We start from the raw sequence: 113847 nt of genomic DNA on the forward strand, positions 1-113847 counted from the left end.
GCCGACAGAGCCTGCTGAAAGTCGATGTCGCGCGCCTTGAACCCGGGGGTCGAGGCGTTCGCGATGTTCGAGGCGAGCACGCCCATGCGCTGACCGCGCACTTCGAGCGCCGCCCCATGTATCCCGAACAGAGTGTTGTCGGCCATTGCCGTCACCTCGCGTGAAATCCTGCGCGAGAGGTCAGCAAGGGGCGTGCCAATTTCCGTCCGGAGGGCGATTTGACCGGTTTTGCCGAGAGAAGGCTGTCAAAACGGCAAAGCTTTGCCGGTTGCGGCAACGGAATTTGCCGGTTTGCCGGAGTGTGAATCGGCAGGCGACAGACCCTCACCCTTCCGGCGCTTCGCGCCTCCCTCCCTCTCCCGCGTGCGAGAGGGAAGGGCCCGCCGCCATGGGCGGTGGGAAGGGTGAGGGTATGTTGGCCCCGCCGACGAACTGGCACCATGTTTGCAGTGCATCGCGTATATATGACGACGGATCCCATCACGCTCGGCGCTTTCCTCGACCCCGCCGCGATCGGCATTGTCGCCGGCGGCACCGTGTTCGCGACCTTGTTGCGGACCTCGCTCGGTGATGTCGGGCGCGGCATTGCCGCGCTTCGCGCGCTGACGCGCAAACCGTTCGACGCGACGCCCTTGGTCGACCAGATCTCCGCGCTCAGCCGTATCGCGCGCCGGCACGGCATGCACGCGCTCGACCGCTCGGTCATCGCCGACCGCGACGTTGCCGCGGCGGTCGCGGACATCGTCGATGGCGCGACGCCCGACGAGATTACGCGCCAGCTCGACGAGCGCCGCCGCGCCCGCATCCTGCGCCACGCCGCCGCCGCCGATATGTGGGCGGGCGCCGCCGAAGTCGCCCCGGCGATGGGCATGGTCGGTACTTTGGTCGGCCTGGTGAAGATGTTCTGGGCGATGACCGACCCGGCCGCGATCGGCGGCGGGATGGCCGTCGCGCTGCTTGCGACGCTCTATGGGGCGCTGGTCGCCAATCTGATCGCGATGCCGGTCGCGGTGCGCTTGCGCCGCCGCGCCCGCGCCGAAGCCGAAGAGCGCACCCGCCTCGTCGCGCCGCTCGCCGCACTCGCCGAAAAGGGACGCGTCAAGGCGCCGACCAGCTTCATGCCGGCGGCGGTATGAGCGAGACGGACCTGCTCGATCCGCCGCCCGCGCGGCCGCTCTGGCTATGGACGCTGGCCGACCTCGCCTTGCTGCTGGTCGGCTTCTTCGTGCTGGTCCAGGCGACCGATCGCCAGGCTCTGGCCAAGGGATTGCGCGAGGGGTTCGGGGGCAAACCCGCGGCGGCGACCACGATCTCCACGCCCGCCGATCCGATTCCTCTCGCCTCCGCCGCAGCCGGTTTCGCGCCGGGTTCGGCCAGGATCGTCATTACCGACGGCCTGCTCGACTTCGCGATGGAAAGCCTGCGCGATCCACGTGTGACCCTGCGCATCGCCGGGAGTGCCGAGGGGACGCGGGCGGATAGCGACCCGACCACCGGCAGCGCCCAGATCCTGGCCAGCGACCGTGCCCGCGCGACCGCCAGCTGGCTGATCGCGCATGGCGTTGCCGCCGACCGTATCATGATCGCGACGCCCGGAACCGGCCGTCGCATCGCGCTGGTGACGATGAGCTTCACCGGCGATCCCGACAGGAAGAGACCATGACTCGAACCCTATGCTTCATAGCGCTGATGTTCGCGGCGAGCCCCGTCGCGGCACAGAATTTCCAGAGCACCACGCTGATCGACAAGGCGGTTGCCGGATTTACCGGTCATGCGATCGGCGAGTCCGGCGGCGCGCGAACCGCTGTCGACACGCGGCTGAAGCTCGCGGCCTGTCCGATGGTTTCGCTCAATTGGCGCACCGACAGCCATGATTCGGTCGTCGTGACCTGCACCGATCCGCAATGGCGCATCTTCGTGCCCGTAATGATGCCGGCGAGCCCGGCACCCGCCGCGACGCCGGCAGCGGCGGTCGTTGCGGCCAAGGCGCCGATCGTCATCAAGCGCGGCGACCCGGTGACGGTGGTGGCGGGCGATGGCGGCTTTTCGGTTACTCGCGACGGTATCGCGACGACCGACGCTGCCGCCGGCGCCCGCGTGCTGGTCCGCGTCCAGGATGGCAAGCCGCCGATCCAGGCGATCGCGGTTGAGCCGGGCAAAGCCATGATTCCGGGCGCGGAATAATTTTTTCTAAAGAATTTGGGCAGGCGGACGTTCGATGATCCAGACACGCTTCAGGGTGGACAATGGTGGACTCGATCGGACCGAAGGGCTCAACGCCCAATGCCCGTATCGCTCCGGTGCTCGGAGCGGCGGCCGCCGCGAGAATCGCGTCGGCCATCGCCACGCCCGAGCAGCAGATGCAGGCGTCGCACCCGGTTGGTCAGTTGGCACAGGAACTCGCCGCCAAGCCGCCGGTGGATGCGAGCCGCGTCGACCGGTTTCGCAAGGCGATCGCCGATGGCAGCTTCCAGCTCGACCCGCAGAAGGTCGCGGATCGGCTGTTGTCGCTAAGGGGGGAATGGATCGATGACGCGGCGTGATGGCCTGATCAAGGTAATCGACCTGCTTCACGCCGAGATCACGGCGATGAAGACGAACGATGTCGATGCTCTCGACAAGGCGACCAGCGCGAAGCTGGCCGCGCTCAACGACCTAGCCGCGATCGACGGCGGCATGCTCGAGCCCGGCGTGCGCGAACTCGCGGAGGAAGCGCACCGGCTGAACGAGACCGCGCGGATCTATTGCAACCTGATGGCGGCAAATGTTCGTCGCCGCCTGCAAATTCTTGCCGGTGACGCTGCCGGTGGATACCGCGCCAACGGGCATCTCGCGGCCTACGCGTAAGCTAGTGCTCGCAGGATCGCCTGCCGCTTAAATCTCTACACAAATTCAAGCTCTTCTATTCCCCTCCCGCCTGCGGGAGGGGTTAGGGGAGGGCATGTTTCCAGGCAAAGGGGTGATTTGACACGCCCTCCCGCAAGCGGGAGGGGAGTTTTCCTCGGCAAAACACCCCATTAACCAAAACTGGCACGCGCCTTGCTGAGTGTTCCCCGCAACAGGGAGCATTGAGCCAGAAGCCTATGGGCGGCGTCGTAGCACTTACTGGAAATGTCGACCGCGTCAGGACGGCGATCGCGAATGCGAGCCGCTCGACCGGCATGGATTTCGACTATCTGCTTGGTCAGGCCCAGCTCGAAAGCGGGCTGAACCCGGGCGCGCGCGCCGGCACCTCTTCGGCGACCGGCCTCTATCAATTCATCGACCAGTCGTGGCTCGGCATCGTCAAGCAGCACGGTGCGCAGAACGGCCTGGGCTGGGCGTCGAACGCGATCACCCGCTCGGGCAATCGCTGGGTGGTGAGCGATCCGCAGATGAAGAGCGCGATCCTCAACCTGCGCAACAATCCCGAAGTGTCCGCCACGATGGCCGCCAATTTCGCCTCGGACAATCAGGCATCGCTCGAAAGCTCGTTGGGTCGCGGCGCCACCGGCACCGATCTCTACATGGCGCATTTCCTCGGGCTGAGCGGCGCCAAGTCGTTTCTCCAGACGATGCAGAGCAACCCCGGCGCATCGGGCGCGGCGATGTTCCCCGCTGCGGCGCGCGCCAACCGCTCGATCTTCTATGATGCCGGCGGCAACGCCCGCAGCCTGGGCGACATCTATCAGCGCTTCGCCGCCAAGCTCGACAAGGGCGCGGCCAAGGTCGGCGCAACCAGTCTGGCGTCCGACGCGCTCGACGGTTCGGGCGCGACCGCCTTCGCCAAGGCCTATGGCACCAGCGCATTCGAAACCGCCAAGGCGAACTTCGCCTCGCTCGCCGCGCAGACGGGGCTCGGCCCGAATGCCGAGGTGATCACCGGCAGCGGCGACACCAGCCGCACCGCCGCAGACTGGGCGAAAGCCGCGCTCGCGCGGGTCAACGGCGCCCAGGCCGGCGCCGCCATGCCCGCGGCCGATGCTAGCGCGGTCAATCTTCTCCGGCCGACGCCCGACAATGCGCGGCTGGCCTATCTGATGCTTGCGAGCCTGGGAGCGTAACGCGTGCCGCTTGTCCTGAAGAACCTGCTCGGCGGCAACGCTCGCAACGCCGCCCTTCCGGGCGCGATCCTGCTGCTCGTCGTGCTCATGGTCGTGCCGATCCCGGCCGCTATGCTCGACATCTTCTTCGTCACCAACATCGCCATCAGCCTCGCGGTGCTGATGGTCGCGTTGAACGCGCAGAAGCCGCTCGATTTCTCGGCTTTCCCGACCGTTCTGCTGTTCGCCACTCTGTTCCGCCTCGGCCTCAACGTCGCCTCGACCCGCGTCGTGCTGGTCCATGGCCATGAAGGCGAGAGCGCGGCGGGCCATGTCATCGAGGCCTTCGGTTCGTTCCTGATCGGCGGCGATTACGTCGTCGGTATCTTCGTCTTCTCGATCCTGGTGATCATCAATTTGATCGTGGTGACCAAGGGCGCGGGCCGCGTGTCCGAAGTGTCGGCGCGCTTCACCCTCGACGCCTTGCCGGGCAAGCAGATGGCGATCGACGCCGACCTCAATGCCGGCCTGATCACGCCCGACGAAGCCAAGGCACGCCGCATCGAGGTCTCGACCGAGGCCGATTTCTACGGATCGATGGACGGTTCGTCCAAGTTCGTGAAGGGCGACGCGGTCGCCGGCCTGCTGATCCTGTTCGCCAATATCATCGGCGGCCTGATCCTGGGCCCGGTCAGCCACGGCATGTCGGTCGGCGACGCCGCGCATAACTATATCCTGCTGGCGATCGGCGACGCGTTGGTCGCGCAGCTGCCCAGCCTGATGCTGTCGATCGCCGCCGCCGCGATCGTCACCCGCGTCACCTCGAGCCAGGATCTGGCCGGCCAGATCGGCAGCCAGTTCGGCTCGGCCCGCACCTGGACGCCGGTCGCCGGCATCCTGGGCCTGCTCGGCGTGCTGCCGGGTATGCCGCATCAGGTGCTGCTGTCGGCCGCCGGTATCGCCGGGTTCGCCGCGTGGAAGCTGCGCCAGATCGCCCATCGCCCGCCGCCGCCCGCCCCCGCCGCGCCCGCCCCCGATCTGTCGAAGATCGGCTGGGACGAAGTCAGCGACGGCATGCAGATCCATCTCGATATCGGTTACGGGCTGGTGCCGCTGGTCGACGAGCGGCGGGGCGCGCCGCTGATGGGCCGTATCACCGGCGTCCGCCGCCAGTTGTCGAAGGATCTCGGCTTCGTCGTGCCGCAAGTGCGCGTCCGCGACGACATCAACCTCGCACCCTATACCTATCGCATCATCGTCGGCGGCGTCGTCATCGCCGAGGATCAGGCCTCGGCCGATGAGATGCTCGCGCTCGATACCGGCCAGGGCGTCGGCGAATTGCGCGGCAAGAAGGCCAAGGATCCGACCTTCGGGCTCGACGCCACCTGGATCCAGCCGGGCGATGCCGATGCCGCGACCGGCCAGGGCTATCTGGTGGTCGATGCCGGCACCGTGGTCGCGACGCACCTCAACCATCAACTCGGCCAGAACGCCGCCGACATGCTCGGCGCCGACGAGGTCCAGGCGCTGCTCGATGGGCTGAAGGAACGCAATCCGCAGCTGGTCGCCGCGCTGACCCCGGCGCCGCTGCCGCTGACCACCTTGACCCAGGTGCTGAAGGGCCTGTTGGCCGAAGGCATCAGCCTCAAGGAATTCCGCCGCATCGCTTCGGCCATCGCGGTCGCCGCGCAGAAGACGGTCGATGCCGAGGAGATCATCGAGGCGATCCGCCCCGATCTCGGCGGCCTCATCATCCAGAAACTGTGCGGCGTGCACGAGCCGTTGCGCGTGATGACGCTGGAGGGGCAGCTCGAAGGGCTGCTCGGCCAGGCGGTCCGCTCGGACCCGTCGCGGCGCCACACGATCGAACCCGATCTCGGCCGCCGCATCGTCGACGCCCTGCAACAGGCCGCGGCACCGCTCGTCGCCGAAGCCAAGCCGTTCGCGCTCGTCGTCCAGCCCTCGATCCGCCTCGCGATCCGCAAGCTGGTCAAGACCTGCCTCCCCGACACTCCAGTGATGAGTTTCTTCGAAGTGCCTGAAGAGAAATCGGTCGAAGTCGTCGCCGTGATCGGCGCTCCCCAGGCGCTCGCGGCATGAGCGCGGAACCGATGAGGAACGCGTTCGCCAACGCGCAACCGGTCGCCCCGGGAACTATCGAGGGACCCCTGACCTATGGTCGCGCTGGCGCCGATATCGATGCCCTAGTGCGCAAGCATTCGCCGCTCGTCCGCCGCATCGCCTGGCACGTCCATGGCAGCATTTCGGGCGTGTGCGAGGTCGAGGATCTGGTCCAGATCGGGCTGGTCGCGCTGGTCGAGGCGATCCACGGCTTCGAGGATCGCGGCCAGGTGACGTTCGAACAATATCTCGCCACGCGCTTGCGCGGCGCGATGATCGACCAGCTCCGGCGCCAGGCGACCCTGACTCGCGGCGCGATGCGCCGGCGCAAGCAATATCAGGAAACGGTCGCCGCGCTGACCGTCGACCGCAAGCCGCCGGCCGAAGCCGATGTCGCCGAAAAGCTCGGGATATCGGTCGAGAAACTGCGTGCCGATTATGCCAGCGCGGAGGCGGTTCGGTTCGACTCGCTGGATGAGGTCTATAGCGATGACGGCCCCTGGTTCATGTCCGACGAGCCCAACGCGTTCGAGCAACTCGCCGAGGCCGATCTGCGCGAGACGCTGGTGACCGCGATCGCCGCGCTCCCGGAGCGCGAGGCGCAGGTGGTACAGCTCTATTATGTCGAGGAACTCAACCTCGAGGAAATCGGGCATGTGCTGGGTGTCGGCGCGGCGCGCGTGTGCCAGATCAAGGCCTCGGCACATGCAAAGTTGAAGAAGGCGCTGGCGAAGGCGGTTTGAATCAAAGATGGTTCGACCGCCGCTAACCAACTGAATTGAACTAAAATCCCCTTGCAAACCAACGTTGGTGATTTCGGTGCCATGATTTCGGTGCCAGTTTACTAAAACCACCAAATTGGAGCCAGTTCGTCACCCCCGAGCACCGAACGCGCATAGAGTTGCGCCATGGCTCGTCTTCCTCGCCTCGTGCTGCCCGGCTATCCCTATCACGTGACCCAGCGCGGCAATCGCCGGCAGCAGGTGTTCTTCGAAGGCGCCGACTACGTGCTCTATCGCGACCTGCTCGCGGAGGCGGCGCAGCGCGCGGGCGCGGAGGTCTGGGCGTATTGCCTGATGCCCAACCACGTTCATCTCATTGTCGTGCCGTCGGATGAGGATGGCCTGCGCCGCACCTTTGCCGATGCTCATCGCCGCTACACCGGCTTCATCAATGCGCGGCATCGATGGACAGGCCATCTCTGGCAGGGGCGCTTCGGTGCCGTCGTGATGGACGAGGAGCATCTGGCGCATGCTATACGCTATGTCGCGCTCAACCCAGTGCGGGCGCGACTGGTCGAGCGGGCTGAGGACTGGGAATGGTCGAGTGTTCGCGCGCATCTCGCGGGGCAGGACGATACGCTGGTCGCCGTGCGCCCCGCGCTTGAACGATATGGCGACTTCGCTGCGCTCCTGGGATCCCCGGCGGATTACACCGAGCCATGGCAGATGTTACGAAAAGCGGAAACGACCGGACGGCCGATCGGCGCGCGCGACTGGGTTGAGGAGATCGAGAAGCTGACCGGCCGGGTGCTCGTTCCGCAGAAGCGGGGGCCGAAGGCGAAAGTTTTGTGTATTTAGTAAACTGTCACCGTAATTAGACATTTTATGATTTGGGGTTAGCCCGAGCCGCCCTTAAAGAGGCCGTAAGAGATAATAAGGCCAGAATATATGGTTGGCTGATGAGTGAGGCTCCGGGGCCATCGTTGGTCGTGAAGTTTACTTCGCCTATCCCCCTTGGTAGAATTATGGATAGCAGAGGAAGGGTAAGTGAAGGTTCTACCGGAGTATTTATCCTGGTGCCAAATAGAACTTATGATGGGGGTGATTTTTCGGTATTAACAGGATACGTGGAAAAATGAATCACTGGTACTTGAAGAGATTATTGAGTAATTATTGGGTTGAATCGGCAGACCTGGTATTTGGCGACTTCATGGGTTGCATTGCGTTCGTAAAGCAAGCGGAAGGATTGCCATTTCTTAATGGTTTGATTGAGGATTTAAATGATTTTGACCAGAAGGGGTTGCTACCTCACTCGGAGAATATCTCTAAACGGCAAATGAAGATTTGGTCTGCGCTAGGATCCAGATGGCTAGATCTGCGAGATCTAAAAGACCTGATGTCTTTTGTTGAAAAGTACAAATAGCAGCGAAGAATTACGGAATTACGGAATTACGGAATTACGGAATTACGGAATTACAGAATTACGGCTACGGTGACGAAAGCGCCGACTATGTGCTCTATCGCGACCTTCTCGCGGAGGCGACCTCTTAATGTCCGCCGTCATTTCACGGCCCCAGCCTGCTCCGCGATCAGCCTGCGATACCAATGGTAAGAATCCTTCGGCGTGCGGCGTTGGGTGGCGTAATCCACGCGCACCAAGCCGAAGCGTGGTCCATAGCCGTCGGCCCATTCGAAATTGTCGAGGATCGACCACACCAGATAGCCGCGCACATCGATACCGGCATCCATCGCTTTCCTGACCGCGCGGATATGGGCGTCGAGGAACGCGATCCGGTCGGCGTCATGCACCGCGCCCCGCGCGACGCTATCGGCGAAGGCCGCGCCGTTTTCCGTGATGACGATCGGGGGCAACGCGCTGCCGTAGCGGTCGCGTAACCCTATCAGCACGTCGGTCATGCCTTGCGGGTCGACTGGCCAGCCCATCTCGGTGCGCTTGAATTTCGCCGGCGGCGGCGCTTCCTCGATCGGCTGGGCGCTGCCCGGCGGGCTGACGCGCATGAAGTTGGTATTGTAATAATTGACGCCGAGAAAATCGAGCGGCTGGGCGATCATCTTGAGGTCGCCGTCCCGCACGGCCGTCGCGGTGAGGGCGTCCGGCAATTCCGCGGGGTAGCGGCCGAGCAGCAGCGGATCGACGTGCAATCCCCAATAATAAAGCGTCATGGCCTGCGCGGCAGGCTCATCCCGCGCCGGATCGGCCGGGCGCACCATCGCCAGATTCTGGGCGATGCCGATCTGCGCCTTGCGCTTCGCCGTCGCGCGGAGCGCCTGGACGGCCTTGCCGTGCGACAACAGCAAGTGATGCGCCACCGGAAAGGATTGCGGCATATCGAGCTTCAGCCCCGGCGCATTGACGCCGAGAACATGGCCCAAAACGTGATGCATGAAGGTCTCGTTATGCGTGATCCAGCGCGGTACGCGATCGCCGAGATGCTCCGCCATGATGTGCGCATAATCGGCGAACCGATCGCAGGTGTCGCGCCTCTGCCAGCCGCCGGCATCCTGCAGCGCCTGCGGCAAATCCCAGTGGAACAGGGTCGGCATCGGCGCGACGCCCTTGGCCAGCAATTCGTCGACCAGCCGTGAATAGAAATCGAGACCCTTGGGGTTGGCCGCGCCACGGCCCTCGGCCTGGATCCGCGGCCAGGCAATCGAGAAGCGATAGGTCCGCGCGCCGAGTTGGCTGATCAGCCCCACGTCCTCGCGATACCGGTGATAGTGATCGCACGCGATGTCGCCATTGGCGTTTCCCGCGATGTTGCCGGGCTGGCGGCAATAGGTGTCCCAGATCGACTTTCCGCGGCCGTCCTCGTTTACCGCGCCTTCGATCTGATAGGAGGATGCCGCCACGCCCCACAGAAAATCGGGTGGGAAGGCCGGCATGGCGGGCTGCGCCCCGGACTTCGACGCCGCGATCAGCCCGGGTGCCGCGATCGTCGCGCCCGTCGCCAGTACGAATTCACGCCTGCGCATGCTCGCCTCTCCCGCCTCCCCATTGTCTCGGCCGCAATGGCACAAACAGGGTGATCGAGCCGATCAAAGAGCGCGCGAAAACAATAGTCAACGCTATATTTGTATGACGGCACGGCAACGATCGCTGCTAAATCCCGTGCGCCGCCCGGCTGTCCCCCGGCGCTTCCTGCCGCTCCGCCATCCCATAGTCCCGCAGCACTCGCGCCACCCTCAGCCTGTACTCCGCGAACACGCCGCCACGCCCCGCCGCCTGCGCGCGGCGATGGTCCCCGGTGTTGCGCCACGCCGCTACCGCCGCTTCGTCACGGAAGAAGCTCAGCGACAGCATCTTGCCCGGATTGGTCAAGCTCTCGAACCGCTCGACCGAGATGAACCCGTCGATCGCCTCCAGTTCGGGCTTCAGTCGCGCGGCGATGTCGAGATAGGTGTCGCGCTGCCCCTCGGCGGGTTCGACCTCGAAGATCACCGCGATCATCGGTCTACCCTGGTCAGGAACAGGCGGTCCTCGCGGCGGATGAAGCGCTCGCCTTGCGCGAAGGCGAAATTCTTGCGGCCGAGCGGATGGTCCTTGAGCCGCGCGCGATACGCTTCGTATTCGGCCAGACTCTCGATGGTGTAGACGCCATAAGCCGTCGTCGCCGATCCCTCGTGCGGGGCGAAATAGCCGATCAGATCGGCGCCGCACTCGGGGATCGCCTGGCCCCAAATGCGGGCATAATCGACGAAGGGGTCGCGGCCCCATGGCTCGATATCGTAGCGGATGAAGCAGGTGATCATTCGGTCTTCTCCAAAGTGTGCGGGCACTTTAGCGATTCCGGCGGCGGCGATGGTTCGGTACAGATCGAACCATGAGAGAAGGCCCCTATATCGCCGAAATCGCCGCGCTGATCGGCGACCCCGCGCGCACCAACATGCTGACCGCGCTGATGGACGGGCGCGCGCTGACGGTGAGCGAGCTGGCGCAGGTCGCGGGCATCACCTTGCCGACCGCCAGCGGGCATATCGCGCGAATGGAGACCGCCGGGCTGCTCGCCGCGGAGAAACAGGGGCGACATCGCTATTTGCGGCTGTCGGGGCCGGACGTGGCCACCGCGATCGAGGCGCTGATGGAATTGGCGCAGCGCACCGGCGCGGTCAGACTGCGCACGGGGCCGCGCGACCCCGCGCTGCGCGAGGCGCGGGTGTGCTACGACCATCTCGCTGGCGCGCGCGCGGTGGCGGTGGCGGCGAAACTCGCGGACGCGGGGATGATGGTCGACCACGGCCTGACCGATGCCGGCCGCTTGTGGTTCGCCGAGCGCGGCTTCGTGCGCGGGGATGGGCGGCGGCCCTTCTGCCGCACGTGCCTCGACTGGAGCGAGCGGCGGCATCATCTTGGCGGCGCGCTCGGCGCGCAGATATTGAGCCGCGCGCTCGACGAGGGCTGGGCGCGGCGCGGCGAGGGCAGGGTAATCGATTTTGGCCAGCGCGGCGCGGCGGCATTCGACCGGCTGTTCGGGCTTTAGGGTGTCGACATTCAGCTTTCGAACTCCCCTCCCTGCTTGAAGGGAGGGGCTGGGGGTGGGTGCGCGCGTCTGCGCGCCCAAGAGACTCATGGACCTGTCGGCAAACAGCACCGGACGAGGCATCGAGCCTCGCCCGGCGCTCAACCCACCCCTTGATCCCCTCCCTTGCAGGGAGGGGAGAATCGCAGCGTCGATACGTCCTAAATCCCGGCAACCCTTCGTAGTGCCGCCGTGTCGAGTACGCGCAACGACCGATATCCCGGCGCCACCCAGCCGCGTTCCGCCAGCGCCAGGATGTGCCCGCTCGCCGATTTCCGGCTGAGCCCGCACATTTCGGCGAGATCGGCTTGCGTCGCGGGGACCTCACCCTTGTCGTCGGCCAGTTGCGCCAGCCGTGCCGCGACGCGCTCGCGCGGCGACAGGCAGAGGTTGAGCGCGGCGTTGTGCACCGCGACGTCGAGCTGATCGTAGAGCAAGGCCATCGTCGCCGGCCACGCGCCCGGCTGGCGCGCCGCGATCCCTGGCAAGGCGGCGTCTGGTATCAACAGCACGCGCGCCGCGCGCTGCGCACGCGCCGTTACGATCCGCCGTCCGCCGCCGAAGCGCCGCGACTGGCCGATCGCCTGACCCGGACCCGCCAGCCCGATCAGCACGTCGCGGTCGGGACCGACGCTCGCTTCCAGCCGCAGCACGCCCTCGACCACCAGGCACAGCCCGGGTTCCTCGTCGCCTTCGGAATAGATCCATTGCCCGGCATCGAGCGCGACGACGCGCCCCGCGGCGATCAGTTCGGCAGCGAGCGCGGGGTCGAGCGTGGCAAACCAGCGGCCGCGGCGCAGGACTTCCAGGGATTCCATCGCTCAATTGCTACGATCGTAGCAATTGGGCCGCAAGCCGTCCGGTAATTGGATCGGCGAAGGAGAGGACATATGACCATCCAGATTCGTCCGATCGCCGATCATTGCGGCGCCGAAGCCAGCGGCATCGATCTGCGGGACCTCGACGACAGCGGTATCGACGCGCTCAAGGCGGCGGTCGCGGAACGTGGCGTGTTATTCGTCCGCGACCAGGAGCTGACGCCCGAGGATCACATCGCCTTCGCGCGGCGCTGGGGCACGATCGACATCAACAATTACTTTCCCGCGAATGGCGGCCATCCCGAGATCGCCGAGGTGCGCAAGGCGGAAACCCAGACCACCAATATCGGCGGCGGCTGGCATACCGATCACAGCTATGACCAGGTGCCGGCGATGGGATCGATCCTGCTGGCGCGCGAAACTCCGCCGACCGGCGGCGACACGCTGTTTTCCAGCCTCGGGGCGGCCTATGACTCGCTGTCGGATGGGCTGAAGGCGACGCTCGAGGGCCTGCGCGCGGTGCATTCGGCCGACCACATTTACGGCCATGACGGCATTTACGCGAAGACCGACCAAGCCGCCGATCTCAAGGGCCACGACGTCCACGCCGCCGCGGTCCATCCGGCGGTGATCCGTCACCCGGTGACGGGCCGCAAGATCCTCTACGTCAATCCGGCCTTCACGCTCCATTTCGAAGGCTGGACGCGCGAGGAGAGCATGCCGCTGCTCCAATATCTCTACAGCGTCGGGATGAAGCCCGAATTCCAATGCCGTCTGCAATGGGCGCCCGGCTCGCTCGCGATCTGGGACAATCGCTCGACCTGGCACTGCGCAATGAACGACTATCAGGGGCACCGCCGGCTGATGCACCGGATCACGATTTCGGGAGTGGCGCTGTCGTAGCGGACGGCCTGGATTTGCCTGCGGCAAATCCAGGACTCGTCACGTCGGGCAGCGGACCGGCGTAGCCGGTCCGTCTGACGGCGTGGCAGCACGGTGGAGCGGCGATAAGAGCCTTTCGGCTCTTCCCCTCCCGTTTGCGGGAGGGGCTAGGGGAGGGCGTGTTCAACGGGCGGAGGGATAACAGACCCTCCCCCAACCCCTCCCGCAGGCGGGAGGGGAGTTTGCCCCGCCTCCTACTTCATCAGCACCAGTTCCTCCGCCATTGTCGGATGCAGCGCCACGGTCTGGTCGAACGCGTCCTTGGTCAGGCCGGCCTTTACCGCGACCGCGGCGGCCTGCAGGATTTCCGCCGCCTCGGGGCCGATCATGTGGATGCCGAGGATCTTGTTGGTCTCGCCGTCGCAGATCATCTTGTAGAGCGCGCGCTCGTTGCGGCCGGCCAGCACGTTCTTCATCGGGCGGAAGTCGCTGACATAGACTTTGACCGATCCGTATTTCTGCTTGGCCTGGCTCTCGGTCAGGCCGACGCCGGCCATTTGCGGATGGCTGAACACGGCGGCGGGGACGCAATGATAATCGACACGGGTCGGCTTGTTGCCGAAGATCGTATCGGCAAACGCCTGGCCTTCGCGGATCGCGACCGGGGTCAGCTGGATGCGGTCGGTGACGTCGCCGACCGCGAAGATGCTGGGGACGCTCGAGCGATTGTCATCGTCGACCCGGATCGCGCCTTTCTCGTTGAGCTCGACACCCGCCGCATCGAGCCCGAGATTCTCGGTATTCGGCACGCGGCCGGTCGCGAACATTACGCAATCGACCTCGATCGGCGCGTGGTTCGACATCGAGACCTTGAGCGAGCCATCCGCCTGCTTCTCGATCCCTTCGAACTTGGCGTTGAAGCGGAAATCGATCCCCTTCATCATGCTGATCTGGAGCAGGCGGTCGCGGATCTGCTCGTCATAGCCGCGCAATATCTGGTCGCTGCGGTTGATCAGCGTCACCTTGGCGCCGAATTCGTGGAAGATGCCGGCGAACTCGTTGGCGATATAGCCGGCGCCCGCGATCAGGATGCGCTTGGGAACGCTTTCCAGATGGAACGCCTCGTTCGAGGTGATGCCATATTCATGGCCGGGGCAGGTCGGGATGTGCGGCCGCGCGCCGGTCGCGATCAAGATGTACTTGGAGGTGACCTCGCGGCCCGATGCCAAGCGGATCGAATTGGGGCCGGTCAGCTCGGCGCGCTCGTTGATCACCTCGACCTTATGGTTGTCGAGCGTGGTGTTGTACGCCTTGCTGATGCGGTCGACTTCCTCGAACACGTTGCCGGTCAGCGTCTTCCAGTCGAACTTGCAATCGGCCGGCACGTCCCAACCGAAGCGCCGCGCGTCCATCAAATCCTCGGCGAAATGCGCGCCATAGACGAGCAATTTCTTGGGCACGCAGCCGCGGATCACGCAAGTGCCGCCGACGCGATATTCCTCCGCCGCCGCGACTCGCGCGCCATGCGCCGCCGCGACCCGCGCCGCGCGCGTGCCGCCGGATCCGATACCGATGACGAACAGGTCGTAGTCGTAGTCAGTCATGTCTTTTCCAATCGTCACCCCAGCGAAAGCTGGGGTCTCGTGCCGAATTTCCCCGCCTGAGATCCCAGCTTTCGCTGGGATGACGGGCTGTTAGCCAAATGCCCGCTTGATCAGGTCGGCGGTCGACACGTCGAAATCGCCCTCGCCCTTGGCGGCGGCTTTGGCCATTTCCTTGCCGAGCTCGACGCCGAACTGGTCGAACGAATTGATCCCGAGCAACACGCCCGACACGAACACGCGATGCTCGTGATAGGCGATCAGCGCGCCAAGGGTGTGCGGATCGAGCACGTCGAGCAGCAGCGTCGTCGACGGCCGGTCGCCGGGATAAGCGCGGGCGAGATCCTCGGGATTCTCGCGTCCCTTCATCAGCGCGGCGCCTTGCGCGAACATGTTGTTGAGCAGGTTGCGGTGGTGATCCTCGTTAAGCGTATCGGCCTGCTCGATCACGCCGATGAATTCGAGCGGAACCAGATGCGTGCCCTGGTGGAGCAACTGGAACACCGCATGCTGCTGGTCGGTGCCGACCCCGCCCCAGGTGATCGGCGCGGTCGGCCGGCCGACCTTCTTGCCGTCGATCGTCGCGCCCTTGCCGTTCGATTCCATTTCGAGCTGCTGGAGATAGGACGGCAGCAACCGCAGCCGCTCGTCATAGCAGAACACGCCGCGCGTCTCGCAGCCGAAGGCCTGGGTGTAGAGCAGGTCGGCGAAGGCGGCGAGCGCGGGCACATTCTCGTGCAGCGCCGAAAGCCGGAAATGGCGGTCCATTTCCGCCGCCCCCTCGAGCAGTTCGGAGAAGGCGTCCCAGCCGAGCGCGATCGCCGCCGGAAAACCGATCGACGACCACAAGGAATAGCGTCCGCCGACCGTATCGGCGAAGGGCAGGATACGCGTCTCGTCGACGCCCCATTCGATCGCCTTGTCGGGCTCGGCGGTCAGCGCGACGACGCGGCCATAGGGATCCTCGACCCCACCCGCCTGCATCCACTCGATCACGCTTTCGGCGTTGAGCATCGTCTCGGTCGTGGTGAAGGTCTTGGAGGCGATCGCTAGCAACGTCGCGCTCGGGTCGAACCGCTTGAACGCCTCCTCGAGCGCGAGCCCGTCGACATTGGATACAATCGCGACGTCGTAGCGGTTCGATTCGCGGCCCAGCGCGTCGACCAGCAGATCGGGGCCTAGCGCCGAGCCGCCGATGCCGACATGCAGCACGTGGCGGATCGGCCCCAGCGCCTCGCCCTCGATCGCGTCGATCAGCGCGCGCATCCGGGCATGGAGGGCCTGCGCCTTGGCGACATCGTCAGCGGAACCTTCGCCGCGCTCCGCGGTATGGGTGACCGCGCGATTCTCGGTGACGTTGATCACCTGGCCAGAGAACAACGCCTCGCGCTTGCCGGCCAGGTCGCTTGCCTTGGCCAGTTTCTCGAACGCCTTGATCGCCTCGTCGGTCAGATGGGTCTTCGACCAGTCGAAATGGATGCCGGCGACATCGGCCGAATATTTGCCCAGCCGTTCGGGATCGTCGGCGAACAGCTTGGTCAGGGGGATGCGCTTCAGCGCCTCGATCTCGCTCCAGTCGGCCATGCTTATGCGCTCCTTGTTCGACTCCGGGGCCTCAATGGGCGTTCCGGGCGTCCCGTTCAAGGAACCAGGCCGCCGCGCCACGGTCATACGTATGCTTGACGCGCGCTGGCTGCATGCGCAAACCGCGCGCCATGACCGATACACCTCAGGCGAGCCCGTCCGACGCCGCGCCCGATCCCGTTGTGGCATCCGCCGGCACGCCTGCGCCCGCCGTGAAGAAGCCCAAGAAGGAAGAGGATTGGAAGGACACGCTCAGCTTTATCGTCAAGCTGGTCCTCGTCGTCGTGATCTTCCGCAGCTTCCTGTTCTCGCCTTTCTCGATCCCGTCGCAGTCGATGCTGCCGCGGCTCTATATCGGCGACTATCTGTTCATCTCGAAATGGAATTACGGCTATTCCAAGCATTCGCTGCCGTTCAGCGTACCGCTGATCCCGGGGCGCATCTTCGGCCGCAACCCGACTCCGGGCGACGTGGTCGTGTTCAAGGCGCCGCCAGGCAACGACCAGGATTATATCAAGCGCGTCATCGGCCTGCCCGGTGACACGATCCAGATGCGCCATGGCCAATTGATCCTGAACGGTGTGGCGGTGCCGAAGGTGCGCGTCGCCGATTTCGTCATTCCGCTCACGCCCAACTATCCGGCCGGCAAGGAATGCCCGGCGGAATTCCAGGCCGCCGACAGCGCGGGCAAGCCGATCTGCCGCTACATGCAGTTCAAGGAAACCCTGCCCAACGGGGTCAGCTACAATGTGCTCGATCGCGGCGAATTCCCCGATCGCGACGATACCGACGTCTATAACGTGCCCGCCGGCCACGTTTTCCTGATGGGCGACAATCGCGACGATTCGGGCGACAGCCGCTTTCCCGCGCAGGAAAATGGCGCGATCGGCATGGTCCCGCTGGAGAATCTGGAAGGCAAGGCGGTCGTCACCTTCTGGTCGACCGACGGCAATGCGCAATGGCTGCTGCCCTGGACATGGTTCACCGCGGCGCGCTGGAGCCGGCTGGGACAGGGCTTTTGACCTCTCCCGATAACCGGGGGGCGACATCGTGAGCGACAAGGATACCGATCTTGGTAGCTGGATCGCGGCGACCTTCGGGCGCGCGCCGGCCGATCTCGCCCGGTTCGAGCGGGCGCTGACCCATGGCAGTCAGGCGAGCGCGAATTACGAGCGGCTCGAGTTTCTAGGCGACCGTGTGCTCGGGCTCGCCATGGCCGAATGGTTGTACGAATTGTTCGCCGATGAGCCGGAAGGCAGCCTGTCGAAACGGCTCAACGCTTTGGTTACCGGTCCGGTCTGCGCCGCTGTCGCGCGGGAGATCGGCGTTCGGCCGTTCCTCGGTCTCGGCAAGCAGGCACGCGATGATGGCGCCGCCGATAGCGACAACGTGCTGGGCGACGTGATGGAGGCGCTGATCGGCGCGCTCTATCTCGACGCGGGGTTCGCGCCCGCGCGCGATTTCGTCCGCAAGCACTGGGCCGATCGGGTCCATGCCGATGCCCGCGCGCCGCAACACCCCAAATCCGCGCTGCAGGAATGGGCCGCCGCGCACAACCGCAAAGCGCCCGCCTACGAAGTCGTCACGCGATCCGGCCCGCAGCACGCGCCGCGCTTCACCGTCCGCGTGTCGCTTGGCAGCTTCGCCAGTGCCGAAGCCGAAGGATCGAACAAGCAGGAAGCGGAAACCGCGGCCGCCCGCATGCTCCTCGCCCAGGTGCAGCCATGACGCAACATTGCGGTCTCGTCGCCGTGCTCGGTGCCCCCAATGCCGGCAAGTCGACGCTGGTCAATGCTTTGGTCGGGCAGAAGGTGGCGATCGTCAGCCCCAAGGCGCAGACCACCCGGACGCGGCTCCTTGGCGTCGCGATCGAGGGCGAGACGCAGATCCTGTTGGTCGATACGCCCGGCATATTCGAGCCCCAACGCCGGCTCGACCGCGCGATGGTCGCGGCGGCCTGGGGCGGGACCGAGGGCGCCGACCTGATCGCGCTCGTGGTCGACGCCAAGGGCGGGCTCGGCCCCAAGGTGGTGCCGATCGTCGAAAGCATCGCGCCACGTCCGGAGCGCAAGTTCCTGGTGCTCAACAAGGTCGACATCGCCGACAAGGCGCGCTTGCTCATCCATGCCGAGAAGTTGAACGCGATCACGCATTTCGATGAGACGTTCTTCGTCTCGGCCTCGACCGGCGACGGATTGCCGGAGCTCAAGAAGGCGCTCGCCTACAACATGCCCGAGGGGCCGTGGCATTTCCCCGAGGACCAGGTCAGCGACGCGACCGAACGCGCCCTGGCGGCCGAAGTAACGCGCGAACAGCTCTACCTCCAGCTCCACGCCGAATTGCCGTATGCCAGTACGGTGGAGACCGAGGCTTTCCAGGAACGCGAGGACGGATCGGTCGAGATCCGCCAGCAGATTTTGGTCGAGCGCCCGACCCAGCGCGCGATCGTGCTCGGCAAGGGCGGCAGCCGGATCAAGGAGATCGGGGCCAGGGCACGCGCGCAGTTGAACGAACTGCTCGATCGCCCGGTGCACCTCTACCTGCACGTCAAGGTGAAGCCGGGTTGGGACGAGGACCGCGAGGTCTATCGCGACATCGGGCTGGATTGGGTGGATTAGCCTCCTCCGTCCTCCCGTCACCCCAGCGAAAGCTGGGGTTTCGCGCGGTTACGCGATGCGGCTTGAGATCCCAGCTTTCGCTGGGATGACGAGTGGGGTGAGGTGGAACGACGAGTGTTGCTACGCCAGCACCGACTCCACCCATTCCGGCACTAACAACCCTGCCAGCCCCAACCGGCTCTCATGGAACCACGCGCTCCCCTCGGACCGCTCGAGATTAAGCTCCAGCGTCCGCGCGCCGTGATATTTGGCAGTTTGCACGAACCCCGCCGCCGGATAGACCGCGCCCGACGTCCCGATCGACACGAACAAATCGGCGCGGGAGATCGCGCGCTCGATCACGTCCATCGCGTAGGGCATCTCGCCGAAGAACACGATGTCGGGCCGCACCGACGGCGATCCGCACGAAGCGCACACGGTGCCCGGCGGCATAGCGCCCTCCCACGCCTGCCGGTGCTCGCATGCCGCGCACAGCGCCGAATTCAACTCGCCATGCATATGGAGCAGCCGTTTGGCCCCTGCGCGTTCGTGCAGATCGTCGACATTCTGCGTGACGATCAGCAACTCACCCGGCCACTCGGCATCAAGCCGCGCCAACGCATGATGCGCCGCATTGGGCTCCACCTCGGCCAGCGCGGCACGTCGGAGGTCGTAGAAGCGATGCACCAACTCGGGATCGCGCGCCAACGCCTGCGGTGTGCAGACATCCTCGACGCGATGCCCTTCCCACAACCCGCCCGGCCCACGAAACGTCGCGATGCCGCTTTCGGCGGAGATGCCCGCGCCGGTCAGGACGACGATGTTGCGAATGTCGCTCACAAACGAGATCTAGCCGACTGGAACTTCTTTGTCGGCCTCCTTATCGATAATGAATGGCCACAAAAGACAGCGCTGGGTCGAAGACTGAAAATCTCGGCGCCGAGAAATTTGTCCTCCAAGGATTTGATCCAGCAACCGAAACCGTGTGTGTAGAATGGCGGGTCTGGGTTTCGGACCTTGAGAGCCTGCGAAGCGTACTAGCCCCCGACAGCGACGATAACCTTTGCCTGGAAAGAGACTATCAACGGCTCTCGCGTCGGGACATCCGACGCATTGGTAAGCTTTGCCGACCACCCGTTTTGCCAGATCCTATCTACACGGGGATCGCTCGGCCTTCAACATTGCGCGACGGCGTCCCCTACATGATTCATACAAACTTCGAGCTCCCGTTGATGCTGGAGGGACGAAAGCCATTCGCGACATTCAGCGAATTCTACCCGTCGAAATGGTTCGAAGACCTTCTCGCACCGTTCGAGCCTTTCATCCAATCAGGGAGGATCACTTGCCGGATCGTCGACACGCCGATGCCCGAACTTAAGACGCGATGCCCCGACCTGGAAGGATTTAGGAGGGTCTACTTCGCGTTGCCCGGCGAGGAATGGCGCATCGACGCATATGAGGCGTCAATCGTAAACGGCACAGCGGAATGGGACGACGCGCTGGAGCGGCTGCAGGGATCGCTGCTAGGTTACGAAGATTGGCAGAACGACTGGTGGATCGAACACCGCTACCGAAAGGCGGCGGGATAGCTGACACCTCCTGATCGCTCGGCCTCCGCCTTCAGCAACAGGTTATTGTGTCTCGGATCGGCCGGTCGACAGGCAAGCGGCTGCTCGCGATCGAGGTCGACAGCGGCGTTGGCTTCTGGTTGGTACGCCGCACCGAACCGCGTGTGCGAAGCCGAGGTCGCCGCGCCCGCGATAGGATAGTTACGGAGACTCAATGACCGATTTCGCGACGACCCGAAGGCTGTTCCATTTGCCTGAGGGCGTGCTCTATCTCGACGGCAATTCGCTTGGGCCGCTGCCGCTCGCGGCAGAGGCGCGAGTGCATGAGGTGCTGACGCGCGAATGGGGCGAGCAGTTGATCCGGGCGTGGAACAGCGCCGACTGGATCGGGCTGCCCCGCCGCGTCGGTGACCGCATCGGACGGCTGATCGGCGCGCCGGAGGGGAGCGTCGCGACCGGCGATACGCTGTCTGTCAAGGTATTCCAGGCTCTTGCCGCGGCGCTGACGTTGCGGCCCGAGCGCAAGGTGGTGCTGTCGGATACCGGCAATTTTCCCTCGGACCTGTATATCGCCAGCGGGTTGATCCAGGCGCTTGGCAGCGGGCTCGAACTGCGGCTGGTTGCACCCGAGAACGTCGCAGACGCGATCGACGAAAGCGTCGCGGTGACGCTGATCACCGAAGTCGATTACCGCACCGGCCGCCGCCACGATATGAAGGCCCTGACTGCCAAGGCCCATGCGGCGGGCGCGGTGACGGTGTGGGATCTCGCGCATTCGGCTGGTGCTGTGCCGGTCGATCTGACCGCAGCCGATGCCGATTTCGCGGTCGGGTGTACCTATAAATATCTCAATGGCGGCCCCGGAGCGCCGGCCTTCATCTATGTCGCACCGCGCTTTGCCGAGACCGCGCGGCCGATCCTGTCGGGCTGGATGGGACATGAGGCGCCATTCGCCTTCGACCTGGACTACCGCCCGCATGCCAGCGTTGAGCGGATGCGCGTCGGCACGCCGCCGGTGCTCGCGCTGGCGGTGCTCGATGCCGCGCTCGATGCCTGGGAGGGGGTCGACATGGCCGATGTCCGCGCCGCCTCGATCCGGCTGAGCGAGCGCTTCATCGCCGAGGTCGAGGCGCGCTGCCCCGATTTGGCGCTCGCCTCACCGCGCGATCCGCACGCACGCGGCAGCCAGGTCTCGTTCCGCCACCCGCAAGGCTATGCGATCATGCAGGCGCTGATCGCCAATGAGGTGATCGGCGATTTCCGCGCGCCCGACCTGATCCGCTTCGGCTTCACCCCCCTCTATCTGTCGGAGGAGGATACCGTGGCGGCAGCGAAGGTGCTCGAACGCGTGATGACCGAGCGCTTGTGGGATGATCCCGCCTATGCGACGCGATCGAAAGTGACATGACCGATACCCCTGAAACCGACTTTGCCGGCAAGATGGCCTATGGCGACTATCTGCGCCTCGACCTGATCCTCGGCGCGCAGCAGCCGCGCTCGGCCGCGCACGACGAGATGCTGTTCATCATCCAGCACCAGACGTCGGAGCTGTGGATGAAGCTCGCGGTGCACGAGCTCGAATCGGCGTGCGATGCCATCGCCAACGACCAGCTGCCGCATGCGTTCAAGATGTTGGCGCGGGTCTCGCGCATCCTCGAACAGCTCAATGGCGCGTGGGACGTTTTGCGGACGCTGACGCCGAGCGAATATACCGAATTCCGTGCCGATCTCGGGCAATCGTCGGGGTTCCAGTCGCACCAATATCGCGCGATCGAATTCCTCTGCGGCAATCGCAATGCGGCGATGCTCAAGCCTCACGCCCACCGAGCCGAAATCATGCGCGAACTGGAAGGCATCCTGGCGCGGCCCAGCCTGTATGACGAGGCGATCCGCCTGCTCGCGCGCTCCGGCTTTGACGTCGGTCCGGAGCGTGCCGATCTTTGCGAGCAACGCAACGAAAGCGACAAGCTCCGCACTGCCTGGGCGGAGATCTATCGCGATCCCGATACGCATTGGCCACTCTACGAGCTGGCCGAGAAGCTGGTCGATCTCGAGGATTATTTCCGGCGCTGGCGGTTCAACCACGTCACCACGGTCGAGCGCGTGATCGGCCTCAAGCGCGGCACTGGCGGGACGCAAGGCGTCGCCTATCTGCGCCGGATGCTCGAGGTCGAGTTGTTTCCAGAGCTGTGGCACGTGCGGACGGAGCTGTAGTTCCCCTCCCGCTTGCGGGAGGGGTTAGGGGAGGGCGTGTTCCAATGCATCGAGTGGGTGACAGACCCTCCCCCAGCCCCTCCCGCAAGCAGGAGGGGAGAGATACTCGCCTCACGCGTCGGTCGAGGCGGTCGTCCACCCCAAACGCGGAATTGTCACCGAGCGTCGTCCCGACAGATCGGTGCGCGTCACGATCACGTCGCGATCCTCCATATAGGCCAGTACGCGGCGCGCGCGCCCGAGCGAGCTGGTGCCATAGATTCGCGCGATCTCCTCGTCGCTCGGACAGGGCGCGTTCTCGCGCGCGGCGCGCGCGATCAGCAGGAAGGCGCCGAGCATCTCGTCGGGCACCGCGGCGGCGGCGGTCATCGCCGGCGCCCATTGCTCGTCCTCGGGCTGGTAGATTCCCGCTCGCGCCGCGGCCAGCCGGCGCGCGAAGCTCGACGGGTCGAGCGCAATGCGGCGCAGGCCCGCCATCCGGCAGCGCACCTGAAAATCCTGGAACAAGGCGGCGGCGGGACGCAGCGCGCTGTCGGGATCGGCGACGATCCCGTGCAGCGCGTCGGCCATCACCGCATCGGCATCGACGGGGTCGGCATCCTCGGGCTCGGGCGCGGGCGTCGCCGCCAATGCCTCGAGCAGTTCCGCCGCGGGGGCCGGGCGCGGTGGGGGCGGGGGCGCCAGCGGCAGCGCGAACGCTTCCTCGACCGGCGCCAGGATGAAGTCGCGCATATCCTCGGCCGGGCTCTGGTCGGGGAGCGGCACCAATTTGGGGCTCGAACTGCGCGCGCTGGTCTCGACGGCACCGATGCGGATGGTCACCGGGCGCCTCGCTACAGCAGGGCCCAGTCCCAGGAAACTGCCGCGCGGCAAATCGCGGATCGTTTCGGCCTGGCGTCGCTCCATGCCGAGCAAATCGGCGGCGCGCGCCATGTCGATGTCGAGAAAGGTCCGCCCCATCAGGAAGTTGCTCGCCTCGGCGGCGACGTTCTTCGATAGTTTCGCCAATCGCTGCGTGGCGATGATCCCGGCCAACCCGCGCTTGCGCCCGCGCGACATCAGATTGGTCATCGCCCCGAGCGAGGCGCGGCGGACGTCTTCGGCCACTTCGGCACCGGCGGCGGGCGCGAAAATCTGCGCCTCGTCGATCACCACGAGCGCGGGGTACCAATAGTCGCGCGGCGCATCGAACAAGGCGGACAGGAAGGTCGCCGCGCAACGCATCTGCCCCTCCATCTCCAGCCCTTCCAGGCTGAGCACTACCGAGGTGCGGTGCTCGCGGCAGCGCGCGGCGAAGCGCGTGATCTCGGCCAGCGAATAATCGACCGCCTCGATCGCGACATGGCCGTAAGGGCCCGCGAGAGTGACGAAGTCGCCCTCGGGATCGACGATCACTTGCTGCACCTGGCGCGCGCTGCCTTCGAGCAGGCGGCGCAACAGATGCGACTTACCCGATCCCGAATTGCCCTGGACGAGCAAGCGGGTGGCGAGAAGTTCCTCGAGATCGACGCATGCCGGCCGGCCGCTCGAATCGATCCCCATATCGATCTGAAACGTCATTGCCCCGCGCATGATGGCAACGGCGGTGGAAGGGCAAGCCGTAGTGGCGAAAAAAGCTGCGGATTATGTGCTTAAGCCCTTCGCTTTCAGGGAAGGGGATCGATGCCTCAATAGCCGGCGATCTCCGGAACGCAGGTGTCTCCCGCCGTCGGGCATCGCTGCCAGCCACCGCCCATTGCCTGGAACAATTGAATCCGTGCGGTCAGGGCATCGGCGCGGAGTTGGATCAACGACAATTGCGCGCCGAGCAGTCCGCGCTGGGCATCGAGCTGTTCGAGATAGGGCGAATAGCCTTCGCGATAGCGGTTGGTCGCCAGCCGCAACCCTTCGGCCAGCGCGTCCTGCTGCGCACGCGCCAGCCCTACTTGCTCGTCGAGCCGCTTGGCACCGGCCAAAGCGTCCTCGACTTCGCGAAACGCGGTCAGCGCGGCGCGGCGATAGGCGAACGCCGCCTGGTCGCGTTGCGCGCCCGCCGCTTCCGCTTGCGCGGTCAGCCGGCCGCCTTCGAACAGCGGCGCCAGGACACTGCCGCCGATCGACCAGAGTGTGATGGGATCGGCGAGCAATGTGGAAAACGCCGCGCCAGCCGATGCGCTCAACCGGACCTGGGGCAGGAAACGCTTGCGTGCCGCCGACAGGGATTTGTCCGATGCCGCGAGCTGGAATTCGGCTTGCGCGACGTCTGGCCTTCGCCGCAACAGCTCGGAAGGCAAGCCATCCGGGATCGCCGGTACCGTCAGGCGGTCGAGCGGCAGGCCGCGATCGATCGCCTGGGGAGTCTCGCCGGTGAGCAGGCTGAGCGCATTCTCGGTGCGCGCGATGGCGAGTTCGATTTGCGGAACGATCTGGGCGGTGGCGTCATATTCGGCCTCGGCCTGCTGCAATTCGAGCTTGGGCGAATAACCGCGTCCCACCCGCGACTTGGCGAGCCGCAGCGACTCCGACCGCGCGGCAACGGTCGCCCGCGCGACCGCGAGGCGAGCATCGAGCCCGCGCAACGCTATGTAGCTGCTCGCCACTGCGGCGGCGACCGACAGCCGCACCGAATCGCGCGCGGCCTGGCTGGCGAACCAGGCATCGCGCGCCGCCGCCTTGCTATCGGCCAACCGACCGAACAGATCCACTTCGTAGGCGGCCTGGACTTGCGGCTGGGCAGCATTCTGTTCGGAGGGCTGGCCGAAGGGGCTGACCGACCGCGACCGGCCACCGGTGAGGCCGGCATCGATCGTCGGCAAGAGCTGCGCGCGCGCCAAGGCCAGATTGGCGCGCGCCTCGCGCACCCGACCCATGGCAATCGCGATGTCATTATTATTGGCCAATGCCTTGTCGACCAGCGCGGCCATGGTCGGATCGCCGAACGATTGCCACCAGGCACGGTCGATCGGCGCGACCGGCCCGGCATCGGTGTGCCATGCCGGTGGCGGCGCCACCGGCCGCACAGCGGCTGTCTTCACCGGAGGGCCGGCGCAGGATGCGAGCGCTATTGTAAACAGCAATCCGGCGTGTCGCATGCTCATCGTTGCGGCCCGCCACGCGTGTCGATGCTGACCTCCACCGACATGCCGGGCCTGAGCCGCGCCGCCGCGGCCTGGCCCGGATCGATCGCGATGCGCACGGCGATGCGTTGCGCGACCTTGACGAAATTGCCAGTCGCATTGTCGGGCTTGAGCACCGCGAACTCGGAGCCTGCCGCCGGCGACAGGTTTTCGATGCGGCCGGTCAACTGGGCTCCTCCGAGCGCATCGACCTTGAAGGTGGCGCGCTGACCGACCGCCATGTCACGCGTCTGCGTCTCCTTGTAATTGGCGATCACCCAGACATTGTGCGGCACGATCGACAGCAATTGCGTGCCGGCGGTGACATAGGCGCCGTCGCGCACGCCGATTTCCGAAAGCTGACCATCGACCGGCGCGCGGATGATCGTGTTGTCGAGATCGATCTGCGCGAGGCGGAGCTGCGCCTTGGCGGACTCGACCGAAGCCTGCAGGCCGGCGCGTCCGACGACCACGGTGCGGACGTCCTGGGTACCGATCGCGCGGCTGGCCTGGGCCTGACGCACGCCCGCTTGGGCAGCCAGCAACGCCGCGCGCGTCTGATCGAATTCTCGCGCGGAGATCGATCCATCGGCGACCAGCGCCCGGGCGCGGCGCATGTCGGCTTCTGCCTTGACCAATTGTGCCTGGGCGTTGGCGATGCCGGCATTCTGCGCCTCAGTCGCGACTTCGCGCGAGCGTTGCGCTTGCGCCGAATTCGCGAGCGACGCTTGCTGGGCGGCGACATTGGCCTCGGCCTGGGCGACGCGGGCGCGATAGATGCGGTCGTCGATCGTCGCCAGCACCTGTCCCGCTTTGACTTCGGCGAAGTCCTGGACGGTGACATGAGTGACGTAGCCGCTGACTTGCGGACTGATGATCGTGACCCGACCGCGAATATAGGCATTGTCGGTCATTTCCGACCACCCGGCGAAGGGCGGCAACCGCCAGGCATAGAGGATGGCGAGGATCGCACAGAGCGCGAGCACGATGATTGCCGCCACGGCGGCGCGCGACTTGGCGGGTGGGCGCCAGCTCGATGGTGCCGGATCGACCTGGGCGTCGGCAACGGGTTTGTCCGGCAGCGGTTGGTCGCTCATCTCATTGCCCCTTTTGAGCTTGCGCCTGAGCCTGCATCTGCTGCTGAAGCAACACAACCGGCGATGTCTCGCCCCGCCGCCAGATCGACCAGCGGATCAGGAATCCCCATAACGCCATCAGGATGGCGAGCACCCCGACCACCCAGAACACGTCGTTAAAGGCCAGGATATTGGCTTCGCGCGAAACCTGCTGGCTCAGCAGCGCGGCGCCTTGCGCACTGCGCAATGCCGGATCTCCCACAACGCCGGCGATCGCGCCGCCGCTCGCGCGCAATCGCGCCGCGACCAAGGGATCGGTCGCCACGATGCGCTGAACCAATTCGTGCGAATGGAATTTCTCGCGCACGACTTGGAAGGTGCCGAGCAGCGCTCCGCCCAATAGTCCGCCGACACTCTGACTGAGGCCGAACAGCACGACGAAGCTGACGAAGTTGCGGCCGCCGGCCAGCAACGTTCGCGCGATGCCGATCACCATCGCCTGGGCCAGGAACAGAAGCGAGGCGAAGCCGATCAGGGCCTGGCTGACATAGAAACTGCTAGGCCGCGTCAGGTTGGTGGCGTCGGCGTCCATGAACGCCCCGATCACGATCAGGATCACCGCGACGCTGATCGGCATCGCGACATCGCTCGGCCGAAAGGTCAGCACCGCGGTCACCAGTCCGGCGATCGAGGCGAGCACGATGATCCAGTTCAACGTGACCATCTGGTCGTTGATCAGCCCGAGCACATTGAGCAGGCCGACCGATCCGAAGGCCTGTTCGGACAGCAGGATACGCACCGACGCGGCAACCACCATCAGCCGCACGATTTCGCGGCTGCCCAGCCAGCGCGTGTTGATCAGCGGGTTGGCGCGATTGTGCTCGACGATCACCGCGGCAGCGATCAGCGCGATGCTGGCGGCGAGCGCCCAGCCGATCCACGGCTGGTCGGTCCACCATTCGATTCGCCCTTCGGACAGGACGGCGATCAGCACCCAGAGACCCGGGGCGAGCAGGCCGAAGGTCAGGAAGTCGGCGGGTTCGAATACCTTTTCGCGCTCGCTGGGCGGCAAAGGCTGGCTCATCACCGCCGCCAGTGTCGCCAGCGCCAGCCCCAGTTCGAGCCAGTAGAGATTGTGCCAGTCGCCCCATTCGAGCAAGTGCGGCGACAGGATGCGCGCGAACGGCGTCGCCAGTTGCGGGATGCAGATCCCGATCATCACGCCGGCGAGCCGCTTCGCTGCGGGCAACGACTGGAAGAAATAGAGGATGGTCAAGGTGGACAGGCCGCTCGCCGCGATGCCGCTCATCGCCCGCACCGCCACCGAGGTCCAAAAACCGTGGACGAACAGATGCATCAGCGTCGTCGCCGCATAGGCGACCAGCGAATAGCGGATGAACGGCTGCAGCCCGTATTGCTGGCGATATTTGACCAGCAACAGGTTGGCGGTGACGTTGGTCATGAAATAGGCGCCGGTCAGCCAGGCGCTTTCGTTGGTGTAGAGGTCGAGCGTCCCCTGCGCGAAATTGAGGTTTACCGTGACGAGCGCATTGCCCAGTCCGCCGGTGATCCCGATCAGGCACCCGATCAGGAAGTAGATCAGCCGCCTGCTCGCAGGATGGTCGGGGTTGGCCGGCGAGCCGGGGAGGGTCGGCCTTTCGTGCGGCTTGAAGACATAATCCGTCACGCGTCTGCCCCTCGCATGCCGGCCATCGATCGCCGGATCCCAAGCGTTACCAGCTTTCGCTCCATGCGCCAGTGTCGGAGTGGATACAGGCGAGTTGAGGCCAAATCCGGGAAGCTGGGAGACTCCGTCGCCAAGCGAGCAATGAGGGCCTTGATCCCACGATAATCCCTTCCCACCTCATCGCCGCCGGACGCCGTACCGGGTCCGGTTGGACATGGAGAGCGTCGGCTCTTCTACCGGCGCGTCTCATGCCCAGATTGCTCATGAAGAGGATTTGGAGATGAGAACCAATTTCGACTTTGCGCCGTATCGGCGTTCGACGGTAGGCTTCGACCGTCTGTTCGACTTGCTCGAAACCGGAATGCGTGGCGACGGCCTCGACGGCTATCCGCCGTTCGACCTCGCGCGCGACGGAGAGGACAGCTATCGCATCACCGTCGCCGTCGCCGGCTTCCGCCCGGAAGAGATCGAGGTGGTCGCACAACAGAACTTGCTGACCATCACCGGAAAGCGTGCCGAGGACCAAGACCGGGGCGAATATCTGCACCGCGGCATCGCCGCGCGTCCGTTCGAGCGCCGGTTCCAGCTGGCGGACTTCATCGAGGTCAGGTCGGCCAGTTTCGAGAATGGCCTGCTCACGATCGCCTTGCAGCGGGTCGTTCCCGAAGCGATGAAGCCGCGCAAGATCGAGATCGGGCACGGCTCGGCCGCGCCGGAACGGCTCGATGCGCCGGCCAATAAAATCGTCGAAGCGGCGTGACGGAGCGAACGCGCCGTAGCTGCGGCGCGTTCGGTCATCCGGCGTTCAGCTACGCCGGATAGATTTTCGGACCCCCATGTCATCTTGATGGAGGACGATTGATGCGAAAACTTCGTACGGCCGTCTTGGCGGGAATCGCGACGCTGGGCGTAGCGGGAACCGCGATGGCGGCCAGCAACGATACTCATGTGATGGCGGTCGGTCTGCCCGATGGGTCGGTCGCGCGGATCGAATATCAGGGCGCGGTCGCTCCAAAGGTTCGGGTCGACTCGTCGGCTCCGGCGCTGCGCCCCATGCTCCGTATCGTGCCCGTCCAACTTGCCGATCCGTTCGATGCGGCGCCGTTCGCGATGATCGACCGGATCATGGCCGATATGGACCGCCAGGCCGCCGCGATGACCGCGGCTGCGTTCCAGCCGGTTCCGGCCGGTAAGGCTGGCCGGCCCGATCTCGCCGCGTTCGGCAACCTCCCCGCCGGGGCGGTCAGCTATCGCTTCGTGTCGACTAGCGATGGCAACCGCGTCTGCACCCGGTCCTGGCAAGTAACGTCGCAAGGACCCCAACAGCCGCCGAAGCTGATCTCGGCCAGCTCGGGCGATTGCGCTGGCGACGGCAATTCGTCGCCCGGAACGGCGGGCGCGGGTGCGACGGCCAAAACCGTGGCCGCAAGCAAGGGCGCGGCGGTACAGCCGCACGACGCGACGCCGACGATCTGAAGACTCGCGAGAGCGGCCCGCGGGCCGCTCTCCACTTTCCTGCATTGATCCTCGCCGAGCGGCCGGGCCGCTCACGCCATGATCACGATTTCACCGCGCTTCGTCTGATGCGGCCGGTCCGCGGTGCGACGCCGCGTCCAGCGCGACGAGCACGCGGTCGAGCATGGCCGCGTTGCTGGCTGCCTTGGGAAGCTCGCGGCGTGCGAAAAGCTGCAACCGGTCGACGTCGCGTTGCGGCACGGCAAGGTCGATCGGCATGGTCGGCAATTGTTCGGGCCGCACCCTTTGCGCCGCCCTGCCCGAGGCGAGAAAGTGATCGAGCAGGCGTTTGCGATCGGCGAAGCTCCAGCCCAGCGTTTGAAGCTCGGCTGGGCTGAGCGACAGGAGCGCCAGCGCGAATTCCATGATGTCGTCGAACGTCAGCAACAGCCGCACGGTTCGCCCGCCGCGTTCCCGCCAGCGCCGGATCGGACCGCGCGTCACTGAATCGGAATGACGCCGTCGACCGCGCGCCATTCGGCCGGCCGGATCAATCTTTCGTGCGCGATCCGTACCGAATGGAGCGCGGCCTCGATGTCCCGCCGCCAATGATCGAGGAATGCGAGCAGCACCGGAAAATCGGGCGCCAGATCATATTCTTGCCAGACGAACAGCTGGAGCAATGACGGGGCGTCGGGCCGATAATAATGCAGCTCCGCCGTGGTCAGCCCGTAGCCATCGAGCTGGGCAAGGAACGCGCGGTCGCTCATTGACGGGCCGACCCGGCGCCGGAGGGGGTGTCCAGCGAGCGCAACGCCGCCCGGACGTCGTCGACGGGAACGGCGCGGCGCATGCCGGGCGGTTTTCGCAAGGCGGGCTTTCCTTCGACCGCGGCACGGTCGGATGCCCAGTGGGCGAGAATGGCGCGCTTGACCTCGGGTTCCAGGCTGGGATGGTGCGCGACGTCGATCGGGTGAAGATATCGGGAGACGGGTTGCGACATGGCTGTCCTCCTTTCCTAAAAGTCGCTCCTTTCTCTTGGGCCAGCCGGCCCGGCGCTGAATTTTGGTCGGCTGCGCAGTCCCGTCAAGGGGAAGGGCCTTGTTCCGACCCGCCCGTTTTTGGGTTTTGGCACTCTATGCCAACGAGCGCCAAAAAATGTCGTTCCGGCTCTTGACCGAAAAAATCGGCTTTCCTAATTTTTCGCCAGCTTCCCGTTCGCCGCGAACGGCAAGCGCCCTAACATCATATTCTGCAACTGGAGGTTATGCATGCATTTCCGTCCCTTGCACGACCGCGTGGTCGTCCGCCGGCTCGAGGCCGAGGAAAAGACTTCGGGCGGCATCATCATTCCGGACACCGCCAAGGAAAAGCCGCAGGAAGGCGAAGTCGTCGCCGTCGGTCCCGGCGCCCGCGATGACAGCGGCAGGCTGGTCGAACTGTCGGTCCGCGCCGGCGACCGCATCCTGTTCGGCAAATGGTCGGGCACCGAAGTCAAGGTGGAGGGCGAGGATCTGCTCATCATGAAGGAGAGCGACATCCTCGGCGTGATCGAGACCCCCGCCGAACTCAAACGGGCGGCATAACGCCCTGCATTCCCAAATCTCAGGAAGGATAGAGAAAGGAGTCAAATCGGATGGCTGCCAAGGAAGTGAAATTTGCGTCGGACGCGCGTGATCGCATGCTGCGCGGCGTGGATACGCTTGCGAATGCGGTCAAGGTCACGCTGGGGCCGAAGGGCCGCAATGTCGTGATCGAGAAGAGCTTCGGCGCCCCGCGCATCACGAAGGATGGCGTGACCGTCGCCAAGGAAATCGAGCTCGCCGACAAGTTCGAGAATATGGGCGCGCAGATGCTGCGCGAGGTCGCCAACAAACAGAATGACAAGGCCGGCGACGGCACCACCACCGCGACCGTGCTCGCCCAGGCGATCGTTCGCGAGGGATCGAAAGCGGTCGCCGCGGGCATGAACCCGATGGACGTCAAGCGCGGTATCGACCTCGCCGTGAGCGCGGTCGTGAAGGACCTGGAAAGTCACGCCAAGAAGGTCGGCGCCAATAGCGAAATCGCCCAGGTCGCGACCATTTCCGCCAATGGCGACGCCGAGGTCGGCCGTATCCTCGCCGAGGCGATGGAGAAGGTCGGCAACGAGGGCGTGATCACCGTCGAAGAGGCCAAGAGCCTGGAGACCGAACTCGAAACGGTCGAAGGCATGCAGTTCGACCGTGGCTATCTCTCGCCCTATTTCATCACCAATACCGAGAAGCTGAAGGTCGAGCTCGACGATCCCTATATCCTGATCCACGAAAAGAAGCTCTCGAACCTTCAGGCGCTGGTGCCGCTGCTCGAAAAGGTCGTGCAGTCGGGCCGCCCGCTCCTGATCATCGCCGAGGATGTCGAGGGCGAGGCGCTCGCGACCTTGGTTGTCAACAAGCTGCGTGGCGGCCTCAAGGTCGCCGCGGTCAAGGCGCCCGGCTTCGGCGACCGCCGCAAGGCGATGCTCGAGGACATCGCCATCCTGACCGGCGGCAATGTCGTCAGCGAAGACCTCGGCACCAAGCTCGAGAATGTCGCCGTGTCGATGCTCGGTCGCGCCAAGAAGGTCACGATCGACAAGGACAATACCACGATCATCGACGGCGTCGGCGCCAAGTCGGATATCGACGGTCGCGTCGCGCAGATCCGCCAGCAGATCGACACCACGACCTCCGATTACGACCGCGAGAAGCTGCAGGAGCGGCTCGCCAAGCTGGCGGGCGGCGTCGCGGTGATCCGCGTCGGCGGCGCGACCGAGGTCGAGGTCAAGGAGCGCAAGGACCGTGTCGACGACGCGCTGCACGCGACTCGCGCCGCGGTCGAGGAAGGCATCCTGCCGGGTGGCGGGATAGCCCTGTTGCGTTCGCTGAAGGCGCTCGATGGCCTCAAGCCGGCCAATGACGACCAGCAGTCGGGCATCGACATCGTGCGGCGTGCGCTGCGCGCACCGGTCCGCCAGATCGCCGAGAATGCCGGCGAGGATGGCGCCTATATCGTCGGCAAGCTGCTCGAAAGCACCGACTATAATTGGGGCTTCAACGCCGCGACCGGCGCATATGAAGACCTCGTCAAGTCGGGCGTGATCGATCCGGCCAAGGTGGTGCGGACGGCGCTGCAGGACGCCGCGTCGGTGGCGTCGCTGCTGATCACGACCGAGGCGCTGGTCGCCGAATTGCCGAAGGAGGAGAAGGCCGCGCCGATGCCGGCAATGGATTATTGATCGAGACCGTGGAGCGCGGCGCGGCCGCGCTCCACATTTGCGGGCCGGCGTCCCGGCTCAGCGGATGGTGATCGGGAGGTCGCGCCCCGCCACTGCGACGTTTCCGGCGCGGTCCGCGGCATGGATGCGGATCGTGTAATTGCCGGGGCCAAGGTTGGCCGGGTTCCAGCCGCCCGGAATTACACGGCCATGCCGCACGACATTGGTGACGACGTAGAGAAAGCGCGTCCGCTGGTCGCTATGGACCGTGTCTCCACTGGACGGCGCATAGGCGGCCTTTGCCGCCAAGGGCGAGGTCGGCATGCGATCGAACTCGATCGTGATGCGCGGCCGTTCGAACCCGCGTAGCGGCGTGCCGTCTTGCTTCAGGATCTGAAAGCCTGCCGCATACAGGCCGAGGCGGCGGCGCGCGGCATTGCCGTCGACCTGATCCCATGCCTCCGCCACGATGCCGACCGCGCCGCCGGCGGCGGGAACGATCAGCCGGCCATTCTGCTTTTCGTTCAGGCGCTGGCCATTGGCATCGAGCATGTAGAGGTCGTCGATATGCGGCGGAACGTGATCGCCGAAATTTGGAAAGCGCAGTAACAATGCATTGATCTTGGCGCGGGGCGCACCGAGCTCGAGATGGACATGCGCCATGCGGTTGATCGTGCCGAGCGGATCGCCGACCCGGAAGCGGGTGCCACGCTTTACGCGTATTCGGACGACATGGTCTTGGCCGTCGCGGATGATCTGGAACCGGCTGGCGTCCAACGGCGCACCGGTCGGAGTGCGGCCGACGCGCATATGGATATAGGTCATCTGGTCGACGCGCAGCCCTTCGCTCAGGCCCTCGACGTCCCAATTGGGTAGCGGATCGCGCACGGTTTCGTCCGCAGAGGCGAGCACCGTCTCTCCCACCGGCGCGCTGATATCCAGGCCGGCATGGAGATGATCGCGGCTTTCGCCATCATAATTGCCGCGCACTTCCCCCATGTCGCCGACCACTTCATGCCAGCCGAACTGAGGGCCAACCGGCCAGGGGAAAACGGGCTTGCTGACCAGGGCGGGGGCCGCGGGTTGGGGAATCGCTGCAGGGACTGGGGCCGCATCGGCAGGACGCGGACTTAGCTTGCGGATGGCATAGGCCGAGGCGTCGGCGACATAGAGAGCGCCCGACCGATCGACCGCGAGCCCGGACGGCCCGGTTAGCGGGAGCGCGGCATTTCCCTCGATCGCCGACCCCGGCCCCGCAAGGACGCGCAACGTTCCAGAGGGCGCCATCTCGACCACGCGTCCGCGGCGATAGGATGCGATATAGACGAACCCGTCCCAAGTGGGTGCCAGGCCGATGATCCCTTGCAACAGGCCGGCGCCGTCATTGGGATTGGTACGGGCAAGCGTGGAGACGCGCCCATCCTTCTCGACCTTGCGGACCGCAGTGTTGCCCGAGTCCGCGACGAGAAGCTTGCCATGCCGATCGAGCGCGATCCCGGTCGGCGTGTCGAACGCGGCGGCCGCGCCCCGTCCATCGGCGAAGCCCGGTACATCCTGCCCCGCTAGCGTCCGTACCTGGCCGTCCGGCGTGATGACGCGGATGCGATCGTTATAACTGTCCGCGACATAGACATTGCCTTTGTCATCGGCCGCCACGCCGATCGGCCCGTTGAACCGCGCCATGGTGGCGGGGCCGTCGCGAAATCCCGCCACTCCGTCTCCCGCGACTGTCGTTATCACGCCGGCCGGGCTGATCCTGCGGATTGCGTTGGCTCCCGTATCCGCGACGAAGAGATTGCCGGCCGTGTCCAGAGCCAGGCCGGATGGCGTATCGAACGACCCCGGCAAGGTAGTCACCTTGCCATCCGGATCGATCTTGCGGACGCGGCCGGTATCGCCGGCGTCCGCAACGAACAAGGTGCCCCGCGCATCGATCACGATCGCGAAGGGATCGCTGAAGCGCGCCTTTGCCGCTCCGCCGTCGGTCTGTCCTCGCACCCCCTCGCCGGCGACATTGGTCATGGCGACGGGCCAACCGAACCGCGTGGCAGGCGGCGTGAACCAGCCAAGCGTTATTAGCAGCCAGATTACGCTGCCCGCCGCCGCGAGGACGGCCAGACCTGCGAAAATGGCGACCTTGCGCGGCAATTTGATGAACATGTGGACGCCCTAGCAACAAATCGGCCGGCATCTCCACAGGGTGATCGCAAAGCCGCGCTAACAAAGGCGCTTGTCCGACGGCTATAATGTCCGAAATGGCGATGGGCAGGCTTGACATGCCGCCCTTCCCGGTAAAGGTAGCGTTACCAAAGCAACGAGGGGATGGCTCGACATGGCCGGCTGGGAAACGCTTTCCGCCGATTTTCTGCCTGCCGACTGGCGGCAAGGCCGCTTTGTCGGCCGGGTGGCGCGTGCCGACGGACCGAGTCCGGTGCTCGTTGTCGATGGCGTTGCGCATGATATGGCCCGCGTGGCGCCGACCGTCTCCGACCTTCTGGCGCGCCGCCTGTTCGAACCCGCCGGTGGCGAACGGCTCGGCCCGATCGAGACGCTCGACTGGCTGAGCCCGATCGATCTGCAGTGCGTCAAGGCGGCGGGCGTGACCTTTGCGGTGTCGACGCTCGAGCGCGTGATCGAGGAGCGCGCTCGCGGCGATGCCGGGGCGGCGGCGGCGATCCGCGACCGTCTTGCTGCGCATGTCGGCGGCGATCTGCGCGCGGTGGTGCCGGGATCGCCCGAGGCGGCCGCGCTCAAGGACAAGCTGATCGCCGACGGTATGTGGTCGCAATATCTCGAGGTCGCGATCGGCCCCGATGCGGAGATCTTCACCAAGGCTCCTGTGCTGTCGGCGGTCGGGTTCGGCGCGATGATCGGCGTGCGCTCCGATTCGACCTGGAACAACCCCGAGCCCGAAATCGTGCTGGTGGCCGACGCCGATGGCGAGGTGGTCGGCGCGACCTTGGGCAACGATGTCAATCTGCGTGATTTCGAGGGTCGCTCGGCGCTGCTGCTCGGCAAGGCCAAGGACAATAATGCGGCGTGCGCGATCGGCCCGCTGATCCGCCTGTTCGATGGCGACTTCACGCTCGACGACGTGCGTGGAGCGGTCGTCGACCTGACGATCGAGGGCATGGATGGCTATCGCCTGACCGGATCCAGCAGCATGTCGCAGATCAGCCGCGATCCCGCCGACCTGGTGCGGCAGGCGATGAGCGAGCATCATTATCCCGACGGTTTCGCCTTGTTTCTCGGCACGATGTTCGCGCCGACCCAGGATCGCGACGCGCCGGGCCGCGGCTTCACCCACAAGGAGGGCGACATCGTCACGATTTCGAGCGAAAGGCTGGGCACGTTGGTCAACAAGGTCACCAGCGCGAAGGCGGCACCGGCATGGTCGTTCGGGATCGGCGATCTGATGCGCAACCTCGCCGCGCGCGGGTTGTTGGCGCCGCAACCGGCGCTCGCCGAGGCCGCCAACTGATGCTGCAGACCGCCATCGATAGCGCCCGCGCGAGCTATCCGAGTCTCGCCGGCAAGCGCGTGCTGATCACCGGCGGCGCGACCGGGATCGGCGAGGGGCTGGTCGAGGCGTTCGCCGCGCAAGGGTCCCGCGTCGCCTTTGTCGACGTGCAGGACGACGCGGCGCGCGCGCTGGTCGACCGGCTCGGCGGCGCCGACGCCGTGCTCTACAGCCGCTGCGACCTCACCGATCTCGATGGCATCAAGGAGTGTTTCGCGGCGATCGAGGAACAGCTCGGTGGTGTCGATGTCCTGATCAACAATGCCGCCAATGACGATCGTCACAAGATCGACGACATAACCCCGGCTTATTGGGACGAACGGATGGCGGTGAATTTGCGCCATCAATTCTTCGCCAGCCAGGCGGTCATCCCGTCTATGCGCCGCGCAGGCGGCGGGGTGATCGTCAATTTCGGGTCGATCAGCTGGCATCTCGCGTTGCCCGATTTGCTTCTCTACCAGACCGCCAAAGCGGCGATCGAAGGGCTGACGCGGTCGATGGCGCGCGACCTCGGCCGCGACGGAATCCGCGTCAACGCGGTGATACCGGGCAACGTCCAGACGCCACGCCAGCAGCGCTGGTACACGGCCGAGGGTGAGGCCGAACTGGTCGCCGCGCAATGCCTCGACGGGCGCATCCAGCCGGCCGATGTGGCGGCGCTGGTGCTGTTCCTCGCCTCGGACGACGCGCGGATGTGCACGGGCCACGAATATTTCGTCGATGCGGGCTGGCGGTGACCGGCACGCCCGAGGTTGTCGCTCCAGTCGGGGCAATGCTGGGCGAGGGGCCGGTTTGGATCGAGGGCGCGCTCTGGTTCGTCGATATCAAGGCGCCGTGCATCTACCGCCTGGGCGATGATGGCGAGGTGGCCCGCTGGGCCGCGCCGGCGCCGGTGGGCTGGGTGATGCCGATCGCTGGCGGCGGACTGGCTGCGGGGCTCAAGACGGGTCTCCATCGCTTCGATCCGACCGACGGCAGTTTCTCGGCCTGGGTCGAAGTCGAGCCCGGCCTGCCGGGCAACCGGCTCAACGACGCGGTGGTCGGTCCTGACGGTTCTTTATGGTTCGGGTCGATGGACGATAGCGAGGAGCAAGCGTCGGGCCGCTTCTACCGCTTTGCAGACGGAAAAGTCTCGGACATCGGGCTGCCGTCGGCGATCGTGACCAACGGTCCGGCCATTTCGCCCAACGGTCGCATCCTTTACGTCACCGACACGTTCGCAGGCACGATCGGTCAGGCCGAGATCAACGACGACGGCTCGTTGGGGCCGCTGCGACCGTTCGTCACCATCGACAAGAGCGATGGCCATCCCGACGGCCCGACCGTCGATGCGGACGGGTGCGTGTGGACCGGCCTGTTCGGCGGCTGGAGCGCGCGGCGCTACGACCCTGCCGGCGCGCTGATCGAGACGGTGCGCTTTCCGGTCGCCAATATTACCAAGATCGCGTTCGGCGGGGCCGATTTGCGGACCGCCTATGCGACCACCGCCAAACTCGCGCTCGATGCCGCCGCGCTCGACGCGCAGCCGCTCGCGGGGCACCTTTTCGCATTCGACGCCGGGGTCCCCGGCGTGCCGGTCAACGCCATAAGATCATGACAAGAACGATAATGGGAGAGTGGAATGAACGGGGGAGCGACACGGGCCAATAGCGGCCTCATCGCCATGATCGTCGCGGTGGCGACGATCGGCGGGTTGTTGTTCGGCTATGACAGCGGCGCGGTCAATGGCACCCAGCCGGGGCTCAAGGCGGCGTTCGGCCTGAGCGAGAGCGGGCTGGGCTTCACCGTCGGGTCGCTGCTGATCGGTTGCTTCATCGGCGCCTTCTTCGCGGGCACGCTCGCCGACCGGATGGGCCGCCGCAATGTGATGCGGATCGCCGCCTTGCTGTTCCTGGGCGGCGCGCTGGTCCAGGGTTTCGCGCATCTCCAGCCGATCTTCGTCATCGCCCGCATCATCGGCGGCATGGCGGTAGGGGCGGCGAGCGTTCTTTCGCCCGCCTACATCTCCGAAGTCGCGCCGGCCAATATCCGCGGGCGGATGACGACGGTACAACAGATCATGATCATCTCGGGCCTGACGGCCGCCTTCGTGGTCAATTACTATCTCGCCGCCGCCGCCGGCGCCTCGACCGAGATGCTCGGCGGCCTTCAGGCGTGGCGCTGGATGTACCTGATGCAGGCGATCCCTGCGGCGGTCTTTCTGCTAGCGCTGTTCCTGATCCCGGAGAGTCCGCGCTATCTCGTGTCGAAGGGCCGTGATGCCGAAGCCGAAAGCGTGCTGACCAGCCTGTTCGGCGCCGATACCGCGGCGACTAAGATCGGCGAGATTCGCGCCAGTTTCAGCGCGGATCACCGGCCGCGGCTCAGCGACATCCTGGACCCTGCCAAGGGCGGTATCCGTCCCGTAGTCTGGGCCGGGCTGTTGCTGGCGGTGTTCCAGCAGCTCGTCGGGATCAACGTGATCTTCTATTACGGCGCGACGCTTTGGCAGCTCGCGGGCTTCACCGAGAACGACTCGCTGCTGATCAACATCGTGTCCGGGGTGGTGTCGATCGCCGCATGCCTGGTCACCGTCGCGCTGGTCGACCGGATCGGTCGAAAGCCGCTGTTGCTGATCGGATCGGCGGGGATGGCGGTGACGTTGTTCGTCCTGGTCTATGCGTTCAGCCAGGGCTCGCTCGACGCCGCGGGCAAGCTCCAATTGTCGCCGCAACTCGGCACCACCGCGGTGATCGCCGCGAACCTCTACGTGATCTTCTTCAACCTCAGCTGGGGACCGGTCATGTGGGTGATGCTGGGCGAGATGTTCCCCAACCAGATCCGAGGTTCGGCGCTGGCGGTGTGCGGCTTCGCGCAATGGTTCGCGAACTACCTGATCGCGCAGAGCTTTCCGGTCATGGCCGCCAAGTTGGGGCTCGCGACGAGCTACACCTTCTACGCGGTGTGCGCGGTGATCAGTTTCTTCCTGGTCCAGAAGTTCATCCACGAGACCAAGGGCAAGGAACTCGAGGAAATGACCGGCTGAGGATCGGTCGGGGCGGATCCTAAAGCATCCTCCCCCGCCAGGGGGCGGTGTCGCCGGAGGCGACGGAGGGGGCGGACGGCAACCAACTTTCGCCAGTGTTTCCTCCCCCTCCGCCACGCTTCGCGTGCCCCCTCCCCCTGGCGGGGGAGGTTTTACTCTACCAACAAAAAAGGCCCGGGGAGCAATCGCTTCCCGGGCCCTTTCTGTCTGCTCGCGACAATCAGCGGCGGATGGTCACCGGTCGCCCGTCATAGGTCACCTCGCGCGCCGGATTGGCGGTGAAGTCGGGAGCGGCAGCGCCCTTCGGCCCGTAGAAGCGTACCGAGATCGACCGCTTCGCGGCCATCCCGTCATAGCCGCCCGTTCGTGCGCCGATCGTCAGCGTGCCGGTCTTGTCGTCCCAGCGAATCGGGATGCGGGTATATTTGCCCTTGGCATAGCCGTCGCTGAGGCCGTCATCCTCGTAGAGCGAATAGGTGCCGTTCGCGCCGGTGAAGACCTGGAGCACGATCGGCCCGCCCGGCTGTTCGCTGGTCGTCTGCACATCGGGGCCGGTCGGCACGATCGCGCCCGCCCGGACGAACAACGGCATGCGCTCATACGGCGCCGCTGCCGTGATCGACTGGCCGCCGGCATAATATGTACCGCGGTTGAAGTCGTACCAGCCGGTTCCGGCGGGCAGATAGACCTGCCGGCTGCGCGCCTTGAATTCGGACACCGGGGCGACGAGGAACGACGGGCCGAACATATATTCGTCGTTGATCCCCCAGGTGCGGCGGTCGGCGCCGAAATCCATCACCAGTCCGCGCATGATGGCATTGTCGGCAAACCAGGTGTCGGCGGCTGTGGTGTAGATGTACGGCAGCAGGCGGTAGCGCAGCTTGTCGTACCAGATCATCGATGCCTGCATCGCCGGATCCTTGGCCGAGATCTCGTAGATTTCGCGATACGGAAATTCGCCATGGCTTCGGAAGAGGGGCGAAAATGCGCCGAACTGGAACCAACGCAGGTTGAGCTCGCGCCATTCGGGCTGATCGGCGGGGCGCTGCTGCGTGTAGCGGTCCTCGACCGCGAAACCGCCGATATCCTGGCTCCAATTGGGCAGCCCCGACATCGACAGATTGACCCCGGCCGAGATCTGGTCGCGCAGATTGTCCCAGCGCGCCGCGACGTCGCCCGACCACACCGCCGCGCTCGAGCGCTGGATGCCGCCGAACGCTGAGCGCGTCAGGATGAACGGTCGCCGTCCCGGCTCGACGCGACGCAGATTGTCGGCGACGCCCTGGACGTGTGCGAGCGGATAGGTGTTGAATTCCGCGGCGCCCGGTCCGCGCACGGTCGGCCCCATCTGGAACGCGCGCTCCTCGACCGACAGGTTCGAATGCCAGTCGGGCTCGTCCGAATCGAGCCACCAGCCGTCGAATCCCTTCGACACCAGCTTGTCGTTCATCTGCTCGAAGAAGAGGTCGCGCGCGCCCTTGGTGTAGGGGTTGTAGAAAGTATTGGCGTAGCCTGGCCCGACCCAGTCCTTCTGTCCCGCCTCGAGCGGACGACGATAGAGATAGCCCTTGGCATCGAGCGCCTTGCCGTTCGCGGTATTCGGATAGAATTTCCCCCAGACCGAGATCATGATGTGCGCGTCCATCGCATGGACGTCGTCGACCATCTTCTTGGCGTCGGGAAAGCGGCTGGTGTCGAAATCGTGGCTGCCCCATTGGTCGTCGACCCAATAGCGCCAATCGAGCACGATATTGTCGAGCGGAATGCCGCGCTTGCGGTATTCGCGCACCACGCCGACCAATTGGTCCTGCGTCTCGTAGCGCTGACGGCTCTGCCAGAAACCATAGGCCCATTTGGGCAGCAAGGTCGCCTTGCCGGTGAGCGCGTGATAGCCGGCAATCGCGCCGTCGATACTGCCGCTGCCGCCGACGAAATAATAATCCACGTCCTTGCCGACATCCGACGTCATCCACAACGAATGGCGATCGGCGGGGGGCAGGGGGTCGTTATGGACGAGCCCGATATAGCCGGCATTCGGATCCCATTCGACGCGGATCGCGACCGGCTTGCCGGCGGTCATCGGCAGGTCGAAATTGTGGTACCAGGGATTCCAGTTCTGCCGCCAGCGCGACATCACCAGTTTCCCGTCGGCATAGACCTTCATGTAGCTGGATGCGTAGAGCCGGAATTTATGCACGCCGCTCTTGTCGGCGGTCACATTGCCGGTCCAGACGACGCGTTGTTCCTGGGTGTTGACGCCGGCGGTGTTTTGCCCGCTCTCGCCCGAAGCCTTGGTCGTCGCCTTGGCGGCGGCGGGCCATTTCTTCTGGTCGCGGATATATTGATAGTCGATCGTCTCTTCCTGACGGCTGACCGCGAGCTTGCCACCCAAATAATAATCGGCCTTCCAACCGGGCTTGCCGCCGCTCGTCACCTTGAGCTCGTCATTGCCGACCAGCGCGTAGGAGCGCGGATTGCCGAACCGGGTGATCCCGTCATTGTCCCACAACAGGCCGTAGCCGCGCGTCGAGACCAGGAACGGGATCGCGATGTCCATATTGTGCTGGGCGAGTTCGACGTCCTCGCCATTGTAATTCATCTGGCGGTTCTGGTGCTGGCCCAAGCCGTAAAAGCCTTCGTCGGTGCCGCGGTTGAATTGCTGGCTGACCGAGAAATAGGGCTTGCCCTCGACCGACACCGGCCGGAACGCCGCGCGCGGCGCCTCGGCGAGCAGTGGCTTGCCGGCGGCATCGAGAAAGCTGACCGAGCCATCGGCCAGGCGGATGCGAGCGCTCGCCTTGGGCAGCTTGAGCGTGACATAGCCGCCGGTCGTGGAGATGACGGGGTCGCCATCGGGTTTGGCAATCACCATCAGGCTTTCCGGCACGTCGTCGAAATCGGTGCCGGGTACGGCGGTCACGTGGAAGCTCGCATCGCCATAAGCGAGCACACGAACGCGCTTCGCCGGTCCGGACAAGGGCGTGACCACGACACCGTGATCGACTTTCGTCACCGATCCATCCGCCGCCGGTGCTGCCGCGACTGCATCAGCCCCCAGCGCCGCTACGCTTCCGGCTCCCGCCAGCGCGATCGCCGCCGAGCCGAGCATCAACCATCGCATCGCCGTCATTTCCATGTCCCCATTGTCACTTTGAGCCACACCGGCGTGGCGGTGAGATTGAGCCCGTAATCGGTCTGATCGCCGTTCCAGACGCGCTCGAACACCCAATTGCCCTGCGCGTCGAAATGGCCTTCCTCGACCCGCAGCATCATGCCGTTGCCGCCGCTGGCATCGTCGACGCGCAGGCGGACATCGGATCCGGTCAGCAGGAATTGGTCGGGGCCGAGCTGCGCGACCAGCGCGCCGCCGACCGGCTTGCCTGTGGTGGGCGCCGGCCCCGTTTTGATCCAGGTCCAGTCGCGTTCGCCGAACTGCCATTGATCATATTGGACGGTGACCTTCCACCGGCCGAAGCTCGTCGTCTGATCGGCGGCGTCGTCCATCTTGGCCGCCCCCCAGACCGGGTGCTCGAAGGCGACTCGCGCCCAGCCTCGCGCCGCGGGTGCCAGCAGGCGATATTTGGCGGCAAAGGCATCGATCGTCGCGTCGTCGAGCTCCTTGGCGCCGAGCGGATAATTGACGTAGCCGGTGGCGTCGAAGCCGAATGGCGAAAAGCCGATCGCCCCCTTGCCCAGCACCGGCCACAGGAAGCGCGCATATTCCGCGGCGTTGCCGGTTTCCGGCACCATCAGTGGATTGTCGGGCCGCGCATAGAGATCGAGATATTTCGCATAGGCCTTGGGGTCGCGATTGTAGATGTCGGGCGCGACGAGAGCGATGTGCGGGGCGGCGGCGCGCCACACGTCGATCACCGGCCAGTCCGGTCCGCCGCTCGCGCCACCGGACTCGGCGGGGCCGAATGGGTCGCTCAGCGCCGCGTTGCAATACATCGGCAGGTTCTTGATCGCCTGGCCGGCGGCGGCGACTTCGTCGACATAGCGCGCGACGTACCAGGCGTTGAAGGCGGTATCGGCGAGCTTGCCGAACGCCTGGGACCAAGTCCCCGACTTGCCGGTCTTGGCGGCCAGCGCCGGCGGGATTGGCTGCCCGAACAGCCTTTGCGCTTCGGGCGAGTAGTCGCGCGCCGAGCGATAGCTGCCGCTTTCGTTCTCGACCTGCACCATGATCACGGTGTTGTCGGGATCGTCCGTTTTCAGACGCTGCATCAATGCCGTGAACGCGCGCTTGTCGGCGTCGAGCGTGGTACGGGCATGCGGGCTCAGCGCATAATGGGCCTTGCCGTCACCGGTCCGCATCCGCGGAAAACGGACATTGTCGGTCTTGACCCAGGCCGGCGCATAGTTCGGCGACGTGTTCTTCCACGCGCCGAACCACAACAGGACAAGCCGGACGTGGTGCTCGCGGGCGCCCTTCAGCAGCGCGTCGAGATAAGAGAAGTCGAACTTGCCTTCGACCGGCTCGATCTGTTCCCAGGCGACCGGGATTTCGAGTGTATTGGCGTTGAGCCGCTCCAGCATCGGCCACACCTTGGGCAGGGCCGCGGGATAATTGCTCGAATTGTTCGCCTGGGCACCCAGCATCAGCCATGGGGCGCCATCGACGAACAAGGCCGAGCGCCCGTTTTTCGTCACCACGCGCGGCAATTCGCCGGTGGCGTGCGCCGGGAACGTCAGCCCTGCAAGCAGCAACGGCAGGACGCGAGCCATGCAACGGTTCATCGCGCAGCTTCCGGGCACACAGCGCCGCTGGGGTCGCTGGCGAGGTGAATGTCGGCGACCGACAGCGCGAACGGCGCGCTCGCGGCAAGCGACCACAAGCTGGTCACGCCGGTCATGTCGGCACCGCGGTCACGCAGGCATTTGAGCCCGATGCGCACCGTCCGCCATTGCGGACCAGGAGCGAAGAAGGCGGTAGCATCGACCTTTGCGCCGCCGAAGCCCATCGTCACCGTTCCGGTCGGCGCAGCGTCGACGCGATAGGTCATTTCGAGCACCAGGTCGGCATTCGTTTCGCGCGTCAGGTTGAGCGCCGCGCCCTTGATCGCGACCGTCGCGCTGCGCCCGGCGGGCCAGGTCAGCCGGGCCGCGCCTTCCTGGGTGTGCGGCCCGTCGACCGGCACGGGTACCACGCCCGAATCCGGTGCCCAGGCGAACGGCGCCGGGACCTTGCCCTTGGCGAAGAATTGGCTGGTATTGGCGAGGCCAGGATCGACCCCGGCCACTTCGCCGAGCATTCCGACCTTGCCGCGCTTGGCGTAGCTCAGCCCGTAACCGAAGGCGAACAGCGGGTCGTAGCCCGATTGCCCGGTGTTGAGCGTGAATTGGCCCGCGGTCTTCGGCCAGCTGTATGACAGTCGGCCGGTGAAATCCTTGCGGGGCTTGCCGTCGCGCGTGCCGATCAGCACGTCGGCGATGCCGCCGCCCTCGCTGCCCGGCAGCCAGGCCGCGACGAACGCATCGGACTGGTTGATCTCCGGGTTCACCCAGAGCGGCCGGCCCGACAGAAAGACCGACACGGTCGGGATGCCGGCCGCGCGCAACTTCTTGAGCAAGGCCAGCGCCTGCTTGTCGCCCGGCTGGAATTCGAGCGTCCGCACGTCGCCGCGCATCTCGGCATAAGGCCGCTCGCCGAACACGACGATCGCGGCGTCGGGCTTTTTGCTGAAGCTGCCGTCGATCGACAGGGTTGCCGAACCGCCGCCCGCCTTCATCGCCTCGGCAATCCCCGAATAGATCGACTGCGCGTTGGGGAAATCGGCATTGGTGTTCCCGTCGCCCTGCCAGCTCAACGTCCAGCCGCCCGACTGCATCGAGATGTCGTCGGCCCCCGGGCCCGCGACCAGGACGTTGGCCGTCGCCTCGAGCGGCAGCACGCCGTCATTCTTGAGTAGCACCAGCGTCTTCGCCACCGCCTCGCGCGCCAGCGCGCGGTGCTCGGGCGAGCCGAGCACGCCGGCGCGGCCTTCCCACGGACGCACAGAGTCGAACAGGCCCAGCGCGAATTTGACGCGCAGGATACGGCGCACCGCATCGTCGATCCGGCTCATCGGGATGACGCCCGATTTCGCTTCCTTCAGCGTGTTGTCGAACAGGTCGCGCCAGCTGTCCGGCGCCATCGCCATATCGAGTCCGGCGTTGAACGCGATCGCGCAATCGGTGTTGCTGCAGCCGGGGACCTGGCCATGGCCGTTCCAGTCGCCGACGACGAAGCCGGCAAAACCCATCCGCCCTTTCAGAACATCGGTCAGCAACGATTTGTTGCCGTGCATCTTCTGGCCGTTCCAGCTCGAATAGGACGCCATCACGGTCATCGTTCCGGCATTGATCGCAGGCGGATAGCCTTGCGCGTGGATGCGGATCAGCGTCGCCTCGTCGATCTGGTCGTCGCCCTGGTCGATCCCGTCCTTGGTACCTCCGTCGCCCAGGAAGTGTTTGGCGCTCGCGGCAACATTGCCCAGCTGGATGCGGCCCTTGCCGGGCTTGCCCTGCAGGCCGCGGATCATCGCGCCGGCATAACGTGCGGTAATCGAAGGATTCTCCGAATACCCTTCATAGGTGCGGCCCCAACGGTCGTCCTGTGGTACCGCCAGCGTCGGACCGAAAGCCCAATCGATGCCCGTCGCCGCCGTCTCCTCGGCGGTGGCGCGCCCGATCCGCGTCATCAGCGCGGGATCGTTGGCGGCGCCGAGGCCAATATTGTGCGGAAACAGCGTCGCGCCGACCACGTTCGAATTGCCGTGGACCGCGTCGATCCCGAACATCAGCGGGATCGCGACATGGCCCGGCCGCGGTTCGTTGGCGACCGCGGCGAACGCCCGGGAGGTGGCGACCCACGGCCCCTGCGGCGAGCGGTCGGGACTGCCCAAAGGCGGCGAGCTGCCGCCGGCGAGGATGCTGCCGAGCGGATATTTGCGAAGGTCGTCGGGCTTGATCGAGCCGATATCGGCCTGGATCATCTGGCCGATCTTCTCTTCGAGCGACATCTTCGCCATCAGCGCGGTGATCTTCGCTTCGGTCGCGGGGTTCACCAGGCCGCGGCTCCGCGCCGATGGCCAATGTGCCGGATTGGCAATAGTCGGGGAGTCCGGCGCGTCGGCCAGCGCGGTCGCGCTGATCATCGTCGCGGATAAAAATGCCATCAACCCGGTTCCTGCCTTCGACGTGATGTTCTTCACCGACTGTTCTTTCCCTGAATTCATCTGCTGGTGGCGATCGCGCGGAACGAATGCGGCGGCAGGTCGAGCACGAAACGCGTCCAGCCCGGCTGGGCGTCCCTGCCGCCGGGCACCGGCGCGGCGGCGGCGATCGGCTCGTTGCCGGAGAGTTCGACCGCTTTGACGCCATCGCCCTTGACGATCAGCGTCGCCGTGGCCGGCTGGTCGCGGAAATTCTCCACGACGTAAGATCCGTTGTCATAGGCGAAGAGCGCGACATTGGCCGGCCCCGCGAGGTGTGCTGGGAAGTCCTGCATCGTCATCGCGCGGATATGGTCGAGCGCCGCGGTCGGCAAATTATAGAGGTCGCTCGGATTTTCGGGCGTCGCCAGCATCATCAGTGTGCCTTGCGAATATCGGTTCATCAGCAGGATCGGGAATCCCTTCTGCCCCGATACCCCGCGCACGACCGCCCAGCTGTCATTGGTGTAGAAGCGCATATCGGGGAACAATATCGGCCGCGCCGCGCCGCCAGGATCGTCGAGCAGGCGGCCGTTGCCGGCGCCGAATCCCTCGACGAAATGATCGACTGCGACGGTCCGCCCGGTCGGCGTCCATTCGGCGAGATCCGCGAAGCGCGTGCCGAGCGCGGACACGAAGCCCGACGTCACGACGACCGTCGCGCCGCCTTTCAGGCTCGCTTGTATTTTCGCAACGATTGCGGGGTCGGCCGCAGCCGCCTCGGTCAGCAGGATCGTCCTGGCTCCGGCGGGATAGGTCGGCGCCAATTCGATCGGGATGCCGATATTGCCGAGATAATTGTGCAGGAAATCGTCGCCGCTCGACTGATACGGTTTGTAGCTCGCGACGCCGATCGGCTTGCCGAGCGATCCGAGCACCGTATCGACTGCGTCGAGCGACAGTCCCGCTGCGCGCGCCCAGCCCGCCGGCGTCCGCGATCCCGACTGCCGCCAGTTCCACGCGGCCGCCGACCAGTCGAAGCTGGTTCCCATATTGGCCCAGGGTCGCTCGCCCTCGTCGGCGCCCGCGTCTGACGCCATCGGGCTCCAGTTGAACAAGGTGATCTCCGGGGCCTTGGCGAGCATCGTGTCCCACAATTGCTCGGCATAGCGATCGAGGGAGCGCGTACTGAACGTGTCGACCCAGCCGCCGCCGTTCGCGCCCGGACGGATGTTCGAATAATAGCGATAGATCGAATAGCTCTCATATTGCTGGAGCAGCTGATCGGTGATCACCGGGTCGCGCGTTTCGGTGCCGGTATAGATGCCGTCGAAAGCCTTCGCCTCCTGGTCGAGGTCGTAGCCCAGCCCCTGAAAATGCTCGTACCAGTTCGGATATTTGATGATCATCCGGACCTTGGGATTCTCCGCCTTGGCCGGGCGCAGCACAAGGTCGCGCGCGACGGCCCGCATCGTGTCGAGCCGATATTGCGTCCAGCTGCGCTTGCCCTTGGCGGCGATGTTGGCATCGCTCTTCGAGGTGAAGAAGAAGAAGTCGTCCAGGATGACCTGATCGAAATGCCGCGCCGCGAGCCGCACCGCGCGCTCGCATTCGGCGCGGTCGTCGCGGTCCTCGTAATCGAACGTGCCGAACTGACCGTTCTTGCCGCCTGCGGCGAGCGTGATGCCGCCGGCGACCTCTATGCCCTTTTCGCGGAAATAGGACGACACCTTGGTCAGTTCGTCATCGGTCGCGAACTGGTGGTCGCGATAGGCCTCGATATAGACCTTGTCGAAATGGAGCTGGCCGGCGACGCGGGCATATTCGCGGTCGAATGTCGCCCGGTCGGCGAGCGCGCGGACATTGCCGACGACGACGTAGATCGCCACCTTGAAGTTGCGATACGGGGCAGGGGCGGCGGCAGGTGCCGCGTCAAGCGAAGGAGGTGCGGCGGCGGCTGGTGTCGCGGTCAATCCCGCGACAGCAGCGAGCAGGACGGCGAGCGCCATCGATTCAAAACGTCGCCGGCGGGCATTTTCAGGCACGCATATCTCCCCTCTACGCCGGGTTGTTCCCGAGTCATTGGGAGCGCTACCATAAGAATTGTGCCGCTGGCAATCGCGTCGTGTCGGAATGTGGCGAAAGGATTTTGACTGGGCTTGACCCGTCCTGCTGCGCTACACGCCCGCGAATGAGCGCGGGAACAACGCAGAAGCGCAAGGGCCGTGGTGGCGATGCGCCGAGGATCGAGGACGTCGCCAAGCGGGCCGGCGTCTCGCCGATGACGGTGTCGCGCGTTATCAACGGCGCGAGCCATGTTCGCCAGGCGGCGCGCGACGCCGTCAACGAAGCGATCGCCGCGCTCAATTACGCACCCAATCGCGCCGCACGCAGCTTGGCCGGCGGCGGCCAGGTGCGTCTCGGGCTGCTCTACAGCAACCCCAGCGCGGCCTATCTCAGCGAGTTCCTGGTCGGCAGTCTCGATCAGGCGAGCCGCTCCGACGTCCAATTGGTCGTCGAGAAGTGCGATCGCGGAGAGGGCGAGGAAGCGAGTGCGCGCCACCTGATCAAAAGCGGGATCGACGGCATCCTGCTGCCGCCGCCTTTGTGCGATTCGCAACCGCTGATCGATCTGCTCGCGGCCGAGAATGTCACCGCGGTCGCGGTCGCCACGGCGCGACTCGCGGATGGGATCTCGACCGTATCGATCGACGATTTCGCCGCGGCGGAGGCAATGACGCGCCACATCGTCGCACAGGGCCACCGGCGGATCGGCTTCATCATCGGCAATCCCGACCAGACCGCGAGCGCGCGGCGGCTCGAAGGCTATAAGGCCGCGCTGGCCGAGGCCGGGATCGCGGTCGACGAGGCGCTGATCAAGCAGGGGCTGTTCACTTATCGCTCCGGGCTCGAAGCGAGCGAGGCGCTGCTCGATCTGCCGCAGCCTCCGACTGCCATCTTCGCCAGCAACGATGACATGGCGGCCGCCGCGGTGGCGGTCGCGCACCGCCGCGGACTGGACGTGCCGGGAGACGTCAGCGTGTGCGGGTTCGACGACACCGCGCTCGCCACCGCGATTTGGCCCGAGTTGACGACCGTCCGCCAGCCGATCGCGGCGATGTCGCGGGCCGCGATCGAGATGCTGGTGGCCGAGGTCAATGCGCGGCGCCAGGGCAAGATGCCGGAGCCCAGACGGCTGGTGCTCGACTTCACATTGGTCGAGCGCGAATCGGACGGACAATTGGGGGCCTAGGCCCGGCCATTATCTCCCGATCGGCAAGCGGAACCCCGTCGCCGGCAGTCCGTGCGGATTGTAGAGATTCACGATGGGGCTCGCCTGCCACAGATAGCGGACCTCGCTCGCCTTGCCGTCGTCGGGCACCAGCACCGTGTCGCTGTGCGCGACCGCATCGGCGTAATGACACTGGCCGGCGGTGTCGCACAGTTCGAACCCGATGACCTGGCCGCCACCGACCGTCACCAGCGGGCCATGCGCGAAGCGGATCGCGATCTTGCCATCGCGCCGCGTCGCTGTGGTCGGGGCAGGTCCGCGCGCCTCGACTTGTTCGCCCAGGGCAATCGCGCGCGCTCCGAGCGCTAGGCGATGGCCAACGTCCTCCTTGTTGGTCGGGTGGATGTCGGCGACCTGGCCGATGTCGAGCGCGCTGGCCAGGCCCACCTTGGGATCGGCATCGGCGACGCGGCGCTGGACGTCGCGCAATTGCGCCCAGGGGTCGTCGACGGGTTGCGAGGTCAGTGGCCCGAATCCGGCAAGCTGGACCATCAGGAACGGCTCGGCGCCGAAACGCTTGCGCCAGTCGGCGATCAACAGCGGCATCAGCTCGGCATATCCCGCGGCGTCGGTGACGTTTGCTTCACCCTGATACCAGGCGAAACCCTTGACCGGGAAATTGTCCAGCGGCGCGATCATACCGTTGTAGAGCGTGGTTCGTCCGCTTCCGCCGAGCCAGGGTATCGCCGGCGGCATGCCGGTCGCGGCGAGCGCCTCGCCGCGCGCGAACTGCCAATCCTTCAAGGGAAGAACGGTACCGTCCGCGAGCGTCAACGTGCGCGAGACGGTGCCCCACAGGCCACCGCCTCCACCGGTATCGATCGCGGCGACCTCGATCACATTGTCGCCGGCACGGAGTAGGCCGGGCGCGACCGGATAGCGGCGCGGCGCGTCCCATCCCTGGAGCGCGCCGACCGTGGTGCCGTTGATCCGGGTGAGGTCGATATCGTCGACCGCGCCGATCGCCAGTTGGGCCTTGCCCACTTGCGCGCCGGTGAGCGTCACGTGCGCGCGATAATAGCCGATGCCGTCGAAGCTCGCGAGCGCGGGGTCGCCCCAAGTCTCCCAGGGCGCGGTCGAGGGTGCCGGACGCCAGGCGGCATTGGCGGGTGCCGATACGCGCGCGCCGAGCCACTTTTCGACCGTGCGGCGCCATTGCAGCGATGCGGCCGCGGGATCGCGCCCGTAAAGACCCAGCAGGTCGAGCGCTGGGCGATAGCGCGGCAGCGTCGCCAACGATTCGCGGCTGATCCAGTCCTCGATCACCGACCCGCCCCAGGCCGAGGAGATCAGCCCGACCGCGATCCCCTGTCGCTGCTGGAGGTCCCGGCCCATGAAATAGCAGGCGGCCGAGAAGTCGGCGGCGCTGGCGGGAGCCGAGACTTGCCAGCCGACCGGCGCGCCGAAGCCCGCTTGCGGCGTCGCGCTCGACTGGCGCGGCACGTTGAACAGGCGCAGCAACGGATGGGCGGATTGCTGTACCTCGGCATCGGCATTCGTCGCGTGACGCAGCGTGAACTCCATGTTCGACTGGCCCGAGCACAGCCAGACGTCGCCAACCATGACGTCGCCGAGCGTCGCGCTCGCTCCGCCGCTCGACGCGGTCAGCGTGTATGGGCCGCCGGCGGACTTCGCTGGCAGGGTTGCGCGCCAGGCGCCCTCGGCGTCGGCCACGGCACGGACGGTCGCGCCCGCGAAGCTCAGCACGACTTCCGACCTGGGCGCGGCATGGCCATGCACCGCGATCGCACGATCACGCTGCAGCACCGCATGGTCGGTAAACGGCGCGTCGAACGTCACCTGTGCCGCCGCCGGCGCGGCAGCCAACATCCAGAATGCCACGATCGTCCAGCGCATCATCTTTTCTCTCCTGATTATTTCGATTGGAGCACCGCGGCGATCACTCGGTGCAGGTCGCGCCGCATCTCGGGCGAGATCGGCCCCATTATCCCGCGCGCATGTTCAGGCAGATGGGTTGCCTGTCCGGCATCGTCGGCAAAAACCAGATGGTCGAGCAGCGCGCGCCATGCCGCCCGGCGTGCCGGTGGCAGATCGCGGAACGCCAGCAAGGCGTGCAGCATCGCCTGGACCGGCGCGGTCGGCAGAGCGTGATCGCTCCACCAGTAATTGACCAGGATGCTGACCGGATCGAGCGACCGCACCGCATGCCACCACAGATAGGGAATGAAGATCGCGTCGCCCGGTCCGAGCTCGGCCGTCCGCGCATATTTCTCCGCTTCGGCGTAGCGTGGATAAAGATCGCGATCGGGCGCGTCGACATCGACCATGCTCACCGGCGTGCCCGCCGGAGTCAGCTCGAACGGCCCCAGATAGAGATTCCCCGCCTGATCCGGCGGAAACAAGGTGAACCGTCGGCGACCGGCGACGACGCAGGCGACATTGTCGTTCGAATCGTAATGGGTGGCGACCGAGATGGCATTGCCAATCCAGATCCGTGCCGCGATCGACGGGTCGAGTAGGGGCATAGCATGCCGTTCGGCGAATCCCGGCAGCACCTCGCGCACCGGTGCCGATTGCATCGCTATCGCCAGCGGATGAGTGTCGTTCGCTTGACGCACCAATTGGTCGAGCAGATCGGCAACGGTCGCGTCACGGCGCCCGAAATTGAGGCCGGTCATGTCGCGCGTGTAGAAGAAGCGGCCATTGATCGACGGGTGACCGGCGACACAGCTGGCAACGCCGCCGCCATGGAATGCTTTCAGGAAAGTGACCAGAGCGGCCGGACCGTTGTCGGCCGCCCTGACGACTGGCCAGTCGCGCACCAGTCCGCGCAACACCACCGGCTCAGCCGCCGCGACCAGGCCCGCGAACCGTTTCGGCGCGCCGCTGTGGTCGCAGTCCAGCACGATCTCGCGAATAGGGGCCGTCACCCGTTCCGTCCGCCGCGACGCCGAACGATGCCGCCCTTCATGGCCAACTCTCCCCATCGCGTTGTTTCAAAAGGAAATGCCGATCCTGCTGTGCCGGCGCCAGAAACGCCTAGCACCAAGGATGGATAAAAAAAATTGGTAGCGCAAACATTTTTGGTTGAGGTAGCGTTATCACGGTGATATTCACACAATCAGCCGAGGCACCAGACCACGGCGGCAGAAAGCACCCGGGAGGTGCTCGTGGAGGGGAAACCGGATGCTATCCGATCTGTCATTCACGCGCTTCCCTGGCCTGCGTTCAGGAAGGGAAGTTTGATGTTCCAGTCGAATATGCTTGAAGGCGCGACGCAGCCGGCCATCGATCGCCGCAATTTGCGCGGAGGGACATCGGCCCTCGCTTTGGCCTTTGCCGCAATGCTCGCCGTCCCGGCGCATGCGCAGACGACCGTTAATGCCAGCGCGTCGGTCGATGCGGCTGGGGCCGACAAGCCCGTGGACGGTCAGACGACCGGCGACGAATCGACGATCAACACCCAGACCAAGGGCGATATCATCGTCACCGGCATTCGCGCGTCGGTGCAGAACGCGACTCAGCGCAAGAAGAACTCGGAACAGATCATCGACTCGATCACCGCGACCGATATCGGCGCGCTGCCCGATCGCTCGGTGTCGGAAGCACTGCAGCGCATCGCGGGCGTCACGCTCCAGCGCACCAACGAGAATCGCGATCCGGCACGCCTGTCGTCCGAAGGCGGCGGCGTCTTCATTCGCGGGCTTTCCTTCGTCCGCTCGGAGCTGAACGGCCGCGACGTCTTCTCGGCGAATAACGGCCGCGGCCTGTCTTTCGAGGACGTCTCTTCCGACCTGCTCGCCGGCGTCGACGTCTACAAGAACCCTTCGGCCGAACTGGTCGAAGGCGGGATTGGCGGCATCGTCAATCTGCGCACGCGCAAGCCGTTCGATGCCAAGGGGCTGGTCATCGCCTTTTCGGGCGACGCCAATTATGCCGACTTGCGCAAGAAGACCTTCTTTTCGGGCAATATCCTCGCCAGCGACCGCTGGCAGTCTCCGCTCGGGGAGATGGGTCTGCTCGTTTCCTACAGCCTTGGCAATATCGGCAACCGCACCGACAGCATCACTGGCGGGCGCTATGACCCGCAGCCCCTGACCGCGCCGCAAGGCGGGTTCGCTACGGGCACCAACGTGTACGTTCCCGCTGGAATGGGATTCCGTCGGATCGATTGGCAGCAGCGCCGCACCGCGATCGACGCGGCGTTCCAGTGGAAGCCGAGCGACACCCTGCTCATCACGCTCGAAGGGTTGATCGCCAAGGCGACACCGCAGGATATCGAAAATGCGGTCGGCGATTACGATACGCCCAACGCCAACGACACGGTCAACAACACCAATCTAAGCTATGGTCCGCAGGGTCAGCTGCAATCTGGTACGCTGGCCAATCGCAACCTCAACTTCGATACGCGGTCGGGCAAGCAGACCAAGAAGACGCAGGACTATTCGTTCAATCTCCGTTGGACTCCCAATGCCAATTGGGCGGTCAGTGCCGATGTCCAATATGTGAAGTCGACGGCCCAGGTTTACAGCATGACCGCCTTCACCCAGGTCGGCATCCCATCGACGATCAAGTTCGACTTCAGCGGCAACGATCCGTCGCTGACCATCTCGCCGACCGCCGGCGGCAGCTACAGCGACAAGAGCGCTTATTGGTGGGCGGCCGCGATGGATCACATCGAGGACAACGAGGCGCATGAATGGGCCGAGCGCGCCGACGTCGAATATACGTTCACCGACTCGCCGTTCCTCAAGTCGTTCCGCCTCGGCGGCCGGGTCACAGACCGTAACGCGATCACACGCCAGACCGGTTACAATTGGGCCTTGCTGTCGGCGCAATATTGGGGCGGCGGCGCGCCGGTCTATCTCAACCAGACCGGCTTCGACGCGACGCACCAGAACGCTTTGCTGCCGCAGCAATCCAACCTTTTCAATTACACCAACTTCTTCCGTGGCAAGGTGCCGTCGGTCGGCGGATATTGGTTCCCAACCGCGGCACTGGTCCAGAATGGCACCGCCAATGCCTATAATTATCTCAGCAACACCGAATCCGCCGGCTGGGGCTGGACGCCGCTGACCGGTGATTATTCGCTGGCTGCGCCGGGAGCCGACAATGTCAGCGGCGGCATCAACAATCAGACCGAGCGCACCTATGCCGGCTATGCCTTGCTGCGGTTCGGCCAGGATCAGGGCAGTGGCTTCCATTTCGACGGCAATGTCGGCGTGCGCGTCATCCGTACCGAAACCGGCGCTTCGGGGTCGGCGATCCGCGTGGCCGCGCCAGCGACAGGGTGTGGGCCGACCACGACGGCGGCCAATTGCGCGATTATTACCCAAGCTATCGCGTTCGCCGGCGGTAACATCGGCGGGCTCACCCAAAGGTCGAGTGGTTCGTATACCGACGTGCTGCCGAGCCTAAACCTGCGTTTCTTCTTGAATGACCAAGTCCAGCTCCGCCTTGCTGCGGCGAAGGCAATCGTTCGCCCGACCTTTGCGCAGCTCAATCCATTCACGTCGCTGGGCTTCAGCTTCGACGCGAACGGCGCACCCAACGGTGTCGGAGTCGGCGGGCGAACTACGGCATTCACCGGAACGGCGGGCAACCCGGATCTCAAACCGACCCGGGCCAACCAGTTCGACGCCAGCCTCGAATGGTATTTCGGCAAATCGAACAGCCTGACCTTGGCCGCCTTCTACAAGGATATCAGCAACTACATCTTCGCCGGCGTCGCGTCGCAAACCTATACCAGCGGCGGCCAGACGCTCACCTTCGACGTGACGCGTCAGACCAATGGCGCGCACGGCAAGATCAAAGGGTTCGAGCTCGCCTATACGCAGTTCTTCGACGGACTGCCTGGCGCGCTCGGCGGCCTCGGCTTCCAGGGCAATCTAACCTATGTCGACTCCAGCGGCGGTGCCAACACGGCCGTCAACGTGTTCGACGCCAACCAGACCACCAATGCCAAGATCTCCAACCTGCCGCTCGAGGGCCTGTCGAAATGGTCCTACAACATCGCGGGAATATACGAGAAATACGGCGTGTCGGCACGCGTCGCCTATAACTGGCGCTCGCACTACCTGCTGACCACGTCGGCGGCGAACATCAATTATCCAGTTTGGTCGGAAGCCTATGGCCAGCTTGACGCGTCCGTGCTCGTGACGGTGTTCAAACACTATAAGGTCGGGGTGCAGGCAACCAACCTGCTCAATTCGCGGACGTATCTCGACGTGGGCGATTCCAATTTGCGGCCACGCTACAGCTGGACCGATACCGACCGCCGGTTCGCGTTCATCCTGCGCGGCTCATTCTGAGCTTCGTTGAAGCCATTGAGGTTCCCGCACCTTGCGGGAACCTCGTTCTTCGCCGATGAACATTCATCGGCCGGCGGCAGAACGACATGAATGAAGCGGCGCTCAGGAAGATCGTCATCGTCGGCGGAGGTTCCGCGGGGTGGATGGCTGCCGCGATCCTCGGCCACTTTCTTCCCCCGCCTGCCTGCGAGATCTTGCTGATCGAATCCGACGAGATCGGAATCGTCGGCGTGGGCGAGGGCACGGTGCCCCTGATGACCCATTTCAACGGGCTGTTGGGGATTGACGAGCGCGATTTCGTCGCAGCCACCAACGGCACGTTCAAGCTCGGCGTGGATTTCCGCGACTGGGGCGAAGTCGGCAATTCGCATTTCAACGGTTTTGGCGATTACGGCGACACGATCGAGGGGATCTCGCCGCACCATCACTGGCTCAAGCTTCATCGCCTGGGCGACCCGCGACCGATCGAGGATTGGTCGATGCCTTGGGCCGCCGCCCGGCGGGGGCGTTTCGCCCCGGCTGAAACGCTGCCGGCCGAAGACGCGTTCTTCAAGCACGCCTATCATTTCGATGCTACTCTCTACGCCCGCTTCCTGCGCGCTCATTCGGAAGCTCGTGGCGTGCGCCGCCGCGAGGGTCGCATCACCGGCGTAAATCTCGATCCCGAGACCGGTTTCGTGAAGAGCGTGACGATGGCCGACGGGGAGACGATCGAAGGCGATTTCTTCATCGATTGCTCGGGCTTCGTCGGGTTGCTGATCGACAAGGCGCTCGGCGTCGGCTTTCGCGACTGGTCGAGCCTGTTGCCGTGCGACCGCGCGGTCGCGGTCGGATCCGAATCCGTCGAGCACCTTACGCCCTTCACGCGGTCGACCGCCAAGACCGCGGGTTGGCAGTGGCGTATCCCGCTGCAGCATCGGACCGGCAACGGCCACGTCTATTGCAGCGATTTCATGTCGGACGACGAGGCGGCGACGACGCTGCTCGACGGGCTCGACGCGCCGGCCTTGGGCGAACCGCGCCTGCTGAAGTTCAAGACCGGGCATCGCCAGCGCTTCTGGGAAAAGAATGTCGTCGCGGTCGGGCTGGCGGCGGGGTTCATGGAACCGCTCGAATCGACCAGCATCCAGCTGATCCAGACCGCGCTCGCGCGCGTGATCGAGCTGATTCCGGATCGCCGGTTCGACCCGGTGATGATCGAGGAATATAACCGGGTCACTCAGGCCGAGTGGGAGCGGATCCGCGACTTCCTGATCCTGCATTACTGCCCGACCCGGCGGCCCGAGCCATTCTGGCGGCACTGCGCGACGATGCCGATCCCAGACACGCTCGCCTATAAGATCGCGGTGTTCGAAAGCTGTGGCCGGGTCGCCTTGTTCTCCGAGGAATCGTACCAGGAACCCAGTTGGGTGGCGATCTTCCTGGGCAACAACATGCTCCCGCGCCGCTACGATCCGCTGGTCGACCGGCTGCCGCTCGAGCATCTGCGCGGCGGCATGAACCAGCGCGCGAACGCGATCGCGCGCGCCGCCGAGCGTATGCCCGAGCAGCGCGCGTTCATCGCTAGTTGCTGCGCGGCGCAGGCGGCATGAGCGACACGCCCGGTCCGATCCGCTCGATCGTCATCGCCGGTGGCGGCACCGCGGGTTGGATGGCGGCGGCCGCACTGTCGCTTGCGATGGGCGCGAGCGATTGCACCATCACGTTGGTCGAGTCCGAGGAGATCGGTACCGTTGGGGTCGGCGAGGCGACGATCCCGCCGATCCGCCTGTTCAATGGCATGCTCGGGATCGACGAGAACGAGTTCGTCCTCGCGACCGGCGGCACGTTCAAGCTGGCGATCGAATTCGTCGACTGGACACGGCTGGGGCATCGTTACTTCCACCCGTTCGGCCGGTTCGGCGACGATTTCGGCATGACCCCGTTCCACCAGCAATGGCTGCGCTGCCGCGCCGCGGGAAGCGAGACGCCGCTTTCGGCTTTCTCGCTGACCGAGCAGGCGGCCTTGGCGGGGAAATTTGACCGGCCACCGGGATCTCCCGGCGTCTTCTCGACCTTTTCCTATGCCTATCATTTTGACGCTTCGCTCTACGCGCGCTTCCTGCGGCGCTATGCCGAGGCGCGCGGGGTCACGCGGATCGAAGGCAAGATCGGCGACGTCCGGATCGGGCCTGAAAGTGGGCTCATCGAGCGGTTGACGCTCGACGACGGACGTGAGGTCGCGGGCGAGCTGTTCATCGACTGCACCGGCTTCCGCGGACTCTTGATTGGCCAAGCGCTCGGCGAGCCCTATGAGGATTGGAGCCACTGGTTGCCGTGCAACCGCGCGCTGGCCCTGCCGAGCGAACGGCTGGCCGATCTGCCGCCCTTCACCCGTTCGACCGCGCGCAGCGCCGGATGGCAATGGCGCATTCCGCTGCAGCACCGCACCGGTAATGGCCATGTCTATTGCAGCGACTTCATTTCCGACGAAGAAGCCGCGCGTGTTCTGATCAAGGATCTCGGCGCCGCCGCCACCGGCGATCCGCGCCCGTTGCGCTTCACCACCGGCCGCCGTCGCAACACCTGGGTCGGCAATTGCGTATCGCTAGGGCTCGCCTCGGGCTTTCTCGAGCCGCTCGAATCGACCAGCATCCATATGATCCAGACCGGCATCACCAAATTGCTCGCCTGGTTTCCCGATCGCGGTTTCGATCCCGTCAGTCGCGCCGAATATAACCGACAGGTCGGTGCCGAATATGAGAGCGTGCGCGACTTCCTGGTGCTTCACTACAACCGCGTCGAGCGCGACGATTCGGATTTCTGGCGGATGTGCCGCGCGATGGAGATTCCCGACACGCTCGCCGCAAAGATTGACGCGTTCGAACGCACCGGGCGGTTTATCGATCGTGGCAAGGACCTGTTCGAGGCGCCGAGCTGGCTTGCCGTGCTGATCGGGCAAGGCGTCACGCCGCGCGCCTACGACCCGATGACGCTTGCGGTGCCGGAAAACGACGCACAACGCGTGCTCGCGGCGATGCGCAAGGTGATCGCCGACACCGTGACGCAGATGCCGTCGCAGGCCGCGCATATCGACCGCCATTGCCGGATACCGGCGGGCCAGGCGTGAAAGGAGACTGGAGATGAGGATCGCACTTCCCCTCGCGGCGCTGCTGGCAATAACCGTCCCTGCCGCCGCGCAGGACGTCGCGCCGGTCGATGGCAAGCCCGGAACCGACATCGTATCCGCCGGTAGAATCGGCGACGTCCATGTGGTCGCCGAGACCACCTTGGCCAAAGGCCGCCTCGTGCTCCATGTCGTGGCGGTCAATCGCAGTAAAGCGAGCGCTCCGTTCGGGCCGGAAAACATTGCGCTCGCTGCGGCCGACGGCACCGCTATCGCGCTCCTTCCGCGCGACAGATTGCTCGCCGAGGCCGGGGCCGCCGCGCCGGTCGTTGGCAGCAGCACCGCCTCGTCCGGCTATGCCGCGCCCACCCTGTCGACCAACGGCGCCGGCCAGCTCGACACAACCGGCTACACCGGTGGCATGGGTGGGGTGTCGGCCGGCGGCGTACCCCAGGATACGCTCGATCGGTCCCGGGCAGCGCCGGCGAAAGTCGATGTCGCCAAGCTTGACGAAGTGCTGCTCAAGCAAGCCGAAGTGAAGCCGGGCGCGGTCGAGGGCGGGCAAGTCGTGAGCGACAAGCTCAAGCTGCGCGGCGACCGCATCGTGGTCATTACCGTGAATTTCGCCGGCGAACGCCACATCGTCCGCCTGCCCGCGCCCAAGAATTAGAGTGCGCACGCCGATGGCGCTGCGCGCTGGACCTTGGGAGGCGGGACTGCTCCCGGAATTGGGCGGCGCGATCGCCTATCTGACGCGCGATGGCCGCGACGTGCTGCGGCGCGCGCCGGACGGTGTCGACGATCCGCTCGAGACCGGCTGCTTCCCGCTCGTCCCTTATGCCAACCGCATCGCGCATGGGCGCTTCTCCTTCGCCGGCGAAGCGCATCTTCTGCCGCTCAATTTCGGCGATCACCCGCATAGCCTGCACGGCATCGGCTGGCAGTCGCGCTGGACGATGCGCATGGAGGGGGCTGCCGACGCGGCTATGGACTTGCGGCACGACGGCGGCGACGGGTGGCCTTGGCCCTTCCGCGCCGAGCAGCGCCTGGCACTGGACGATGATGGCCTGACGATCAGCCTGGCGCTCGCGAATGAGGGTGATCGCGCGATGCCCGCGGGCCTTGGCCTGCACCCCTATCTCCCGCGCGACGCCTCGACCCGGCTGACGATGGCGGTGGAGCGGATGTGGGAAAGCGACGAGACGATGATCCCGACCCACGCGGTCGCGGCCGACGCGTTCGGCGACTGGAGCGCGGGTGCGGACTTTCCCGATCGACTGATCGACAACAGCTTTGATGGGTGGACAGGTCAGGCCGTAATCGACGGCGCGGGCGGCATCATCCGGATCAGCGCGATCGGCGCGCGGGCCGTTCATCTCTACGCGCCGCCGAGCGAGAGCTTCCTGTGCGTCGAGCCGGTGTCGCACCTGCCCGACGCGCTCAACCAGGGTTTCTCGATCGACACGCTCGATCCCGGCGAAACCCTTGCGCTGACGATGCGCATCACGGATTGAACCATGGCATTGCGATCGATCGTCCTCGGCGCCGTGCTGGCGTTTGCCTCGCTGACGCCAGCCGCGGCCCGCGGCCCGGCGCCGGCGCCCTATCGCTGGACCAACGTGACCGTCGGGGGAGGGGGCTTTGCGCCGGGGATCGTGTTCAGTCCGGTGAAGCGCGGGCTTGCCTATTTGCGTACCGACATGGGCGGCGCCTATCGTTGGGAGGATCGCGCCGGCGTCTGGGTACCGCTGATGGACGGTTTCGCGCAGGGCAGCTTCTTCGGCGTCGAGAGCATCGCCCCAGACCCGGTCGACGCCGATCGCGTCTATGCCGCGGTCGGCATGTATACGCGCGATCCCGCGGCCATCCTGCGTTCCGACGATCGCGGCGCGCATTGGACGGTCGTGCCGGTGCCGTTCCGCATGGGCGGCAACGAGCCGGGGCGCGGTCTCGGCGAACGGCTCGCGGTCGATCCGCGTCACCCGCGCTCGCTGTTGTTCGGCTCGCGCCACGACGGATTGTGGCGGAGCGACGATGCCGGCGGGCATTGGCGGCGCGATACCGCCTTTCCTTATGCCGGCGCCGGTCCCGCCGCGCCGAGGACGACCCATCCCGGCATCGCGTTCGTGCTGTTCGACCCGGCGTCGCCCCGCATATTCGCCGGGATCGCGGATGCCGGTGAGGCCGGATTGCTCCAGTCGAACGACGACGGCGCGCATTGGACGCGGCTTACGGGCGGCCCCGAGGGCCTAGTGCCGGTCAAGGCCGCGCTTGACGGCGCCGGTCGTCTCTACGTCACCTGGGCCGACGGCATCGGGCCGAGCGGCGTGACGCGCGGCGCGATTTGGGCTCTGGAGCGCTCCGGCGCGTTCCATGACATCACCCCCGACCGCAGCCCCGGGGCACCGCCGGGAGGCTATATCGGCATTGCCGCCGATCCCGCGAGCGACGGCGTCGCCTATGCATCGACCTTCAACCGCTGGAAGCCCGGCGACACTTTGTGGCGTACCGCCGATGGCGGGCGGCACTGGACCGACCTTGGTCCGCGCAGCCGGCGTGACACAAGCGCGACGCCGTTCCTCAACTGGGGCCGCCCGGAGGCCGCCCTCGGACATTGGATCGCCGGGCTGGCGCTCGACCCGTTCGATCCCGGACGGCTGGCCTATACGACCGGCGACACCGTCTATGTCACCAACGATGCGCCCAAGCCTGCGTTGCTCTGGACGCCCTGGACCAAAGGTGTGGAGCAGACGGCGATCATCACCCTGACCAGCCCGACCGCCGGCGCGCCTTTGGTGTCCGGTTTCGGCGATCTGGGCGGGTTCGTGCACCGCGATCTCGGGCGCTCGCCGCCGGGCATGTTCCTGTCGCCGCGCAACACCAATACCAACACGCTCGACTATGCCGGCCGGGCCGGGCTCGTGCTGGTGCGCAGCGGCAATGTCCATGATGGGCAGGAGATCGAGGCCGGCCTCGGTTGGTCTGATGATGGCGGCGCCAGCTGGCATGAGCTGCGCACGCCCCTGTGGAGCGAGGGCCACTCGCTAGAGGGGCAGGGCAGGGCGCCTATCACGGTGTCGGCGGACGGCAGGCGTTTCTTCGTCGGAGCGGAGCAGCCGATGCTCACCGACGATCGCGGGCGCAGCTGGAGGACGATCATGGGCTTGCCCGGCAAGCTCCGCATCGTCGCCGACAAGGTCGATCCGCGCCGCGCCTGGGCGATCGATCCCGACGCGCGGCGGCTGCTCGCCAGCAATGACGGCGGCGAGCATTTCGCAGCGGTGGCAGCGAGCGGACTTTGTCCCGATCTCGCGCTTGCACGGCCGTCCAATCGCGAAAGCCAGCCCGCTCTGGTGGCGTCACCCTTCGCGTCGGGCGACCTTTTCCTGCTCTGCGGGCCCGCGCTCTATCGCAGTCGCGATGCTGGCCAGCATTTCGCGCGCGTCGCGCCGGGCCTCGACATCTCGCTATTCGGTCTTGGCCTCGGTCCCGATGCTGCACATCCGGCGATCTACGCGGTTGCGAAAGGCGCGATCTGGCGGTCGCCGGACGGCGGTGCGCGCTGGTCGCGGATCGACGATGCGCAGCACCGTTGGGGAGGGCGCTTCCGTGTCATTTCGGGCGATCCGCGCCGCCGCGGCCGCGTCTATCTGGGAACCGACGGCCGAGGCATCTTCTACGGCGATCCGGCGGGCTGATCAGGTCCCGCGGGCTTGCGAAAGGCGAATGCGGCGAGCGTTTCGGGCTTCATCTCGATCGAATAGCCCGGTGCCTCGGGCACGCGATAGGCGCCGCCCTCCACCACGGTCGGGGCGACGAAATGCTTGTGGAGGTGGTCGACATATTCGGCGACGCGGCCGTCTTTCGTGCCGGCGAAGCAGAGATAATCGATCATCGCCAGATGCTGGACATATTCGCACAGCCCCACGCCGCCGGCATGCGGACAGACCGGCAGATCGTATTTCGCCGCCATCAGCAGCACTGCCAGCACTTCGTTGACGCCGCCCAGCCGGCACGCGTCGATCTGCACGACGTCGATCGCGCCGCGCATGATGAATTGTTTGAACAGGATGCGATTCTGGCACATTTCTCCGGTCGCCACGCCGATCGGCGCGACCCCTTCGCGAATGCGCCGGTGCCCCTCGACATCGTCGGGGCTGGTCGGTTCTTCGATGAACCAGGGCTTGGCGAAAGCGAGCCGGCGGACATGCGCGACCGCCTCCTCGACTTCCCACACCTGATTGGCGTCGATCATTAACTGACGATCCGGTCCGATCGCCTCGCGCGCCAGGGTCAGCCGGCGGATGTCATCCTCCAGCGAGCGCCCGACCTTTAGCTTGACGTGATTGAATCCCGCAGCGACCGCTTCGTGGCAGAGCCGGACCAATTTGTCGTCCGAATAACCCAGCCAGCCAGCGGACGTCGTGTAGCAGGGGTAGCCGTTTGCCTCGAGGTCGGCGACCCGTGCCGCCTTTCCTGCCGCGCGCTCGGTAAGCAGCGCTACGGCTTCCTCGGGCGTGATGCAGTCGGTGATGTAGCGGAAATCGATCAGCCCGACGATCTCCTGGGGGCTCATCTCGCCGATCAGCCGCCACAAGGGCTTGCCGGCCTGTTTCGCTAGTAGATCCCATATTGCATTGACCACGGCGCCGGTCGCGAGATGGATCACGCCCTTTTCCGGCCCGATCCAGCGGAGCTGGCTGTCGCCCGTCACGTGTCGCCAGAAGCGTGCGCCGTCGGCCCGGATCCAGTCGAGGTCGAGGCCCTCGACCAAAGGCGCTAGCGCCTCGATCGCGGCGCAGCAGATATCGTTGCCGCGGCCGATCGTGAACGTCAGGCCGTGGCCGGTGAGATCGGGCTGGTCGGTTTCGAGGATGCAATAAGCGGCCGAATAATCGGGGTCCGGGTTCATCGCATCCGAACCGTCGAGCCGCGCCGAGGTCGGGAAGCGGATGTCGAGCACGCGAAGCTTGACGATGCTAGTCATGGCGTGCGCGTTCTGCCCCGATATTGCCGATTGGTATTTCGCTGGTGTAGTTTATTTTCATATGTGTTGATTGTCGTCGGTGCAAGTGCGCTTTACTGCACGTAAGCGCAAGCCGACGCGGAAGCGGCCGATAGGGAGAGTGACGTGGAAAATGCCGATCCACCCGAGATGTCCGCGGCGACCTCCCGGCGCTTTTGCTACGTGCTCGACCTGATCGACGACGCGGGACTCATCGCTGAATATGAGGCGCGCCATGCGCCCGGATCCGCTTGGCCGGAAGTGGTCGCGCATATCCGAGCGCAGGGCGCCGAGCATATGGAGATCTGGCGCGCGGGCGACCGCCTGATGATGATTGTCGAAGCGGCGGCCGACTATCCGCGACCGGTTCCAGCGCCGCCCGAGATCGACCGTTGGGAAAGTCTGATGTGGCGTTTCCAGCGACCGCTGCCATTCGCGCCCGCCGGAGAAAAATGGGTGCGGATGACGCAGATCTTCGACCTGGACGCGCAATGACCGGACTGACATTGCCCCCGATCGGCTTCGGCACTGCCCCGCTCGGCAATCTCTATCGGGCGGTCGATGACGAGACGGCCGAGGCGACCATCGCCGCCGCCATCGGGGCCGGGCTGCTTTATGCCGATACCGCCCCTTATTACGGCTTCGGGCTGGCGGAGACGCGTTTGGGCCAGGCGATCGCCGGCAACCGCGATGTCGTCGTCTCGACCAAGGTAGGCCGGGTATTGGAGCCGCTGGCCGGGTCCGCAGAACGCGAGCGCCACGGTTTCGTCGACGCGCCCGCCCTCGCACCCGTCTATGACTATTCGCGCGACGGCATCCTGCGGTCGCACGAGGCCAGCTTGAAACGGCTGGGCCGCGATCGCGTCGATATCCTCTATGTCCATGACATCGGGCGCCGCGTCCACGGTGCGGAGCACGACGCCCGGATGGGCGAATTGTTGGACAAGGGCGGCTTCGCGGCGCTCGAGGAACTCCGCGACCAGGGAGTGGTGTCGGCGATCGGGGTTGGCGTCAACGAGACGGCGGTGTGCCTCGAACTGATGGAACACGTGTCGCTCGATATCATCCTGCTCGCCGGCCGCTACACCTTGCTCGAGCAAAGCCCGGTCGACGACCTTTTCCCGCGCTGTGCCGCCACCGGAACCGCGCTGGTTCTGGCCGGCGTGTACAATTCGGGAATCCTCGCGCTGGGGGCGGACGCACCCGCTGCGCATTACGATTATGCAGGCGTGCCGGAGGCGATCCGCCAGCGCACGCGTGCGATCGAGGGGATATGCGCCGCACACGATGTGGCATTGCCCGCCGCCGCGTTGCAGTTCGTTCTTGCCCATCCTCAGGCAGCGAGCGTGATCGTGGGGTTCGCCAGTCCCGACGAGGTGCGGGCGACGATGGCCAATATCGCCGCGCCTGTGCCCGACGGCCTGTGGAGCGATTTGAAAGCGGCGGGCTTGCTGCGCGCCGATGTGCCGGTTCCAGCGACGGTCGGATAGAAGTGGGACCGGCAGCTCAGGCGCGGCTATCGCCCTCGACGAGTTGTTCGGAAATCGCTTCCGCCGCCTTGCGCACCAACGCTGTCGTCTCGCGCGCGGAGACCGATGGCAGGATTTTCTTCAGATAAGGCACTGTCAGTGCTGCCGCCGCGCTGCCGCCGCGCATCACCGGCGCGGAAATGTCGGTGATCCCGGCGACGAAATGGCTCGGCGCGTGTTCGACATGGCGTTCGGCGATTTCGTCGGCGCGGGCGCGCAGCGCCGTCATCTCGGCTTCGGGGATTGGGGGATCGAACATCTCCTCCCACCGGCGGCGAACGTCTGCGGGCTGGTGGGCGTAGAGGATCATGCCCGATGCCGTCTGCATCAGCGGCCGGCGATAGCCGACACGGACCGAAAAACCGATCTGCTCGCCCGATTCCATCCGCGCCACGACCACCATCTGTCCGCGCGTATGCAGCGCGAGGTGGCACGACTGGCCAATCTCGAGCGCAAGCTGACGCATCACCGGCAAGGCGATTTCGATCAGGTTGGCGGTACGCGGCTGCTGCATGCCGAGTGAAAACAGCCGATCGGTCAGGCGATAGCCGTCTTCGGCCGGATTCTGTTCGATATAACCGCGTTGTTCGAGCACTTGGACCATACGGAACAGTTCGCCGTGCGATCGGCCGAGCGCGTGGACGATTTCAGTCAGCGTCATCGGGTCGGTTTGGGCCGCGAGCAACTCCAGCACGTCCAGCCCTTTTTCGAGCGCCGGTGCGCGATATCGCGAATCCCCGCCGCGATCCTCATCGTCAGCCATCGTAAACGTCCTCGCCTTCATGGCGGTCTTTGGCATGATGGCCCTTCCGCGTCGATCCATCTATCGATATTCACTAGTAAAAAACATCTTTATCAGCAGAAAATATTCTCTAGGCTCAGCTGCATAATCGCAGAGAAGCAGTCGTGCCGATGCCACGGATCGACGAGAGGGGATTGGTATGAACGACGAACCGCCGTTACCCAAGGCGCGCCTGTTACCCTTCGTGCTGATCGTCGCCTTGTTCTTCCTGTGGGGAATCGCGAACAATCTCAACGATATCCTGATCGCCCATTTCAAGAAGCTGTTCGTTCTGGGCGACCTGCAGGCCGGACTCGTCCAATCGGCTTTCTATCTCGGGTATTTCTGCCTCGCCATTCCGGCCGCCTTGTTCATGCGCGCTTACGGCTACCGCGCCGCGGTGCTGCTCGGTCTCTGCTTCTATGGCGCCGGCGCGTTGCTGTTCTGGCCAGCCGCGAGCCTGCAGAGCTATCCGTTCTTCCTCGCTGCGTTGTTCGTCATCGCCAGCGGGCTTTCGTTCCTCGAGACCTCGGCCAACCCCCTGATCGCGCGGCTCGGGCCGCCGGAAACCGCGGCGCGACGGCTCAATCTCGCCCAGGCGTTCAATCCGCTCGGCTCGATCACCGGGATCGTCATCGGCAGCCAGTTCATTCTGTCAGGCGTAGCGCACAGCCCCGCCGAGATCGCCGCGATGGCGCCGGACGTACTGGCCCAGTGGCGCGCGGGCGAAGCCGCCGCGGTGCAGGTCCCTTATCTGCTGATCGGCCTCGGCGTGCTTGCCTGGGCGGTGCTGATCCGGTTGACTGCCTTTCCGGCGATCGCGACCCAGCGCGACGTCGAGGAAGACGTCGGCGCGCTCGACGATTTCCGCGCCCTGCTCCGCGATCGCCGCGTCCTGCTCGGCATCCTGGCCCAATTCTTCTATGTCGGCGCGCAGGTCGGCGTGTGGAGCTTCCTCATCCGGTACGCCGAGATGGCCGTGCCCGGCACGCCCGAGCGAGTTGCGGCGGGTTATCTCACCATTTCGCTCGTCACTTTCATGGCGGGGCGGTTCGTCGGTTCCGCGCTGATGGGTGTGGTCCGCGCGCCATCTTTGCTCGCCATCTTCGCCGTGGCCGGTGCGCTGCTGTGCCTGGTCGCGACGATCTCGGGCGGCATGATCGGCATCGTCGCGCTGATTGTCTCGAGCTTCTTCATGTCGATCATGTACCCGACGATCTTTGCAGAGACGGTCGACGGTCTCGGGGCCCGCACGAAGTCGGCGGCCGCGCTGCTGGTCATGGCGATCATCGGCGGAGCCGTCTTTCCAGCGGTAATGGGCTTCGTCTCCGATCGCACCGGGTCGATGGTCAACGCCATGGCCGTGCCCGCTTGCTGCTTCCTCGTCGTGCTCGCTTTTGCGCTGAAGGTGCTGAAGGCGGCATGATAGACGCGCATGTCCATCTCTGGCGGATCGGCGAGCATGGCTTCGCCTGGCCTCCGCCGGATCTGGAAGCGATCCATCGCGACGTGGAATTGCCCGAGTTGCGTGCGCTGGCCACAGCCAACGGGGTCGACAGCGTGGTGCTGGTCCAGAGCCAGGAGGCTGCCGTGGATACCGAGTGGCTGCTGTCGCTTGCCGACGATCCGCTGGTGTTGGGCGTGGTCGGCTGGAGCGACCTGCGCGGCCCGCTGCCGTCGCATCCGAAGCTCAAGGGCCTGCGCCCGATGGTCCAGGATCTGGCAGACGATTGGTATGACGATCCCGCGATCGACGCGGCCCTTATCGCGATGGCCGAACGCGGCCTTGTGCTCGACGCGCTGATCCGTCCGCGACACCTGCCCGCATTGCATCGTCTCGCCGCGCGGCATCCGGCGCTATCGATCGTCATCGACCATGCCGCCAAACCCGATGTCGGCGATCTCGCCCGCTGGGAAGCCGAAATGCGCGCGATCGCCGAACGGCCCAATGTCGCGTGTAAAGTATCGGGGCTGGTCACCGAACCCGGTATGACACCGCGCATTGGCGAGGTCGCGGGGACCGTGATCGACGCCTTCGGCACCGACCGCTTGATCTGGGGAAGCGACTGGCCCGTCCTCACCTTGGCCGAGGAGTACGCGCCCTGGCTCGCGCATGCGCAGGCCCTGATCGCACCCAGCGCCCGGGACGCGGTGTTCGGCGGCAATGCCGGGCGCATCTACGCCCTTTCGGGCTGCTGACCAGAGAAACGGCGCGCCCGGCTTTGCTGCCGGACGCGCCGCGAGGATGCGGGCCGCGTGCTATCCGGGGTGCGACCCGTACCGGTCGATTATTGAGCGGCGTCCTTGACGTCACCCTTGCCCATTGCCGAAACCAGCGCGCTGCCCGAGCCCGAGAAGTTCGCGGCCGGCAAGTCCGCCGTCTTCTTGCCGACGCGGACCAGCACGCTCTGCACCGTGCCGCGCGCGGTCGAGCGCACCGACTGAACGGTCCCGATCGTGCGGCCCTTGGCGTCGGTAACGGCCATTCCCGGGTTCACCGGAAAAGCGCCGGCATTCGCCGCACCGCTACCGGCCAGGGCGAGATTGCCGGCGCCTGACGCCGCGCCGCCAAGCCCGGACAGCGTGCCAGAGCCTGCGGCGCTGCCGCTGCCCGACGCATTGCCGCCGAGCGACTGTGCGCTGGACGATAGATTGCCGGCTGCACCGCGTGCGCGGCCGGCCGCCGCGCCGGTGGCGTTCCGGGCCCGGTCGGCTGCATTGCGTGTCGCATCGGTCGCGCGCGATGCGGTTCCGCGGATGGCGTCCGTGCCGACCAACTGCGCATCCACGCCCGTCCCGGCGCTGCCCGCTGCCGATCCGCTGCCGTTCAGCGCGTTGCCGCCGATCAGGCTGCTGTTGCTGGCGGTCGTATCGGTCGAGCTCGCATTGGAGGCGCTGACCTTACCCTTGCGGGTGTCGACGCTCTTGTGCGTCCTGCTCGAGCTGCGCGTCGTGGTCGCGGTGTCGGTATCGACCGGCATGCGATCGATCATGCCGCCCAGCGAGCCATTGCCCGAACCGCCGAGCGACCCGGTTGCGCCACCGAGCGTACCTCCAAGCGTTCCGCCCAAGGTGCCGCCAAGACCGCCGCCGCCGCCAAGCAGCTGCGCCGAAGCCGGGGTCGCGGCGACCGCGATCGCGAGTGTTGCCGCGCCAAACAGGATCTTCATCATGACCGTTCTCCTTGTTTCTGTCCGGAGAACGGAGCCCGGCGCAGTTTTAATCCCGCAGTTCGGAAAAATTAATTCGCGGGCGTTCGGCAATCGCCGCAGACCAGGCCGCGACCAAAGATCTTGTCGGGGCCGCGCGGTCCCAGGTCGCGGGCGATCGCGTCGACGCGTTTCAGTGCGACGCCCACGGCGGCTGGCGATGGCGACGGATAGAAGCGCGCGATCGTCGCCGCCACCAAGGGCGCCGCGAAAGACGTGCCCCGCACCCGAAAGACCCGGCCGGAAATGCCTGCCGCCAGCATGTCCGCACCGGGCGCCGCATAGTCGAGATGGCTCGCGCGCCCGGCTTCGATCAGCGCACGGTTGCGCCCGTCGACTCCGGTCACCGCGATCACGCCGGGATAGGAAGCGGGAAAGCCCGGCGGCGCAGCGGGCCCGTTGTTGCCGACGGCTGCCACGATCACGAGTCCACGCGCCTGTGCCGCCGCCGCCACCTTGGCCAGCAAGGGGTTGGCGGGACCGACCAAGCTGATCGTCACCACCGACACGCGCTGTTGGACCATCCAGCCCAATGCTTTCGCGATGGCGGTTGCGTTGCCGCCCGCGGGATCGTTGCCATAGACGTCGGCCGAGGCGATGCGCGCGCCCGGCAAGCCGCCGCGCACATTGCCCGAACCGCCGATCAAAGATGCGACGGCGGTGGCATGGTCATTGTCCCGCGGCGCGCCGGTAGCGAATCCGACCGAGCGGGCGGCCCCGGCAACGCCGCCATCGATCACGCCGATCAAAGTGCCGTCGCCGGCTCCAGCTGGAGCAGGGTGACCGTCCATGGCTCCGCTCGGCATGTGGAGCTGGTCCGCGCTAACCTCGCCTCCGAGCTTACGAATTTCCTTTATGGCCGATGGGAGAGACCGCTCGCCGGGAACCGCAAGGCGAACGAACCCCACGCCCAGGACGTCGCCACGCTCGATCACTCGATAGCCCTTGGCGACTGCCGCCGCGATCACATCGTCTTTTGGATCGTCGATGACGACTTCCCCGGCACGCGCCGGAAAGCCATTCGGGTCGAGAGCGATGCGGCCGGGATTGTCGCGGACCAGTTGCGCGATCGCGGCGCGGCGCGCCTGATCGAGCATGCGTGCCGCGTTCGAGGGCGCGCGGAGTACGTCGTCGGCCAGCCCCCGCGCTGCCGGCAGGCCTGGCACCTCGATCGGCAGAGCCGGCAGCCGGGGCACGAGCTGCGCGCCCGCCGCTGTCGCGCCGGCGAGCACGATCAGGGCAATGAAGATGGGACGCAGCACGCAAATCCTTTCGCCTGGCAAAAATCATTCTGCGTGGATTAAACGGGCGACGCCATCCGTTTCATCCAGACGAAGGGAATTGGCTTGGCCGCTTTCGAAAACGAGATGCTCGCCTTGCTGCCGCGCTTGCGGCGGTTCGCGCGAGCGCTCGCCCGCGACGCGGCCGACGCCGACGATTTGTGTCAGGCGGCAATCGAGAAGGCGCTGCTTGCGCGCGAGTCGTGGCAGCCCGGAACGAGATTGGACAGCTGGATGTACCGGATCATGCGCAATGCCTGGATCGATGCCGCTCGTGCCCGCGGCAGGGCGTCGGAAACCTTCGTCGATGCCGAGGCGGGGGCAGGCGTGGGCGGCGATGGCGGGGCCGAAGCGCGTGTCGCTCTTGGCGAGGTCGAGGCGGCGATGCGCCGATTGCCGGATGAGCAGCGAGAGGCGGTGGCGCTCGTGCTGGTTGAGGGCCTTGCCTATAAGGAAGCGGCCGACGTGCTCGATATCCCGATGGGGACGCTCACCTCGCGGCTGGTGCGCGGCCGCCAGGCGCTGATGGTCGACCTTGGAGAAGCGGCATGACGATCGAGCCCGAGATGCTGATGGCCTATGCCGATGGCGAGCTCGATCCGCTCAATGCCAAGCGGGTCGAGCGCGCGATTGCCGGCGATCCGGCGCTTGCCCAGCAAGTCGAACGGCATCGCGCGCTGCGCAAGCGAATCTCGGACAGCTTTGCACCTGTTGCCGACGAACAGGTTCCCGATCGCCTGGCGGACTTGCTGAAAAGCAGCGTCGTCGACTTGCCGGTGCCCAGGACGCGCCCGATCCTGACGCGATGGCGAGAGGCGGCGGCGTTGGCGGCGTGCCTGGTGCTTGGCCTGATGATCGGTTTGAAGGTGCCGCATGGTCCTGTCTCCGCGGGAGCAGGCGGGTTGTACGCCTCGGGTTCTCTGGCCGCGGCGCTTGACGATCAGGTCGGTGGCGCCGACGGAACCGTGACGGTGGCGGTCAGCTTCCGCGACAAACAGGGTTCCTATTGCCGGGTGTTCAACTCGCGCGCCACCGACGGCATTGCCTGTCGCGACGCCTCCGGCTGGGCGCTGCGCCGCACCCAGCAGGGATCGACGCCACAGCGTGGCGACTATGCGCAGGCCGGATCGCCCGATCCCGAACTCATGGCAGCGGCGCAGGACATGATGGCGGGCGAGCCGCTTGACGCCAAAGCGGAAGAAGCGGCACGCGGCGCGGGCTGGCGCTAACCGCCCTTTGATCTCGTCCCACGGCTGGGACGCAGAACCGCGCCCCTATTGGAGGAGTTGGAAGTAGCGGTCAGTTGCGCCGCAACGCCACCAGCCGTGCGCCGCGCACGGTCGGAATACCGGACACCTTATTGAGCAATATTTCCGCGCGCGCTTCCTCCAGTCGACCCAGGTCGATCGAGAGCTTGAGGCTGGCCGGAAACCGGGCGAGCGCGATACCATAGGGAATCTGGTCGAATTGCGCGACGAGGCCGAGCAGGCGCGGCAGCAGATTGGGGCAGACGTCGCCGCTGACATGCAGCCGGACGAGCGTCGGACGAACGGTTTTGGGCGCACGCTGGGCGCGAGTTTGACCATGAAGCACGCTGAATGACTTTCGAGAAACTTGGCAGGAACGGCGGGGCGTCGATCACGCCCGGCCGACGACGCGCCGGATCAGCCGATCCGGCTGGTGCTAATTCGTGCCAGGGAATCCCGCGTTCGCGCACGTGCGAGGTCCGGGCGAAGGCGCCCGGCCGCAGCATCGAGAATCGCGCGCATGGTCATAGCGATCGTGTAGAACCGCGTTTCGGTTTTGGCTAGCCGGACTAGCAGGGCAAGGCGGATCATGGCCGATTATCCGATCCTGATCGGTCTCGACCTGCTCAGAAAAAACAGGAAGATTGCCGCGATCAGAACCGACAAGGCGCCCAGTCCAAAGAACGACGTCGCGGGTATGACGCCCCAATATGCACCCATGGCGCCAGCCAGCAGGCTGCCCAGGAACTTCGCGATATACCAGGCGCCCATCGCCATGGCCGCGACCTGAACGGGCGACAGCGCGCCGACCAAGGTCAGCCCTACCGGAATGACGAGCAGTTCGCCGACGGTCAGCAGGACGAAATAGGCGGTCACCCATTCGACGCCGACCGGCTGGCCGGTCCTGGCGTTCAACGCCGCAGCCACGACCATTACCACCATCGACAAAGCGGCGATCGCGCAGCCGAGGCTCATCCGCGCCAAGAGGTTCGCCGGTCCGTTGCGCGCGGCGCGCTTCGACCAATGGCGCATCAAAAACGGCGTCAGGACGATGATCAGCAACGGGTTGATCGACTGAAACCAGGTCGCGGGGATCTCCAGGCGCTGTCCGAACAGATCGACGCTGCGGTCGGTCTGATGCTCGACCCAGAGCGCGATGACATTGCCGCTTTGCTCGTACCCGATCCGAAACAGAACGACGACCGCTATGATGGCGACCAGCATGCGCAAATCGCCCCAATCCTTCAAGGTAAGCGCGATCCGCGCGCTGGCTTGGGTCTGCGACCGGCTGGGCGGGTCTGCCGGCAAGAGATGCCTGAAGCGGAGATAGATGACGAGCCCGGCGAACATCCCGACTCCCGCTGCGGCGAAACCCCAATGCCAGCCATAGAGCTCGCCGAGCGTGCCGCACACCAAGGGTGCCAACAGGCCGCCTAGATTGATTCCCATATAATAAGCGCTGAACGCCTGGGCCTGGCGCGGATCGTCGTCGGCATAGAGTCCGCCAACTTGCACGGCGAGCGGCGGCATGAAGAGACCGTTGCCCAAAGCAACCAGCGCCAAAGCAGGGAACAGCAACGGCTCGAACGCCATGGCGAAATGGCCGCACATCATCAGCATGGCGCCGGTCACGACGCTGCGCGTGCGCCCCAGCCAGCGATCTGCGATGATACCGCCGAAAAAGGGGCTGAAGAAGGCTGCAGCTCCATATGCGCCGTAGATCAGCGACGACTTCGCCTGGCTGAAGCCGAGATGCTGGGTCATGTAATAGACCAGCAGCGCTTGCAGGCCGAAATAGGAGAACTCGGCCCACATCTGCGTCATGAACAACACGGTCAGGCCCGGCGGATGACCGAACAGCGCCTTTGGGCGAACCGCGGGTTCCACGCCGGCCAGCGTACCCGTGGCCATTACCGGACCCGCAACATATGCCGACGGCGACCGAGCTTTTGCAACGCGTGGCGGCGGTCAAATGCCATGCTCAGAAGTTCAAGCTCGGCGTCAGCGTCCGCATGTCGAACATCATCCAGACCAAGAACAGCGCGGACAGCGCCACGACCGCCGCCCAGCCGGTCCTGAACCACCGGCTTTCGGGACCGGTCGCGACCGCCCGGACGTTCCAGATCGCGAGCGCCGTGCCGATGATCGCGCCGAGCGACAGCAATTGCAGCAACCGCATCCAGATATCGAGACGCCCGTCGAAATTGCCGACATCGCTGCTCAGCGCCGCGATCATCGCCATCCAGCCGGCCGCCACGATCACCATCAGCCAAGCCGTGAGCCGGGTCGCGCGGTAGAGCATCAGCGGGCGCTTCGCGATCGTCGGGCGATAGCCGTAGCGGCGGCGAGTGAGCGCGACGATCGGCCAGCTGAGCGCCGTGACCAGCATGACGGCCAGTGCCGCCAGCAACATCGGCATGATCCAGCTGCCGTTCATCCCGGTCGGAGCCGGCAAGAAGAGGATGATCGGCGCGAACTCGCTCGGCGCAAACGCGGTCACCTTGCCGTCCTTGACCGCCGCGCCCAGGCGATCGGTTCCGCCGACTTCCTGCCATTGCCACGGCGCCACCTCGCGCCATTTCTTGGGCACGCCGGCGGGATCGGTCAGCGCGGAAACGGTGATGGTGTTGTCGTCGTTCAGCGATACGACGGGCTGGCCGATCAAATTGGCGATGCGCAGCCAATTGTTCACCGAGCCGCGACTGCTGACATAATTGCCGGCCATGGCGCGGCCATGCTCGGCCGCGGTGGGAAGAGTGGGCAGCGCGGACGCTTTCTGCGGGAAGTAGCGGTCGGTGAAGCTGTCGAAGATGCGCTGGCGCAACACATGCGCCGCGCCGTCCTTGCCGGCGCTGTTGAACGACAGATACAGCCCCACACCCTTGTCGAGATAGAGATGCAGGTCGGAATGGAACCAGTCGGTATCGCCGCCATGGCCGATGATGTTCAGCCCGTTGCGATCCTCGTGATAAAAGCCCAGCGCCATGCCCGGCAGGCCGGGGATGGGGGTGTTGGCGGTCGCATACATCAACGCCGCGGTTTTTTTGTCGAGCAGCGGATTGGTCGCGGAGAGATGCGCGATCATGAACTTGGCCATATCCGCGCCGCTCGATGACAAAGCGCCGGCCGGCGACAGCGGGATGATCTCATAGGGCTGGGGATCTTCCGAGGCACGGGCATAGCCGCTCGCGAGCAGTGGCCCGAGACCAGCCGGCAAGGGCTGCACGAAGCTGGAATGCGCCATGCCGAGCGGGGCGAAGATGTGGCGCTGCACATATGCCTCGAACGGCTCGCCCGACACCCGCTGGACGATATAGCCGGCAAGCGACGCGCCATAGTTCGAATAGGACGCCGTGCTGCCGGGAGCATAGATCCGCGCCGGCACCGACCGCTTGAGCGCGGCATCGAGCGGCCGGTTATCGGCCGGCTTGGTGGCGATCAGATATTTCGCCGTCTCTTCGAACCCGGCGGTGTGGGTCATCAGGTTGCGCAGCGTGATCGGCTTGCCGAAAGCCGGCGGAATCTTGAAATCGAGATAATCGTTGATGTCTCGATCGAGATCGAGCTTGCCCGCCTGGACCTGCTGCATGACCGCGGTCCAGGTGAAGAGCTTGGAGATCGAGCCGGGCCGGAACAATGTGGTATCGGGGTCGACCGGCTTGCGCGTCTTCATGTCGGCGTAGCCGAAGCCGCGCTGGGTCAGTACCTGGCCGTCTTTGACCACGACGACGACCGCGCCGGCAATGTCGCCGGTATCGAGTCCGTAAGGGATCAAGCCGTCGAGCCAGCTGTCGACATCGGCTTTGGTCAAGGTCGGCGCCCCGGCCGCCGTTGCCAGCGTAGGCGCTTCCGCCTGGCCGCTTTTCACCGACGTGGCCGGGCTGGCCGGATTGAGCGTTGGCGTTTGCGCGGCGATGGGCACCGCGACCAGCAGAAGTGACGACAACACGGCCTTGAACAGGCGTGTAGGGCTGGCGATCCATCCGGTGCGCATCAGAATTCGACCCCCGCTGTAAGGCCTATCGTGCGCGGACGAATTCTCGCGACGTCGATCAGGCCAGCATAACGCCCACCATAAGGGCCGGCATAGGTCTGTCCGCCCGAATTGGTGAGATTCTTCGCGTAGATACTCAAGGTTACCGGTTTCATTTCGATGCCCGCCCGCAGATCGACCGTGGCATAGCCGTCGAGGATCAGGCGGTGACCGAACGTGGCTTGATAGGCGGCGTCGAAATCCGCCGGCCGGTCACTGACCATCGCGACCGATCCCCCGACAAAGGCGTTCGTTTTGCCGCCGAGCGACCAGTCATAGTCCGCGGAGAGGCTGGCGTTCCAGCGCGGTGCGTAGGGAAGCTGGTCTCCGTCCGAGCCGCCGACCAGGATGTTCCCCTTGAGCGCGGTGTCATTGTAGGCGACCGACGCAAGCACGACCAGGCCCCGGATCGGCCGCAGCGTCAGCGTGACCTCGCCGCCGTAACTCTTGGCGCCTTCACCATTGCCGTCGGCGGTGACCGGGCCGATCGAGGTCTGGAAGGTCGTGACGATCTGCGTGTTCTTCCAGTCGAGATAATAAATGGAAGCGTCGATGCCGAACGTCCGGTCTTGCGTCTCGGCGCGGACGCCCGCCTCGTAGCTGATCAGGGTGTCGGCCTTGAACTGCGCCGGATAATCCGCGGGAGCTCCCGGCGGGACGACATTGGGGCCGCCCGGCCGATAGCCCTTGGCGATGCGCGCGTAGATCGCGACTCGCTTGTTGATCTCGTATCGCGGCGACACCGACCAGGTCCACACCCCCTCGGACGACTTTCCGAGCAGCGTACCGTCCGCGCCCTGGACGACGACGAAGCCGCCGCCCAGGCTCTGGGACGTGCGCTGTTCGTTGCGGCTGTACCGGATGCCGCCGGTGATATCGAAAGCGCTGGACACGTGCCAGGTCGCACTCCCGAACCCGGCATATTCCTTATAGGTCGAGTCCAGGCTGGCGGTCAGGAAATGGTCGAAGGGAAAGGGCGCGGCGGGCACGCCCGGGCCGAGCAGGTCCTGCGGAATGGTGCCTGCTTCCGGCAGCAGCGCCCCGGTGGCCGGATCGAACGGCCGGTAGAGCTGGAAGATCCGTCCGGGTTCGCGGGTATAATACCCCCCGATCAGCCATTCGAACGTGTCCGACTTCGCCGAAGTCAGGCGGATTTCCTGCGCGAACTTCTTCTGGCTGATATTGGACGGCTCGTCGGTGCCGAAGGGAGTGGCCGCGCCGTAAAACGGACTGATGTCGCCCAATTGGGGCGTTACGTCGATATCCTCGTGCTGGCGAAGCGTGGCGTAGCTGGTGACCGAGGTCAGCGCGACCGGCCCGAAATCATATTCGATCGTGCCCGAATAGAGGCGGTAATCGACGTTGTTGCGCTCGGGCAGTGTTTGATAGCGAAGCAGCCCGGTGCCGGTCGCCCCGGTAAAGGGATCCGCAGTGATCGGCGACAGCGTCGCCGGGTCGACGTCGATCGTGTCGCGGCCATGCGCGCGGATATTCTGCGCGATCGCGGTCAATCGGATCGAGAAACGGTCGCTGGGCTTGAACAGCAAGGAGGCGCGGCCGCCATAGCTGTCGGAATAATTGGTGTCGTGGGCAGCAATGCCGACGCTATCGATATAGCCCGGCGTGCGGCGATAAAAACCGCTCGCGCGGAACGCCAGCGTGTCGCTGAGCGGCACGTTGATCACGCCATTGCCCGACCAGCCTGTGCCGCCGCCATCGACCGTTTCGACACCGGCCTGCGCGCGCAGCGAGAGCCGGTCGAACTTGGGCGGAGTGGTGACATATTTGAGCAAGCCGCCCAGCGAATTCGCGCCGTACAGCGTGCCCTGCGGGCCACGCAGCACCTCGATGCGCTCGACGTCGAAGGGGTCGATGTCGCCCGCCAGATGCGCTGCGTTTGTCTGACTGGTGCTCGACCCGAACGGCGTATCGTCGATATAGACGGAAACGGTCGGGCTGGCACCGCCGGTATTGATGCCGCGCAGGATGATGCGCGATTCGCCCGCATTCTGCTGCTGGATGCTGAAACCGGGAACGAGCGACGCATAGTCTAGCAAGGTGGTGGCATGGCGCTGCTCGAGCACTTCGCTCGACACGACAGTTATCGACTGCGGAACGTCGATCAAATTCTGGCTGCGCTTCTGGGCGGTGACGATGATGTCGTCGTCGAAATTCCCCCCGCTGCTTGCCTGTGGTTGGCTGGCGGCGACCGGAGCGTCCGTTTGCGCCTGTGCGGCGGGTGCCCATATCGCCATCGCCGCACCAGCCAGCCAGAACGTTCTTGATCGAGTCACGATCGCCATCGCCAAACCCCTTGAAATGCTCCGGCATCATGAACACTGTTTCATAATTAGCAACTCTTTTCTCAAATGTGCACGGCGGTTCCCTGGGGCAGGGCTTTGCGCTAGGCGGGGGCGGGGAGAGACTATGACCAAGACCGCTCGCGACAATCATCCCGGCCGTCTGCTCCGTGCCGCACGCATCGAGCAGGGGTTGACGCTCAGGGCGCTTGCGACGCGACTGGACATGCCGTTTTCGACGCTGTCGAAGCTCGAGAACGGCAAGATGGCGATGACCTATGACAAATTGGTCAGGCTCGCCCAGGCTCTCGGTCTCGATCTCGGCAGCCTCGTGGCGGGGGCGGTCCCGGCGGAAAAGCCGCCCGCCGCGCTCGGCCGGCGCAGCGTGTCTCGCGCCGGCGAATGGCAGGGCGCTACTACCGAACGTTACACGCATCTCTATCCGGCCGGCGACCTGCTCGACAAGATGATGGTGCCGATCATCATCGATGTAAAAGCCCGCAATATCGACGATGTCGGCGGTCTGATCCGCCACTCCGGCGAGGAATATCTGCATGTATTGTCGGGCACGATGGAGCTGCATTCGGATCTCTACGCACCGCTGCCGCTGGCCCAGGGCGACTCGGTCTATTTCGACAGCGGAATGGCGCATGCCTATGTCCGAGTCGGCGATGAACCTTGCCGAGTGCTGTCGGTTTGTGCCGGCCCCGGCATGCAACGCTTCGCCGAACTGGCTTCGCGAAGCGCCGAGCCAGCCGCGGACGACGTTTCAGGCCACTAAGTAGAAACATGTTTCTTATATTGAAACACAGCTGAATTCATGTGATGTGGCGGTCATGACGACCGCCCTCACGCTCAGCCATCGCCGCGACGCCATGGCGTTTCGCGAACCTTTCCGGATCTCGGGCTATCTCTTCGACTCGATGCCGGCGGTGATCGCGACGATCTCCGACGGAGAAGTGACGGGCCGAGGAGAGGCGGCAGGCGTTTATTATCTGGGCGACGATCCGGACCATATCGAACGCGAATTGGAGCGGTGTCGCGCACAGGTCGAAGCAGGGACCGATCGCGAGGAGTTACGCGGTCTGCTCCCGCCCGGAGGCGCGCGTAACGCACTCGACTGCGCATTGTGGGAACTGGAGTCGCTCCGGGCCGGTACGCCCGTCTGGAAGCTTGCCGGTGTCGCCCCACCGAAGCCCCTGGTCACGACGTTCACGCTTCCGGCGGAAGATCCAGCCGAGATCCTTCGCCGGCTCGACGACCTACCGACGTTAAGGGCGATCAAGCTGAAGCTCGAGGGCGACCTTGCCGGCGATTCCGAGCGGGTTCGAGCGGTGCGTGCGGCCCGACCGAATGTCTGGCTCGGTGTGGATGCCAATCAGGGTTATGGCGGTGACGATCTCGACGGCCTGGTCGCAATGCTCGTCAGGGAAAAGGTGCTGCTGCTGGAACAGCCCGTCCGCCGCGGCGAGGAGGCTTTGCTCGACAATTGGCGGTCGCCGATCCCAGTCGTCGCCGACGAGAGTATCCAGGACCTCGTCGAACTCGAAGCCCAGCACCGTCGCTTCCAGGTCTTGAATATCAAGCTCGACAAATGCGGCGGCCTGACCGAGGCGCTGATGATGGCCGAGCGTGGGCGCCGGCTTGGAATGAAGATCATGGTTGGCAACATGGCCGGCGCCACGCTTTCGACTGCCCCGGCCTTCGTCCTTGCCCAGTTGTGCGACGTGGTCGATCTCGACGGCCCCTGGTTCGTCGCCGACGATCCGCTCGCGGCGAGCCTCTATGCTGACGGCGAGATCATGGTGCCGGCGCATCTTTGGGGTGCGGGCTAGGGCCTGGGTTCAGAGAGACGAACGGCAATTTTCAGCGTCTCGATTTAGCTAGCGACCCCTAGGCGATTTCATGCGGCGGTTTTGCTGCTGTCATGCCGCGGCCTTAACGGCCCGATCCTCTCTGTCGGTTTTCCGCGGACCGGGGCAGCCGATCCAAACATGCAGCGCGCCAAATAGATCGGTGAATATACGAGCCTGGTACGCGCCGACACGTCAGCGAAAGTCGCCGTTTCTCCGGCGAGAGCGCGCAGCGGCACCGGCGGTCTCCCGTAGACAATGGCTGACGGACAGCATTGCCCTTTCAATAATCATCCTGGCTTATAATAATCGGTCGAGGGAGATTGCCGATGATCGATTGGCGGGGGCCTATTTTCTCGATGACGATGCTGGTCGCCTTGGCGGGATGCGCGCCGCATCCAAGCGTGGAGCCTGCCGCCGCAGTCTCGCCAATTGCGGTGTCGGGTAGCACCGCCACGATCGAGATCGCGCCGGTATTGCTGGCGGCGCGCGATCTGTATCCGGCGGGCGCAGTGGTCAGCAATGGCGGCATCCCCAATCTGTTCGACCCTGGTCGGCCCGCCGATATCGCCACCCATGCCGAGACCCAGGCATTGCGCTATTCGGTCGCGCATCCCGACATCCGCATCATCCTTACCGTTACCGAAGGCCGCTATCGCATCATCGCGCGCCGCTCGGCCGGGATCCGGCGGATCGCCGATCTCAAGGGCAAGAGGATCGCGACGCTGACGACCACGTCGGCCGGTTATTTCCTCGCGCGAATGCTCGCGCGGGCGGGGCTGGCCTTCGCCGATGTCACGCCCGTACGCATTTCTCCGCTCGACGGTATCCCCGCGGCGCTCGAAAGGCGCGAGGTTGATGCCGTGGCGATCTGGGAGCCGCATGGCGGCAACGCGGCGCGGGCACTTGGCGACGATATCGTCATCTTCTCCGGCGACGGCGTCTATCGCGAATTGTTCAACCTCAACACCACCGCGGCGGATCTCGCCGATCCCGCCAAGCGCCGGCGAATCACCGAGTTCGTCCGGGCGGTGATTGTAGCGAGCGCGCGGATTCGTCGCGATCCGACGCCGGCCCAGGCACTGGTCACGACGAGCGCGGGCTTTAGTGCGGCGGAAGTAGCGGACGCGTGGCCGACACTCTCCTTCCCGGCGGCATTGCCTGCCGATCTGCTCGACGAGTTGGTTGCGCAGGAGGAATGGCTGGCCACGCAGGACAGACGTCCCCCACGGCCACGCGAGGTGCTCTCGAGACTTATCGACCCGAGCATCTACAAGGACGCGTTGGCGATGGGGCCGATCTCGAAGTGATAGGTAATGGCTGAACCGGTAAATCAGCCAGGCTGCGATTTTAGGTTGTCAGCCTGTCTTATGTGGCATAAACAACTGTCGTTCGTTAATCCGGAATGGACTGCGGGCCCCTAGAAGCGTCGGGCGCAACTCGGCGCGGATTGGGAACAACAAGCAAGCATCTTGCGATGCAGCGGGAGCAACGGCGCCAAAGCCGGCCTCGCAATTGCCCGGAGAGGGGAGGCTGATATGGCAGTTTTTATGAATCGTGGTCCGGCATCATGGCTGCAGCGAATGATGGTCACCACCGCGCTCACCACCGCCACTTTTGCAGGCGGCGCCGCTTTCGCGCAGTCGAGCCCGACGCCGGCCAGCACGGCGCAAGCCGAACCGGCTCCGGCTGCCGCAGGTGACGCCGCTGATGACAATGCACAGACGCAGGAAGGCGAAATCGTCGTTACGGCATCGCGCACCGCGACCAACGGCCTCCAGGCACCGACGCCGACCCAGGTGGTCGGCGCCGAAGTGATCTCGAAGCAGGGCGCCACCACCGTCATGGAGGTGCTCAACCAGAACCCGGCATTCAAGGCGACCCGCTCCCCCGGCGCCAACGCCACCAACACCTCGAGCCCCGCGCAGGCCACCGCCGATCTGCGTGCTCTGGGCGGCCAGCGCACACTGGTGCTGGTCAATCAGTCGCGCGTCGTGCCCTTCGCGCCGGCCAGCAACCTCGGCGTGCCGACCACCACCGACCTCAACCTGTTCCCGACGCTGATGATCGAGCGCGTCGATGTCGTCACCGGCGGCGCCTCGGCGCTCTACGGCTCGGATGCCGTCTCGGGCGTCGTCAACATCGTCATGAAGAAGAAGTACCAGGGCGTCGAAGTCACCGCACAGGCGGGTGTCTCCCAGCTCGGCGACTATGGCACCCGCCGCATCGGGTTTATCGCCGGTACCAGCTTCAACGGCGATCGAGGCCATATCGTCCTCAGCGGCGATTATTCGGACAATGACGGCGTCGGCGATATCTACACCCGCGACTGGGGTCGCGACGAATATATGATCGTCAGCAACGGCCAGCGGACCATCCCCGGCACGCCAGGCTTCGGCCAGCCGGCCTTCATCCTGGCCAAGAATGTCCACAATAATCTCGGCGCGGGCGGCGTCATCATCAGCTCCATCCCGGGGCTGACCAACATGACGTTCAATCCGGACGGCTCGATCCGCCCGTTCCAGAGGGGCTCGATCTCTGGCGGCTCGACGATGATCGGCGGCGAAGGCGGCTCGATCATCACCGGCACGGCGCTGGTTCCCAAGGTCGAGCGCGAGACCGCCTATGGCAGCATCTATTATGATTTTTCGGACTCGCTGACCGGCTATATCGAGGGCGGCTATTCGCGCTCCGTCGGCATCCTCGACGGCGTTCCAATCCGCCTGTCCAGCCAGGTGATCCGTCGCGACAACCCCTTCATTCCTGCGCAAGTACTCGCCCTCCTGCCGGCAACGACGCAAAGCTTCAACATCAGCCGGATCGGCATCGATATCGGCATCAACCGCTACGAAATCACCAACGAGACGCCGCACGGGACCGTCGGCTTGCAGGGGAAGCTCGGCGGGACGTGGAAATGGGATGCGCACGTATCCTATGGCATCAATTATTATTCCTCGGCGACCTTCAACAACCCGGTCACCGCCAAGCTGGCTTACGCGATCGACGCGGTTCGCGACAGCTCCGGCAACATCGTCTGCCGCGGCGTCCGGGACGGCGTCGCCGCCGCTGCCGGTTGCCAGCCGCTCAACCTGTTCGGCGAGGGCAACACGACGGCTGCCGCGCGCAATTATATCTGGGGCGAAGGCCTCGCCAAGGTGAAGTACGACCAGTTCACCACCGCCGCCAACATTGTCGGCGAGCCCTTCTCGACCTGGGCGGGCCCGGTGTCGGTGGCGTTCGGCGGCGAATATCGCCGCGAAACCGAGAAGCTGACCGCCGACGCGGTGGGCGCCAACAACGGCTTCCTCACCGCCGGCAACGCCGTCCCCTATGCGGGCGCGTTCAACGTCAAGGAAGGTTATGTCGAGGCGACCGTCCCGCTCGCCAAGGATCTGCCGGCCCTCCATAATCTGAGCGTCAACGGCGCGTTCCGCTACGCCGATTACAGCACCGTCGGAGGCCAGACCGCGTGGAAGGCGGGCGCGGTGTGGGAACCGGTCGACGGGCTGATCTTCCGCGTCGCGCGGTCGCGCGACATCCGGGCGCCTGCGATCAACGAACTCTATAGCCCGGGCAGCAATGTCACCAACGCGGTGACGATGGTGGTCGATGGCGTCACCAAGAGCCCGGTGATTCCGCAGAACACCAGTATGGGCAATCCCCATGTCGGGCCTGAATTCTCGAAGACCTTCACCGTCGGCGCGGCCTATCGCGGACGCGGCGCGCTGAGCGGCCTCGGTTTCTCGGTCGACTATTACAATATCAAGATCGACGATGCGATCACCAACCTGTCGACGGCGAACATCGCATCCTTGTGCAGCGCGGGCGAAGCCTATTTCTGCAATCTGTTCACCTATGGGCCCGATCTCTCCACGCCTGACCCGAACGATCGCGTCCATACCGCGCTGAACGCGGGCTCGCTCAATGTCGGCGCCTTTGCCCAAAAGGGCATCGACATGACCCTGACCTACGGCACGTCGCTCGGCTTTCTGGGCGAAGGCGGTCGCGGCAGCATCGCCGCGAGCGGCACTTATGTCCTCCATGCGCTGGTCGATTCGGGCACGGGAGCCGCGCCGATCGATCGCGCCGGAGAGAATGGCTGGGCCAATCTAGGCGCCATTCCCCACTTCCGGGGCAATCTGTCGACGACCTTGGGCACCAATGCGTGGGAACTGACGCTGCAGACGATCTTCATCAGCAAGGGCGTCCAGGACGTGACCTACAACACGCTGCCGAGCAACACGATCAACGACAACAGGGTGCCGGCGGTTACCTATTTCAACCTATACGGAAAGATCTTCGCTGGAGAGAATAAGAAGTTCGAATTCTTCTGGGCGGTCAACAACCTGTTCGACAAGGATCCGCCGCCCACCCCGTATATTATCCTCAACGGCCCGGTGAACGGTCAATATTACGACAAGGTCGGTCGCGCCTTCATGTTCGGAGCGCGCGCGCGCTTCTGATCCGCCGCCGACAAACGAAAGGGCGTCCCCTTCCAAGGGCGCGCCCTTATTGCGGTACATCTGAAAGGCTTTGCAGTGGGCGATATCGTGCGGGTGGTTCTGGTTCCGCAGGGTGCGGAGGATGCCACTGACCGACAGATCTCGCTCGACCTGACGATCGACGCCGGCGGCGCGGCGGTCGGGCCGTTTCCCGCTTTTGGCCGCATCGGCGATTTCAAACGGCCCGAGACGCTGTTTCCGTTCACGCTGATGGGCGACGGGCGGCTCGATTACGGCGCGCATGCCGGCCCCGTGCCGGCGGAGGACAGGCTCGCGATTCGCGATGCGGTGCTGACCCCCGGTGCCGAAATCCTGCGAACCCTGGGCGACCGCAGCGCGGCGTTCGTGATCGCGACGGTGACGTCGCTTACCGCCTGACGCGGCGGCTCAGCTGAAGTTGAGCTGGTCCCCGCCGCGGAACAGATTCTTGAGTTCGCGCAGCGTGCACAGCCAGCGCCCTTCGGTTTCGTCCCAACGGAACGTTTCGGTCGCCTGGCTGATCCGGGTGGGAACGCGGCTTTCGAGCGGCGCCTCGCCATCGGCAGCCCAGAGCAGCATGAACCAGGTCGCGGTGGCACCGCCCTGGTCGTCGAATTCGGCGCGGAAATTGGTGAAGGCGTGGATCGACACGCGCGCCCCACGGTCTTCGCGCCAACTGTAGAAGCCCTGGATCGCCTCGCGTCCCTCGAGCTTGAGCCCGCCCGAGCGATAGACGGCCTCCGGGGCATAATAATCGCTCGCCTTGCGGCCCCAATTATTGTCCACGTCGTGCCAGAAATCGGCGAGCCCCATTTCGAGCTCGGCAGTGGCGATGGCGCGCTCGCGACGGTTCATTGGTGGCTCCGTATGTTGAAATAAAGGTCGAGTGCTGTGGCGTCGATTGCCCGGCGGGTTGCCGCGTCGGGAACAAGACGATGATACAGAGCCAGCGTGTCGGCATAGCTGGTATCGGCCTCATGGTTCACGAACGGCGCGTCGCTGCCCCATAGCAAACGCTCCGGTCCCGCTTCGGCGAGCAAACGCGCAGCGCATTCGGCAGCAATGGAAGGTGACAGGCGGAAGCCCGCCGAGATCTTGACCCATGTCCGGCCACCGGCCACCGCGCGAAGCAGCGCGTCGGTGCCGGCGCGGCGCTCGCCCTCATCGCGCGACGGGACGCCAAAATGATCGACCACCAGCGGCACACCTGCGAAGTGCGGCAGCAGCGCCGGCAATTGCGCGCTGCCGGCGAGCAATTCGACATGCAACCCGCAGTCGGCGATCCGATTGAGGAAACCGCGCCACGGTTCGTTCGCCAAATTGGGAAGATCGGCGAGCCGCCGCCAGGTTAGCCGCACCCCGACCACGCCTTGCTCGGCCAATGCTCGCAATTGCTTGGCGCTTGTCTCCGGTCCGGCAAGCACCGTCGCGCGCAGCCGGGGATGCGCCGCCAGCGCCGCGAGCGTATAGGCGTTGCCGTCGTCGAACAGGCTCGCCGCCGCGATCACCCCGCGGCCGATGCCATGGGCGTCGAGATCGGCGAGCCAGGCCTCGACCGGATAGTCATAATCCGGCCGCGAATGCGCATTCGCCGCGAACGGCATTGCCCTGGTAAAGACATGGGCATGGGCGTCGACTGCCGGCGCGGCCGCTTCAACCGCGTCCATGCCCGACCTTGACCACCTGCGGCGCGTTCTTGAGGCTCATCAGCCAGAAGGTGAACAGCCCGCCGCAGATCAGCGGCACCCCGAGCATCGCGAAGATGCCGATGGGGCCGAAGCCTTCGCTGAGCACGAACGTTCCGAACAACGGCGCCCAGATCGATACCACGCGGGCGGCGCCATAGGTCCAGCCCACGCCAGTAGCGCGACTGCGTGTCGGGTAGAGGGCAGCAGCAAGCGCCGGGATGCTGGCCTGGCTGCCATGCTGGCACATCCCCATGAAGGCGACCGCGACATACATGCCAATGCCTGGGGCCAGCAGTCCGACCATGGTCGCGCCCAGCCCCGCGAGCAGGAAGGCGCCGGTCATCACGCGCTTGAAACCCAATCGATCGATGAAGAAGCCGATCGTGAGCATGCCGATGAAGCCGGCGGCGGTGTTGATGCCGTTGATCAGCGCGACTTGTTTAAGCGACAGTCCGATCACGTCCTTGAAGATCGTCGTCTTCCACACCCCCGCGGTGATGAACACGAAGCTCGAGATCGCGATTCCCCACATCAGGAACGTGCGCAGCAATTGGCCGCGGCCGAAAATATCGGAGAGCAGGATCGCGAGCGGCGGTCGGTCGGGCTTGGGCGCGACGGTGAGTACGACGTCGGCATCGCCGGACACCGACGGCCGCATTCGCTTCGTCAGCGCGGAAATGGCGGGATCCTGCGGGTTGCGCGCGACCAGCGAGCGCAGCGATTCGGGAAGGAAGAAATAGATCAAGGGAAGCATGATCGCAGGCAACGCCACTGCAATCCAGAACGCGCCGCGCCAACCGAACGGCGCCAGGACGAAGGCCTGCATCAGCGAACCCAGCATCGCGCCGATCATCGTGCCGCTGACCGTGATCGTGCTGACGGTCGCGCGCAGCCGCTTGGGCGCGGTCTCGGCGGCGAGCGTGACCAGGATCGGGATCATCGCGGTACCGCAAAAACCGGCGGCAAAGCGGCAGATCGTGAAGGGCAGCAGCGACTTGGTGGTGAGGATCGCCAGCGCGCTGAGCATCATGCCGAGATAGCAGAACAGCAGCACGCGCGGCCGTCCGATGCGGTCGGCAAGCGGCGGAATGACGAACGCGCCGGCGAGCATGCCGACCTGTTGCGCGACCAGCGCCGAGGTGACTGCCGTCGTCGGCACCCCAAAATCCTTGGCGAGCACCGGCAGCACCCAGCCGACGACATACAATTCATAGCCGTCGATCGCCGCCAGGGCCGTGCACAGCACGAGGACGATCAGGTGAAAGCGGTTGAATTTGAGCCCGTCCAGGAACGTGTCGACATCGATCGGCCGAGCGCCAGTGTCCGTCATGCAAAACCCCTCCCGGTGCGGCGATCGGCCGAATATCTGTCCCGCTCGCCAATCGGCTTTATCATATGTCGTTCGCTATGTACAAATGCTCAAGCGACGATATATGTCAGCTTGGCTTAGGAAAGAGCGGACGTCTAGGCTGGTTTTTTGATAATCCGTCGAGGAGTGAAATGCCGGCTATGGCAACCAGGACAGCGCCTGCGTTCGACGTAGTAGCCGATTGGGAACGCCTGCCGGCAGGCGTCTCGCATCGCGACGTGACCGGGGTGGCCGTCGATTCGCAGGACCGCGTCTATCTGTTCGTCCGCTTCCCGCATCGCGTCCTGGTCTATGAGCGCGACGGCAGCTTCGTCCGCAGCTGGGGCGACGATGTCTTCACCATGGCGCACGGCCTGACGATCGGCCCCGACGACCGGGTTTATTGCGTCGACAATGGCGATCACAGCATTCGCGTCTTCAGCCTCGAAGGCGAGCCGATCATGACCCTCGGCGTGCCCGGCCAGGCATCGGACACGGGCTACGATCCCAAGCCTCCTTACGAAGTCCATGCCTGCGAATGCATCGCCTATCCCGGCGGGCCGTTCAATCGCTGCTGCAACCTTGCGGTAGCGCCAAGCGGCGAGCTCTATGTCGCCGACGGCTATGGCAATTGCCGCGTCCATCGCTTCAGCGCCGCGGGCGACCTGATCCAGTCCTGGGGCGAGATCGGCACCGGTCCGGGCGAATTCCACTTGCCCCACGGCATCGGCTGCGACGCCGCGGGACGGGTATTGGTCTGCGATCGCGAGAATGACCGTATCCAGGTCTTTACGGCCGATGGCGACTATCTCGAGCAATGGACCGACGTTCAACGGCCGTGCGACATCGCCATCGACCGCGACGGTATCATCTATGTCGCCGAGCTGTGGCGGCCCAAGGGCAAGAAGAGCTTCGTCCTTGGCGAAATGCAGCGGGATCATCCCGGCCGCGTCACGATGCTCAGCCCCGAGGGCAAGGTCCTGGATCGCTGGGGGGGCTCGTCCGAGCACCGTCACGGGCCGGGCAATTTCATCGCGCCGCACGGTATCGCGGTCGATAGCCATGGCGACGTCTATGTCGCCGAAGTGCCCTACAGCTTCGCGATCCGCCCCGGCTGGATCCCAGAGGAACAGGGCGACCACCAGATCCAGAAATTCGTGCGCCGAACATAAGCCGGCGACAATCACTTAGGAGAAGAGACGATGCGGCGTTCCACGGACCATATCCTGACGACTCATGGCGGGAATCTGCCCCGCCCGGCCGATCTCGACGCCCTGCTCGTCAATGCCGATGCCAACCAGACCGAAATCGCGGTGCGGTTGCCCAAGGCAGTGCGCGAGGTCGTCGAGAAGCAGATCGAATGCGGCGTCGATATCATCAACGACGGCGAATATGTGAAGGCCGCCAACATGGGCAGCTACACCAGCTATATCCAGCAGCGCGTGGCCGGCTGGGAATCGCTGCCCCGCGACCCAGCGGCGCCGTCCAAACGGGCTGGTCCCGGCGAGCGCGACCGCCGCGATTTCCCGGGTTTCTACGAATCCGGCCTGTGGTTCGCCGGCGCCGGCGGCCCGGTGCGCCCGGGGTTCATGACGCCCGGCAATGTCCCCAAGCGTCCGGCCACCGAAAAGGTCTGTACGAGCGCTTTGACCTATATCGGTCAGGCAGAGATCGCGAAGGATATCGACGCACTCAAGAAGGGCCTGGAGGGGAAGAGCGATGTCGACGGCTTCATCGCCGCTCTCGGGCCGCTCAGCGCCGGCGCCGGCGCGCGCAACGCATTCTATCGCGACGAGCGCGATTACATGATGGCGGTCGGCGCGGCGATGCGCGAGGAATATAAGGCGATCACCGATGCCGGGCTGATCGTGCAGATCGATGAGCCCGAATTCGCCACGAGCTGGATGTTCTATCCCGATTGGTCGGTCGACCAGTATCGCGACTATCTGGAATTCGCGGTCGAGGTGATCAACCACGCGGTCGAGGGGCTGCCCGAAGAGCAAATCCGCTTTCATATGTGCTGGGGCAGCGGCCATCGCCCGCATGTCCACGACATCGAGTTCAAGCACATCGTCGACCTGATGCTCAAGATCAACGCGCAATGCTACACGTTCGAGGCGAGCAACGTCCGCCACGCGCACGAATGGCGCATCTGGGAGGAGGTCAAGCTTCCTGCGGGCAAGATCATCTGCCCGGGCGTCGTCGGCCATATGACTGACCTGGTCGAGCATCCCGAACTGGTCGCCGAACGGCTGGTCAATGTCGGCAAGCTCGTCGGCATGGAGAATATCCAGGGCGGGACCGATTGCGGCATCGGCTCGCGCGTCGGCCATCCCGAAGTGGTGTGGGCCAAACTGTCGGCAATGGCCGAAGGCGCGGCAATCGCCACCAAGAAGCTCAAGGGCTGAGCGTCATCACGGTCTCGCAGGCGGCGCGGCGAAGTGCCGCGCCGACTCTGGACAGTTCCGGCACGATCGGACACTAAGGGCGGATGGGTAAAGCCGCTCGCACAACTACCGATCGACATCCGCCTTCGATCCTGCATCTGGTCAAACAGGTGCAGTATAAGGCGTATGTGCGGCTGGAATCGGTACTCAATCCGCTCGGCGTAACCGCCGTCCAGTTCCGAATTCTTACGACGCTCTCGACGCGGCCCAATATGTCTTCGGCCGAATTGTCGCGCCTCTACGACGTCAAGCCGCAGACGATGATCAAGCAGATCGCCTTGCTCGAATCCAAGGGGCTGATCGATCGCCGCGTCAGCAGCGCCAACAAACGCCTGCTCGAATTGAGCCTGACCGCGGCCGGCAAGGACGCGCTGAAGAAGCTCCAGAAGGACACCCGCGCGCTCGAAGCCGAATTGCTGACGCCGCTGGATGGCGACGAGCTGGAAATATTGCGCGGCTACCTCACCCGGCTGCTGGACTCGCTCAGCGCCCCGAACGGGAATCACGGCGCGGATATCGAGGAATTTACCCCCGAATATAGCCGGCCGGGAGTGCAGCGCCCTTAATCTCACTGGCGTTCTTCGGTATTACCGAATAGCGTTCGTTCTATGCTGCAGTCGCTCGGCTATATCGGAGTCACCACGGCGCGGGTCGATGCCTGGGCGGGATTCGCCACGGACCTGCTCGGCATGCAGCTCGCCGATCGCAGCGCACACGGCTTCGCCCTGCGTACCGATAATCGCGCGGGTCGCCTGTTCCTCGAAAGCGGCGCAAACGAGGGCGTCAGCGCGATGGGCTGGGAAGTCGCGGATGGCGATGCCCTGGCGCGGCTGGCGACGCGGCTATCCGACGCCGGCCATCCGGTCGTTCCAGGCACGCCGATCGAGGCTGAGCAACGCCGCGTTGCCGAACTGCTCATCGCCCACGATCCCGCCGGCAACCGCCTCGAATTCTTCCACGGCGCCGCCGCGGCGCCCTCCGCCTTCGTCCCCGGCCGCGCGCTCAGCGGCTTTCGTACCGGAGCGCTCGGGCTCGGCCATGTCGTACTGACCGTCCGGTCGCTCGACGCGGTGCTGCCCTTCTATGTCGACCTGCTCGGCTTCCGGCTCAGCGATTATGCGCTGCGGCCGTTCAAGGCATTCTTCTTTCATCTCAACAGTCGTCATCACAGCTTCGCCGCTATCGAGACGGGCGTCGACGGCTTCCATCACCTGATGGTCGAGCTCGATTCGCTCGACGATGTCGGCCAGGCCTATGACCTCGCCCAGCTGGAGGAGGGGCGCATCGGCGTGACGCTCGGCCGCCACACCAACGATTTCATGACCAGCTTCTATGCCCGCACGCCGTCGGACTTCATGATCGAACTGGGCTGGGGCGGGCGGTCGATCGATCCCGCGACATGGCAGCCGTTCGAATGCGATTACGGCCCCAGCCTATGGGGCCACGAACGCTCGTGGCTCGACGACGCCAAACGTGCCGAAGCGCGCAAGCTCCGCCTCGACGCCGCCGCGGCAGGCCGCCGCGCGCCGGATTTCGTGCGCGGGGCGGCCTAGGCTCGCTGAACTGGCGTCAGCCTTTCGCTGCCTTCTCTGCGGGCTTGGGAAGCGCGCCCATCCGCTCCGACACTGCCTCGGTCGATGCCAACAGCATCTTGCTGAAGTCCTTGAGCCGCGTCTTGCTCATGAAGTCGGTTGGGCCGAGCAAAGTGATGGTCGCGGCGATCTTGCCGCTATGGTCGAAGATCGGCGCGGCGATCGCCGCGAAGTTGCGGTTCAGCATTCCGGCGCTCGACGAATAGCCCTCCCGGCGGATCCGCTCACCACTCTCGGCGAGTTCTTCCTTGGTCGGAGTGGGGATATCACCGCGGGTGGCGTCATAGGCGGCCTGCGCCGCCACCGCGCGAGCGACCTCGGTCTCCGGCAGATGGGCGAGGAACACCAGCCCGGTCGCGGACGTCGTCACCGGCAGGATATAGCCGAGCCGGATCAGGAACGCGCCTTGCAGCCTGCCGTCGGCCTTGGCGACGATGCACGGGCCGCGGTCGCCCCATAGCGACAAATAGATCGCGCAGTCGGTCTTGTCGCGAAGCTCGGTCAGAGTCTCGGCGGCGAGCCCGACCACGTCGAGCTGGCGGATGGCGGCAAGCCCAAGCTGGATGGCGAAGGTGCCAAGCCCGTAATGGCCGTTATGGGGGTCCTGATAGGCCATATTCTCGCGCACGAAGCTGACGAGATAGAGATGCACCTTGCTCGGCGGCATGCTGGCGCGCGCGGCAATTTCACGCAGCGGCAGCGGTCCTTCGGCCATGCGCAGCACCCGCAGCACTCGAAATCCCACTTCAATCGACTGGACACGCCGGCGCGATTGTTCGGTGTCTGCCATGCGTTTGATTCCTCTCGTCACATTTCCCCGCTGCTCTCCTGCCGTCCAGCCGCCGATCTGTCCATTCGGCAATGATCGGCGGCGGGGCGGAGCGCGGTGACGAGGTGGCGATCAGCCGGCGGCGGGTGCGCCGTGCTTGCGCGCGTTCCATGCCTTGAGAACGCCATGTGCTTCGCTGGCAGCCGCTTCCAGAAAGCCGGGCGCTTCGGTTCGCGCGGCGACTTCGAGGCGCAAGCCGTTGGGATCGAAAAAATAGATCGAGCGGACGAACTCGTGATCGACCAAGGGCGTGGTCTTGATCCCATGGTCGGCCAACCGTTGCCGCATCGCCTCGACATCGTCGACCGAATCGGTCTCGATCGCGAAATGCTGGACCCATTCGGGTGTGTTGGGAGAGGGCGCCGGCTTCTCGTCGCCGCCCAGGTCGAAAAAGGCGATGTACGAGCCGTCGCCCAGCTGGAAGAAGAAGTGCACATAGGGCTGCTCCTCGCCCGTGCTCGGCACCTTTTCGGACATCATGCAATTGACCAGCGGCAGCCCCAGAATGTCCTCGTAGAAATGGCGCGTCTCCTCCGCATCGCGGCAGGGATAGGCGAAATGATACAGGCCCTTGAGCGGCGGCGCGTCGGTCATCCTTCTCTCCTCTTGCCCATGGCCTAGCAGGATCGAGCGCCGGCTTTTGTCACCCCGCGGGGAGGACGCCCGCGTGGTGGATCATCATGTCGATGAAGCGCTGCAGTGCCGGCGAGCGGTCGCTCTTGCGCCACACCAACAGCACTTCGAACTGGAGCCCGAGATCGCTGATCGGCACCAGTTGGATATTGTGCGCCGGCGACGACTGGCTCGACGCCGTCACGAAACCGACACCCATCCCCACCGCGACCAGGCTCAGCAGGATCGAGTTCGTCGTGCATTCCTGGACGATGCGCGGTGTGCTGCCGCTCTCGACGCAGGCCGTCATCAACCGGTCGTAATAGCCGGGTGCGGTCAGCCGTGCCGGGCCGAGCGCGGGCTCCTCGGCAATCTCGGCCATCGTCACCGAAGCGCGCCCGGCCAGCCGGTGGCTTTCGTGCACGGCCAGCATCGTCTCGCCATGGCCGAGGCAGATGCGGTCGAGCACGTCATAGTCGCGCTCTTCGAGATGCGCGTCATAGATCAGCCCGACATCGAGCGTGCCTTCCTTGAGCGCGGCAATCTGGTTCACCGATCCCATCGACTTGAGATCGAGCGCCACCGACGGCTCGCTCTCGCGGAAATTGCGCAGACCGTGCGAGATGAAGTCGTGCGCGGCGATGATCTCGCTGAGCCCGATGCGGATCGTGCCGAGATGGCCGCTGCCCAACCGCTGGGCGCGATCGACGGCGCGGTCGACCTGCGACAAGATCTCCTCGACATCGCTTAGGAAGACGCGCCCGGCGCTCGACAGGCGCACGCCTCGCGGCAACCGTTCGAACAGCTCAATGCCGAGCTCGGTCTCGAGGTCGCGGATCTGCCGCGTCAGCGCCGGCTGCGCGACACGCAACGCGATCGCGGCACGGCCGAAATGCTGCTCGCGGCCGATCGCGCGGAAATAGCGAAGATGGCGTAGCTCCATCCAATTTCCATACCTGTCGGGCATCAAAGCCTCAAGTACAAAGAATTGGACGTATCAGTCGCCGGGCAACACTCTGAAGCTCACAAAGAAGAGACGAGTGGAGAGCGATGCAGCCCCAAGGCCTTGAAGAACTGAGCTTCGGCACTGTGTCGGCACTCGACGTGCTGGGCACCGAGCTCGAAATCTTCCAGGCTGGGGGCGGTCCGCCGCTTCTGTTCCTGCACGGGCTCGACGGGATCGAGGGGGCTGCGCCGCTGCAGCGCGAACTGGCGAAGCATTTCACCGTCTACGCTCCGTCGCATCCCGGTTTCGGGGCGTCCGCCGGCTCGCCGCGGATCGATCGCGTCGACGACCTCGGCTATTTCTATCTCGACCTGCTCGACCAGCTCGGGCTCGACCGGCCGGTCATCGTCGGCACGTCGTTCGGCGGCTGGGTGGCGGCGGAAATGCTGACCAAGGAGCCGGGCCGGGCCGCGCAGCTCGTGCTGGTCTCTCCGCTCGGCCTGCCCACTGCCAATCGCCGCGAGCAATATGTCACTGACATCTTCATGCTGTCGCGCCAGGAGCTCGGCAAACGCATGCAGGTCGGCGAGCCCGCGCTCGGCAGCGACATGAAGACGCTGGCGACGCTGCCGGAAGACCGTCTGCGCCGGCTGATGCGCAACGACGAGGCGGCGAGCCATTTCGGCTGGACCCCATACATGTCGAACAGGAAGCTCGGGGACCGCACGCACCGCATCGCCAGCCCGACTCTCGTCATTTGGGGCGAGGCGGACGGCATCGTCAGCGCCAGATATCGCGACGACTGGCGCAAGGCGCTGCCCCAGGCCGAAGTCGAATCCTTCGAAGACGCCGGACACCGCGTCCACGCCGACCAGCCTGGCAGGCTCGCCGCCCGCATCGCCGCTTTTGCCGGCCGCTGAACGATCGCTCGGAGACAAAGATGAAGATCTGGCAATTCAGCGAACAAGCCTATCACCCCGCTTTTCAGAAGCCGGGCTCGATGCGCGTGACGCTGCCGCAACGCGAATGCGATCCGGTCGAGGCCGGGCAGCTGCTCAACCGCTATCTCGACGAATATATGCTCGCCGACGAGGTCGGGCTCAATATCATGGTCAATGAGCATCACGCCGCCGCGACCTGCATGTCGACGTCGTGCATGACGACGCTCGCTATCCTCGCGCGCCAGACCAGCAACGCGCGCCTGCTTGCCTTGGGCATCCCGCTCGCCAACCGCTCCAATCCGCTGCGTGTCGCCGAAGAGATCGCGATGGTCGATTGTCTGTCGGGCGGGCGGCTCGAAGTCGGCCTGGTCAAGGGCGCGGCATATGAATTGTTCATGTCGAACCGCCAGCCGACCGGCTTCATGGACCGCTTCTGGGAAGCGCATGACCTGATCCTGGATGCGCTGTCCAACGCCGGCGATAATTTCTCCTGGGAAGGCGAGCATTTTCATTATCGCACCGCCAGCTTGTGGCCGCGGCCGATTCAGCAGCCGCATCCGCCGATCTGGATGACCGCGTCGAGTGCGAGCAGCGCCAGCGAATATGGCAAGCGCGGCTATACCTGCGCGACCTTCCTGTCGGGCGCCGTCGCCCGCTCGGTATTCAGCGGCTATCGCGCCGCCTATCTCGCGGCGCACGGCGTGCAGCCCGACCAGGACAAGCTCGCCTATCTGGCGCTGGTCTCCTGCGCGGGCGACCGCGCCACCGCCTTCGCCCGCGCCGAGAAGATGAAGAGCTATTTCACCACCGCTGCCCGGCTCGATCCGCAGTTCCGCAATCCGCTCGGCTTCAATCCGGTCGAGGCGAATATCCGCATGCTCCAGGCTGGCGCCAACGCGATGCGTCCGCGCCTGCGCAACGGCGAGGCGCTGCCGGTCGATGGCACGATCGAGCAATATATGGAGGCGGGCCTGTTCTTCGTTGGCACGCCCGACGAAGTGTACGAGCAATTGGTGACGTTCCACGAGGAGACGGGCGGGTTCGGCAACCTGCTGATGATGGGGCAGGCCGGCGAACTCGACCACGGGGAGACGGTCGACAACTTGACGTTGATGGGCCGCGAAGTCGCGCCGCGGCTTGCCGAACTCGCGACCCGGACGGTCGAGGTGCGGTATGAGGCCGTTGCCTGAACCCGCCCTCGCGGACGGCATGGACCGCTACGTCGCGCTAGTCCGCGCGACGCCACCGGCTGCCAGCATCGAAACCACGCGGCTGGTCGGCGACCTCACGGGCCGGCGCTACGCCGAGGGCCATGCGCCGCAAGTCACACGCTTCGACACCTTTGTCGCAGCACCTGGGCGCGAGATCGCGTTGCGCGTTTTCGATCCGGGCGGGGAGGGGTTGCGGCCGGCGATCTGCTATTTCCACGGCGGGGGTTTTGCGTTCGGCAGCATCGAGAGCTTCGACATTGTCGGCGCGGCGCTGGCCGAGGCGACCGGCGCGGTCGTCGCCAGCGTCCAATATCGCCGCCTGCCCGAAACGGACTATGCCGGAGCGCAAGCCGATTGCGATGCGGCGTTCGCTTGGCTCGGCCGTCAGGCCGAAGCGCTCTCGGTGGATCCGGCACGGATCGCAGTGGCCGGAGACAGTGCCGGCGCGCTGCTGACACTGGCATGCGGCGCCACCGCGCGGCCGATCTGCCAGTTACTTTTCTACGGCACGTTCGCGATGGACCCCGAAGCATCCGCCTACCGCGATGCGCTCGATCCGCTGCTGACCGCCGAGCGCATCCGACAGTATATCGCTCTGTTCACTCTGTGCGGTGGTCTCGACGCCAACCCGGCGCCGGTCGATCGCCGTGACCTTGGCGCACTTCCGCCGACCCATATCGTCGCGGCCGAATATGACCCGCTCTGCGCCGAAGCAGTCGCTTTTGCCGCGCGGCTCGAAGACGCCGGGGTTCCGACGACGCTCCGTATCGCCCCGGGCATGATCCACGGTTTCCTGCGCGCGGTCGGCGTCTCGGCCGCGGCGCGCGCCGAACTTGCGGCCGCAGCCGAAACGATCCGTCTATTGCTGTCGGCGCCAGTATCTATCGAAATGAGGAAGGCCTTCGCGTGAAGAAAGACGAGTCCTACGACCGCGGCCGCGCGATGCGCTTCGACATGTTCGGGGAACCCGGCGTGCGCAGCCTCGACAATGTCGACGACTTCAACGAGCCGCTACAGGATTTGGTGACGCGGCTTTGCTTCGGCGACGTGTGGAGCCGCCCGGGGCTCGATCGCAAGACCCGCTCGATGCTGACGATCGCGATCCTGATCGGCCAGTCGCGGCCCGACCAGTTGCGCAACCATATCAACGGCGCGCTCGCCAATGGCGTCACCAAGGAGGAGATCAGGGAGATCCTGCTCCACGCGACGCTCTATGTCGGCTTGCCCGCTGGAACGGACAGCTGGCGCCATGCGCGCGAAGTCCTGCAGGAAAACGATGTCTATTGATCTGATCGCACCGGCGGCCGATCGGCTCCACAATTCGATCTCCTCGACCGAGGAGATCATCGAAGCCGCGCGTAATGGCCTGCCCTATATTCTCGTCGATGCCGAGGATCGCGAGAATGAAGGCGATATCATCATCCCGGCGCAGTTCGCGACGCCCGCCCAGATCAACTTCATGGCTCGTCATGCGCGCGGGCTGATCTGCCTGGCGATGACCGAGGAACGGGCACGCGAACTGCGCCTGCCGCCGATGGTGACGGAGAACAATTCCGGCCATGGCACTGCCTTCACCGTCTCGATCGAGGCGCGCGACGGTGTCACCACCGGCATTTCGGCGTACGACCGGGCGCATACCGTGGCGGTGGCGATCGATCCCTCCAAAGGCTGCGACGATATCGTCTCGCCCGGCCATGTTTTCCCGTTGGTCGCGCGCAGTGGCGGGGTGCTGGTCCGTACCGGCCATACCGAGGCGGCGGTCGACGTGTCGCGACTGGCCGGCCTGATCCCGGCGGGCGTGATCTGCGAAGTGCTGAACGAAGACGGGACGATGGCGCGGCTGCCCGACCTGGTCGAGTTTTCGCGCGAGCACGATATTCCGATCGGCACGATCGCCGACCTGATCAGCTATCGCCGCCGCACCGAGCGCTGCGTCGAACGCGTCCATGAGGAAGCGTTCGAGACCGTTTATGGCGAAGGCTTTCGACTGTCGGTGTTCCGCAACACGATCGACAATGTCGAGCATGTCGCTTTGTCGCGCGGACGCATCACCCCGGACGTACCGACCCTGGTGCGCATGCACCGTCTCGACTTCGTCTCGGACATGCTCGGGCCGCCGACCGACCGCCGCGAATATGTCTCGCGCGCGCTGGCGCGGATCGGCGCGCATGACGGTCCCGGCGTGATCGTCTTCATCCGCGACCCGTCGGTCAGCGCGATATCCGAGCGACGCAGCAGTCCGGGGCCGACGCGCGACCAGCGCATCCGCGATTATGGTGTCGGCGCGCAGATCCTTCTCGATCTTGGCGTCAAGGATCTCATCCTGCTCTCCGACAGCGAAGCGAAGCTTTCGGGCATCGAAGGCTACGGATTGCGCATCATGGGCAGGGAAGGGCTGGGTGCCGATGAGTGACGTGCAAATGCCCGAGCTGGACATCGCCCGCGAGAGCGTTGCCGAACAACTGAAAAAGGGCCTGCGCCGGCTCGGCAAGGCCGTTGTGGTCATCACCGCCTGGCACGAAGGCAGGCGCTGGGCGATGACCGCTACCGCGGTGAGCGAATTGAGCATGGACCCGCCGTCGCTCTTGGTCTGCGTCAACAAGAGCGCGAGCCTGCACGCGCCGCTGACGGCCGGCGCGCCTTTCTGCGTCAATATCCTCCATGCTGATCAGCTCGTCGTGTCGCAAACCTGCGCGGGCAAGTTGAAGGGTGAAGAGCGCTTCGCCGAGGGCCGCTGGGGCTCGGGCGCATGCGGCTCGCCGCATCTGCGCGACGCGCAGGCCAGCTTCTTCTGCGAATATGAAACGCATATCGAATATGGCACCCATGCGGTGGTGATCGGCGCGGTCAGGGAGGTGCAGATCTCCGGCGACGTCGATCCGCTGATCTATCTCGACGGCGGCTATGCCCGCGCAACGCGATTGTCCGCCTGAGCGATGGACGACACCCAGGCCCTTCTCGAGCAGATCGAGCATAGCTGTAGGCGGCTCAAGATGGCGCAGTCGACCTTCGGCCGGCTGGCGGTCAACGACGGCAAGCTCGTGCAACGGCTGCAGCAGGGCGGACGGGTGACGGTGCAGACGGTCGAGCGCGTCCATCGCTTCATCGAGGAGCAGGACGGCACCTCCGCCAGCGCGCTGCGTTCGGGCATCAAGGGGCTGCGCGCCGAAATGCGGCCCGAGCATAATTTCCGCTTCTACGACAATCGTCAGAAGTATCTCGCCTTCGTCAACACCACCAATGAGAAGCAGATCATCGCGGATCGTGCGGTGCACGAATTCTCGGACACCCAGCCGGTCCCGCCGGCGATCCGGCTGTTCGACGGTGGCGCCGGCGACGGCACCGCGTTGGCGCGGATGCTGCGCGGGCTGCACCGGCGCCATCCCTGGGTGCCGTTCTATGTGGTGGCCAAGGAGATCAGCATGGAGAATATCCGGCTGACGCTCGAGAAGATGCCCGACCGGCTGCGCGAGCATCCCGGCACCGTGCTGGTGCTGACCAATCTCAAATATGGCGAAGCGCCGAACCTGCAGCCCGAGACGCCGGCCGGGGCAAGTGCGATGGTGTGGCACGAAGTCGGGCTCGAAGGCACCTCGGCGGGACAGTTCGAGGAGCAGATCCAGCAGCTCGATCCGTTCCTCGCCAAGCATTGGCAGGCGAGCATCGCGCCGAGCGGGAACCCGATGTACAAGACGCCGACGGTGCTCGTCCTGTATCGCAAAGACCATCACTTCATGCTCGATCCGATCATTCCGCGGCGCGGCTATGCGCAGGCGGACTTCGATTTCGTCCTGCTGTCGCAGCCGTATCGCGCGCACGCGCCGCTCGAGTTCAAGAGCTCGCGCGTCGTCACGCCGCTCGTCCGGGCACTGCGTCCCAACGGCAAGTTGATGGGCGTGCACAGCCACGGCAACGATCCCGGACTGGAGATCATCCGCGCTATCTGGCCGGACGAGGACCCGTTCGACACCGGCCGCGAGGACATCATGCAGGCAGTGCGCGATGAACTGGGCACGGCGGCGCGCGACTATCATTTCCATTCGCTGTCGGACGAAGAAGCGTTGTTCCGTTACCATATCCGCACGCTTCCGACCGAGATCGACGCCCATACCCCGATCGGCAGCTCGACCCTGTTCGCCGCCTGGAACGCGGCCAGCTATGTCGCGCAGATCGAGGATGGCCGCTTCGCCAAGGCGCTGTCGAACGACCAGTATCTCGAAGCGACGCGCGAGGCCCTGCAGCGCCACCAGGGGCTGTGGTTCAACGATGAGATCTATCTCATCTCGCGGCGTTCGCGGCTGAACTGATAGTGTGCCCCAATCCCTGGGCTATCGCATGGGATTCGGTTTGCTGTGTCGGGATATGAGATCGGGCAGTTTCACCCTTAGCCGTCACCCCGGGCTCGTCCCGGCATCCACCGTCCCGCACGCCCATCGGCCTTTGGTGGCGCGGCCCGGTGGACCCCGGGACGAGCCCGGGGTGACGCGAGATAATGCGCGTCATCCCCGGTTCACCACAAAGTTTCATATGCAATTCCCCCACCTTGCGGAGGTAGGAATCAGCCGGCCAGAAACGTCTTCAGATCCGCCTGGGGCCGTGCCCCGAAATGGCTGATCGCTTCGCCGGCCGCGGCGCAGCCCAGGCGGCCGCATTCGGCGAGCGGCAGTCCGCGCGTCAAGCCATACAGCACGCCCGCCGCGTACAGGTCGCCCGCGCCCGTGGTATCGACGACGGCTGCCACCTTTGAGGCAGGCACTTCGACCATATCGTTCGCGTCGATCAGCAGCGCCCCAGCCGCTCCCCGCGTCACCGTCACCAGTTCGACATGCTGCGCGGCGATCTTCGCCGCCTCGACTATGTCGTCGACGCCGTAGAGCGCCCGGATCTCGTCCTCATTGGCAAACAATATGTCGATATGGCCATCGACCAGCTCGAGGAATGCGTCCTTGTGGCGGTGGACGCAGAAGCTGTCGGACATGGTCAGCGCGACCTTGCGCCCTGCGGCGTGCGCCAGCGACGCGGCCTTGCGGAAGGCGGCCTTGGCGGGCGGCTCATCGAACAAATAGCCTTCGAGGTAGACGATCCCCGCCGACGCGACGAGGGCTTCGTCGATATCGTCTTCATCGAGCCCGGTGCAGGCGCCGAGAAAGGTGTTCATCGTCCGCTCGGCATCGGGCGTGACCAGCACCAAGCAGCGCGCGGTGGCGGGACCGGTGGTGGTCGCCGGTGTATCGAAGGCGACGCCGATCGTGCGCAAATCGTGACGGTAGATATCGCCGAGCGCGTCGTCGCGGACCTTGCCGATGAATGCGCCGCGGCCGCCGAACGCCGCCACGCCGGCAATGGTATTGCCGCCCGACCCGCCCGAGATTTCCATGCCGGGACCCATCGCAGCGTAGATTCGCTCGGCGCTGTCTTCGTCGATCAGGGTCATGCCGCCCTTGGCCATGCCTTCCCGGATGAGGAAATCGTCGCTGGCATGGGCAATGACATCGACGATAGCATTGCCGATGGCGAGGACGTCGTAACGGACGGGTTGCATGCCGGCTTGTCTCCGTGTCGAGGATGAGGAATGCGCGAAAGGCGCTGGATAATGATCGCGGACGTTATATAAAGACGAACAGCATTCAACAAGATGCATGTTGATGGAGAAGATGCGATGAGCGAGGGCGACGGTGCCACCTGCCCGTTTTGCGGAGCGGCGTGGAGCGAGGACATGCTCGCCCAGCTCGACCGCTTCACAATGCCTTCGGGATGTGCCTGTTGCGGTGGGGCGCCGGGCGCGCACGCCGCCGCCGCCCCGCTGCCGACCGAAGACATTTGCTGCGCCGCGTGCGGCCGCGCCATCTATCGCGGCTTCGCGGCAAAACAGGAATCGCAATCGTGAAGAGCGCCGACTTCGACATCATCGATGCCCAGATTCACCAGCCCGCGCCCGCGGTGCCGTTCGGCGACGACGTGCCCGACGCGGTCAAACTGGCGATTAACGTCGAGCTGGCGCGCGAGGCGATGGACAGCGTCGGTGTCGATGCCACTCTGGTGGTCGCGGCGCTGCCCTATATCGATGCGTGCGTAACGCGCTATCCCAGCCGCTTCATCGGCGTCGAGACTTTCATGGACAGAGACGCCGAACTGGGCGCCGCGGTGGAGCGGGCAAAGGGCGACGACCGCGTCATCGCCGGCCGATTGCTCGTCACCGATTTCCGTACCACTCAACTCTCCGAGGCCTTCACCAGCGGCGCAATGGATACCGGGTTCGCCGTCGCGGCCGTGGTCGGCCTGCCGCTATTCCTGTCGACCCACGGCCAGGCCGCGGCAATGCGTCCGCTAATAGAGCGCCATCCCGACCTGAAGGTGATCATCGACCATGTCGGGGTCAGCCAGCACCCTGTATCGCCACCACGCGACGATCCCTGGGATCGGCTCGACGGCCTGCTCGGCCTCGCCGATCTGCCGAACGTCTCGGTCAAATTGTGCGGGCTGCCATTGCTGTCGCGCCAGACCTATCCGTTCGCCGATGTCTGGCCCAATCTGCGCCGCGTCATCGCCGCGTTCGGGCCCGATCGGCTGATGTGGGCCAGCGACTATACGCGGCTGCGCATGGCCGAGGTCGGTGGGCCGAACCGCAACCGCGGCTGCCTGTACAGCGAGAGCCGCGACATGCTGCTCCATAACGACGAACTCGACCGCGACGCTAAGGTGGCGATCTTCGGCGGCACCGTGAAGCGCGTGCTCGGCTGGCAATCGCCAGCCTAGATATGCACGTCAGTGCCCGACGGTGCGGGTCGCCGGGTCGAGCGGCTTGAGCGTCAGCAGCATCCAGATCACCGCCCCGGCAAAGGCCAATGGTGCCGCGAGCAGAAAGAAATAGCCGATCGCGCCCCAATGATAGTGCAGCGCGAGCATGCCGTACCAGGGCCCGACGATCGAGGCGGCGCGCCCGGCGCCATAGGCCCAGCCGACCCCAGTGGCGCGATTGCGCGTCGGGTAGAGTGTCGAGGCGATCGAGGCCAGGCCGGCATGCGCGGCATGCTGCGCCAGTGCGTTGAGCGCCAGCGCGACGAACATCCCCCAGCCCGGTGCGAACAGCCCCATGCCAATCGCGGCAGCGGCGGCGACGATGAAATAGGTCGGAACGATCGCCTTGAACCCGAATTTGTCGATCATCAGTCCGATGGTCAGCATACCCGTCGCGCCGAAAGCGGTGCCGATCGCGGTCGTGACACCGACCTGGCTCCAGTTGAGCCCGATGGCGTCGTGGAACACCGTCGTCTTCCACAGCGCGGCGCTAATGAAGCCGAAGCTGGCGACGAAGCTCAACCACAACAGAATCGTCGGCAGCGTCAGCCCCGGCTGGAACAGGTCGCGCACCAGCGACACGCTGCTCGGACGCTTCTCGCGCACCTCGCGCTGCGACAGGATCACCGCTTCGCCTTCGCCCTCGGGCATCAAGGCCAGCACGATCGCCCGCAAGCGAGGATCGTCGGGATTGCGGGCCGCCAGGAATTTGGGCGATTCGGGGAGCAGGAAATAGATGATCGGCACCAGTAGCAGCGGCATCGCGGTGCCGATCCAGAATGCGACGTGCCAGCCATAGGGCTCGAGCAGGAACGCCTGCATCGCCGATCCGAGCAAGGCGCCGGGCATCGCGCCGGCAAGCACCACGGTCACCACCGTCGAGCGCTGCCGCGCGGGAGCGAGTTCGGACGCGAGCGCGACCATGTTGGCGATCACCGAACTGGCGAACATGCCGGTGAGCAGCCGGCAGATCGCCAATGCCCAGATGCTGTCGGTGAAGATCGTCACGAAGCACGTCGCGGCGACGCCGCCCAGGCACAGCACCAGCAATGTCCGCCGCCCGATCTGGTCCGCGAACGGCGCGATCAGGAATGCGCCCAACACCATGCCGACCTGCTGCATCGACAGCACCCAGGTCAGCGAGGTTCGCGCCACCCCGAACTGGTCCGAAATCTTGGGAAGCACCCAGCTCAGCACGCCAAGGTCGAACCCGTCGACGAGCATCGCCAGCGCCCCGATCAGCATCACTTTTACGTGGAACGGGCGGAACTTAACGCCGTCGAGAAAGGCGTCGATGTCAACGGTCGGCCGGGCCAATGCGCGATCCTCTCCTGGTGATTGCGTGCCCGCTCGAACGGGTCGGTATTACGCGCAATAAGAATATAAGCCTGGCTGTCTGTCAACGCCGCAAATCGGTTTCAATTATCAGCAGCGCTGCTATAAGTCAGGCTGTTATATGCGCCCAAGCCAAGACTTGCGGGCAAGGAGAGGAAAACAACCGATGCCCATCGAAAGACTCGATCCGCGATTGGACGCGATCGTCGCCCCGGACGTGGATTGGGAGGAACTCGGTCGCGGCTTTGGCGGGCCGACTGGACCTGCCGAAGGGCCCGTCTGGATCGCGGAGGGCGGCTACCTGCTGTTCAGCGACATCCACAACAGCCTGCGCATGCGCTGGCACCCCGAGCACGGCATCACGGTCGACAAAAGCGACACCAAGAACGGCAACGGCCAGACCCGCGACCAAGAGGGCCGGCTGATCGTCTGCCACCATTTCAGCCGCTGCGTCGATCGCGAGCATGCCGACGGCACCGTCACCATGGTCGCCGACAATTATCGCGGCATGAAGCTCAACCGGCCCAACGACGTCGTCGTCAAATCGGACGGCGCGATCTATTTCACCGATCCGCCGCCCAAGGTGCCGTTCACTCCGCCGGAGCATCCCCCGGAGATCGATTGCGCCGGCGTCTACCGCGTCTCGCCCGATGGCGAGCGTCTCAACATGGTCGTGCGCGACCTGATCAATCCCAACGGCCTGTGCTTCTCGCCCGACGAGAGGATCCTCTACGTCAACGACAGCAACCAGCATCGCAAGCTGATCATGGCCTATGACGTCGAGGCCGACGGCATGCTCGATCTCGGCAGCGCCCGCCTGTTCTGCGACATGCGCGCCGACACCCGCATGGGCGGGCCCGACGGCATGAAGGTCGATGTCGAAGGCAATGTCTATTGCACCGGCCCCGGCGGCATCTGGATCCTCAGCCCTGCCGGCGAGCATCTCGGCACGATCGCCATGGAGGGGCGCACGTCCAATATGAACTGGGGCGACAGCGACTGGCGCACGCTCTATTTCACCGGCGCACGCTCGCTCCACCGCATCCGGCTCCTGATCCCCGGTATCCCGGTGCCGCGCGGCACGCTGGCGGCAGTGCGTTAGCGGCGAGTTCCGGATCAGAGCGTCGCGCGCACCAAAGCGGCGCCTTCGACCATTGCTTGCATCTTGGCGAAGGCGATGTCGCGGGGCACGTATTTGAACCCGCAATCGGGCGCGACGATGATCTTGTCGGCGGGCACGACGGTCATTGCCCGGCGGATTCGCTCGGCGACCGTCTCGGGCGTCTCGATCGCGGGATCGTTCAAGTCGATCGTCCCGACCATGATGTGCTTGCCGCGCAATGGCGCCAACTCCGCCGGGTCGAGATTGGGCTGCGCGGTCTCGACCGACACCTGGTCGACGCGCGTGCCGGCAAGCTCGCCGAGATAGTCATAGCCGTGCGGCCGATCGCCATGGATGATCGCGGCGTAGCCGAAGCAGACGTGCAGCGCGGTGACGCCGCCTACATCCTGCAGCGCGCGATCGATCGCCTTGGCGCCATATTGCCGCGCTTTCTCGGGCCGCGCCTGGAGATAGGGTTCGTCGATCTGGACGATATCGGCGCCCGCGGCGAACAGGTCGCGTATCTCCTCATTGACCGCCGCCGCATAATCGAGCGCCATCTCCTCCTCGCTCTCATAGAAATCGTTCTGTGCCTGCTGGGTCATCGTGAACGGACCGGGTACGGTGATCTTGATCCTGCGGTTGGTGTTGCGCCGCAGGAATTCGACATCGCGGACCTGGACGGAATGCCTGCGGCGGATTCGGCCGGTGACGCGCGGCACCGGATTGGGATGACCGCTGCGGTCGAGCGCGACGCCCGGATTGTCGAGATCGACGCCTTCGAGCGCTGTCGCGAAGCGGTTCGAATAACTTTCCCGGCGCATCTCGCCATCGGTGACGATATCGATGCCGGCCCGTTCCTGCAGGTGGATGGCCATGATCGTGGCGTCGTCCTGCGCTTCCTCGAGGTGGTCGGGAGCCGGGCGCCAGAGTTCGAGTGCGCGCACCCGCGGCGGGAAACGGCCGGCGAGGCGGGCCCGATCGATCAGCCATTCGGGCATTGCGTAGGATCCGACCAGAGTCGTGGGCAGCAGCGTGTTCATCGGCATATCCCCTAATTTCCGTTCCGCGACGGTGACCTGGGACCATAAGGACCGATTGGAATATTGTGAACGATTTTCGGCAATGACGAATATCGGCCAGGTGCTCTTGAAGAATCCGACCGCCGGCATCTTCCCTTATGTCAGATAGGCTGTTATAAGACAGGCTGTTAAATGTGCCGCATCGGAATTCCGGGCGGGAGAGGAACCGGAGAGAGAGCGCAATGCAATTCGGTCTGTTTTACGAGCATCAGTCACCCGCGCCGTTCACCGCCGCGAAGGACATGCAGATCTTCCACAATGCGCTCGACGAGCTCGAGCTCGCCGACAAGCTGGGCTATGATTACGCCTGGCTGGTCGAGCATCATTTCCTCGAGGAATATTCGCACAGCTCGGCCCCCGACGTATTTCTCGGCGCGCTCAGCCAGCGGACCAAAAGGATGCGGCTCGGCCATGGCATTTGCGTGATGCCGCCCCGGATCAACCACCCGGCGCGCGTTGCCGAGCGGATCGCGACGCTCGACCTGCTGTCGAAGGGCCGCGTCGAATGGGGCACCGGTGAAAGCGGCACCGCGATGGAGCTCGAAGGTTTCGGCGTCGATCCCGATCTCAAGAAGGACATGTGGCGCGAGGCGACCGAGCAATGCGCGAACATGCTGACGATGACGCCCTATCCCGGTTTCCAGGGCGAGCATTTCTCGATGCCGACGCGCAACATCGTCCCCAAGCCGATCCAGGCGCCGCATCCGCCGCTATGGGTGGCGTGCTCGCGCCGCGACACGATCCTGCATGCCGCGCGTAACGGCATGGGCGCGCTCGTGTTCGGCTTCGCCGCGCCGGAGCAGGCGGGCAAATGGGTCCAGGAATATTACGATATCATCAAGTCCGACGAATGCGTGCCGATCGGCCATGCCGTGAACGCCAATTTTGCCATCGTCACCGCGCTGTCGGTCCATGAGGACGAACAGGTCGCGATCGACCGCGGCACCGAAGGCTTCAAATATTTCGGTTATTCGCTGGGGTTCTACGCCTCGTTCGGCAAGCTCAAGCCCGGCCATTCGAGCGTTTGGGAGGACTTCAAGAAGGCCGAGGCAGGGATCGAGGACAATCACGGCAATGGCGGCATCGGCACGCCCGAACAGGTCCACGACCATTGCAAGGCCTATGCGGATGTCGGCGTCGATCAGATCATCTTCGTTCAGCAGACTGGCCCCGCCAACCACGAGCATATCTGCGAATCGCTCGAACTGTTCGCGACCACGGCGATGCCGCGGCTGAAGGTGGGCGAAGAAGAGCGCCTGGCGAAGAAGCAGGCCGAGCTGGCGCCCTATTTCGAGGCGGCGCTGGCGCGCAAACAGAAGATGGCCCCGCTTGCGGTCGAGGATATCGAAGTCGTCAAATCGTACGGCCTTCGCAAGAAGGAGGCCGGGACTTACGTGAATGTCCGCTCGGATCGTGGCGGTGGGCTGGCAGTGGTGGCCGACGATCCGCTGGCGCTGGTTTCGAACCAGGCGGAAAAGGCTTCGCAAGGGTGAGCATCCTCGACGGCCGCGTCGTCGTGATCACCGGGGCCAGCTCGGGAATAGGCGCGGCCTGCGCCATGGCCTTCGTCGAAAAGGGTGCCAAGGTCGTGCTCGCCGCGCGCCGCGCAGAGCGTCTGGGTGCTTTGGTAGACCAGGTCGAGGCGACCGGCGGCGAGGCGCTGGCGGTGGCGACCGACGTTACCGACGAGGACGCGGTCGCCAATCTCTTCGCACAAGCCGTGGCGCGGTTCGGCACGGTCGACGTGCTGATCAACAATGCCGGCATTGCCGACAGCACGCCGGCCGAGTTGACCGACCTGGCGTTGTGGCGCCGCGTCATCGACACCAACCTGACCTCGGCATTTCTGTGTGCGCGGTCGGCGATCCCGATCATGAGGGCGCAGGGTAGGGGGCGAATCATCAATGTCGGATCGATCTCCGCCAAGGTGCCGCGCAAGGACAGCCCGGCCTATACCGCGAGCAAATGGGGGCTCGCCGGCCTGACGCGCGCGCTGGCGGTCGATTGTCGCGCGGACAATATCGCGGTTTCGGCGTTCCACCCGGGCATCGTCGCGACGGAGTTGGGTGGCGGCCCCAGCACCAAGCCCGCCGAAATGACGGCGCGGGTGGAGGACGCCGCGGGCATCATCGTCCATATGGCCGACATGCCGGATCACTTGAATTTCTACGAAGCGCTGATGGTGCAGAACAAGATCCCGTTTCTCGGCCGCGGGTAGGGACGGACTGTCCGCTATCCGGATGAGGAGCGTGGGTGTCAGGCCTTCTCGGCCTTCGCATCGACGATATTCTTGAGCTTGCGCGCCGCACTCACCGAAACCGGCCAGCCGGCATAGAAGGCGATATGCGCGATCGCCTCGCCGATTTCCTCGACCGTGAGGCCGTTCTCCAGCCCCAGCTCCATATGCCCCTGCGCCTGGTCGCGGTTGAGCGCGATCAGGCAGGTTATGGTGATCAGGCTGCGGTCGCGCTTCGAGAGTTCGGCGCGCTCCCAGACCTTGTCGTAGAGGACGCTCTGGGTGATTTCGTCCAGCAGCGGCGCCACCCCCGCCAATTCCCTGCCGCGTCCGCCCGATGGTCGCTTCACTTCGACTCTCCCCGATAGGGTTTGAAATTGGCCGCCGCCGCGTTGAGCGCGCCGCGCAGCATGCCGAGCTCCGAAAGCCAGGCGATGTAACGGACGCCGCGCGCGACATAGGATTCGAGCTGAGCGGCATTGGCGACGACGGTGCCGATATGCTTGCGGCCCGCGGCCACCTCGATCACGCGGTCGATCGCCGCGACCACATCGGGGTGCGCCGCATCGCCGGGATGGCCGAGCGAGGCGCTGAGATCGCCAGGGCCGATGAACAGAACGTCGAGCTCGTCGACCGCGCACAGGGCCTCGACATCCTCGACCATCTCCTTGTTCTCGACGTGGACGCTGACCAGCGTCTCGCGATTGGCGCGCTGCTCGTAATCGGGGAGCGTGCCATAGGCCGCGGCGCGACACGCGCGTGCCGAGCCGCGTTCGCCGAGGGGCCAGTATTTGGCCTTGCGGATCACTTCGCGCACTTCCGCCGCGCTCCTGAGCGAGGGCACCTGGATGCCGCTCGCGCCGCTATCGAGGACGTGAAGGATATTGGCCTCGCCGGCATCGGGGGTGCGGACGACGCTGCTCATCCCCATCCGTTCGCAGGTGCGGATCATGTTCTCCAGGCCGGCATGCGTGTAGCAGCCATGCTCGGCGTCGAGGATCACGAAATCGAACCCGGCGATGCCGTAGAGCTCGGCGATGGCGGGCGCGTCGAGCTTGACGAAACTGCCGAAGACGGTCTCTCCGGCCTCCAATTTGCGCTTCACTTCCCCGTTGAACATCACCGCATCCTTCTCCCGCTCCGCTTGACGGAGTTGCTATTTACAAATGCCATTCAACATGGCAGCAACGCGACTATAAGCCAAGCTTTCATATGTGAGGCCGGCAAAACGGTCCGCCAGCATAAGGGCCAGCGATAGGAGATGATGTGAAACGCAGCACCGATCGTATCCTTACGACCCATGTAGGCAGCTTGATCCGGCCGCTCAACGTGCTTCAGGGGATGATGGCCAAGGTCCTCGGCGAGCCCGTCGACGAAGCCGAGTTCCAGCGCGACGTCCGCCAAGGCGTCGCCGATGTCGTCGCCAAGCAGGCCGAGATCGGCATCGACATTCCCAGCGATGGCGAAATCTCCAAGCCAAGTTTCCACAATTATGTGGTCGAGCGGCTCGGCGGTCTCGAAAAGGTCCCGCCGTCGGATCGCGGCGCCTATTATGCGGCGCTGACCGAGGAATTTCCGGGCTTCATGACCCAGTATAACGGCATGTACAAAACGATGTGGATGCCGCCCGAGCTCGACGCCGAAAAGGTCCGCAAGGCGGCCAATACGCCACCGGCGCGTGTCCGCGTCGCGGCGCCGATCCATTATGTCGGACAGGATGCGCTCCAGACCGATCTCGATAATTATCGGGCGGCGCTTGCCGGCAAGGATTTCGTCGAGGCGTTCATGCCCTCGGCCACGCCGGCGCGCGACGATGCCGATGCCGGCACGGTCTATGCGAGCGAATCCGAATATCTCTATGCGCTCGCCGACGCGATGCACGTCGAATACAAGGCGATCGTCGATGCCGGCTATATCGTCCAGCTCGACCTCGGCCTTCCGGCGCGCAACCAGGTGCTGCCCGGCAATCCCAATCCGACGCCCGAGGATCTGCGCCGCGCTTCCGAGCGCCAGGTCGAGGCCTATAACCACGCCCTGCGCGGCATTCCCGAGGACCGCGTGCGCTATCACATGTGCTGGGGCAGCATGAACACGCCGCACACCACCGACGTGCCGCTGCGCGAGGTCATCGACATCATTCTCAAGATCAAGGCGCAGGCCTATGTCATCGAGGGCGCCAACCCGCGCCACGAGCATGAGTGGATGGTGTGGAAGGATGTCAAGTTGCCCGACGGCAAGATCCTCGTCCCCGGCGTGATCAGCCACCAGACCAATGTCGTCGAGCATCCCGAGCTCGTCGCGTGGCGCATCTCGAATTTCGCGAGCGTGGTCGGGCGCGAGAATGTCATCGCCGGCACCGATTGCGGCTTCTCGCAGGGCTGGAACATGGCGCGAGTCCATCCCGAGGTGCAATGGGCCAAGCTCTCGGCATTGGTCGAGGGCGCCGCCTTGGCCTCGCGGCAGCTGTGGCAATGAGATGAGCGACAATCCCAGGCTTGCCGAGGGATTGGCCGCATATCTCGACGCCGTCCGCGGCGCGCCGGGCACTCCGCTCGAAACGGCGCGGCTCCTGGCAGACCGCGACGCGCACCGGATCGCCTACCCACTGCCGGCGGGGATGACGGTGGTCGACAGCTTCGTGGTGCGCGCCGGGGACGAGGTGCCGGTGCGCATCTATCGTCCGGCGGGGAAAGGGGCGCTGCCCGCTATTGTCTATTTTCATGGCGGCGGCCTCACCACCGGTAGCATCGAAACCTATCAACCGCTGGCGATGGCGCTGGCCGAGGCGACCGGCGCGGTGGTGATCAGTGTCCATTATGCCCGTCTGCCCGAAGCCACGCCGCGCGCGGCGGTCGAGCAATGCTATGACGCGCTCGCCTGGGCCGCGCGGATGGCGTTTGCCCTTGCCATCGATCCGGCGCGGATCGCGATCGCCGGCGACAGCGCCGGCGCGTTCTTGGCGGCGCAGGTTGCCATTCTCGCGCGCGATCGCGGCGGCCCGAACCTGATTTGCCAATTGCTCGCGTACGGCATGTTCGATGTCGACGAAGGGCGCGCCGCTTACGCCGATGTTCGCGATCCCGTGCTGAAGCTGCCGGTGATCCAGGCCATTATCGCTACCTATCGCAGCGCCAACGCCCGCGATCCCGCGCCGTTGGAGGTGCCGCTGCGTAGCGCCCTCGGCGGCCTGCCGCCGGCGATCCTGCTGGAGGCCGAGCACGACGCCCTAGTCGACGAGGGCTACGAATTTGCCGAGCGGCTGGCCGCCGCCGGCGTGCAATCCCAATTCCGCATCGCCCCCAATATGTGCCACGGCTTCCTCCGCGCCGTCCGTTTCTCCGCTCCCGTCCGCGCCGAAATGTGCTGGCTCGGCGACGCCTTCCGAACCCTCACGCAATCAAGGAACTAGACCGTGGCGCTCAAGACCGAAGACCCCGCATTCCAGGCCGGCCGCGAAATGCGCAGGCAGATGTTCGGCGATGCCAGCATCGCGCGTCTCGACAATGCCGACGATTTCAACGAGCCGCTCGAGAATTACGTCACGTCGGCCGTTTTCGGCGAAACCTGGACGCGGCCCGGCCTGACCCTGCGCGAACGCTGCCTGATCACCGTTGCGATCAGCGCTGCGCTTAACCGTCAGATTCCCCTGAAGCGGATGGTCAAATGCGCGATCGCGAACGGCGCGACCAAGGAGGATATCCGCGAGACCCTGCTCCAGACGACAATGTATATCGGCGTTGCCGGCGGCGTCGAAAGCTGGGCGCTCGCCGCCGAAGCGCTCAAGGAAATCGACGCTTATTGAGCAGGCCTAGGGGGCGGGGACGGGCTTGGCCGCCTTGAGTCCGGCCGCCTCGATGCCGGCGGTGCCGCAGGCGGCATCGTCGGCTGGCTTGCCGCCCGACGTGCCGACGCCGCCCAGAAGTGTGCCGTCGGCCGAGTAGATCGGCACGCCGCCCATGATCGTCGCGACGCTCGGCATGTTCGCCGGCGGATTGAGCGCGGCGGTATCGGCGGTGGCGCGGCCATATTTGGCGGCCGAGGTCGCCTTCCACAACGCGATCTCGCCGACGCCCATCGACACGCCGTCCATATGCGCCAGCGTCACCGCCATGCCGTGATTCTCGAGCACGAACACCGCGACCTTGAGATTGTGCGCGCGCGCATAATCGAGGCAGGTGTCGCGGATCTTGGCGGCGCTGGCATAATCGAGCGAGGGCCGGGCGGTTTGCGCGGAAGCGGGCACGGCGAGCGACAGCGTCGCGGCAAGGGCGAGGCCGCGCCTCATTTCAGCATCTCGAGATAGCCGATGATCTCGCCGCGCTTGGCGGCGTCCTTGATCCCTGGGATCATCATCTTCGTGCCCGGCACCACACCCTTGGGATCGGTGAGATAGGCG

Annotated in this window: 106 protein-coding genes (2 of these 106 only partly in view); 63 read left to right on the forward strand and 43 right to left on the reverse strand. The window is 65.2% G+C overall.

Annotated features, from left to right (window positions below):
- A protein-coding gene (gene flgB / locus Q0L25_RS11550; RefSeq protein WP_296614370.1) for a flagellar basal body rod protein FlgB crosses the window boundary here: on the reverse strand, nt 1-146 show its 5' end (the start). The gene continues 208 nt to the left of window position 1, outside the view; only the first 146 of its 354 coding nucleotides appear in the window; it begins with the start codon at nt 144-146; its stop codon lies off the left edge, out of view.
- Nucleotides 147-464: 318 nt separating this feature from the next.
- On the opposite strand from flgB, the gene Q0L25_RS11555 reads away from it, so the two are divergent.
- From Q0L25_RS11555 to Q0L25_RS21805, 10 genes are all read left to right on the forward strand, one after another.
- Nucleotides 465-1136 carry a MotA/TolQ/ExbB proton channel family protein gene (locus Q0L25_RS11555; protein ID WP_296614372.1) on the forward strand — a complete coding sequence of 224 codons (672 nt, stop codon included), beginning with the start codon at nt 465-467 and terminating at the stop codon, nt 1134-1136.
- The gene (locus tag Q0L25_RS11560) at nt 1133-1663 is read left to right on the forward strand and encodes an OmpA family protein (protein ID WP_296614373.1); all 531 of its coding nucleotides are present in this window, start codon (nt 1133-1135) and stop codon (nt 1661-1663) included. The genes Q0L25_RS11555 and Q0L25_RS11560 overlap by 4 nt, the downstream gene beginning before the upstream one ends.
- Complete coding sequence (locus Q0L25_RS11565) at nt 1660-2184, forward strand: flagella basal body P-ring formation protein FlgA (RefSeq protein ID WP_296614375.1); 525 nt, start codon at nt 1660-1662, stop codon at nt 2182-2184. Before Q0L25_RS11560 ends, Q0L25_RS11565 begins: the two co-directional genes overlap by 4 nt.
- Before the next feature lie 62 nt (nt 2185-2246).
- A complete protein-coding gene (flgM, locus tag Q0L25_RS11570) occupies nt 2247-2543 on the forward strand; it encodes a flagellar biosynthesis anti-sigma factor FlgM (RefSeq protein ID WP_296614377.1) in 297 nt (98 codons plus the stop codon).
- The gene (locus Q0L25_RS11575) at nt 2530-2847 is read left to right on the forward strand and encodes a flagellar protein FlgN (protein ID WP_296614379.1); all 318 of its coding nucleotides are present in this window, start codon (nt 2530-2532) and stop codon (nt 2845-2847) included. Before flgM ends, Q0L25_RS11575 begins: the two co-directional genes overlap by 14 nt.
- A 221-nt stretch (nt 2848-3068) precedes the next feature.
- Nucleotides 3069-4043: a lytic transglycosylase domain-containing protein gene (locus Q0L25_RS11580; RefSeq protein WP_367184120.1), complete on the forward strand. Its 975-nt coding sequence runs from the start codon at nt 3069-3071 to the stop codon at nt 4041-4043.
- An 87-nt stretch (nt 4044-4130) separates the two neighbouring features.
- On the forward strand, nt 4131-6122 hold the full coding sequence (gene flhA / locus Q0L25_RS11585; RefSeq protein WP_296615689.1) for a flagellar biosynthesis protein FlhA: 1992 nt from the start codon (nt 4131-4133) through the stop codon (nt 6120-6122).
- Nucleotides 6119-6886 (forward strand): sigma-70 family RNA polymerase sigma factor, encoded by a 768-nt coding sequence (locus tag Q0L25_RS11590; protein ID WP_296614381.1) that lies wholly within the window; start codon nt 6119-6121, stop codon nt 6884-6886. The genes flhA and Q0L25_RS11590 overlap by 4 nt, the downstream gene beginning before the upstream one ends.
- Nucleotides 6887-7051: 165 nt before the next feature.
- The gene (locus Q0L25_RS11595) at nt 7052-7723 is read left to right on the forward strand and encodes a transposase (protein WP_296614383.1); all 672 of its coding nucleotides are present in this window, start codon (nt 7052-7054) and stop codon (nt 7721-7723) included.
- Nucleotides 7724-7755: 32 nt separating this feature from the next.
- Nucleotides 7756-8004, forward strand: coding sequence for a hypothetical protein (locus Q0L25_RS21805; protein ID WP_367184121.1), 249 nt, complete (start codon nt 7756-7758; stop codon nt 8002-8004).
- A gap of 421 nt (nt 8005-8425) precedes the next feature.
- Here the strand turns inward: Q0L25_RS21805 and Q0L25_RS11600 are convergent, their stop codons facing one another.
- The 3 genes from Q0L25_RS11600 to Q0L25_RS11610 all read right to left on the reverse strand — a co-directional run bounded on the left by Q0L25_RS11600 (nt 8426) and on the right by Q0L25_RS11610 (nt 10636).
- On the reverse strand, nt 8426-9859 hold the full coding sequence (locus Q0L25_RS11600) for a GH1 family beta-glucosidase (RefSeq protein ID WP_296614385.1): 1434 nt from the start codon (nt 9857-9859) through the stop codon (nt 8426-8428).
- Nucleotides 9860-9986: 127 nt separating this feature from the next.
- Complete coding sequence (locus Q0L25_RS11605) at nt 9987-10334, reverse strand: antibiotic biosynthesis monooxygenase (RefSeq protein WP_296614387.1); 348 nt, start codon at nt 10332-10334, stop codon at nt 9987-9989.
- On the reverse strand, nt 10331-10636 hold the full coding sequence (locus tag Q0L25_RS11610) for an NIPSNAP family protein (RefSeq protein WP_296614388.1): 306 nt from the start codon (nt 10634-10636) through the stop codon (nt 10331-10333). Before Q0L25_RS11610 ends, Q0L25_RS11605 begins: the two co-directional genes overlap by 4 nt.
- A 71-nt stretch (nt 10637-10707) precedes the next feature.
- On the opposite strand from Q0L25_RS11610, the gene Q0L25_RS11615 reads away from it, so the two are divergent.
- A complete protein-coding gene (locus Q0L25_RS11615; protein WP_296614390.1) occupies nt 10708-11364 on the forward strand; it encodes a winged helix-turn-helix domain-containing protein in 657 nt (218 codons plus the stop codon).
- 200 nt (nt 11365-11564) lie between these two features.
- On the opposite strand, the gene Q0L25_RS11620 is transcribed toward Q0L25_RS11615, so the two are convergent.
- A complete protein-coding gene (locus Q0L25_RS11620) occupies nt 11565-12221 on the reverse strand; it encodes a Crp/Fnr family transcriptional regulator (RefSeq protein ID WP_296614392.1) in 657 nt (218 codons plus the stop codon).
- Between the two features lie 72 nt (nt 12222-12293).
- Here Q0L25_RS11620 and Q0L25_RS11625 point away from each other — a divergent pair, with 72 nt between their 5' ends.
- Nucleotides 12294-13124 (forward strand): TauD/TfdA family dioxygenase, encoded by an 831-nt coding sequence (locus Q0L25_RS11625; RefSeq protein WP_296614394.1) that lies wholly within the window; start codon nt 12294-12296, stop codon nt 13122-13124.
- Nucleotides 13125-13357: 233 nt separating this feature from the next.
- On the opposite strand, the gene gorA is transcribed toward Q0L25_RS11625, so the two are convergent.
- Entirely contained in the window at nt 13358-14707 is a 1350-nt protein-coding gene (gene gorA / locus Q0L25_RS11630) for a glutathione-disulfide reductase (protein WP_296614397.1), read from the reverse strand.
- Nucleotides 14708-14797: 90 nt separating this feature from the next.
- A complete protein-coding gene (gene pgi / locus Q0L25_RS11635) occupies nt 14798-16288 on the reverse strand; it encodes a glucose-6-phosphate isomerase (protein WP_296614399.1) in 1491 nt (496 codons plus the stop codon).
- Between the two features lie 131 nt (nt 16289-16419).
- Here pgi and lepB point away from each other — a divergent pair, with 131 nt between their 5' ends.
- From lepB to era, 3 genes are read left to right on the forward strand one after another with little or no spacing between them, the layout of a single operon-like run.
- The gene (lepB, locus tag Q0L25_RS11640; RefSeq protein ID WP_296614401.1) at nt 16420-17310 is read left to right on the forward strand and encodes a signal peptidase I; all 891 of its coding nucleotides are present in this window, start codon (nt 16420-16422) and stop codon (nt 17308-17310) included.
- 28 nt (nt 17311-17338) lie between these two features.
- On the forward strand, nt 17339-18016 hold the full coding sequence (rnc, locus tag Q0L25_RS11645; protein ID WP_296614403.1) for a ribonuclease III: 678 nt from the start codon (nt 17339-17341) through the stop codon (nt 18014-18016).
- Nucleotides 18013-18906, forward strand: a complete 894-nt coding sequence (era, locus tag Q0L25_RS11650; RefSeq protein WP_296614405.1) for a GTPase Era — start codon at nt 18013-18015, stop codon at nt 18904-18906. Before rnc ends, era begins: the two co-directional genes overlap by 4 nt.
- Before the next feature lie 120 nt (nt 18907-19026).
- Here era and Q0L25_RS11655 read toward each other — a convergent pair whose 3' ends face one another.
- On the reverse strand, nt 19027-19725 hold the full coding sequence (locus tag Q0L25_RS11655; RefSeq protein WP_296614407.1) for an NAD-dependent deacylase: 699 nt from the start codon (nt 19723-19725) through the stop codon (nt 19027-19029).
- A gap of 53 nt (nt 19726-19778) precedes the next feature.
- Between Q0L25_RS11655 and Q0L25_RS11660 the strand changes: the two genes are divergently transcribed.
- From Q0L25_RS11660 to kynA, 3 genes are all read left to right on the forward strand, one after another.
- Nucleotides 19779-20474, forward strand: a complete 696-nt coding sequence (locus Q0L25_RS11660; RefSeq protein WP_296614409.1) for a hypothetical protein — start codon at nt 19779-19781, stop codon at nt 20472-20474.
- A gap of 193 nt (nt 20475-20667) precedes the next feature.
- On the forward strand, nt 20668-21861 hold the full coding sequence (kynU, locus tag Q0L25_RS11665) for a kynureninase (RefSeq protein ID WP_296614411.1): 1194 nt from the start codon (nt 20668-20670) through the stop codon (nt 21859-21861).
- A complete protein-coding gene (gene kynA, locus Q0L25_RS11670; RefSeq protein WP_296614413.1) occupies nt 21858-22667 on the forward strand; it encodes a tryptophan 2,3-dioxygenase in 810 nt (269 codons plus the stop codon). The genes kynU and kynA overlap by 4 nt, the downstream gene beginning before the upstream one ends.
- Before the next feature lie 111 nt (nt 22668-22778).
- On the opposite strand, the gene Q0L25_RS11675 is transcribed toward kynA, so the two are convergent.
- The 4 genes from Q0L25_RS11675 to Q0L25_RS11690 all read right to left on the reverse strand — a co-directional run bounded on the left by Q0L25_RS11675 (nt 22779) and on the right by Q0L25_RS11690 (nt 28525).
- Nucleotides 22779-24227 (reverse strand): ATP-binding protein, encoded by a 1449-nt coding sequence (locus Q0L25_RS11675; protein ID WP_296614415.1) that lies wholly within the window; start codon nt 24225-24227, stop codon nt 22779-22781.
- A 107-nt stretch (nt 24228-24334) separates the two neighbouring features.
- On the reverse strand, nt 24335-25744 hold the full coding sequence (locus Q0L25_RS11680) for an efflux transporter outer membrane subunit (protein WP_367184123.1): 1410 nt from the start codon (nt 25742-25744) through the stop codon (nt 24335-24337).
- Nucleotides 25741-26859, reverse strand: a complete 1119-nt coding sequence (locus Q0L25_RS11685; RefSeq protein ID WP_296614416.1) for an HlyD family secretion protein — start codon at nt 26857-26859, stop codon at nt 25741-25743. The genes Q0L25_RS11680 and Q0L25_RS11685 overlap by 4 nt, the downstream gene beginning before the upstream one ends.
- A gap of 1 nt (nt 26860) precedes the next feature.
- Complete coding sequence (locus Q0L25_RS11690) at nt 26861-28525, reverse strand: MFS transporter (protein ID WP_296614418.1); 1665 nt, start codon at nt 28523-28525, stop codon at nt 26861-26863.
- A gap of 280 nt (nt 28526-28805) precedes the next feature.
- Here Q0L25_RS11690 and Q0L25_RS11695 point away from each other — a divergent pair, with 280 nt between their 5' ends.
- Together Q0L25_RS11695 and Q0L25_RS11700 are read left to right on the forward strand one after the other, a co-directional pair.
- Nucleotides 28806-29285: an Hsp20 family protein gene (locus tag Q0L25_RS11695; protein WP_296614420.1), complete on the forward strand. Its 480-nt coding sequence runs from the start codon at nt 28806-28808 to the stop codon at nt 29283-29285.
- 101 nt (nt 29286-29386) lie between these two features.
- Nucleotides 29387-30001 carry a hypothetical protein gene (locus Q0L25_RS11700; RefSeq protein WP_296614421.1) on the forward strand — a complete coding sequence of 205 codons (615 nt, stop codon included), beginning with the start codon at nt 29387-29389 and terminating at the stop codon, nt 29999-30001.
- A 90-nt stretch (nt 30002-30091) separates the two neighbouring features.
- On the opposite strand, the gene Q0L25_RS11705 is transcribed toward Q0L25_RS11700, so the two are convergent.
- Genes Q0L25_RS11705 through Q0L25_RS11715 form a run of 3 tightly spaced genes read right to left on the reverse strand, consistent with a single transcriptional unit; the run spans nt 30092 to nt 30983 of the window.
- Entirely contained in the window at nt 30092-30484 is a 393-nt protein-coding gene (locus tag Q0L25_RS11705; protein ID WP_296614423.1) for a hypothetical protein, read from the reverse strand.
- The gene (locus Q0L25_RS11710; protein WP_296614425.1) at nt 30481-30750 is read right to left on the reverse strand and encodes an usg protein; all 270 of its coding nucleotides are present in this window, start codon (nt 30748-30750) and stop codon (nt 30481-30483) included. Before Q0L25_RS11710 ends, Q0L25_RS11705 begins: the two co-directional genes overlap by 4 nt.
- Nucleotides 30747-30983, reverse strand: a complete 237-nt coding sequence (locus Q0L25_RS11715; RefSeq protein WP_296614427.1) for a hypothetical protein — start codon at nt 30981-30983, stop codon at nt 30747-30749. Before Q0L25_RS11715 ends, Q0L25_RS11710 begins: the two co-directional genes overlap by 4 nt.
- A gap of 268 nt (nt 30984-31251) precedes the next feature.
- Here Q0L25_RS11715 and groES point away from each other — a divergent pair, with 268 nt between their 5' ends.
- Together groES and groL are read left to right on the forward strand one after the other, a co-directional pair.
- Nucleotides 31252-31566 carry a co-chaperone GroES gene (groES, locus tag Q0L25_RS11720; RefSeq protein ID WP_296614429.1) on the forward strand — a complete coding sequence of 105 codons (315 nt, stop codon included), beginning with the start codon at nt 31252-31254 and terminating at the stop codon, nt 31564-31566.
- A 50-nt stretch (nt 31567-31616) separates the two neighbouring features.
- A complete protein-coding gene (gene groL / locus Q0L25_RS11725; RefSeq protein ID WP_296614431.1) occupies nt 31617-33236 on the forward strand; it encodes a chaperonin GroEL in 1620 nt (539 codons plus the stop codon).
- A 57-nt stretch (nt 33237-33293) separates the two neighbouring features.
- Here groL and Q0L25_RS11730 read toward each other — a convergent pair whose 3' ends face one another.
- Entirely contained in the window at nt 33294-35375 is a 2082-nt protein-coding gene (locus Q0L25_RS11730) for a hypothetical protein (protein WP_296614432.1), read from the reverse strand.
- Between the two features lie 172 nt (nt 35376-35547).
- Here Q0L25_RS11730 and Q0L25_RS11735 point away from each other — a divergent pair, with 172 nt between their 5' ends.
- From Q0L25_RS11735 to Q0L25_RS11750, 4 genes are read left to right on the forward strand one after another with little or no spacing between them, the layout of a single operon-like run.
- The gene (locus Q0L25_RS11735; protein ID WP_296614434.1) at nt 35548-36696 is read left to right on the forward strand and encodes a fumarylacetoacetate hydrolase family protein; all 1149 of its coding nucleotides are present in this window, start codon (nt 35548-35550) and stop codon (nt 36694-36696) included.
- Nucleotides 36696-37472 (forward strand): SDR family NAD(P)-dependent oxidoreductase, encoded by a 777-nt coding sequence (locus Q0L25_RS11740; RefSeq protein WP_296614435.1) that lies wholly within the window; start codon nt 36696-36698, stop codon nt 37470-37472. The genes Q0L25_RS11735 and Q0L25_RS11740 overlap by 1 nt, the downstream gene beginning before the upstream one ends.
- Nucleotides 37469-38332, forward strand: a complete 864-nt coding sequence (locus Q0L25_RS11745) for an SMP-30/gluconolactonase/LRE family protein (protein WP_296614437.1) — start codon at nt 37469-37471, stop codon at nt 38330-38332. The genes Q0L25_RS11740 and Q0L25_RS11745 overlap by 4 nt, the downstream gene beginning before the upstream one ends.
- A 24-nt stretch (nt 38333-38356) precedes the next feature.
- Complete coding sequence (locus tag Q0L25_RS11750; RefSeq protein ID WP_296614439.1) at nt 38357-39760, forward strand: sugar porter family MFS transporter; 1404 nt, start codon at nt 38357-38359, stop codon at nt 39758-39760.
- A gap of 220 nt (nt 39761-39980) precedes the next feature.
- Here Q0L25_RS11750 and Q0L25_RS11755 read toward each other — a convergent pair whose 3' ends face one another.
- The 4 genes from Q0L25_RS11755 to Q0L25_RS11770 are packed head-to-tail and all read right to left on the reverse strand — an operon-like array spanning nt 39981 to nt 48905.
- Nucleotides 39981-42890, reverse strand: a complete 2910-nt coding sequence (locus Q0L25_RS11755) for a TIM-barrel domain-containing protein (protein ID WP_296614442.1) — start codon at nt 42888-42890, stop codon at nt 39981-39983.
- Nucleotides 42887-44488 (reverse strand): DUF5597 domain-containing protein, encoded by a 1602-nt coding sequence (locus Q0L25_RS11760; protein ID WP_296614444.1) that lies wholly within the window; start codon nt 44486-44488, stop codon nt 42887-42889. The genes Q0L25_RS11755 and Q0L25_RS11760 overlap by 4 nt, the downstream gene beginning before the upstream one ends.
- Nucleotides 44489-44496: 8 nt before the next feature.
- Nucleotides 44497-46920 (reverse strand): glycoside hydrolase family 3 protein, encoded by a 2424-nt coding sequence (locus tag Q0L25_RS11765; RefSeq protein WP_296614446.1) that lies wholly within the window; start codon nt 46918-46920, stop codon nt 44497-44499.
- 56 nt (nt 46921-46976) lie between these two features.
- Complete coding sequence (locus Q0L25_RS11770; protein WP_296614448.1) at nt 46977-48905, reverse strand: hypothetical protein; 1929 nt, start codon at nt 48903-48905, stop codon at nt 46977-46979.
- Between the two features lie 182 nt (nt 48906-49087).
- Between Q0L25_RS11770 and Q0L25_RS11775 the strand changes: the two genes are divergently transcribed.
- Nucleotides 49088-50149 carry a LacI family DNA-binding transcriptional regulator gene (locus Q0L25_RS11775; protein ID WP_296614450.1) on the forward strand — a complete coding sequence of 354 codons (1062 nt, stop codon included), beginning with the start codon at nt 49088-49090 and terminating at the stop codon, nt 50147-50149.
- A gap of 9 nt (nt 50150-50158) precedes the next feature.
- On the opposite strand, the gene Q0L25_RS11780 is transcribed toward Q0L25_RS11775, so the two are convergent.
- A complete protein-coding gene (locus Q0L25_RS11780) occupies nt 50159-52048 on the reverse strand; it encodes a sialate O-acetylesterase (RefSeq protein ID WP_296614452.1) in 1890 nt (629 codons plus the stop codon).
- Nucleotides 52049-52062: 14 nt separating this feature from the next.
- On the reverse strand, nt 52063-53079 hold the full coding sequence (locus Q0L25_RS11785; protein WP_296614453.1) for a cupin-like domain-containing protein: 1017 nt from the start codon (nt 53077-53079) through the stop codon (nt 52063-52065).
- 315 nt (nt 53080-53394) lie between these two features.
- On the opposite strand from Q0L25_RS11785, the gene Q0L25_RS11790 reads away from it, so the two are divergent.
- The 6 genes from Q0L25_RS11790 to Q0L25_RS11815 all read left to right on the forward strand — a co-directional run bounded on the left by Q0L25_RS11790 (nt 53395) and on the right by Q0L25_RS11815 (nt 63264).
- Nucleotides 53395-56460: a TonB-dependent receptor gene (locus Q0L25_RS11790; protein WP_296614455.1), complete on the forward strand. Its 3066-nt coding sequence runs from the start codon at nt 53395-53397 to the stop codon at nt 56458-56460.
- An 86-nt stretch (nt 56461-56546) separates the two neighbouring features.
- Complete coding sequence (locus Q0L25_RS11795; protein WP_296614456.1) at nt 56547-58052, forward strand: tryptophan halogenase family protein; 1506 nt, start codon at nt 56547-56549, stop codon at nt 58050-58052.
- Nucleotides 58049-59569, forward strand: coding sequence for a tryptophan halogenase family protein (locus Q0L25_RS11800; RefSeq protein WP_296614458.1), 1521 nt, complete (start codon nt 58049-58051; stop codon nt 59567-59569). Before Q0L25_RS11795 ends, Q0L25_RS11800 begins: the two co-directional genes overlap by 4 nt.
- A gap of 13 nt (nt 59570-59582) precedes the next feature.
- Entirely contained in the window at nt 59583-60236 is a 654-nt protein-coding gene (locus Q0L25_RS11805) for a hypothetical protein (protein WP_296614460.1), read from the forward strand.
- 1 nt (nt 60237) lies between these two features.
- Nucleotides 60238-61080, forward strand: a complete 843-nt coding sequence (locus tag Q0L25_RS11810; protein ID WP_296614461.1) for an aldose 1-epimerase — start codon at nt 60238-60240, stop codon at nt 61078-61080.
- 3 nt (nt 61081-61083) lie between these two features.
- Nucleotides 61084-63264: a hypothetical protein gene (locus Q0L25_RS11815; RefSeq protein ID WP_296614463.1), complete on the forward strand. Its 2181-nt coding sequence runs from the start codon at nt 61084-61086 to the stop codon at nt 63262-63264.
- Here Q0L25_RS11815 and Q0L25_RS11820 read toward each other — a convergent pair.
- The gene (locus tag Q0L25_RS11820; RefSeq protein ID WP_296614467.1) at nt 63243-64553 is read right to left on the reverse strand and encodes an L-fuconate dehydratase; all 1311 of its coding nucleotides are present in this window, start codon (nt 64551-64553) and stop codon (nt 63243-63245) included. The two genes, Q0L25_RS11815 and Q0L25_RS11820, sit on opposite strands and share 22 nt — an antisense overlap.
- Nucleotides 64554-64697: 144 nt before the next feature.
- Here Q0L25_RS11820 and Q0L25_RS11825 point away from each other — a divergent pair, with 144 nt between their 5' ends.
- Together Q0L25_RS11825 and Q0L25_RS11830 are read left to right on the forward strand one after the other, a co-directional pair.
- Nucleotides 64698-65066, forward strand: a complete 369-nt coding sequence (locus tag Q0L25_RS11825; RefSeq protein ID WP_296614468.1) for an L-rhamnose mutarotase — start codon at nt 64698-64700, stop codon at nt 65064-65066.
- A complete protein-coding gene (locus Q0L25_RS11830; RefSeq protein WP_296614470.1) occupies nt 65063-66061 on the forward strand; it encodes an aldo/keto reductase in 999 nt (332 codons plus the stop codon). The genes Q0L25_RS11825 and Q0L25_RS11830 overlap by 4 nt, the downstream gene beginning before the upstream one ends.
- Nucleotides 66062-66077: 16 nt before the next feature.
- On the opposite strand, the gene Q0L25_RS11835 is transcribed toward Q0L25_RS11830, so the two are convergent.
- Nucleotides 66078-66863: an IclR family transcriptional regulator gene (locus Q0L25_RS11835; RefSeq protein ID WP_296614471.1), complete on the reverse strand. Its 786-nt coding sequence runs from the start codon at nt 66861-66863 to the stop codon at nt 66078-66080.
- Nucleotides 66864-67041: 178 nt separating this feature from the next.
- Here Q0L25_RS11835 and fucP point away from each other — a divergent pair, with 178 nt between their 5' ends.
- Complete coding sequence (gene fucP / locus Q0L25_RS11840) at nt 67042-68307, forward strand: L-fucose:H+ symporter permease (RefSeq protein ID WP_296614473.1); 1266 nt, start codon at nt 67042-67044, stop codon at nt 68305-68307.
- A complete protein-coding gene (locus Q0L25_RS11845) occupies nt 68304-69080 on the forward strand; it encodes an amidohydrolase (protein WP_296614475.1) in 777 nt (258 codons plus the stop codon). The genes fucP and Q0L25_RS11845 overlap by 4 nt, the downstream gene beginning before the upstream one ends.
- Before the next feature lie 89 nt (nt 69081-69169).
- Here the strand turns inward: Q0L25_RS11845 and Q0L25_RS11850 are convergent, their stop codons facing one another.
- Together Q0L25_RS11850 and Q0L25_RS11855 are read right to left on the reverse strand one after the other, a co-directional pair.
- On the reverse strand, nt 69170-70054 hold the full coding sequence (locus Q0L25_RS11850; protein ID WP_296614476.1) for a hypothetical protein: 885 nt from the start codon (nt 70052-70054) through the stop codon (nt 69170-69172).
- 68 nt (nt 70055-70122) lie between these two features.
- Nucleotides 70123-71352 carry a S8 family serine peptidase gene (locus Q0L25_RS11855; RefSeq protein ID WP_296614478.1) on the reverse strand — a complete coding sequence of 410 codons (1230 nt, stop codon included), beginning with the start codon at nt 71350-71352 and terminating at the stop codon, nt 70123-70125.
- Between the two features lie 105 nt (nt 71353-71457).
- Between Q0L25_RS11855 and Q0L25_RS11860 the strand changes: the two genes are divergently transcribed.
- Together Q0L25_RS11860 and Q0L25_RS11865 are read left to right on the forward strand one after the other, a co-directional pair.
- Nucleotides 71458-71922, forward strand: coding sequence for a sigma-70 family RNA polymerase sigma factor (locus tag Q0L25_RS11860; protein WP_296615692.1), 465 nt, complete (start codon nt 71458-71460; stop codon nt 71920-71922).
- The gene (locus Q0L25_RS11865) at nt 71919-72599 is read left to right on the forward strand and encodes an anti-sigma factor (RefSeq protein WP_296614479.1); all 681 of its coding nucleotides are present in this window, start codon (nt 71919-71921) and stop codon (nt 72597-72599) included. The genes Q0L25_RS11860 and Q0L25_RS11865 overlap by 4 nt, the downstream gene beginning before the upstream one ends.
- Before the next feature lie 70 nt (nt 72600-72669).
- On the opposite strand, the gene Q0L25_RS11870 is transcribed toward Q0L25_RS11865, so the two are convergent.
- From Q0L25_RS11870 to Q0L25_RS11885, 4 genes are all read right to left on the reverse strand, one after another.
- On the reverse strand, nt 72670-72963 hold the full coding sequence (locus tag Q0L25_RS11870) for a hypothetical protein (RefSeq protein ID WP_296614480.1): 294 nt from the start codon (nt 72961-72963) through the stop codon (nt 72670-72672).
- 251 nt (nt 72964-73214) lie between these two features.
- A complete protein-coding gene (locus tag Q0L25_RS11875; protein ID WP_296614482.1) occupies nt 73215-74528 on the reverse strand; it encodes a peptide MFS transporter in 1314 nt (437 codons plus the stop codon).
- A 70-nt stretch (nt 74529-74598) separates the two neighbouring features.
- Nucleotides 74599-76611 (reverse strand): serine hydrolase, encoded by a 2013-nt coding sequence (locus Q0L25_RS11880; protein ID WP_296614484.1) that lies wholly within the window; start codon nt 76609-76611, stop codon nt 74599-74601.
- Entirely contained in the window at nt 76611-78953 is a 2343-nt protein-coding gene (locus Q0L25_RS11885) for a TonB-dependent receptor (RefSeq protein ID WP_296614486.1), read from the reverse strand. The genes Q0L25_RS11880 and Q0L25_RS11885 overlap by 1 nt, the downstream gene beginning before the upstream one ends.
- 124 nt (nt 78954-79077) lie before the next feature.
- Here Q0L25_RS11885 and Q0L25_RS11890 point away from each other — a divergent pair, with 124 nt between their 5' ends.
- The 5 genes from Q0L25_RS11890 (at nt 79078) to Q0L25_RS11910 (ending at nt 85683) form a co-directional block, all read left to right on the forward strand.
- Nucleotides 79078-79731: an XRE family transcriptional regulator gene (locus tag Q0L25_RS11890; protein WP_296614488.1), complete on the forward strand. Its 654-nt coding sequence runs from the start codon at nt 79078-79080 to the stop codon at nt 79729-79731.
- Between the two features lie 55 nt (nt 79732-79786).
- Complete coding sequence (locus Q0L25_RS11895; protein ID WP_296614490.1) at nt 79787-80785, forward strand: dipeptide epimerase; 999 nt, start codon at nt 79787-79789, stop codon at nt 80783-80785.
- Nucleotides 80786-81132: 347 nt separating this feature from the next.
- Complete coding sequence (locus tag Q0L25_RS11900) at nt 81133-82113, forward strand: ABC transporter substrate-binding protein (RefSeq protein WP_296614492.1); 981 nt, start codon at nt 81133-81135, stop codon at nt 82111-82113.
- A gap of 240 nt (nt 82114-82353) precedes the next feature.
- Nucleotides 82354-85266, forward strand: coding sequence for a TonB-dependent siderophore receptor (locus Q0L25_RS11905; RefSeq protein WP_296614494.1), 2913 nt, complete (start codon nt 82354-82356; stop codon nt 85264-85266).
- A 75-nt stretch (nt 85267-85341) separates the two neighbouring features.
- Nucleotides 85342-85683: a hypothetical protein gene (locus tag Q0L25_RS11910; RefSeq protein ID WP_296614496.1), complete on the forward strand. Its 342-nt coding sequence runs from the start codon at nt 85342-85344 to the stop codon at nt 85681-85683.
- A 9-nt stretch (nt 85684-85692) separates the two neighbouring features.
- Here Q0L25_RS11910 and Q0L25_RS11915 read toward each other — a convergent pair whose 3' ends face one another.
- From Q0L25_RS11915 to Q0L25_RS11925, 3 genes are read right to left on the reverse strand one after another with little or no spacing between them, the layout of a single operon-like run.
- A complete protein-coding gene (locus tag Q0L25_RS11915; protein WP_296614498.1) occupies nt 85693-86139 on the reverse strand; it encodes a hypothetical protein in 447 nt (148 codons plus the stop codon).
- A complete protein-coding gene (locus Q0L25_RS11920) occupies nt 86136-86951 on the reverse strand; it encodes an amidohydrolase (protein ID WP_296614500.1) in 816 nt (271 codons plus the stop codon). Before Q0L25_RS11920 ends, Q0L25_RS11915 begins: the two co-directional genes overlap by 4 nt.
- Nucleotides 86938-88302, reverse strand: a complete 1365-nt coding sequence (locus Q0L25_RS11925) for an MFS transporter (RefSeq protein WP_296614502.1) — start codon at nt 88300-88302, stop codon at nt 86938-86940. Before Q0L25_RS11925 ends, Q0L25_RS11920 begins: the two co-directional genes overlap by 14 nt.
- A 179-nt stretch (nt 88303-88481) precedes the next feature.
- Here Q0L25_RS11925 and Q0L25_RS11930 point away from each other — a divergent pair, with 179 nt between their 5' ends.
- The 4 genes from Q0L25_RS11930 to Q0L25_RS11945 all read left to right on the forward strand — a co-directional run bounded on the left by Q0L25_RS11930 (nt 88482) and on the right by Q0L25_RS11945 (nt 92320).
- Entirely contained in the window at nt 88482-89492 is a 1011-nt protein-coding gene (locus Q0L25_RS11930) for a peptidyl-alpha-hydroxyglycine alpha-amidating lyase family protein (RefSeq protein ID WP_296614504.1), read from the forward strand.
- A gap of 30 nt (nt 89493-89522) precedes the next feature.
- Nucleotides 89523-90728: a hypothetical protein gene (locus Q0L25_RS11935; protein ID WP_296614506.1), complete on the forward strand. Its 1206-nt coding sequence runs from the start codon at nt 89523-89525 to the stop codon at nt 90726-90728.
- An 83-nt stretch (nt 90729-90811) separates the two neighbouring features.
- The gene (locus Q0L25_RS11940) at nt 90812-91333 is read left to right on the forward strand and encodes a MarR family transcriptional regulator (RefSeq protein ID WP_296614508.1); all 522 of its coding nucleotides are present in this window, start codon (nt 90812-90814) and stop codon (nt 91331-91333) included.
- Between the two features lie 42 nt (nt 91334-91375).
- Nucleotides 91376-92320: a VOC family protein gene (locus Q0L25_RS11945; RefSeq protein WP_296614510.1), complete on the forward strand. Its 945-nt coding sequence runs from the start codon at nt 91376-91378 to the stop codon at nt 92318-92320.
- Nucleotides 92321-92336: 16 nt separating this feature from the next.
- On the opposite strand, the gene Q0L25_RS11950 is transcribed toward Q0L25_RS11945, so the two are convergent.
- The 3 genes from Q0L25_RS11950 to Q0L25_RS11960 form a co-directional block, all read right to left on the reverse strand.
- A complete protein-coding gene (locus Q0L25_RS11950) occupies nt 92337-93149 on the reverse strand; it encodes an IclR family transcriptional regulator (RefSeq protein WP_296614512.1) in 813 nt (270 codons plus the stop codon).
- A 111-nt stretch (nt 93150-93260) separates the two neighbouring features.
- Complete coding sequence (locus Q0L25_RS11955; protein WP_296614514.1) at nt 93261-93782, reverse strand: VOC family protein; 522 nt, start codon at nt 93780-93782, stop codon at nt 93261-93263.
- A 49-nt stretch (nt 93783-93831) separates the two neighbouring features.
- The gene (locus Q0L25_RS11960) at nt 93832-94743 is read right to left on the reverse strand and encodes a LysR family transcriptional regulator (RefSeq protein WP_296614516.1); all 912 of its coding nucleotides are present in this window, start codon (nt 94741-94743) and stop codon (nt 93832-93834) included.
- 107 nt (nt 94744-94850) lie between these two features.
- Here Q0L25_RS11960 and Q0L25_RS11965 point away from each other — a divergent pair, with 107 nt between their 5' ends.
- Genes Q0L25_RS11965 through Q0L25_RS11995 form a run of 7 tightly spaced genes read left to right on the forward strand, consistent with a single transcriptional unit; the run spans nt 94851 to nt 101205 of the window.
- Nucleotides 94851-95666 carry an alpha/beta hydrolase gene (locus Q0L25_RS11965; protein WP_296614518.1) on the forward strand — a complete coding sequence of 272 codons (816 nt, stop codon included), beginning with the start codon at nt 94851-94853 and terminating at the stop codon, nt 95664-95666.
- A 20-nt stretch (nt 95667-95686) separates the two neighbouring features.
- A complete protein-coding gene (locus Q0L25_RS11970; RefSeq protein WP_296614520.1) occupies nt 95687-96877 on the forward strand; it encodes an LLM class flavin-dependent oxidoreductase in 1191 nt (396 codons plus the stop codon).
- Complete coding sequence (locus tag Q0L25_RS11975) at nt 96861-97808, forward strand: alpha/beta hydrolase (RefSeq protein ID WP_296614522.1); 948 nt, start codon at nt 96861-96863, stop codon at nt 97806-97808. The genes Q0L25_RS11970 and Q0L25_RS11975 overlap by 17 nt, the downstream gene beginning before the upstream one ends.
- On the forward strand, nt 97805-98185 hold the full coding sequence (locus Q0L25_RS11980) for a carboxymuconolactone decarboxylase family protein (protein ID WP_296614524.1): 381 nt from the start codon (nt 97805-97807) through the stop codon (nt 98183-98185). Before Q0L25_RS11975 ends, Q0L25_RS11980 begins: the two co-directional genes overlap by 4 nt.
- Nucleotides 98175-99311: a 3,4-dihydroxy-2-butanone-4-phosphate synthase gene (gene ribB / locus Q0L25_RS11985; protein WP_296614525.1), complete on the forward strand. Its 1137-nt coding sequence runs from the start codon at nt 98175-98177 to the stop codon at nt 99309-99311. The genes Q0L25_RS11980 and ribB overlap by 11 nt, the downstream gene beginning before the upstream one ends.
- Entirely contained in the window at nt 99304-99831 is a 528-nt protein-coding gene (locus Q0L25_RS11990; RefSeq protein ID WP_296614527.1) for a flavin reductase family protein, read from the forward strand. The genes ribB and Q0L25_RS11990 overlap by 8 nt, the downstream gene beginning before the upstream one ends.
- A gap of 3 nt (nt 99832-99834) precedes the next feature.
- Nucleotides 99835-101205 (forward strand): hypothetical protein, encoded by a 1371-nt coding sequence (locus Q0L25_RS11995; RefSeq protein WP_296614529.1) that lies wholly within the window; start codon nt 99835-99837, stop codon nt 101203-101205.
- Nucleotides 101206-101456: 251 nt separating this feature from the next.
- On the opposite strand, the gene Q0L25_RS12000 is transcribed toward Q0L25_RS11995, so the two are convergent.
- Nucleotides 101457-102440 carry an adenosine kinase gene (locus Q0L25_RS12000; RefSeq protein WP_296614531.1) on the reverse strand — a complete coding sequence of 328 codons (984 nt, stop codon included), beginning with the start codon at nt 102438-102440 and terminating at the stop codon, nt 101457-101459.
- A 117-nt stretch (nt 102441-102557) separates the two neighbouring features.
- On the opposite strand from Q0L25_RS12000, the gene Q0L25_RS12005 reads away from it, so the two are divergent.
- Both Q0L25_RS12005 and Q0L25_RS12010 read left to right on the forward strand, forming a co-directional pair.
- Complete coding sequence (locus Q0L25_RS12005; protein WP_296614533.1) at nt 102558-102785, forward strand: hypothetical protein; 228 nt, start codon at nt 102558-102560, stop codon at nt 102783-102785.
- A complete protein-coding gene (locus Q0L25_RS12010) occupies nt 102782-103654 on the forward strand; it encodes an amidohydrolase (RefSeq protein WP_296614535.1) in 873 nt (290 codons plus the stop codon). The genes Q0L25_RS12005 and Q0L25_RS12010 overlap by 4 nt, the downstream gene beginning before the upstream one ends.
- A gap of 9 nt (nt 103655-103663) precedes the next feature.
- On the opposite strand, the gene Q0L25_RS12015 is transcribed toward Q0L25_RS12010, so the two are convergent.
- Nucleotides 103664-105013, reverse strand: coding sequence for an MFS transporter (locus Q0L25_RS12015; protein WP_296614537.1), 1350 nt, complete (start codon nt 105011-105013; stop codon nt 103664-103666).
- A 184-nt stretch (nt 105014-105197) separates the two neighbouring features.
- Here Q0L25_RS12015 and Q0L25_RS12020 point away from each other — a divergent pair, with 184 nt between their 5' ends.
- Nucleotides 105198-106133: an SMP-30/gluconolactonase/LRE family protein gene (locus Q0L25_RS12020; RefSeq protein WP_296614539.1), complete on the forward strand. Its 936-nt coding sequence runs from the start codon at nt 105198-105200 to the stop codon at nt 106131-106133.
- Between the two features lie 14 nt (nt 106134-106147).
- Here the strand turns inward: Q0L25_RS12020 and Q0L25_RS12025 are convergent, their stop codons facing one another.
- A complete protein-coding gene (locus tag Q0L25_RS12025; protein ID WP_296614541.1) occupies nt 106148-107176 on the reverse strand; it encodes a uroporphyrinogen decarboxylase family protein in 1029 nt (342 codons plus the stop codon).
- Nucleotides 107177-107397: 221 nt separating this feature from the next.
- Between Q0L25_RS12025 and Q0L25_RS12030 the strand changes: the two genes are divergently transcribed.
- Entirely contained in the window at nt 107398-108708 is a 1311-nt protein-coding gene (locus tag Q0L25_RS12030) for an LLM class flavin-dependent oxidoreductase (RefSeq protein ID WP_296614542.1), read from the forward strand.
- On the forward strand, nt 108705-109433 hold the full coding sequence (locus Q0L25_RS12035) for an SDR family oxidoreductase (protein ID WP_296614544.1): 729 nt from the start codon (nt 108705-108707) through the stop codon (nt 109431-109433). The genes Q0L25_RS12030 and Q0L25_RS12035 overlap by 4 nt, the downstream gene beginning before the upstream one ends.
- A 38-nt stretch (nt 109434-109471) precedes the next feature.
- Here the strand turns inward: Q0L25_RS12035 and Q0L25_RS12040 are convergent, their stop codons facing one another.
- A complete protein-coding gene (locus Q0L25_RS12040) occupies nt 109472-109801 on the reverse strand; it encodes a carboxymuconolactone decarboxylase family protein (RefSeq protein ID WP_296614545.1) in 330 nt (109 codons plus the stop codon).
- Nucleotides 109798-110571 (reverse strand): aldolase/citrate lyase family protein, encoded by a 774-nt coding sequence (locus Q0L25_RS12045; protein WP_296614548.1) that lies wholly within the window; start codon nt 110569-110571, stop codon nt 109798-109800. The genes Q0L25_RS12040 and Q0L25_RS12045 overlap by 4 nt, the downstream gene beginning before the upstream one ends.
- A 146-nt stretch (nt 110572-110717) precedes the next feature.
- On the opposite strand from Q0L25_RS12045, the gene Q0L25_RS12050 reads away from it, so the two are divergent.
- Genes Q0L25_RS12050 through Q0L25_RS12060 form a run of 3 tightly spaced genes read left to right on the forward strand, consistent with a single transcriptional unit; the run spans nt 110718 to nt 113253 of the window.
- Nucleotides 110718-111926, forward strand: coding sequence for a cobalamin-independent methionine synthase II family protein (locus Q0L25_RS12050; RefSeq protein ID WP_296614549.1), 1209 nt, complete (start codon nt 110718-110720; stop codon nt 111924-111926).
- 1 nt (nt 111927) lies between these two features.
- Nucleotides 111928-112860, forward strand: a complete 933-nt coding sequence (locus tag Q0L25_RS12055; RefSeq protein ID WP_296614551.1) for an alpha/beta hydrolase — start codon at nt 111928-111930, stop codon at nt 112858-112860.
- Nucleotides 112861-112863: 3 nt separating this feature from the next.
- A complete protein-coding gene (locus Q0L25_RS12060; protein WP_296614553.1) occupies nt 112864-113253 on the forward strand; it encodes a carboxymuconolactone decarboxylase family protein in 390 nt (129 codons plus the stop codon).
- A gap of 6 nt (nt 113254-113259) precedes the next feature.
- On the opposite strand, the gene Q0L25_RS12065 is transcribed toward Q0L25_RS12060, so the two are convergent.
- Nucleotides 113260-113736, reverse strand: a complete 477-nt coding sequence (locus Q0L25_RS12065) for a heme-binding protein (protein ID WP_296614554.1) — start codon at nt 113734-113736, stop codon at nt 113260-113262.
- On the reverse strand, nt 113733-113847 hold the 3' end of the coding sequence (locus tag Q0L25_RS12070) for a cytochrome C (protein ID WP_296614556.1). Its footprint extends 305 nt past the window's final position; only the last 115 of its 420 coding nucleotides appear in the window; the start codon falls outside the window, past its right edge; its stop codon occupies nt 113733-113735. Before Q0L25_RS12070 ends, Q0L25_RS12065 begins: the two co-directional genes overlap by 4 nt.

This window comes from Sphingomonas sp. (assembly GCF_024508665.1).
Taxonomy (GTDB): domain Bacteria; phylum Pseudomonadota; class Alphaproteobacteria; order Sphingomonadales; family Sphingomonadaceae; genus Sphingomonas.

Coding starts and splice junctions, on each gene's coding strand:
- Q0L25_RS11760 (WP_296614444.1), bottom strand. CDS start 44,488: ATGGCTCGCGTCCTGCCGTTGCTGCTTGCAGGGCTGACGTTCCCGGCG.
- Q0L25_RS11955 (WP_296614514.1), bottom strand. CDS start 93,782: ATGACCGACGCGCCGCCGCTCAAGGGCCTGTATCATTTCGCCTATCCC.
- Q0L25_RS11960 (WP_296614516.1), bottom strand. CDS start 94,743: ATGGAGCTACGCCATCTTCGCTATTTCCGCGCGATCGGCCGCGAGCAG.
- Q0L25_RS11875 (WP_296614482.1), bottom strand. CDS start 74,528: ATGGCCACGGGTACGCTGGCCGGCGTGGAACCCGCGGTTCGCCCAAAG.
- Q0L25_RS11795 (WP_296614456.1), top strand. CDS start 56,547: ATGAATGAAGCGGCGCTCAGGAAGATCGTCATCGTCGGCGGAGGTTCC.
- Q0L25_RS12065 (WP_296614554.1), bottom strand. CDS start 113,736: ATGAGGCGCGGCCTCGCCCTTGCCGCGACGCTGTCGCTCGCCGTGCCC.
- Q0L25_RS11885 (WP_296614486.1), bottom strand. CDS start 78,953: ATGGCGATCGTGACTCGATCAAGAACGTTCTGGCTGGCTGGTGCGGCG.
- Q0L25_RS11890 (WP_296614488.1), top strand. CDS start 79,078: ATGACCAAGACCGCTCGCGACAATCATCCCGGCCGTCTGCTCCGTGCC.
- Q0L25_RS11555 (WP_296614372.1), top strand. CDS start 465: ATGACGACGGATCCCATCACGCTCGGCGCTTTCCTCGACCCCGCCGCG.
- Q0L25_RS11930 (WP_296614504.1), top strand. CDS start 88,482: ATGGCAACCAGGACAGCGCCTGCGTTCGACGTAGTAGCCGATTGGGAA.
- Q0L25_RS11970 (WP_296614520.1), top strand. CDS start 95,687: ATGAAGATCTGGCAATTCAGCGAACAAGCCTATCACCCCGCTTTTCAG.
- Q0L25_RS11780 (WP_296614452.1), bottom strand. CDS start 52,048: ATGATGCGCTGGACGATCGTGGCATTCTGGATGTTGGCTGCCGCGCCG.
- Q0L25_RS11945 (WP_296614510.1), top strand. CDS start 91,376: ATGCTGCAGTCGCTCGGCTATATCGGAGTCACCACGGCGCGGGTCGAT.
- Q0L25_RS12020 (WP_296614539.1), top strand. CDS start 105,198: ATGCCCATCGAAAGACTCGATCCGCGATTGGACGCGATCGTCGCCCCG.
- Q0L25_RS11850 (WP_296614476.1), bottom strand. CDS start 70,054: ATGATGAAGATCCTGTTTGGCGCGGCAACACTCGCGATCGCGGTCGCC.
- Q0L25_RS11590 (WP_296614381.1), top strand. CDS start 6,119: ATGAGCGCGGAACCGATGAGGAACGCGTTCGCCAACGCGCAACCGGTC.
- Q0L25_RS11995 (WP_296614529.1), top strand. CDS start 99,835: ATGGACGACACCCAGGCCCTTCTCGAGCAGATCGAGCATAGCTGTAGG.
- Q0L25_RS12030 (WP_296614542.1), top strand. CDS start 107,398: ATGCAATTCGGTCTGTTTTACGAGCATCAGTCACCCGCGCCGTTCACC.
- flgM (WP_296614377.1), top strand. CDS start 2,247: ATGGTGGACTCGATCGGACCGAAGGGCTCAACGCCCAATGCCCGTATC.
- Q0L25_RS12025 (WP_296614541.1), bottom strand. CDS start 107,176: ATGAACACGCTGCTGCCCACGACTCTGGTCGGATCCTACGCAATGCCC.
- Q0L25_RS11595 (WP_296614383.1), top strand. CDS start 7,052: ATGGCTCGTCTTCCTCGCCTCGTGCTGCCCGGCTATCCCTATCACGTG.
- Q0L25_RS11750 (WP_296614439.1), top strand. CDS start 38,357: ATGAACGGGGGAGCGACACGGGCCAATAGCGGCCTCATCGCCATGATC.
- Q0L25_RS11730 (WP_296614432.1), bottom strand. CDS start 35,375: ATGTTCATCAAATTGCCGCGCAAGGTCGCCATTTTCGCAGGTCTGGCC.
- Q0L25_RS11600 (WP_296614385.1), bottom strand. CDS start 9,859: ATGCGCAGGCGTGAATTCGTACTGGCGACGGGCGCGACGATCGCGGCA.
- Q0L25_RS11830 (WP_296614470.1), top strand. CDS start 65,063: ATGACCGGACTGACATTGCCCCCGATCGGCTTCGGCACTGCCCCGCTC.
- Q0L25_RS11605 (WP_296614387.1), bottom strand. CDS start 10,334: ATGATCGCGGTGATCTTCGAGGTCGAACCCGCCGAGGGGCAGCGCGAC.
- era (WP_296614405.1), top strand. CDS start 18,013: ATGACGCAACATTGCGGTCTCGTCGCCGTGCTCGGTGCCCCCAATGCC.
- Q0L25_RS11805 (WP_296614460.1), top strand. CDS start 59,583: ATGAGGATCGCACTTCCCCTCGCGGCGCTGCTGGCAATAACCGTCCCT.
- Q0L25_RS11975 (WP_296614522.1), top strand. CDS start 96,861: ATGAGGCCGTTGCCTGAACCCGCCCTCGCGGACGGCATGGACCGCTAC.
- fucP (WP_296614473.1), top strand. CDS start 67,042: ATGAACGACGAACCGCCGTTACCCAAGGCGCGCCTGTTACCCTTCGTG.
- Q0L25_RS11915 (WP_296614498.1), bottom strand. CDS start 86,139: ATGAACCGTCGCGAGCGCGCCATCGCCACTGCCGAGCTCGAAATGGGG.
- gorA (WP_296614397.1), bottom strand. CDS start 14,707: ATGACTGACTACGACTACGACCTGTTCGTCATCGGTATCGGATCCGGC.
- Q0L25_RS11860 (WP_296615692.1), top strand. CDS start 71,458: ATGCTCGCCTTGCTGCCGCGCTTGCGGCGGTTCGCGCGAGCGCTCGCC.
- Q0L25_RS12045 (WP_296614548.1), bottom strand. CDS start 110,571: ATGTTCAACGGGGAAGTGAAGCGCAAATTGGAGGCCGGAGAGACCGTC.
- Q0L25_RS11990 (WP_296614527.1), top strand. CDS start 99,304: ATGAGTGACGTGCAAATGCCCGAGCTGGACATCGCCCGCGAGAGCGTT.
- Q0L25_RS11950 (WP_296614512.1), bottom strand. CDS start 93,149: ATGGCAGACACCGAACAATCGCGCCGGCGTGTCCAGTCGATTGAAGTG.
- Q0L25_RS11685 (WP_296614416.1), bottom strand. CDS start 26,859: ATGAGCGACCAACCGCTGCCGGACAAACCCGTTGCCGACGCCCAGGTC.
- Q0L25_RS11700 (WP_296614421.1), top strand. CDS start 29,387: ATGCGAAAACTTCGTACGGCCGTCTTGGCGGGAATCGCGACGCTGGGC.
- Q0L25_RS12005 (WP_296614533.1), top strand. CDS start 102,558: ATGAGCGAGGGCGACGGTGCCACCTGCCCGTTTTGCGGAGCGGCGTGG.
- Q0L25_RS11900 (WP_296614492.1), top strand. CDS start 81,133: ATGATCGATTGGCGGGGGCCTATTTTCTCGATGACGATGCTGGTCGCC.
- Q0L25_RS11615 (WP_296614390.1), top strand. CDS start 10,708: ATGAGAGAAGGCCCCTATATCGCCGAAATCGCCGCGCTGATCGGCGAC.
- pgi (WP_296614399.1), bottom strand. CDS start 16,288: ATGGCCGACTGGAGCGAGATCGAGGCGCTGAAGCGCATCCCCCTGACC.
- Q0L25_RS11565 (WP_296614375.1), top strand. CDS start 1,660: ATGACTCGAACCCTATGCTTCATAGCGCTGATGTTCGCGGCGAGCCCC.
- Q0L25_RS11835 (WP_296614471.1), bottom strand. CDS start 66,863: ATGGCTGACGATGAGGATCGCGGCGGGGATTCGCGATATCGCGCACCG.
- Q0L25_RS12055 (WP_296614551.1), top strand. CDS start 111,928: ATGAGCGACAATCCCAGGCTTGCCGAGGGATTGGCCGCATATCTCGAC.
- Q0L25_RS11710 (WP_296614425.1), bottom strand. CDS start 30,750: ATGAGCGACCGCGCGTTCCTTGCCCAGCTCGATGGCTACGGGCTGACC.
- Q0L25_RS11740 (WP_296614435.1), top strand. CDS start 36,696: ATGCTGCAGACCGCCATCGATAGCGCCCGCGCGAGCTATCCGAGTCTC.
- Q0L25_RS11715 (WP_296614427.1), bottom strand. CDS start 30,983: ATGTCGCAACCCGTCTCCCGATATCTTCACCCGATCGACGTCGCGCAC.
- Q0L25_RS11610 (WP_296614388.1), bottom strand. CDS start 10,636: ATGATCACCTGCTTCATCCGCTACGATATCGAGCCATGGGGCCGCGAC.
- Q0L25_RS11560 (WP_296614373.1), top strand. CDS start 1,133: ATGAGCGAGACGGACCTGCTCGATCCGCCGCCCGCGCGGCCGCTCTGG.
- kynU (WP_296614411.1), top strand. CDS start 20,668: ATGACCGATTTCGCGACGACCCGAAGGCTGTTCCATTTGCCTGAGGGC.
- Q0L25_RS11820 (WP_296614467.1), bottom strand. CDS start 64,553: ATGACTAGCATCGTCAAGCTTCGCGTGCTCGACATCCGCTTCCCGACC.
- Q0L25_RS11625 (WP_296614394.1), top strand. CDS start 12,294: ATGACCATCCAGATTCGTCCGATCGCCGATCATTGCGGCGCCGAAGCC.
- Q0L25_RS11575 (WP_296614379.1), top strand. CDS start 2,530: ATGACGCGGCGTGATGGCCTGATCAAGGTAATCGACCTGCTTCACGCC.
- kynA (WP_296614413.1), top strand. CDS start 21,858: ATGACCGATACCCCTGAAACCGACTTTGCCGGCAAGATGGCCTATGGC.
- Q0L25_RS11965 (WP_296614518.1), top strand. CDS start 94,851: ATGCAGCCCCAAGGCCTTGAAGAACTGAGCTTCGGCACTGTGTCGGCA.
- Q0L25_RS11765 (WP_296614446.1), bottom strand. CDS start 46,920: ATGGCATTTTTATCCGCGACGATGATCAGCGCGACCGCGCTGGCCGAC.
- Q0L25_RS11880 (WP_296614484.1), bottom strand. CDS start 76,611: ATGCGCACCGGATGGATCGCCAGCCCTACACGCCTGTTCAAGGCCGTG.
- Q0L25_RS11905 (WP_296614494.1), top strand. CDS start 82,354: ATGAATCGTGGTCCGGCATCATGGCTGCAGCGAATGATGGTCACCACC.
- Q0L25_RS11790 (WP_296614455.1), top strand. CDS start 53,395: ATGTTCCAGTCGAATATGCTTGAAGGCGCGACGCAGCCGGCCATCGAT.
- Q0L25_RS11940 (WP_296614508.1), top strand. CDS start 90,812: ATGGGTAAAGCCGCTCGCACAACTACCGATCGACATCCGCCTTCGATC.
- lepB (WP_296614401.1), top strand. CDS start 16,420: ATGACCGATACACCTCAGGCGAGCCCGTCCGACGCCGCGCCCGATCCC.
- Q0L25_RS11680 (WP_367184123.1), bottom strand. CDS start 25,744: ATGAGCATGCGACACGCCGGATTGCTGTTTACAATAGCGCTCGCATCC.
- groES (WP_296614429.1), top strand. CDS start 31,252: ATGCATTTCCGTCCCTTGCACGACCGCGTGGTCGTCCGCCGGCTCGAG.
- Q0L25_RS11800 (WP_296614458.1), top strand. CDS start 58,049: ATGAGCGACACGCCCGGTCCGATCCGCTCGATCGTCATCGCCGGTGGC.
- Q0L25_RS11620 (WP_296614392.1), bottom strand. CDS start 12,221: ATGGAATCCCTGGAAGTCCTGCGCCGCGGCCGCTGGTTTGCCACGCTC.
- Q0L25_RS11925 (WP_296614502.1), bottom strand. CDS start 88,302: ATGACGGACACTGGCGCTCGGCCGATCGATGTCGACACGTTCCTGGAC.
- Q0L25_RS11675 (WP_296614415.1), bottom strand. CDS start 24,227: ATGACGTTTCAGATCGATATGGGGATCGATTCGAGCGGCCGGCCGGCA.
- groL (WP_296614431.1), top strand. CDS start 31,617: ATGGCTGCCAAGGAAGTGAAATTTGCGTCGGACGCGCGTGATCGCATG.
- Q0L25_RS11660 (WP_296614409.1), top strand. CDS start 19,779: ATGGCCACAAAAGACAGCGCTGGGTCGAAGACTGAAAATCTCGGCGCC.
- ribB (WP_296614525.1), top strand. CDS start 98,175: ATGTCTATTGATCTGATCGCACCGGCGGCCGATCGGCTCCACAATTCG.
- Q0L25_RS12000 (WP_296614531.1), bottom strand. CDS start 102,440: ATGCAACCCGTCCGTTACGACGTCCTCGCCATCGGCAATGCTATCGTC.
- Q0L25_RS11735 (WP_296614434.1), top strand. CDS start 35,548: ATGGCCGGCTGGGAAACGCTTTCCGCCGATTTTCTGCCTGCCGACTGG.
- Q0L25_RS11695 (WP_296614420.1), top strand. CDS start 28,806: ATGAGAACCAATTTCGACTTTGCGCCGTATCGGCGTTCGACGGTAGGC.
- Q0L25_RS11775 (WP_296614450.1), top strand. CDS start 49,088: ATGAGCGCGGGAACAACGCAGAAGCGCAAGGGCCGTGGTGGCGATGCG.
- Q0L25_RS11770 (WP_296614448.1), bottom strand. CDS start 48,905: ATGGCGCTCGCCGTCCTGCTCGCTGCTGTCGCGGGATTGACCGCGACA.
- flhA (WP_296615689.1), top strand. CDS start 4,131: ATGGTCGTGCCGATCCCGGCCGCTATGCTCGACATCTTCTTCGTCACC.
- Q0L25_RS11920 (WP_296614500.1), bottom strand. CDS start 86,951: ATGGACGCGGTTGAAGCGGCCGCGCCGGCAGTCGACGCCCATGCCCAT.
- Q0L25_RS11755 (WP_296614442.1), bottom strand. CDS start 42,890: ATGACGGCGATGCGATGGTTGATGCTCGGCTCGGCGGCGATCGCGCTG.
- Q0L25_RS11895 (WP_296614490.1), top strand. CDS start 79,787: ATGACGACCGCCCTCACGCTCAGCCATCGCCGCGACGCCATGGCGTTT.
- Q0L25_RS11865 (WP_296614479.1), top strand. CDS start 71,919: ATGACGATCGAGCCCGAGATGCTGATGGCCTATGCCGATGGCGAGCTC.
- Q0L25_RS11845 (WP_296614475.1), top strand. CDS start 68,304: ATGATAGACGCGCATGTCCATCTCTGGCGGATCGGCGAGCATGGCTTC.
- Q0L25_RS11935 (WP_296614506.1), top strand. CDS start 89,523: ATGCGGCGTTCCACGGACCATATCCTGACGACTCATGGCGGGAATCTG.
- Q0L25_RS11815 (WP_296614463.1), top strand. CDS start 61,084: ATGGCATTGCGATCGATCGTCCTCGGCGCCGTGCTGGCGTTTGCCTCG.